At 59.5% G+C, this 115343-nt stretch carries 108 protein-coding genes, 4 pseudogenes and 1 riboswitch (1 of these 113 running past the window's edge); of the genes and pseudogenes, 48 read left to right on the top strand and 64 right to left on the bottom strand.

Going from position 1 to position 115343, the window contains the following annotated elements; genetic code table 11:
* The 5 genes and pseudogenes from repA to JZI28_RS21655 all read left to right on the top strand — a co-directional run.
* Positions 1–1194: a plasmid partitioning protein RepA gene (gene repA / locus JZI28_RS21635; protein ID WP_048535388.1), complete on the top strand. Its 1194-nt coding sequence runs from the start codon at positions 1–3 to the stop codon at positions 1192–1194.
* Positions 1178–2107 (top strand): plasmid partitioning protein RepB, encoded by a 930-nt coding sequence (gene repB, locus JZI28_RS21640; protein ID WP_102888752.1) that lies wholly within the window; start codon positions 1178–1180, stop codon positions 2105–2107. The genes repA and repB overlap by 17 nt, the downstream gene beginning before the upstream one ends.
* Positions 2108–2320: 213 nt before the next feature.
* Positions 2321–3532 carry a plasmid replication protein RepC gene (gene repC / locus JZI28_RS21645; RefSeq protein ID WP_375700278.1) on the top strand — a complete coding sequence of 404 codons (1212 nt, stop codon included), beginning with the start codon at positions 2321–2323 and terminating at the stop codon, positions 3530–3532.
* A gap of 1219 nt (positions 3533–4751) precedes the next feature.
* Positions 4752–5222 carry a hypothetical protein gene (locus JZI28_RS21650; RefSeq protein WP_254683654.1) on the top strand — a complete coding sequence of 157 codons (471 nt, stop codon included), beginning with the start codon at positions 4752–4754 and terminating at the stop codon, positions 5220–5222.
* Positions 5223–5263: 41 nt separating this feature from the next.
* Positions 5264–5956, top strand: a pseudogene (locus tag JZI28_RS21655) (ArdC family protein); the annotation flags it as partial.
* Positions 5957–5987: 31 nt separating this feature from the next.
* On the opposite strand, the gene JZI28_RS21660 reads toward JZI28_RS21655, so the two are convergent.
* The 3 genes from JZI28_RS21660 to JZI28_RS21670 are packed head-to-tail and all read right to left on the bottom strand — an operon-like array spanning position 5988 to position 9171.
* A complete protein-coding gene (locus JZI28_RS21660; protein ID WP_375700305.1) occupies positions 5988–6983 on the bottom strand; it encodes a tyrosine-type recombinase/integrase in 996 nt (331 codons plus the stop codon).
* Entirely contained in the window at positions 6983–7927 is a 945-nt protein-coding gene (locus JZI28_RS21665) for a tyrosine-type recombinase/integrase (protein WP_375700279.1), read from the bottom strand. Before JZI28_RS21665 ends, JZI28_RS21660 begins: the two co-directional genes overlap by 1 nt.
* Complete coding sequence (locus JZI28_RS21670) at positions 7924–9171, bottom strand: tyrosine-type recombinase/integrase (protein WP_375700280.1); 1248 nt, start codon at positions 9169–9171, stop codon at positions 7924–7926. The genes JZI28_RS21665 and JZI28_RS21670 overlap by 4 nt, the downstream gene beginning before the upstream one ends.
* A 208-nt stretch (positions 9172–9379) precedes the next feature.
* On the opposite strand from JZI28_RS21670, the pseudogene JZI28_RS21675 reads away from it, so the two are divergent.
* The 18 genes and pseudogenes from JZI28_RS21675 to JZI28_RS21760 all read left to right on the top strand — a co-directional run.
* Positions 9380–9682, top strand: a pseudogene (locus JZI28_RS21675) (zincin-like metallopeptidase domain-containing protein); the annotation flags it as partial.
* Between the two features lie 23 nt (positions 9683–9705).
* The gene (locus JZI28_RS21680) at positions 9706–9915 is read left to right on the top strand and encodes a DUF6330 family protein (protein WP_005617043.1); all 210 of its coding nucleotides are present in this window, start codon (positions 9706–9708) and stop codon (positions 9913–9915) included.
* An 88-nt stretch (positions 9916–10003) separates the two neighbouring features.
* Positions 10004–10393 (top strand): DUF3768 domain-containing protein, encoded by a 390-nt coding sequence (locus JZI28_RS21685; protein ID WP_102888755.1) that lies wholly within the window; start codon positions 10004–10006, stop codon positions 10391–10393.
* A 218-nt stretch (positions 10394–10611) separates the two neighbouring features.
* Positions 10612–11643: an IS110 family transposase gene (locus JZI28_RS21690; RefSeq protein ID WP_102888756.1), complete on the top strand. Its 1032-nt coding sequence runs from the start codon at positions 10612–10614 to the stop codon at positions 11641–11643.
* 658 nt (positions 11644–12301) lie between these two features.
* Positions 12302–15229 carry a Tn3 family transposase gene (locus JZI28_RS21695; protein WP_375698918.1) on the top strand — a complete coding sequence of 976 codons (2928 nt, stop codon included), beginning with the start codon at positions 12302–12304 and terminating at the stop codon, positions 15227–15229.
* A 112-nt stretch (positions 15230–15341) separates the two neighbouring features.
* Positions 15342–15902: a recombinase family protein gene (locus tag JZI28_RS21700; RefSeq protein WP_047998007.1), complete on the top strand. Its 561-nt coding sequence runs from the start codon at positions 15342–15344 to the stop codon at positions 15900–15902.
* A gap of 3 nt (positions 15903–15905) precedes the next feature.
* Positions 15906–17852 (top strand): ParB/RepB/Spo0J family partition protein, encoded by a 1947-nt coding sequence (locus JZI28_RS21705; protein ID WP_375700281.1) that lies wholly within the window; start codon positions 15906–15908, stop codon positions 17850–17852.
* A gap of 74 nt (positions 17853–17926) precedes the next feature.
* Positions 17927–18520 (top strand): regulator, encoded by a 594-nt coding sequence (locus JZI28_RS21710; protein WP_092765105.1) that lies wholly within the window; start codon positions 17927–17929, stop codon positions 18518–18520.
* A 99-nt stretch (positions 18521–18619) separates the two neighbouring features.
* Complete coding sequence (locus JZI28_RS21715) at positions 18620–19273, top strand: DUF6927 domain-containing protein (RefSeq protein ID WP_375700282.1); 654 nt, start codon at positions 18620–18622, stop codon at positions 19271–19273.
* A 126-nt stretch (positions 19274–19399) separates the two neighbouring features.
* The gene (locus tag JZI28_RS21720; protein ID WP_375700283.1) at positions 19400–19726 is read left to right on the top strand and encodes a type II toxin-antitoxin system PrlF family antitoxin; all 327 of its coding nucleotides are present in this window, start codon (positions 19400–19402) and stop codon (positions 19724–19726) included.
* Positions 19723–20241, top strand: coding sequence for a type II toxin-antitoxin system YhaV family toxin (locus JZI28_RS21725; RefSeq protein ID WP_093362911.1), 519 nt, complete (start codon positions 19723–19725; stop codon positions 20239–20241). The genes JZI28_RS21720 and JZI28_RS21725 overlap by 4 nt, the downstream gene beginning before the upstream one ends.
* A gap of 94 nt (positions 20242–20335) precedes the next feature.
* A complete protein-coding gene (locus JZI28_RS21730; protein WP_199861156.1) occupies positions 20336–20500 on the top strand; it encodes a hypothetical protein in 165 nt (54 codons plus the stop codon).
* A complete protein-coding gene (locus JZI28_RS21735; RefSeq protein ID WP_009820264.1) occupies positions 20490–20642 on the top strand; it encodes a hypothetical protein in 153 nt (50 codons plus the stop codon). The genes JZI28_RS21730 and JZI28_RS21735 overlap by 11 nt, the downstream gene beginning before the upstream one ends.
* A gap of 101 nt (positions 20643–20743) precedes the next feature.
* Entirely contained in the window at positions 20744–25006 is a 4263-nt protein-coding gene (locus tag JZI28_RS21740) for a strawberry notch-like NTP hydrolase domain-containing protein (protein WP_375700284.1), read from the top strand.
* Between the two features lie 121 nt (positions 25007–25127).
* Entirely contained in the window at positions 25128–25514 is a 387-nt protein-coding gene (locus JZI28_RS21745; protein ID WP_375700285.1) for a DUF6878 family protein, read from the top strand.
* Position 25515: 1 nt separating this feature from the next.
* Positions 25516–25977, top strand: a complete 462-nt coding sequence (locus tag JZI28_RS21750; RefSeq protein WP_375700286.1) for a DUF6915 family protein — start codon at positions 25516–25518, stop codon at positions 25975–25977.
* A 100-nt stretch (positions 25978–26077) separates the two neighbouring features.
* Positions 26078–26379, top strand: a pseudogene (locus JZI28_RS21755) (hypothetical protein).
* Between the two features lie 124 nt (positions 26380–26503).
* Positions 26504–27226 (top strand): DUF736 family protein, encoded by a 723-nt coding sequence (locus JZI28_RS21760; protein ID WP_375700287.1) that lies wholly within the window; start codon positions 26504–26506, stop codon positions 27224–27226.
* A 166-nt stretch (positions 27227–27392) separates the two neighbouring features.
* On the opposite strand, the gene JZI28_RS21765 is transcribed toward JZI28_RS21760, so the two are convergent.
* Positions 27393–29732 carry a S8 family peptidase gene (locus JZI28_RS21765; protein ID WP_348484081.1) on the bottom strand — a complete coding sequence of 780 codons (2340 nt, stop codon included), beginning with the start codon at positions 29730–29732 and terminating at the stop codon, positions 27393–27395.
* Positions 29733–29763: 31 nt separating this feature from the next.
* On the bottom strand, positions 29764–30846 hold the full coding sequence (locus JZI28_RS21770; RefSeq protein ID WP_348484082.1) for an ATP-binding protein: 1083 nt from the start codon (positions 30844–30846) through the stop codon (positions 29764–29766).
* Between the two features lie 687 nt (positions 30847–31533).
* Between JZI28_RS21770 and JZI28_RS21775 the strand changes: the two genes are divergently transcribed.
* On the top strand, positions 31534–32463 hold the full coding sequence (locus JZI28_RS21775) for a DUF2493 domain-containing protein (protein ID WP_375700288.1): 930 nt from the start codon (positions 31534–31536) through the stop codon (positions 32461–32463).
* A 622-nt stretch (positions 32464–33085) separates the two neighbouring features.
* Here the strand turns inward: JZI28_RS21775 and JZI28_RS21780 are convergent.
* The 7 genes from JZI28_RS21780 to JZI28_RS21810 form a co-directional block, all read right to left on the bottom strand.
* Positions 33086–34111 (bottom strand): IS110 family transposase, encoded by a 1026-nt coding sequence (locus JZI28_RS21780; RefSeq protein ID WP_375699407.1) that lies wholly within the window; start codon positions 34109–34111, stop codon positions 33086–33088.
* 223 nt (positions 34112–34334) lie between these two features.
* On the bottom strand, positions 34335–37046 hold the full coding sequence (locus JZI28_RS21785) for a relaxase/mobilization nuclease domain-containing protein (RefSeq protein ID WP_375700289.1): 2712 nt from the start codon (positions 37044–37046) through the stop codon (positions 34335–34337).
* Positions 37043–37411: a hypothetical protein gene (locus tag JZI28_RS21790; protein WP_375700290.1), complete on the bottom strand. Its 369-nt coding sequence runs from the start codon at positions 37409–37411 to the stop codon at positions 37043–37045. Before JZI28_RS21790 ends, JZI28_RS21785 begins: the two co-directional genes overlap by 4 nt.
* Before the next feature lie 132 nt (positions 37412–37543).
* Positions 37544–38062, bottom strand: a complete 519-nt coding sequence (locus JZI28_RS21795; RefSeq protein WP_375700291.1) for a hypothetical protein — start codon at positions 38060–38062, stop codon at positions 37544–37546.
* Positions 38059–38769, bottom strand: coding sequence for a hypothetical protein (locus JZI28_RS21800; protein WP_375700292.1), 711 nt, complete (start codon positions 38767–38769; stop codon positions 38059–38061). The genes JZI28_RS21795 and JZI28_RS21800 overlap by 4 nt, the downstream gene beginning before the upstream one ends.
* Positions 38766–39152 (bottom strand): hypothetical protein, encoded by a 387-nt coding sequence (locus tag JZI28_RS21805; protein ID WP_375700293.1) that lies wholly within the window; start codon positions 39150–39152, stop codon positions 38766–38768. Before JZI28_RS21805 ends, JZI28_RS21800 begins: the two co-directional genes overlap by 4 nt.
* A gap of 339 nt (positions 39153–39491) precedes the next feature.
* Positions 39492–40097 carry a recombinase family protein gene (locus JZI28_RS21810; protein WP_375700294.1) on the bottom strand — a complete coding sequence of 202 codons (606 nt, stop codon included), beginning with the start codon at positions 40095–40097 and terminating at the stop codon, positions 39492–39494.
* Between the two features lie 129 nt (positions 40098–40226).
* Between JZI28_RS21810 and JZI28_RS21815 the strand changes: the two genes are divergently transcribed.
* The 8 genes from JZI28_RS21815 to JZI28_RS21850 all read left to right on the top strand — a co-directional run bounded on the left by JZI28_RS21815 (position 40227) and on the right by JZI28_RS21850 (position 52927).
* A complete protein-coding gene (locus tag JZI28_RS21815) occupies positions 40227–43112 on the top strand; it encodes a Tn3 family transposase (RefSeq protein WP_375700295.1) in 2886 nt (961 codons plus the stop codon).
* Between the two features lie 128 nt (positions 43113–43240).
* Positions 43241–44266, top strand: coding sequence for an IS110 family transposase (locus JZI28_RS21820; RefSeq protein WP_375699407.1), 1026 nt, complete (start codon positions 43241–43243; stop codon positions 44264–44266).
* Positions 44267–44723: 457 nt separating this feature from the next.
* Positions 44724–44930, top strand: a complete 207-nt coding sequence (locus tag JZI28_RS21825) for a hypothetical protein (RefSeq protein WP_007120662.1) — start codon at positions 44724–44726, stop codon at positions 44928–44930.
* A 521-nt stretch (positions 44931–45451) separates the two neighbouring features.
* Positions 45452–46033, top strand: a complete 582-nt coding sequence (locus JZI28_RS21830) for a helix-turn-helix domain-containing protein (RefSeq protein WP_009807939.1) — start codon at positions 45452–45454, stop codon at positions 46031–46033.
* The gene (locus JZI28_RS21835) at positions 46020–48353 is read left to right on the top strand and encodes a relaxase/mobilization nuclease domain-containing protein (RefSeq protein WP_009807938.1); all 2334 of its coding nucleotides are present in this window, start codon (positions 46020–46022) and stop codon (positions 48351–48353) included. The genes JZI28_RS21830 and JZI28_RS21835 overlap by 14 nt, the downstream gene beginning before the upstream one ends.
* Before the next feature lie 8 nt (positions 48354–48361).
* On the top strand, positions 48362–50362 hold the full coding sequence (locus JZI28_RS21840) for a type IV secretory system conjugative DNA transfer family protein (RefSeq protein ID WP_009807937.1): 2001 nt from the start codon (positions 48362–48364) through the stop codon (positions 50360–50362).
* Positions 50363–50608: 246 nt separating this feature from the next.
* Positions 50609–51631 (top strand): AraC family transcriptional regulator, encoded by a 1023-nt coding sequence (locus JZI28_RS21845; RefSeq protein ID WP_009807931.1) that lies wholly within the window; start codon positions 50609–50611, stop codon positions 51629–51631.
* A 96-nt stretch (positions 51632–51727) separates the two neighbouring features.
* Entirely contained in the window at positions 51728–52927 is a 1200-nt protein-coding gene (locus JZI28_RS21850; protein WP_009807932.1) for a serine hydrolase, read from the top strand.
* Positions 52928–53162: 235 nt separating this feature from the next.
* On the opposite strand, the gene JZI28_RS21855 is transcribed toward JZI28_RS21850, so the two are convergent.
* The 18 genes from JZI28_RS21855 to JZI28_RS21940 all read right to left on the bottom strand — a co-directional run bounded on the left by JZI28_RS21855 (position 53163) and on the right by JZI28_RS21940 (position 67425).
* A complete protein-coding gene (locus JZI28_RS21855; protein ID WP_009807933.1) occupies positions 53163–53396 on the bottom strand; it encodes a hypothetical protein in 234 nt (77 codons plus the stop codon).
* Positions 53393–54592, bottom strand: a complete 1200-nt coding sequence (locus JZI28_RS21860) for an IS91 family transposase (protein WP_375700296.1) — start codon at positions 54590–54592, stop codon at positions 53393–53395. The genes JZI28_RS21855 and JZI28_RS21860 overlap by 4 nt, the downstream gene beginning before the upstream one ends.
* 12 nt (positions 54593–54604) lie before the next feature.
* Positions 54605–55492 carry a site-specific integrase gene (locus JZI28_RS21865; protein ID WP_039965707.1) on the bottom strand — a complete coding sequence of 296 codons (888 nt, stop codon included), beginning with the start codon at positions 55490–55492 and terminating at the stop codon, positions 54605–54607.
* A 145-nt stretch (positions 55493–55637) separates the two neighbouring features.
* On the bottom strand, positions 55638–56714 hold the full coding sequence (locus JZI28_RS21870) for a type IV secretion system protein (protein WP_009808070.1): 1077 nt from the start codon (positions 56712–56714) through the stop codon (positions 55638–55640).
* A gap of 12 nt (positions 56715–56726) precedes the next feature.
* Positions 56727–57146 carry a hypothetical protein gene (locus JZI28_RS21875; protein ID WP_009808069.1) on the bottom strand — a complete coding sequence of 140 codons (420 nt, stop codon included), beginning with the start codon at positions 57144–57146 and terminating at the stop codon, positions 56727–56729.
* Positions 57143–57337 (bottom strand): hypothetical protein, encoded by a 195-nt coding sequence (locus JZI28_RS21880; RefSeq protein ID WP_009808068.1) that lies wholly within the window; start codon positions 57335–57337, stop codon positions 57143–57145. The genes JZI28_RS21875 and JZI28_RS21880 overlap by 4 nt, the downstream gene beginning before the upstream one ends.
* Entirely contained in the window at positions 57334–58320 is a 987-nt protein-coding gene (locus tag JZI28_RS21885; protein WP_009808067.1) for an ATPase, T2SS/T4P/T4SS family, read from the bottom strand. The genes JZI28_RS21880 and JZI28_RS21885 overlap by 4 nt, the downstream gene beginning before the upstream one ends.
* Before the next feature lie 4 nt (positions 58321–58324).
* Complete coding sequence (locus tag JZI28_RS21890; protein WP_009808066.1) at positions 58325–59704, bottom strand: TrbI/VirB10 family protein; 1380 nt, start codon at positions 59702–59704, stop codon at positions 58325–58327.
* The gene (locus JZI28_RS21895) at positions 59701–60396 is read right to left on the bottom strand and encodes a TrbG/VirB9 family P-type conjugative transfer protein (protein WP_009808065.1); all 696 of its coding nucleotides are present in this window, start codon (positions 60394–60396) and stop codon (positions 59701–59703) included. The genes JZI28_RS21890 and JZI28_RS21895 overlap by 4 nt, the downstream gene beginning before the upstream one ends.
* Positions 60397–60398: 2 nt before the next feature.
* Complete coding sequence (locus tag JZI28_RS21900) at positions 60399–61055, bottom strand: virB8 family protein (protein ID WP_375700297.1); 657 nt, start codon at positions 61053–61055, stop codon at positions 60399–60401.
* Positions 61056–61166: 111 nt separating this feature from the next.
* Entirely contained in the window at positions 61167–61976 is an 810-nt protein-coding gene (locus JZI28_RS21905; RefSeq protein ID WP_009808063.1) for a type IV secretion system protein, read from the bottom strand.
* Positions 61976–63130, bottom strand: a complete 1155-nt coding sequence (locus JZI28_RS21910) for a lytic transglycosylase domain-containing protein (protein ID WP_009808062.1) — start codon at positions 63128–63130, stop codon at positions 61976–61978. Before JZI28_RS21910 ends, JZI28_RS21905 begins: the two co-directional genes overlap by 1 nt.
* The gene (locus JZI28_RS21915) at positions 63120–63389 is read right to left on the bottom strand and encodes a hypothetical protein (protein ID WP_009808061.1); all 270 of its coding nucleotides are present in this window, start codon (positions 63387–63389) and stop codon (positions 63120–63122) included. Before JZI28_RS21915 ends, JZI28_RS21910 begins: the two co-directional genes overlap by 11 nt.
* The gene (locus tag JZI28_RS21920) at positions 63386–65761 is read right to left on the bottom strand and encodes a type IV secretion system protein B4 (protein WP_375700298.1); all 2376 of its coding nucleotides are present in this window, start codon (positions 65759–65761) and stop codon (positions 63386–63388) included. Before JZI28_RS21920 ends, JZI28_RS21915 begins: the two co-directional genes overlap by 4 nt.
* On the bottom strand, positions 65751–66029 hold the full coding sequence (locus tag JZI28_RS21925) for a type IV secretion system protein VirB3 (protein ID WP_025042451.1): 279 nt from the start codon (positions 66027–66029) through the stop codon (positions 65751–65753). The genes JZI28_RS21920 and JZI28_RS21925 overlap by 11 nt, the downstream gene beginning before the upstream one ends.
* Positions 66022–66306 (bottom strand): TrbC/VirB2 family protein, encoded by a 285-nt coding sequence (locus JZI28_RS21930; protein ID WP_027246639.1) that lies wholly within the window; start codon positions 66304–66306, stop codon positions 66022–66024. Before JZI28_RS21930 ends, JZI28_RS21925 begins: the two co-directional genes overlap by 8 nt.
* 107 nt (positions 66307–66413) lie before the next feature.
* Entirely contained in the window at positions 66414–67028 is a 615-nt protein-coding gene (locus JZI28_RS21935) for a lytic transglycosylase domain-containing protein (protein WP_375700299.1), read from the bottom strand.
* A gap of 43 nt (positions 67029–67071) precedes the next feature.
* Positions 67072–67425 carry a hypothetical protein gene (locus tag JZI28_RS21940; protein ID WP_375700300.1) on the bottom strand — a complete coding sequence of 118 codons (354 nt, stop codon included), beginning with the start codon at positions 67423–67425 and terminating at the stop codon, positions 67072–67074.
* 183 nt (positions 67426–67608) lie between these two features.
* Here JZI28_RS21940 and JZI28_RS21945 point away from each other — a divergent pair, with 183 nt between their 5' ends.
* Positions 67609–67905: a hypothetical protein gene (locus JZI28_RS21945; protein ID WP_375700301.1), complete on the top strand. Its 297-nt coding sequence runs from the start codon at positions 67609–67611 to the stop codon at positions 67903–67905.
* Here JZI28_RS21945 and JZI28_RS21950 read toward each other — a convergent pair.
* The 3 genes from JZI28_RS21950 to JZI28_RS21960 form a co-directional block, all read right to left on the bottom strand.
* On the bottom strand, positions 67902–68210 hold the full coding sequence (locus JZI28_RS21950) for a hypothetical protein (protein ID WP_375700302.1): 309 nt from the start codon (positions 68208–68210) through the stop codon (positions 67902–67904). The two genes, JZI28_RS21945 and JZI28_RS21950, sit on opposite strands and share 4 nt — an antisense overlap.
* Before the next feature lie 121 nt (positions 68211–68331).
* Complete coding sequence (locus JZI28_RS21955) at positions 68332–69027, bottom strand: hypothetical protein (protein ID WP_375700303.1); 696 nt, start codon at positions 69025–69027, stop codon at positions 68332–68334.
* Between the two features lie 121 nt (positions 69028–69148).
* Entirely contained in the window at positions 69149–69592 is a 444-nt protein-coding gene (locus tag JZI28_RS21960; protein WP_009807925.1) for a MarR family winged helix-turn-helix transcriptional regulator, read from the bottom strand.
* A gap of 147 nt (positions 69593–69739) precedes the next feature.
* Between JZI28_RS21960 and JZI28_RS21965 the strand changes: the two genes are divergently transcribed.
* Both JZI28_RS21965 and JZI28_RS21970 read left to right on the top strand, forming a co-directional pair.
* A complete protein-coding gene (locus JZI28_RS21965; protein WP_009807792.1) occupies positions 69740–71671 on the top strand; it encodes an FAD-binding monooxygenase in 1932 nt (643 codons plus the stop codon).
* A 113-nt stretch (positions 71672–71784) separates the two neighbouring features.
* Positions 71785–72708, top strand: coding sequence for an AEC family transporter (locus JZI28_RS21970; RefSeq protein ID WP_009807793.1), 924 nt, complete (start codon positions 71785–71787; stop codon positions 72706–72708).
* A gap of 20 nt (positions 72709–72728) precedes the next feature.
* Here the strand turns inward: JZI28_RS21970 and JZI28_RS21975 are convergent, their stop codons facing one another.
* The 7 genes from JZI28_RS21975 to pcaQ form a co-directional block, all read right to left on the bottom strand.
* A complete protein-coding gene (locus tag JZI28_RS21975; RefSeq protein WP_009807794.1) occupies positions 72729–72917 on the bottom strand; it encodes a hypothetical protein in 189 nt (62 codons plus the stop codon).
* Entirely contained in the window at positions 72914–74545 is a 1632-nt protein-coding gene (locus JZI28_RS21980; protein WP_039965689.1) for an FAD-dependent monooxygenase, read from the bottom strand. Before JZI28_RS21980 ends, JZI28_RS21975 begins: the two co-directional genes overlap by 4 nt.
* 119 nt (positions 74546–74664) lie before the next feature.
* Positions 74665–76164, bottom strand: a complete 1500-nt coding sequence (locus tag JZI28_RS21985; protein ID WP_375700304.1) for a TRAP transporter large permease — start codon at positions 76162–76164, stop codon at positions 74665–74667.
* The gene (locus JZI28_RS21990) at positions 76161–76745 is read right to left on the bottom strand and encodes a TRAP transporter small permease (protein WP_009807797.1); all 585 of its coding nucleotides are present in this window, start codon (positions 76743–76745) and stop codon (positions 76161–76163) included. Before JZI28_RS21990 ends, JZI28_RS21985 begins: the two co-directional genes overlap by 4 nt.
* Before the next feature lie 60 nt (positions 76746–76805).
* Positions 76806–77852 (bottom strand): TRAP transporter substrate-binding protein, encoded by a 1047-nt coding sequence (locus JZI28_RS21995; RefSeq protein WP_009807798.1) that lies wholly within the window; start codon positions 77850–77852, stop codon positions 76806–76808.
* Between the two features lie 403 nt (positions 77853–78255).
* Complete coding sequence (locus JZI28_RS22000) at positions 78256–78519, bottom strand: DUF6455 family protein (RefSeq protein ID WP_368072265.1); 264 nt, start codon at positions 78517–78519, stop codon at positions 78256–78258.
* A gap of 112 nt (positions 78520–78631) precedes the next feature.
* Complete coding sequence (pcaQ, locus tag JZI28_RS22005; RefSeq protein WP_009807800.1) at positions 78632–79561, bottom strand: pca operon transcription factor PcaQ; 930 nt, start codon at positions 79559–79561, stop codon at positions 78632–78634.
* A gap of 93 nt (positions 79562–79654) precedes the next feature.
* Here pcaQ and pobA point away from each other — a divergent pair, with 93 nt between their 5' ends.
* The 4 genes from pobA to pcaG are packed head-to-tail and all read left to right on the top strand — an operon-like array spanning position 79655 to position 82578.
* Positions 79655–80824, top strand: a complete 1170-nt coding sequence (pobA, locus tag JZI28_RS22010) for a 4-hydroxybenzoate 3-monooxygenase (RefSeq protein ID WP_009807801.1) — start codon at positions 79655–79657, stop codon at positions 80822–80824.
* A 21-nt stretch (positions 80825–80845) separates the two neighbouring features.
* Complete coding sequence (gene pcaC, locus JZI28_RS22015) at positions 80846–81229, top strand: 4-carboxymuconolactone decarboxylase (RefSeq protein ID WP_009807802.1); 384 nt, start codon at positions 80846–80848, stop codon at positions 81227–81229.
* Positions 81226–81954, top strand: a complete 729-nt coding sequence (pcaH, locus tag JZI28_RS22020) for a protocatechuate 3,4-dioxygenase subunit beta (RefSeq protein WP_009807803.1) — start codon at positions 81226–81228, stop codon at positions 81952–81954. The genes pcaC and pcaH overlap by 4 nt, the downstream gene beginning before the upstream one ends.
* A 3-nt stretch (positions 81955–81957) precedes the next feature.
* Positions 81958–82578: a protocatechuate 3,4-dioxygenase subunit alpha gene (gene pcaG, locus JZI28_RS22025; RefSeq protein WP_009807804.1), complete on the top strand. Its 621-nt coding sequence runs from the start codon at positions 81958–81960 to the stop codon at positions 82576–82578.
* Positions 82579–82661: 83 nt separating this feature from the next.
* Here pcaG and JZI28_RS22030 read toward each other — a convergent pair whose 3' ends face one another.
* From JZI28_RS22030 to JZI28_RS22065, 8 genes are all read right to left on the bottom strand, one after another.
* Positions 82662–83723: a 3-carboxy-cis,cis-muconate cycloisomerase gene (locus JZI28_RS22030; protein WP_009807805.1), complete on the bottom strand. Its 1062-nt coding sequence runs from the start codon at positions 83721–83723 to the stop codon at positions 82662–82664.
* Between the two features lie 69 nt (positions 83724–83792).
* Positions 83793–86060, bottom strand: coding sequence for an NADP-dependent malic enzyme (locus tag JZI28_RS22035; RefSeq protein ID WP_009807806.1), 2268 nt, complete (start codon positions 86058–86060; stop codon positions 83793–83795).
* Positions 86061–86142: 82 nt separating this feature from the next.
* Positions 86143–87351, bottom strand: a complete 1209-nt coding sequence (locus JZI28_RS22040; RefSeq protein WP_009807807.1) for a benzoate/H(+) symporter BenE family transporter — start codon at positions 87349–87351, stop codon at positions 86143–86145.
* A complete protein-coding gene (locus tag JZI28_RS22045; protein ID WP_009807808.1) occupies positions 87344–87967 on the bottom strand; it encodes a 3-oxoacid CoA-transferase subunit B in 624 nt (207 codons plus the stop codon). Before JZI28_RS22045 ends, JZI28_RS22040 begins: the two co-directional genes overlap by 8 nt.
* Positions 87967–88671 (bottom strand): CoA transferase subunit A, encoded by a 705-nt coding sequence (locus JZI28_RS22050; protein ID WP_009807809.1) that lies wholly within the window; start codon positions 88669–88671, stop codon positions 87967–87969. The genes JZI28_RS22045 and JZI28_RS22050 overlap by 1 nt, the downstream gene beginning before the upstream one ends.
* Complete coding sequence (locus JZI28_RS22055) at positions 88668–89528, bottom strand: 3-keto-5-aminohexanoate cleavage protein (RefSeq protein WP_009807810.1); 861 nt, start codon at positions 89526–89528, stop codon at positions 88668–88670. Before JZI28_RS22055 ends, JZI28_RS22050 begins: the two co-directional genes overlap by 4 nt.
* 233 nt (positions 89529–89761) lie before the next feature.
* Positions 89762–90619, bottom strand: a complete 858-nt coding sequence (locus JZI28_RS22060) for an alpha/beta fold hydrolase (protein ID WP_009807812.1) — start codon at positions 90617–90619, stop codon at positions 89762–89764.
* Complete coding sequence (locus JZI28_RS22065) at positions 90616–91017, bottom strand: hypothetical protein (RefSeq protein WP_009807813.1); 402 nt, start codon at positions 91015–91017, stop codon at positions 90616–90618. The genes JZI28_RS22060 and JZI28_RS22065 overlap by 4 nt, the downstream gene beginning before the upstream one ends.
* Positions 91018–91262: 245 nt before the next feature.
* Here JZI28_RS22065 and JZI28_RS22070 point away from each other — a divergent pair, with 245 nt between their 5' ends.
* A complete protein-coding gene (locus JZI28_RS22070) occupies positions 91263–92138 on the top strand; it encodes a dioxygenase (protein WP_009807814.1) in 876 nt (291 codons plus the stop codon).
* Between the two features lie 96 nt (positions 92139–92234).
* Positions 92235–93134, top strand: a complete 900-nt coding sequence (locus JZI28_RS22075; protein ID WP_375700272.1) for a LysR substrate-binding domain-containing protein — start codon at positions 92235–92237, stop codon at positions 93132–93134.
* Between the two features lie 118 nt (positions 93135–93252).
* Here the strand turns inward: JZI28_RS22075 and benD are convergent, their stop codons facing one another.
* The 10 genes from benD to JZI28_RS22125 form a co-directional block, all read right to left on the bottom strand.
* Entirely contained in the window at positions 93253–94032 is a 780-nt protein-coding gene (gene benD, locus JZI28_RS22080) for a benzoate diol dehydrogenase BenD (RefSeq protein ID WP_009807816.1), read from the bottom strand.
* Positions 94029–95051: a benzoate 1,2-dioxygenase electron transfer component BenC gene (gene benC / locus JZI28_RS22085; protein ID WP_009807817.1), complete on the bottom strand. Its 1023-nt coding sequence runs from the start codon at positions 95049–95051 to the stop codon at positions 94029–94031. The genes benD and benC overlap by 4 nt, the downstream gene beginning before the upstream one ends.
* Positions 95052–95123: 72 nt before the next feature.
* Positions 95124–95651: a benzoate 1,2-dioxygenase small subunit gene (benB, locus tag JZI28_RS22090; protein ID WP_009807818.1), complete on the bottom strand. Its 528-nt coding sequence runs from the start codon at positions 95649–95651 to the stop codon at positions 95124–95126.
* A 12-nt stretch (positions 95652–95663) separates the two neighbouring features.
* Positions 95664–97052 (bottom strand): benzoate 1,2-dioxygenase large subunit, encoded by a 1389-nt coding sequence (gene benA / locus JZI28_RS22095; protein WP_009807819.1) that lies wholly within the window; start codon positions 97050–97052, stop codon positions 95664–95666.
* A gap of 71 nt (positions 97053–97123) precedes the next feature.
* The gene (locus JZI28_RS22100) at positions 97124–98272 is read right to left on the bottom strand and encodes a muconate/chloromuconate family cycloisomerase (RefSeq protein ID WP_302621663.1); all 1149 of its coding nucleotides are present in this window, start codon (positions 98270–98272) and stop codon (positions 97124–97126) included.
* Between the two features lie 190 nt (positions 98273–98462).
* On the bottom strand, positions 98463–99428 hold the full coding sequence (gene bhcD / locus JZI28_RS22105) for an iminosuccinate reductase BhcD (protein WP_009807821.1): 966 nt from the start codon (positions 99426–99428) through the stop codon (positions 98463–98465).
* Positions 99429–99543: 115 nt separating this feature from the next.
* Complete coding sequence (gene bhcC, locus JZI28_RS22110) at positions 99544–100710, bottom strand: 3-hydroxy-D-aspartate aldolase BhcC (RefSeq protein WP_009807822.1); 1167 nt, start codon at positions 100708–100710, stop codon at positions 99544–99546.
* A gap of 14 nt (positions 100711–100724) precedes the next feature.
* Positions 100725–101654 (bottom strand): beta-hydroxyaspartate dehydratase BhcB, encoded by a 930-nt coding sequence (gene bhcB / locus JZI28_RS22115; protein ID WP_375700273.1) that lies wholly within the window; start codon positions 101652–101654, stop codon positions 100725–100727.
* The gene (locus JZI28_RS22120; protein WP_009807824.1) at positions 101654–102937 is read right to left on the bottom strand and encodes a D-amino acid dehydrogenase; all 1284 of its coding nucleotides are present in this window, start codon (positions 102935–102937) and stop codon (positions 101654–101656) included. The genes bhcB and JZI28_RS22120 overlap by 1 nt, the downstream gene beginning before the upstream one ends.
* Before the next feature lie 100 nt (positions 102938–103037).
* A riboswitch (glycine riboswitch) is annotated at positions 103038–103123 on the bottom strand.
* Between the two features lie 49 nt (positions 103124–103172).
* Positions 103173–103661, bottom strand: a complete 489-nt coding sequence (locus JZI28_RS22125; protein WP_009807825.1) for a MarR family winged helix-turn-helix transcriptional regulator — start codon at positions 103659–103661, stop codon at positions 103173–103175.
* Positions 103662–103807: 146 nt separating this feature from the next.
* On the opposite strand from JZI28_RS22125, the gene JZI28_RS22130 reads away from it, so the two are divergent.
* From JZI28_RS22130 to JZI28_RS22145, 4 genes are all read left to right on the top strand, one after another.
* Positions 103808–104998, top strand: coding sequence for a M20 family metallopeptidase (locus tag JZI28_RS22130; protein ID WP_009807826.1), 1191 nt, complete (start codon positions 103808–103810; stop codon positions 104996–104998).
* A 28-nt stretch (positions 104999–105026) separates the two neighbouring features.
* Positions 105027–106064: a TRAP transporter substrate-binding protein gene (locus JZI28_RS22135; RefSeq protein ID WP_009807827.1), complete on the top strand. Its 1038-nt coding sequence runs from the start codon at positions 105027–105029 to the stop codon at positions 106062–106064.
* A gap of 67 nt (positions 106065–106131) precedes the next feature.
* Positions 106132–106632, top strand: coding sequence for a TRAP transporter small permease (locus tag JZI28_RS22140; RefSeq protein ID WP_375700274.1), 501 nt, complete (start codon positions 106132–106134; stop codon positions 106630–106632).
* Entirely contained in the window at positions 106629–107921 is a 1293-nt protein-coding gene (locus tag JZI28_RS22145) for a TRAP transporter large permease (RefSeq protein WP_009807829.1), read from the top strand. Before JZI28_RS22140 ends, JZI28_RS22145 begins: the two co-directional genes overlap by 4 nt.
* Positions 107922–108247: 326 nt before the next feature.
* Here the strand turns inward: JZI28_RS22145 and JZI28_RS22150 are convergent.
* Positions 108248–108772: pseudogene (locus JZI28_RS22150) on the bottom strand (glutathione S-transferase C-terminal domain-containing protein); the annotation flags it as partial.
* 171 nt (positions 108773–108943) lie between these two features.
* Between JZI28_RS22150 and JZI28_RS22155 the strand changes: the two are divergent.
* From JZI28_RS22155 to istB, 3 genes are all read left to right on the top strand, one after another.
* Positions 108944–109741, top strand: a complete 798-nt coding sequence (locus JZI28_RS22155; RefSeq protein ID WP_349387462.1) for an NYN domain-containing protein — start codon at positions 108944–108946, stop codon at positions 109739–109741.
* 114 nt (positions 109742–109855) lie between these two features.
* Complete coding sequence (gene istA, locus JZI28_RS22160) at positions 109856–111385, top strand: IS21 family transposase (protein ID WP_375700275.1); 1530 nt, start codon at positions 109856–109858, stop codon at positions 111383–111385.
* Positions 111375–112166: an IS21-like element helper ATPase IstB gene (gene istB, locus JZI28_RS22165; RefSeq protein WP_375700276.1), complete on the top strand. Its 792-nt coding sequence runs from the start codon at positions 111375–111377 to the stop codon at positions 112164–112166. The genes istA and istB overlap by 11 nt, the downstream gene beginning before the upstream one ends.
* 56 nt (positions 112167–112222) lie before the next feature.
* Here istB and JZI28_RS22170 read toward each other — a convergent pair whose 3' ends face one another.
* From JZI28_RS22170 to JZI28_RS22190, 5 genes are all read right to left on the bottom strand, one after another.
* Positions 112223–112750 carry a hypothetical protein gene (locus tag JZI28_RS22170; protein WP_375700277.1) on the bottom strand — a complete coding sequence of 176 codons (528 nt, stop codon included), beginning with the start codon at positions 112748–112750 and terminating at the stop codon, positions 112223–112225.
* 154 nt (positions 112751–112904) lie between these two features.
* The gene (locus tag JZI28_RS22175; RefSeq protein ID WP_027238598.1) at positions 112905–113357 is read right to left on the bottom strand and encodes a cytochrome c family protein; all 453 of its coding nucleotides are present in this window, start codon (positions 113355–113357) and stop codon (positions 112905–112907) included.
* A gap of 76 nt (positions 113358–113433) precedes the next feature.
* The gene (locus JZI28_RS22180) at positions 113434–113892 is read right to left on the bottom strand and encodes a cytochrome c (protein WP_036783961.1); all 459 of its coding nucleotides are present in this window, start codon (positions 113890–113892) and stop codon (positions 113434–113436) included.
* Positions 113889–115193 carry an ABC transporter transmembrane domain-containing protein gene (locus JZI28_RS22185; protein ID WP_027238596.1) on the bottom strand — a complete coding sequence of 435 codons (1305 nt, stop codon included), beginning with the start codon at positions 115191–115193 and terminating at the stop codon, positions 113889–113891. Before JZI28_RS22185 ends, JZI28_RS22180 begins: the two co-directional genes overlap by 4 nt.
* Positions 115194–115202: 9 nt before the next feature.
* Positions 115203–115343 carry the 3' portion of a plastocyanin/azurin family copper-binding protein gene (locus tag JZI28_RS22190; RefSeq protein WP_027238595.1) on the bottom strand. It continues 393 nt past the right edge of the window, so 141 of the gene's 534 nt are visible here — the last part of the coding sequence; its start codon lies beyond the right edge, outside the window; the stop codon is at positions 115203–115205.

Below are 115343 nucleotides of genomic sequence, written 5' to 3' on the forward strand. Positions count from 1 at the left end.
ATGAGCGAAGCAGAACAGGATCTAGATATCGCCATCGGGCACTACGCGGAACTTCTCGCGTCGAACCTGCATGCTCAGCGCGCTGCGCACTTCCCACCGGATGCAAAGAAGGTGATGCGCACTTTGACCAGCGGCGAAGCTGCTGAGCTCCTTGGCGTCGACCATACCTATCTTCGGAAGCTTCATCGAGAAGGAAAGATCGTTGACGTCGAGACGACGGCGGGAAGTCATCGCCGCTATACGCTCGACGATATCTGGGAAATCCGGCAGACGCTTGAAGGAAACGCAAAAAAGTCTGGAACTTACGTGCCTGGGCGTCGCGACGGTGACGAGCTTCAAGTCATTTCAGTGGTGAACTTCAAGGGCGGAAGCGGCAAAACGACGACGTCTGCTCACCTCGCTCAGCGCTTGGCGCTCAAGGGGTACAGAGTTCTTGCGATCGATCTCGACCCCCAAGCATCTCTTTCGGCTCTTCACGGAATCCAGCCAGAACTCGACCTCATGGAGGGCGGAACCCTCTATGATGCCGTTCGCTACGACGATCCGGTTCCGATCTCCGAAGTGATCCGCAAGACTTACATTCGCGGCCTTGATCTCATCCCAGGCAACCTTGAACTCATGGAGTTCGAGCACGAGACGCCTGCTGCTATCCAGCGAGGCGGAGCGAAAGCGTTCTTCGCGAGAGTTCATGACGCACTCGATAGTGTTGAAGCGAACTACGACGTTGTTGTGATCGACTGCCCGCCGCAGCTTGGTTTCTTGACGATGTCAGCACTTTCCGCGTCCTCGGGCGTCCTCGTGACGGTTCACCCGCAGATGCTTGACCTTATGTCGATGTCCCAATTCCTGCGAATGACGGCGGATCTCCTGGGAGTAATCAGGGATGCAGGCGCAAATCTGCGCTTCGATTGGCTGCGCTTCTTGCCAACGCGATACAAAGTCGGCGACGCGCCACAAACCGAAGTCATCGCCTTCATTCGCGGGCTGTTTGGGAGGTCGGTCCTGACCAATCACATGGTTGAATCGACCGCAATTTCTGATGCCGGCTTGACCAAGCAAACGCTCTACGAAGCTGACAAGAGGGACTTCACGCGTCAGACGTTTGATCGTGCGATCGAATCTATGAACGCAGTGAACGATGAGATCGCTGAAATCATCCAGAACACATGGGGGCGGAATGGCAAGAAAGCCTAAACTTGGCCTGCCGCTGCAGACCCTTCGCAACGCTCCTGACGCTCTTGAAGGGCGCCGACTGCGTGGCGGTGTTTTTGAGATCGATCCGGCGCAGATTGTTACCGAAGGACGGTTGGATGACAGGCTTCAGATTGAAGTTGAGGGCCTGAAGAACTCTATTTCCAAGAACGGTCAGCGTGTGCCTGTCTTGGTCCGCCCACTGGAAGGCGATCGCTACAACCTGATCTATGGCCGCAGACGCTTAGAAGCATGTCGCGAACTCGGTATCAAAGTTCGAGCCATCGTCACAGAGGTTGAGGGTGATCAAGCGCTTCGAGATCAGCTTCTCGAGAACCAAGAGCGTCGTGATCTGAGCTTTATTGAGCGTGCGCTCGTTGCGACGGCACTTCTGGACGGTGATCATTTGGAAGGGGCTGAGCGCACCAATCGAGGTGTCGCCGAAGTCCTTAACCTCCACGAAGCTGGGGTTTCACAACTCTTGAGTGTCGTTCGGACGGTCGGCGAAGAACTCATCCAGGCAATTGGTGCGGCTCCCGGGATTGGTCGCCCGAGATGGGAAGAGCTCAAAAAGGCTTTGGGTGCCTACGACGGTGATCGAGACCAACTGCAAGCCGTAGCTCATGCAGCTAAGTCCGAAAGTTCCGGCTCGGTCGATGAGGTTTCTGAGCGTGCGTTTCTCGCAGTTCTGGCAGCTGCAAAGAGCGCAGAGAAGAAAGCAAGCCCGTCTAGAAAAGGCGTGCCTGCTTTGGCGATCCCCGGTGTCGGAGCTGCGACGGTCAAGACCGGCCGCCAAGGCAAGCAGCTTAAACTCGATCTGACGACGGATGAACCTGATTTTATCAGCTGGTTGGAGGGCAATGCCCCAAAGCTGATTACCGAGCTTCATGAGCGCTGGAAGCGTTCAGAAGACTGAGGAAGAGCAACCAACAAGAAGGAGGCACGATACAGGCAAAAAGAAAAAGGCCCCGAGAAGCTAGCTTCACGAGACCTTTGTAAGGTTTCGCACCGGGATCAGCCCGCTACAAAATCTCAGTTTTCGCACCTCTGAATGTAGCGTTCTAGCCCCTACCCCGCAAGCGCAAAGCGATTCGCGGGCCCTAGAATTTTTGTCTTCGTGAACATTTTCATGGATTACACACCAATTTCGCCGTTTATGCGGCCGATTTCGCACGGCCATTTGCGCGTCATCGAGCGACCCGAGGCATCTGTTCCGGCCAGACCCGTTAACAAGTGGGAACTCCTGCGCGAGCTCTCCAAGGCGCAAGCGGCCTTTGGCGTGTCAGAACGTGATTTGACTGTTTTGCAGGGGCTTCTCAGCTTCTTTCCAGACGATGCACTTGGCGGGAACGCCGAGATGGTAGTCTTCCCCTCGAACAAGGCGATCTGTGAGCGCCTGAATGGTATGCCCTGCTCCACTATGCGTCGTCACCTCGCGCGTCTTGTCGAGGCTGGCTTGCTCCAGCGGCGTGATAGCCCCAATGGAAAGCGCTACGTCCGCAAGCACGGCGAAGAGCGCGTCGCCTTTGGCTTCGATCTTTCCCCGCTCTACTGCCAGTCCGAGGAGATAGCACGGGCGGCAGAGGCCGTACGTGAGGCTGAGGAGCGCGTCAGGCGTCTGAGAGAGGTCGTAAGCCTCATGCGGCGTGATCTCGCGGCCCTCGCAGAGTTCGGAGACGAGATGCAGCCAGGCCTAGGCTTCTGGGATCAGCTTCGCGACAAGGCTGCCCTCACAGCCCGCGCGCTTCGCCGCAAGCTTTCAATTGAGGACCTTGCGGCCTATCGAGCCGACCTTGAAGCTCTCCTTGACCAGGCACGCAACATCATTGATGGCCCTGAAACAGAAGAAATGAACACCAATGATGCCCAATCTGAGCGTCACCATCATAATTCAAATAAAGAATCTATAGATCTTGAACCTGCTTTAGAAAAAAGCGGAGCGGCGGCGGGTGTGCCAGATGTGGATACGAATGAACCGGTGGCTGACGTTGATGAACAGGACACAAGACACCTGCCAAAGATCCCGCTCCACCTAGTGATCGCGGCATGTCCCTCGCTCAAGACCTTCTACCAAGGTGAGATCCGGCATTGGCATCAGCTCTTCGATGCGGCGTGCCATGTGCGGCCAGCCATGGGGATCAGTGCGTCTGCATGGGAAGAAGCACAGCGGTTCATGGGTCCGGAGCAAGCGTCGATCGTCGTTGCTGCCATGCTGGAACGCTTCGCCGACATAAGATCGCCTGGTGGATACTTGCGAGCTCTGACTACCAAAGCTGCGGCAGGCGAGTTTTCCTGTGGCCCAATGGTCATGGCATTGATTGGCCGGCGGAACGCGGCTTAACAGCTGTTAAACTCCGATCTCGTGCGGCTGGCATGGCATAACTTAACAGCTGTTAAGTAGGCTCTCGGCACACAAACGGTGTTCGAGAGAGAAAAGTTAGGGGGTTGAGGTGTGGCGATATTTGAGATCGTGAAAGTGGCTTTCGCCTTCGTCGCGGCGAAGATCTGATGACGAGGGCATCCCGATCATCATGATAAAACCTCAGCTGGTGACCATCGCTGCTAGTAGCGCAAAGGCGGCTAGCGAAGAACATACAGAGTGTTGCGCTGCAGCCAACCTAGCAGTTGCGCGCCTCCGCGGCCCCTGCCCTTTTCGATGTCTGAGATCTGATGATGAATACCCGCAACAATTGGCTCTACGCTATCCGGCGCCTGCTGACGGCGATTTGGGTCCTGGCCTCGGATATTCGCTTGACCTTCATCGGTGCTAATGCTTGAGAGGTAGGTTGTGGATGTCTGTTGCATGATATCGTGGCTACGGGCCGTAGCGCACAAGGAGCAGACGATCGATGGTTACCAAAACCGTTTGACCAAGGGTTCGATCCTCGAATTCCCGCGCGCTGGGAAGGGGACCCCATAACTTCTCAGTCACTTCGATAATGGCGACATGGCCAGCGAGGCAATCGGCTCCTCAAGCGCAGCAGCTAGTTGCCAGCGGTCCCGCGTTCCGCTGATTTGGTCGTAGTGGACGACGAGGACATCTCAGAACAGCGGTTGCAACTCAATCTCTTGATTTCATGACACCCGAACTATTCAAAAGAGTGCTTTGATGTTGGCTGCGGAATGATCTGATCCATCAGATGTAGGAAAACTATTTAATAACAATAGGTTATTGCGTTTTTTGGTATTCGCGATGAGAAATCATGCCCATAACAGCCTTCATCAACATGGTTTCCCTTTCCAGGGTGCCGATCCGCTACATCGACGGGAAGCCAAAGTATCAGCACGCTCTACGAAGAAGTTGGCAGTTGCGGGCCGATTGAGCGGTCTGGGCTATCTCGTGAAGAAGGAACCGCCACAGGTCTAGCCGATGGGCCCTGTGGAAGTTCTGATCCCGTCGTACCAGTACAGTTCGGTGGCGGTTGGGTGTTTCATGGGTTTGGTCCACGAAAAGTAAAAGTGTCCTTCGGGTTTTGTGACTGACGGATGAGGGCCTTTGGGGTCCCTCAGATGGGTCCGGGCCGGATTCCGGTCTGTCTTTCCTGATGAAGGGCATTCCGATGCAAACAGGTGTTTTGCGCGTGTTGCGCGCGACCGCTGCCTGGTGGTGGCGACACAAGGAACTACGCCGAACCGGCCAGACGGGGCAGGCACAACGGCTCGAGCGCGAGACTGTCCTGCGTGAGCTTGGCTATCTGAAGCAGGCGGCGTTATTGCCAAACGCGCATGTGATCTGCGGAGAGGGCGGGACATTCATCCACCTCGGCTTGACCACCGTGTCGAGTTTCGCGCCGATCGAGCGCTTTCCCTTGGCCACTCTTGCGGTCGCACGTGGCACGCCGTTCATCGATATCCGACTCGTCACCGATGTCATCGCCTTCGCGAACCTGCCGCGGGTGGCGCGGGACGGATCGGTCGACCCTGACTCTTCGGGTCCCGGCAAGTCCGTGTCGCTGACCACCTACATCGACATGGTCGAAGCCCTCGGTGCCAGGATCGCCAACGATCCGCGCCCCTGTCGGTCAACCTAGTCACCACTCCCTCTCACCAAAACTCGAAAAGGAGGCCAGCCATGGCCCGATCCCGTACGCCCAAATTCGATGCCTCAGAGGTCATCACAAACGAAATCATCCGCATCATCGAGCGCGGCGTCCTGCCGTGGCGCAAGCCATGGACCGCAGGTGGCAGCTGTCGCCCCCTGCGCGTGGGCGGGGAACCCTACCAGGGAGTGAACAACTTCCTGCTGACGATGCGGACCGTGATGGCGGGCCACAGCTCTCCCTTCTGGATGACGCTGCCGCAGGCCAATGCGTTGGACGCAAAGGTCCGCAAGGGCGAAAAGTCCTCTGTCGTCGTTTATTACGGTCAAAGCCGGAGAGACGCCGGCGATGAGCATGATCACAGCGACGGGGATGATCACTCCGAGGAAGCCCGTATCTTCCGCTTCCAGAAATCCTACCGTGTGTTCAATGCCTGCCAGATCGAGGGCCTGCCCGACAGCTTCTACCCTGACCCGGAGCCCGTGCCCGAGCATCCGCAGTCCGAGCCCATCCCGCATATGCAGGCGTTTTTCGATGCCATCGACATCACAACCGTCTTCACGGGCACGGAGGCCTACTATTTGCCGCCCGTGGACAAGGTCTACATGCCGTCCATCACGCGGTTCCAGGACCCGCGCAATTTCTACGGGGTCTGGGCCCATGAGCTGGCCCATAATGCCGCGCTTCGGATTATGCCGCGCCGATCCAAACGACCAGTTGCGTTTCAGTTAGATCGGCGCGGCGCGTCGGCATAATTCAGAGCGCTTCGAGGAATGCCAGGAGTTCGTCACCCGGTCGATATCGACCACCCATCTGGTCAACCGGCTTTGTCAGAGCCATCGCCCTTTCTTTCAGTTCGATATCGGCGTGGATGTAGACCTGTGTCGTCTCAATCGATTCATGGCCCAGCCAAAGGGCAATGATTGTCCGATCAACACCGCTCTGTAGAAGCTGCATTGCAGCGGTGTGGCGCAAGACGTGCGGTGTGACGCGCTTCAATCTGAACGTCGAGCTGGTCGAGGCGGCGGTGGCCGCATGTTTTCGAACAATTCGCTCAACCGCATCTCTGCTGAGCGGCCTGCCACGGATGGTTGCGAACAGGGGATCGCTGGGCTCAGTCCGGCACTGCGCAAGCCATGCCTTCAATGCATCCCGACTGTCTGTCCGAAGCGGCGTTGCGCGTTCCTTTCGGCCTTTGCCCATGCATCTGAGATGCGCTCCGGTGCCAAGCTCGACATCGCCAATACGAAGGCCAATCATCTCTGATACGCGCAGGCCTGTTTGAAGCATCGTGAGGAGCAACACCCGATCACGCCGCCCAAACCAGGTCGTCTGGTCAGGTGCCTTCAGCAAGGCCTCCATCTCGTCACGGGTCAGGAAGTCCACGACGCGTTTTTCATGCCGTTTGGAAGGCATCGCCAGCACCTTCTGACAATGATGCAACAACTGGGGTTCACAGCCCGCGACATATTTGAAGAACGAACGGATCGCTGCTAACCGCGTGTTCCGGCTTCGCGCGCTGTTGCCGCGTTTCTCCTCGCAAAAGGTCAAGAACCGCCCGATGATGTCGGCATCGATGTGGGCTACATGCAGCTCAGTCGGCGGCAACCTGGTCTCTGCTGTCGCGTATTTCAGCAAGAGCCGGAAGGTGTCGCGATAACTGGCGATCGTGTTTGGACTGGCCTGCATCTGGGTCAACAGCCGTTCGGTGAAGAACCGTTGCACGTAGATGGGCAATGGGTAGGTCGCGATCATGATGCGCCCTCCAGTACCCGTCGTTCGGCCCGCTCTGCCGCCAACTGCATCAGCTCGGGCACGGCTTCGATATACCAGAATGTATGCTTGGGCTCGGAATGGCCGAGATAGGTGCTGAGCTTGTACATTTCGGCCTCGATGTCCCGGCCATCGCGGAACCAGTCCAGGATGGTGTGGACGGCAAATGTGTGCCGCAAATCATGGATGCGTGGTCCATGGCCGTGGCGGTTGAAGGCTTGCGGCGATCGAAGGCCGATATTTCGACTGACCTGCGCGAAGCTGTAGCGTGCCCCGCAATCTCCCGCCGGGTCGCCATCTTCTTTGATGAAGAACCGCGGCGATTGCTGCGCGACCAGCCGATCCCGCAACTCGGCATAGCGGGCAAGCCGATGGGCGGTATCACCGTTGACGGGCAGCCGACGATCCTTGCCATTCTTCGTGTTTCTGAGCGTTAGCACGGCGCGGTCAAGATCGACGTCCTTCTGATCCAGAGACAAAGCTTCGTTCACCCGCATGCCCGTCACCGCGATCAAGCCGAACAGAGTCTGCCATAAAGCAGCCCGAAGGCCATAGGGTGACGGCAGCCGACCGGCCTCGGCGACAAGGTCTGCGATCTGACTGGGCGCGTAAATGTAGGGCACCCGTCGTCGGTATCGGCCTGTGACAAGTTGGCTGGACGGGATTTCGGTCTGATTATCGTGCTCCGCAAGCCAGAAGGCAAACCTGCGCACCATACCAAGGCGATGAGACCAAGTGTTGTTGTCCGCGCTGCCGTAGTTTGCCTTCCAATCAAGGAACAAGGTCGTCGAGATGATTTGGAACCCGTTGTCGTCGGCAAAGCTGACGAACTTGCGGAGGACCCGTTCATCGAAGGATAGATCAAAACCCATCGAACGCCGAAGAACCAGATACTCGTCAAGTCGTTGAGAAAGCGTCTTCATTGTATTTTCTCCGCCGTCGGCCAGGGACGCGAGATCGAGCGCAAAGCATCGACATCATGTTGCGCATAGATTGTAGTGGTCATCGCAGATCGGTGTCGCAGCACATCCCCGATCTCGGCCAGCGACGCACCTTTTCGCAGCATGTCGGTGGCTAGGCTGTGCCGCAGAATGTGCGTGCCGATATAGGCTTGTGGCGGACAGATGCCGGTCGCGTCATAGGCATCCCGCAAAATCCAGCGAAGGATTTGAGCGTCCTTGAACCTCTTGAACGGCGGTTTCACCGACACAAACAGCGCGCGGTCCGGGCCCCGGCGCTCATTCTTGATGTAATCGACAATCGCCTCACCAACCTCCGCCGACATCGGCATCCGATCATGCAACTGCCTCTTGCCGCGGATCAGGATTTCACCGGCGCGCCAGTCGATATCGTCCAGTTCTATCGCCGTCACCTCTGGGGGCCGTAGGCCCAGCCGGGCGATCAGCATCAGCATTGCATAGTTGCGTCGGCCCGTTTTCTTGTGGCCGCGCACCACCTCAATGAGCCGGTTGACCTGTTCCGGCTCCAGATACCTCGGAATGCCTGTCGGTTTCGGCTGCCGCGCCTTTGGCACGGCGTTGCTCAGGTTGCGCTCCGTCTTGCCGCTCCAGAACAGGAACTGGAACAGATTACGCAGATGTGACGGGCCGGTCTTGTCGCGTGGCGCGTTTTGCGCCTCACGCAGTCGAAGGATGAACCCGGTGATGTCACCGGGTTTGATCGTATTCAGATCACCCAAACCGGTGCTGAACTTCGCTGTCAGGAACCGGTCACAAAACCGCAGGCAGTGATAGATCGTGTCCTGAGACAAGCCGCGCTGACTGCGAAGGTAGGTTTCGTATTCACGTTTCAGCACTGCCCTCGGAGACATGTCGAGGGGCGGCGCTGAACGCGGCGGTGCGCTCGCATTCTCAACCAGGTAATCCCTGAACCGATTGACGCGGTACCGACAGTGTTTTTTGTCTTTCACAGACGCGGCGTCGATGATCGGCACCGTCAGTCGTTCCATGCGATTGTCGGTCAGGTCAGCTGGACCGAGGTTTGCGGACTGCATCGCTGCCCAAAGCGCATCGGCTGTGGCCCTGTAATTGGCGATGGAGCGGAGACTGTATCCCTCAGCCTCGATCTGTAGGGCAAAGCGACCGGCATGGTTGCCCACTTGTTGTTCTCGCTTCGTTGTCTGGCCTGATGGTGTGTCATTTCTCATGAGTGTTTCCTTCATGTGGTTGAAGGTTGCACCAATGGCAGATCGCCGGCCCCAATTGCGCAGTTCGCCACGCTCACATGGCGGTTCTGAACTACAGTCTTATGCAGCCGGAAAACGACAAGAACCGTAGGAAACAAGCCCTCGTCCGAACAAGTGCGGCATAATCCGAAGCGCGGCATTATGGGCCTTATGCCGACATCGGCATAAGGCCCATGCCACGAAAGCTCCCCATCGACTGAACCGCGATTTCGGGTTCTCGAAGTTTGGCGACACGTCCTATGCGCGCGAGGAGATCGTCGCGGAATTGACCTCGGTGTTCCTGGGTCAGACGCTCGGCTTCACGGCGCATACGCTCGAGATGAATGCCGCCTACCTGCACAACTGGTTGCGGGTCCTTCGGTCGGACAAGGGCGCGATCTTCCGGCACGCCGCGGACGCGCAGCGCGCCTGTGATTATCTGATCGCCAGATCGGAGGTGGGCAGGGCAGGTCGCAGTGCCGAGGCCGCCTGACCGCACGGAGAACGGAGACACCCATGTCACGTAAGGAACCCAAAACGCTGCGGGTGGCCTGCTTCAACGACGGCCGCCGCAAGATCATCACCTTCAAGCGCGGTGCCTATTGGTGGAGCGCTGCCGAGGGCGCTTATCCGCTCTCGGCAGCGCTCGAGAGCATCAAAGAACAAGGCGGCTGGATCGAAACCATCCCCAACCCGAATTACAGACCCAAAGGGCTGTTCGGGTAGGGCGCCTTCGGCCTCGATTCATCCGCCAAGCGGAAAAGAAAAAGCGGGCTTTGAGAAGGGTGTTTCAAACCTCTCAAAGGAGATCCCCATGTCCATGAATGTTCAACCCCAGCCAGACCGTCCGGATCCGACCGTGATCGCGGCGCAGAACGACGCGTTTCGCAAGCTCGCGTGCCTTGGAGTGCCGCCCGCGCAGCCCATCCAGGGCCGGATGCATGTCACCCGATCGCTCATGGAGGCCGGTGACGGCTTCATGGCCGAGGCGGTGAAGGCAACCGGTGAGTTTGCCACGTTCGAGCCTGAGAATGACCCCGAGGGATGGCACGATTTTGGCGCGGTCGAGATCCGGGGCGAGACCGTGTTCTGGAAAATCGATCTCTATGAGGCAGATTCGGATTTCCGCTACGGGGCTGAGGCCCCGGATAATCCCGCCACCACCGTCCGTGTGCTGACCATCATGCTGGCGCGCGACTGGTAGAAGGGCAGGGGACTCCTCCCCCTGACATCTGAGACGATGAAGGCCCGCTGCCCCTCAAAAAGGCAAAGATGCCGTAATGGGGCTGTCGGCGAATCGAGCACGTTTCGCTTGTTTGTCAGCATGATGTGGAGTGCCGTTGCCCTTGATGCGCCTGCAGCGCGTCTACGAGGTCGTATGTTTCCATGCGCCTCAATTCCTAAGAATAGAAGGGCAACGACATGAATGTAACTATCGGACTGGATGTATCTCTGGCAAGCACGGCGATTTGTGTGCTGGGGCTGCAGGGGAAGATTGTTGAAGAGTTGCAGGCGGAGAGCGAGCCTGATGCCTTGGTGCGCGCGATCGGCGCCCTGCCGTATTCGATCGATGTGATCGGTCTTGAAGCTGGACCTTTGTCCCAATGGCTGAGCAAGGGGATGGAAGAGGCCGGCTTTGACGTGGTCATGATGGAAACACGGTTGGTGAAGGCCGCTTTGAAAGCCATGCCGATCAAGACCGACAGGCGCGATGCTCAGGGCATTGCGCGCTTGCTTCAAATGGGTTGGTACAGGCCGGTGCACCGCAAATCTGTGTCTTCCCAAGAAATCCGCGCTCTGTTGACGGCGAGAAAATCAGTTCAACAGGCGATCATCAACCTTGAGCTTTCCATGCGGGGTGTTTTGCGGAACTTTGGCCTGAAGCTCGGGCATGTCACCCGGATCAGGTACGAAGCTCGGGTGAGGGAACTGGTTGAGCAGAATGAAATCCTGTCCGCGTCGACCGAGGCCCTTTTGCGCGCGCGTGCGCAGTTGCGCGCCGAGTTGGCTGAATTAGACGCGAAAATCGCGAGTCTGGCAAAACACGACGACGTTTGCCGTCTGATGATGACGATGCCGGGTGTCGGTCCGATCGTCGCCCTGACAGTCAAATCCGCGATTGATGATCCAACCCGCTTTGCGCGGTCGAAGGATGTTGGACCGTGGGCGGGGCTGACGCCACGGCGCACGCAATCTGGTGAAATGGACATCGTCGGGCAGATCACTCGAGCCGGCGACCGGGCCCTTCGAACGGCCTTGTATCAAGCGGCGATGATCCTGATGCACCGTGGGTCACCAAACTGGCTCCAGGCCTGGGCTCTCAGAGTGGCACATAGGCGTGGATCGAAACGGGCCTTGATTGCACTCGCGCGGCGCATTGGCGTTGTTTTGCACCGGATGTGGCGAGACGGCACACCATTCCGCTATGCGCAGAGCCCCACGGCAACGGTCTGAGAATAACAATTCCTGAACTTCATTGTACGGCGGAACGCACTGCACCTGACAACAGGTACGACGAGGTCCCTTGCCGGGACGAGGTTCCTGGAGATGCCGTAGGCCCGCAAGTTATCGGCAAACGTTGAATACGCGGGAAAGATGGGCACCCAGGGCCAAATTTGGACCAGGCATAGAGTGGCAGCCTTGAGGCTGACTACGGACGGAAGAGCGAAGCCCGGACAGGGGGTGTCCTTCAGTCCTGACGTACGGTTGCAGTGAAAAAGAAAAAGTAAGCTTCTGAATTTGTGTCTTAAACCGGTGAAGAAAGAGATCTTCGCCGGAATTTTTGACTTGCCCGAAACCCTTGACAGAGGCCCGCCCCATTACGGAAGCGGGCCTTTTGTCGTGGTGATCCCTGAAGCCGGGGATTGGTCACGCGCTTGAAGGCGCGGGCCACACCTCACCCACCTGGAAGGATATCCCATGACCACAAGCTTTGCCCCTCTCACCGTCGCCATCAGCGATCTCACTGCGCATCCCGCCAATGTGCGCAGCAACTCGGCCCTGTACGCACGAAAGGGGTCAAAAACGGCCACATTTTCTGGTTGTGCATTTTGAGTTGATATGGCGGACTGATCCGTATATATGCTCCGATATAAATTAACTTGGAGCGTGCATGGAACAGCTTTGGTCAGCAGAGGCCCTGCGTTTACATTGGGTTTTGCAACCCTCAGAGCAGCCGCTGCTGAAGGGGTTGCCTGGGCCGAAACGGCTTGTACTCGGATACTACCTGAAGTTTTTCCAACGCCATGCCAGATTTCCTAACCGAATGGATGCCATGCCAGAGGCTGTTGTGCAGTTTTTGGCGGAACAGATCGAGTATGACGGTCCGCTGCCATCAGATGTACCAGAGCGCTCGGATCGCCGGTATCGCCGTCTGGTTTCGGATCATTTGCGGCTGCGGCGATTTGATCGAGCCGCTTCTGGCGAATTTGTGGAATGGCTTGTGGTTGAGGTCTTGCCGAACGCGCCGCAGGTGTCGGCGCTTGATGAGCGGATGACAGCGTGGTTTCTAGCCAATCGTTTCATCCGACCAGAGCAATCGCGCTTGGACAAGCTGATGGCTCAATCGGAACGCCAGTTCGATCACAGGCAATACGCCAAGATTTCAGGGCGGCTGACGTTGGCGCACAAACACGCCTTGGATGCTTTGCTGACGACCGATGAGGCCGCATCGCGATTTGCGCAGCTTGCGCGAGGTCCAGGCGGGGCAAGCGTACAGGCCGTTCAGGATGCTGTGGCGCGGTTAGAGATGGTTCGTGCCATCGGCCTACCGCCTCATCTCTTGGAGGGCATTCATCCAGACCATATCGCCAGCCTGGCTCGCCGCGCCGCCAGCGAAGATGCTTGGGACATGCGCCGCCGTCCCGAGGCTGTACGGCATGCCCTGCTCAGTTGCTTTTGCGCGATCAGAGCCGCAGAATTGACAGATGATCTGGGCGATTTGGTGATCAGCATCATCCACAAGATATCTGCGCGCGCTGAGAGTAAGGTGATCAAGGAATATGTCGCTGACTTTCGGAAGGCGGAAAGCAAAGACACGGTTTTGGGCAAGATCGTGCTCGCAGTCGATGGGCAGCCGGAAGGCGACATCCCGCAGGTCATCTACCCGGTCGTCCCGCGTGAGACGATCCGTGAGCTGGCGAAAACCTACCAGGCAGACACGCCTTCATTCACGACCCGCGTGCATCATACAATCCGCCGCTCTTATGCGCGGCATTACCGGCGCGTCCTGCCAGTGATCTTGAGAGCACTGACGTTCCGGACGAGCAGCACCAGTGCCGAGCCGTTGTTGGCCGCCCTTGCCGTATTGACGGAGCCATCGGACCGGAAGCCACAATTTTATGCTGAGGAGGAGGTTCCGATCGACGGTGTTATTCGCCCCAAGTGGCGAGACATTGTTCTCGAGGTGGGCCCTGGAGACGTGGTCCGCGTCAATCGCATCAACTACGAGATATGTGTCCTTCAGACTCTGCGTGAGAAGCTGCGGACAAAAGAAATCTGGATAGAGGGTGCAAAGCGATATTGCGATCCGGACCAAGATCTACCAGCCGATTTTGATACGCGCCGCGCGCACTACTTCGACTTGCTTGATCAGCCCCAGAGTGCGGCTCAGTTTGTCCAGGCGTTGCGAGACGGCATGAGAGAGGCCCTGAGCGCCTTTGATCAAGGCTTCCCGGCCAACAGGGATGTCAAACTCAAGGCTCGGGCCGGAGGCGCGCGCCTATCCTTGCGTCCCTTGAGTCCACAGACTGATCCTGTGGGGTTGGAAGACCTTAAAGCGGAGCTTGGCCGACGGTGGCCGATGACCAGCCTTCTGGATGTGCTGAAGGAAGTCGATCTGCGCACAGAGTTCACGCCGCTGTTCCGTGCAGCGGGGTCTCGGCAGAACTTGCCGCAGGAAGAGGTCTCCCGGCGTCTCTTGCTCGCCCTGTTCGGGATCGGGACAAATATCGGGCTCAAGGCCATTGCGGCGGGCCCCCATAAGGTCAGCTACAAGGAGTTGCTCTACATCCGGCAACGCTTCATTCACAAAACAGCACTGCAGGATGCAACCCGCCGGATTGCAGATGCCACCTACCGCATTCGCAGCTCCGATATCTGGGGAGATTCGGGTACGAGCTGCGCCTCGGATTCCACGCAACTGGCATCCTGGGACCAGAACCTGATGACCGAGTGGCATCAGCGCTATGGCGGGCGTGGTGTAATGATCTATTGGCATGTCGATAAGCAGGCCACCTGTGTCCATTCACAGTTGAAACAAGTCTCGTCTTCCGAGGTTGCGTCCATGATTGAGGGCGTACTGCACCACGGCACGGACCTGGATATCGACCGCCAGTTTGTTGATACTCACGGACAAAGCGTCGTGGGGTTTGCTTTTTGCCACCTTCTTGGCTTCGACTTGATGCCACGCCTGAGAGGTATCGCCGGCCAAAAACTCTCCCGCGCAGACAAGCAGGCCGACCGCCGCTTCGCAAATATTGAGCCGATTTGCACGGCCCGACCCATCGACTGGGATCTGATCGCGCGGCATTACGATGAGATGATCCGCCTTGCGATTGCCCTCAAGCTGCGGACAGCCGATGCGGAGACCATCCTCCGCCGCTTCACACGGGGCCAAACGCACCCAGTGTTCTCGGCACTTCTGGAATTGGGCAAGGCGGTCAAAACGATCTTTCTATGCCGGTATCTCGGCAACGCGGAGCTGCGCCGCGAAATCCATTCCGGGCTCAATGTCATAGAGCGCTGGAACGGGGTGAACGACTTCATCTTCTACGGCAATGGTAATGAGCTGGTGTCCAACCGTCGTGACGATCATGAAATCTCTGTCCTCAGCCTGCACCTGCTGCAAGCGGCGATGGTCTATGTGAATACGCTCATGATCCAGCAGGTACTTCGTGAGCGCCCCTGGCGCGAAAAGATGACCGCCCGCGACATGGCAGCGCTGAACCCGCTGCCGCACAGCCACTTCAACCCATATGGTGTCTTTGATCTCGATATGGATACGCGCCTTCCCCTCGAAGAGATGAGGATGGCAGCATGATGCGTTCCGAAACTTATAACAAACGGAACGACCTTTTTTGTGCGCAAAATCAGCGCCTTGTAAAATCCGTATATTTGTTCCGTATATGGCGCCTTAAATCCGGGCAAAATCCATGCTGATCGGGTACGCGAGGGTCTCGACGACTGGCCAGAACCTAGAAAGTCAGATCGAACACCTCCAGAGCGAAGGTTGTGACACGATCTTCCAGGAAAAAATCACGGGGTTTGACCGGCGCAGGCCTCAGCTTGAAAAGATGATCGCTTCCCTACAGCCCAGTGATACGTTGGTCGTCACCAGCCTCGACCGTCTGGCCCGATCAACCAGTGATCTCTTCGTGATTACCCAGAAGGTAGAGGCCGTCGGAGCATCATTCCGCTCCCTGCGGGAACCCTGGGCCGACACAACAAGCTCCATGGGAAAGTTCTTACTTACTGTTTTTGCTGGACTTTCTGAACTTGAACGCAACATCATCAATGAACGCACAGAAGAAGGACGGACCTCCGCAAAGAAACGCGGCGTGAAGTTCGGACGCAAGCTGAAGCTGACACCACACCAGCAGGATCAGGTCAGGGCCATGCTCAAAGAGGGAAAATCCATTCGTGCCATCGCGCGCGACTTCAACGTCGGTGTCGCAACAATCGACCGCATCAAGCGCACAACAGCACTCTCATGAAATGTGGCCGTTTTTGAACCCCTTCGTGCGTACGGGGCCAACTCGCCGGAAACCTATGATCCCGAAAACATCGCGCATCTGAAGGCCAGCATAGCTGTGCTGGGCCTGCTCCAGCCGCTCCTGGTCCAGAAGATCGACGGCAAATGTGCCGTCCTCGCCGGCGGCCGGCGACATGCCGCGCTGAAGGAGCTGGTCGCGGACAAGGCAGCCAAGGGCTTCACCGCCAAGACCAAGATCGACTGCCGCCTCGTGCCAGAGGATTGTGACGTGACGACGGCGCTGTCCCTCGCCGAGAACATTACCCAGGCGCCGATGAATGCGATCGACGAGTTCGAGGCCTTCGCCCGGATGATGGAGGTCGACGGCCAGACGCCCGAGACCATCGCAAAGACCTTCGGCACCACAGTGGCGGCCGTGAAAGGCCGGTTGCGCTATGGCCTGATCCACCCCGACATCCGCGCCGCGGCCCGGGGCAAGGTGATCACGCTCGACACGATGAAGGCCTTCGCCGAGCACCCGAGCCAGGAAGCGCAGCGCGAGGTCTTTGAGGCGCTCACGAAAGACGGCGGCTATCTGCAGGCCTATACCGTCCGTCAGGCACTCAAATCCCGCGGGGTGCAGGTCAGCGATGATATCGGGGCTTTCGTGCGCGAAGACTACGAGGCGCGGGGCGGTGCTGTCGCGGCTGACCTTCTGGAAGAGCATTCCGTGCTTGAGGATACGGCGCTGGTCGAGACCATTTTGCTCGAGAAGCTCGGTGCCGCTGCCGAAGAGGCCCGTATGAGGCTGGGCTTTGCATGGGCCGATGCGATGGTGCGCTATGATTACGCGACCATGGCCGACTACGGCCGCGTCTATCCCGGCCCGATCGAGCCCGATGAGGCGGCCCAAAAGCGCATCGATGAGATCACCGCCGAGCTTGAGAAATTGCAGCTCGAGATGGAGGATGAGGGGCTCGAGGACGGTGCCTACAACGCGCTTTACGACCGCGTGGACGCCTTGGAAGAGGAAGCCCGCGACCTGCAGGAGGCCTACAGCGCCGAGGACCTCGCGCGGTCTGGGGTAATCGCGTCCTGGTCGGGCGGGCAGCTGACCCTCCATGTTGGCCTCGTCCGCCCGGAAGACACCGTCAATGAGGAGGGCGCACGCGGCTCCTCGGCTAGCCCGACCGGGGAGGAGGCCCCGGACCCGGGCGAAATCACTTATCCAGCCTCGCTGGCCGAGGATCTCAAGACCGAGCGGGCCATGGCCCTCGGGGCAGCGATGGCGCTGCACCCCGAGGCCACGCTCGATCTGACCCTCTTCAAGCTGGTGAGCGACGTTCTGGCCAGCGGCATGAGTGTCACGCAGGCGATCAAGGTCGAGGCCCGCAAGGAATACCGCAGCCATGCCAAGATGGACGAGATCGATGGCACCTCGCTGGAGCAGGTGGCGCTAGCGCATGATGCGCTTGATCTGTCCTGGCTCGATGACACCCGCGCGCCCGCGGATCAGTTCGCGGCGTTTCGCGCGCTGGAGGCCGGCGAGAAGGCCAAGCTTGTGGCCTATGCCACGGCCAGCACCACGCAGTCCTGCTTCGCGCGGGACCGCCAGCGCGACAGCCTGATGCATGACTTCGAGATTGAGATCATGCCCGACATTCGCGCCCACTGGACGCCGAATGCGGCGCTCTTCAACCGCTTCAAGAAGGCCTGGCTCCTGAGGATCCTCGGCGAAGATCTGGGTCTCGCCCAGGAGGCGGTGACGCTGGCCTCGTCGAGCAAGAAGGAGATCGTCGCCTTTTGTGACAAGCTCTTCGCCGAACCCTTCGCCACACTCACGGACGCGCAGCGCGCTGCCGTGGCCGCCTGGTGCCCGCCGATGATGCAGACCGCCGGTGTCGCCTTTGAGGAGGCGGAGCCCACCGTGGAAACTCCGGAGCCTGCCAGCGAGGTCGCGCAAGCGGCCTGACGCATCAAGTGACCCGCGCGGAGCATTCCGAGCGCGCGGGTCGACCCTCCCACACCCAACCGAAAGACATCCTCATGGCTATTCTCAAGTTCTCTGCGTCCGCTGTTGCGGCACAGATCGCCCATGCGCGCGCCTGCAAAACCTTCCTGCCCAACTGGAACGGGCCCGTGGACAGGCCCGCCCTGATCCTGATCGTCGGCAATGGTGTGCATCTGCGCTCAAACGGCATCGATGGCACGACCACCCGAATCGTCACCACCGAACAGGCCGATCCCTCTTTCGCCTTCGCCGACGGCATGAACCCGTTTCGGGACACCGACTGGATGGCGCAGCGCCGCATGGCGTTTCGCGATCTGACCGGCCAGTTCTACACCGACATCCTCGATGACGTGCAGGTTCTCATCGACCGGGGGCGGGGGGCCATCCGGCTGGCCACCGATGGCCACAGCATCCGCGTCTTCGTGCGCCGGGCCTCGGACTATCTCATCGGCGGGACCTACGAGGTGCCCTCGGGCCTCGGCGGCACCTTCCGGGTCATCCTCAAGGATGCCTGCGACACCTTCGCGATCGTGCAGAACTGCGGCAATTGCGAGGATTTTGACGCCATGCAGCCCTACCGCGTGCCGCTCGATGCGCTCATGGAGCTCGATGATCGGAGGGCGGCGTAACGCGCCCTTTCTCAGACTCGCATCGCCAATACCCTGCCGCGCTTCGCGCTCTCGGGACATTGGCGACACATAATTCCTCCAGAGAGAAAGGACTCTGAAATGGGATGGCTTTTCTACACCGACCGCCGTGTCCAGACCTACGCGGATGAGAAAGCGGAAATCGCCCGGCTCTGCACCTCTCATGGCGATACGCGCAGAACCGAACTGGTCAAGGCATGCAAGGTCGGCTTCACCTGGTACGCGGCGGCAAAGGTCACAAATATCGACGGCACCCCTGTCGAAGACACGACCTATGTCACCGATGCGGATGGCTCCATCACTTTCGCCGCCGTATTCCTTACCCGATATGATGACGGCTGCTGGGGCTACAAGGACATGGAGGAAAGCGCGGGACCGGTCGAATCCCGCGCGCCACTGAGCCTATTGGCCCTGCTGTCCGAGCTGAAAGACCCAGACAGCTATGCTCACGCCTGGCGCCAGCGCTGCCAGGACTGGGCTGCGATCCCGGACTACGAGGAAGGCGACAAGATCAAGCTCGCAGCACCTGTGACGCTCACCGATGGCAGTACCTGCCAGATTGTCACCGCGACCCACTACCGGCGCGGGCGGCAAAAGCGCCGCTGCTACCGCATCGAGGAAACTGGTGGGCTCGTACGCCTGTCGAAGGCCTCGCTTGCGGGCTCGGAGCTGCTCAGCTCCGCGAAAGGTGCGGCTAGCCCGGTGCTGGCGGAGTTCCTGGCGGGGCGAAATTAGGTCCTGCGCCGGACGGTTCATCGACCTGCCCGGCGACAGCAGATGCTGCGGCTTGTCTTGACAAGGCAATGCAAATGCATTACCTATCGCAGGTAGCAAAGACCCCCTTTCTTTCAGGAGACTGCCATGACAGCCCTCGCACAAGATATCTCGAAACTCACGGATCGGTATCAGACGACCGTGCCGGCGGGTGTGCGCAAACAGCTCAAGCTGGGCAAGGGCGACCAGATTCGTTACTGCACCGAGCCGAGTGGCAGGGTCTATATCGAGCCCGTGCGCAGCGACGAGGAAGATCCCGTGCTCGGAGCCTTTCTCGATTTTATCGAGGCTGATATCAAGGCGCATCCGGACCGCATTCGGGCGTTCGATGGGGCTTTGCATGACCGTCTTGCAGCACTGGTCGGAGACGTTGACGTCGATCTCGATGCGCCGCTATCGCTCGAGGATGAATGAGCGGCGATAGCGTGCCCGCCCAAGCGCCCCTTGTCGTAAACGGATGGTCGATTTATGCGCATCCGCTCTTTCTGGACCAGCTCGAAGGGCTGATCGAGGAAGTCGAGGTGCGTAAGGCACGCGATCCCAAGACCTGGCGCAAGAAGAATTCCACGAAACGGCTGGCCGCCATCTTCAAGCTGGTCACCGAGGCCATACCGGCAGATCCGGGTGCCGCCGCCTTCCGGCAAGGCGGCACACTCGGCGATCACCGCAAGCACTGGTTCCGGGCGAAATTCTTCCAGCAGTATCGGCTGTTCTACCGGTTCAACAGCGATGCGAAGGTCATCGTGGTGGCATGGGTGAATGACGACAAGACCCTGCGCGCCTATGGCAGCAAGACGGATGCCTATGCGACGTTCAAAGGGATGCTGGAAGATGGCAACCCACCTGACAATTTCGACGCGCTCTTGAAAGAAGCTGCAGCGGCAGGCAAGCGGTTCGAGAAATCCCTTGAAGCGGTGCCCGATCGGTAAGTGGGCCAGCTTGCTATGACCCTTTGGCATTATCATTTACGACGCCACGCTCGAAGATGTAGCATCGGCTGATAATGCGGTCGGAGAAAGCACAATGAATGAGACGGAAAAGGATAGGCAGCACCTCGGTCTAGAGGAGCAATGCGCGCCTGACCTGACGGGGCACCGTTTCCCAATTGCTGTGCGCGTTGCAGACATGCCCGATGACCTCGGCAAGCTGCTGGATATCGGGCTCGAGGAGCATTTCCGTGGCGGCTGATGTCAATTCGTATGACGCGTGGTTTCGCGCGAAGGTGCAGGCCGCGCTGGAGGAGGAATGCACGGGAACATCTCAAGTTCAGGTGATGCAGGCCGCACAGGCATTGATTGATGCGAAACGGGAGGTCGAACCCAAGTCCTGACCAAGCCTTGGAGGTCAGCGCGGTCTGACCCCCGTCACCCCGAAAAGCGAAAGAGGGCTTTTTGTCTTTGGAACTCAGACCCTGATCCAAAGGAAACCCCCATGTCCAAGCCTCTCTCAACGCTCCCCAATCCTGTTGAATCCGACGCTAACCTCACCTCTGCCCTCGCGCAGATCGGCGCGGAGGTTGACAACCAGCCCCTGCGCAGTTCAGCGCTCGCGCGTATCATGCGCGAGACGTTTCATGGCAGCGATGCTGGCGGTGCCTGGGACTGGCGCATGGCATATGACCTGATGCAGGCCGCGGCCATCCAGGTTGTGCTGCGTGGGGACGGCGCGGCAGGTGACATCGCCGCTGCAAGGCTGCTTGCCTCACGGCTCCTCACGGAAACCCGCCGGTCAGAGCAGCAGATCCGGCTGCAGCAGTTTTCCACGCCGCTGCCATTCGCGGCGCTGGTCTTGCAGGCCACGGCGATCCGCAAGGGCGAGACCGTTCTGGAGCCCTCGGCTGGCACCGGTGCCCTGGCCGCTTTCGCCGCCCGGGCCGGTGCCACGCTTGTGCTCAACGAGATCGACCCCTTTCGCCAGCGCCTCCTGCGCGCGGTTTTCGGCGGCGAGGTCACAGGCCATGACGGCGAGCATATCGATGATCTGCTGCAAACGCCGGTTCTACCCGACGTCGTGGTGATGAACCCGCCCTTCGCCTCCTCGGTCGACCGCTCCCGGGACAAACACATCGCCGCCAAGCATCTCATCGCGGCTGCCAAGCGTCTGGCACCCGGCGGGCGGCTTGTGGCGATCATGCCGCCGGGATTCACGCCCGAACGCGATGCCGCGCATTGGTCACGCGCCTGCGGTCTCCTGACGCCGCGCTTGGCGTTGACGATGCCGGGGCAGGTCTACCGCAAGCTCGGCACCTCTGTCGAAACCCAGCTGATGGTCTTTGACAAGGTGCAGGAGGACGGCGAAATGATCCGCGTCCCTGTGCGGGATCTGGATGAAGCCTTGGCATATGTCGATGCCGTGGCCGCAACCAGGACCGAGATGCGCCGCGTACAACAGGCAGCGGCGATCCCTAACGGGCGGCCGACCGTTCCATCCTCTGCCCCGCGCAAGACCGCCGCTGCGCCTGTCGCCCCCTCCAAACCCCGGGCCAATGCCGTCCGTCCGCTCAGCTTCACAAGCTTTGAGACCCCTCGCGACAACACGCCCATCTCGGACATCTATGCGCGCTACCGGCCGCAGCGGATCGAGATCGCAGGTGCACAGGAACATCCCACGCCGCTCGTTGAAAGCATCGCCATGGCCTCGGTTGCCCCGCCCATGCCCTCAAACACGGGCGGTGATGACTTGCGCCTGCCCGCCCGACTGATCGAAGAGGGACACCTCTCCGAGGCGCAACTTGAGACCATCATCATGGCCAATGATGCCCATGGGCGCGACTTGCCGGGGCGTTTTACCATCGATGACGACCAGACAAAGCTGACGCGTGCCGATGATGACCCGGATGCGCGTGCCTATCGCCTCGGCTACTTCCTCGGTGACGGCACCGGCTGCGGCAAGGGTCGGGAATGTGCGGGGCTGATCCTCGCGGGATGGCTCGCCGGACGCCATAAGGCCGTCTGGGTCTCGAAGTCCGCCACGCTCATCGAGGACGCCATCCGCGACTGGACCGATCTCGGCGGCTCGCCCGCCGACATTCAGCCGCTGTCGAAATGGAAACCGGATCAGCCCATCCCCATGGGCGACGGCATCCTCTTCGTCACCTACGCCACGCTGCGTTCGGCGGGCAAATGCGGCACCACACGGCTGAGCCAGGTCCTCGACTGGATGGGCGCGGGGTTCGATGGTGTTCTGGCTTTCGACGAAGCCCATGCCATGCAGAACGCGGCCGGGTCTGTTGAGGGCAGGGGGGTCAAACCCTCGCAGCAGGGCCTTGCGGGCCTGCGGCTGCAACTGGCCGCGCCGCGTGCTCGCGTCTTTTACATCTCGGCCACGGGCGCCACGAGCGTACACAACCTCGCCTATGCCGCGCGGCTGGAGCTCTGGGGGCAGGGGCCCGAATACCCCTTCCCTAGCCGCGAAAGTTTCGTCTCGGCGATGGAGGCGGGCGGCGTCGCTGCCATGGAGGTGGTCGCGCGCGACCTCAAGACACTCGGGCTCTACACGGCCCGCGCGCTCAGCTTCGATGGGGTGGAATATGACGTGCTGGAACATGCACTGACCCCGGCCCAAACCGAGATCTACGACGCCTATGCGGGTGCGTTTCGCACGATCCACCACAATCTCGAGGCAGCCCTGACCGCCACCGGCGTCAATGACGCTTCCGGCGAGACCAACGCCTCCGCCGCACGCGCCTCGGCCAAGTCCCGTTTCGAGAGCACGAAACAACGGTTCTTCAATCATCTCCTAATGGGCATGAAGGCCCCGAGCATCGTCCGTGCCATCGAGGAAGATCTGTCGGCAGGCAAGGCTTGCGTCATCCAGGTGGTCTCGACGGGTGAGAGCCTGTTGAAGCGGCGACTTGAGACCATGGATCCGGAGGATGAACTCGTTGAGGGTGCCCTGACGCCTCGCGACTACGTGCTGGGTTATCTTGAGCAGGCCTTCCCGATCCATGCGCAAAAGTTGGTCGAGATCGACGGCAACATGGTGGCTGAGCCTTTGCGGGATGAGACCGGCGCGCTGGTCGTCTCGCGCGAGGCGCTCGCCTTGCGCGATGCGGCAATGATGGAACTGATGACACTGGCACCGATCCCCTCGGCGCTCGATCAGATCCTCTGGGCCTTCGGCGACGAGGCCGTGGCGGAGGTGACCGGGCGCTCGATCCGGCCACTGAAGGCCGACGATGGCCATCTCTTCATCGAGAAGCGGTCGGCCAGCAGCAATTCCTCCGAGACCCAAGCCTTCATGGAAGGCGAGAAGAACATCCTGATCTTCTCCGATGCGGGTGGCACAGGCCGCTCCTATCATGCGGCGCAAACGGCGAAGAACCAGAAGCGGCGACGGCATTACCTGCTGGAGCCCGGCTGGCGCGCCGATGCGGCCATTCAGGGGCTGGGCCGCACGCATCGTTCGGCCCAGATCAGCGCACCCTTCTTCCGGGTCTGCACCTCGGATGTGCATGGCGAAAAGCGTTTCACCTCGACTATAGCCAAGCGCCTCGACCAGCTGGGGGCCTTGACCAAGGGCCAGCGCGAGACCGGCTCGCAAGGCATGTTCCGCGAGGAGGACAATCTCGAAAGCCCGATCGCGCGGGCCGCACTACGTGGGTATTTCGCTGATCTTGCCGCCGGGCGCGCTGAGGCGATGAGCTACGAGAGCTTCACCGACTGGACGGCCCTGCGGCTGATCGACAAGGACGGGGTGCTGCTCGAAGAGCTTCCCCCGATCCAGCGGTTTCTCAACCGGGTGCTGGCGCTGCCCATCCACATGCAGAACGCGCTCTTTGCCGAGTTCATGGCGAGAATATCTGACCAGACGGAACGGGCGCGCGCGGCGGGCACGCTTGATCTCGGCGTGGAAACCCTGCGTGGCGAAAAGATCGAACAGGTCTCCACGGAGGATCTCTGGACCTGCCCGAAATCCGGTGCCGTGACGCGGATCATCGGGCTCGAGGTAACCGACCCGGTCCATGTGCTGTCGGCAGATGACGCCCTGTCGCGCAATCCCGACAAGCTCCCCATGGTCAACCGTGCTTCGGGTCGCGCGGCGCTCATCTCGGCGCGCCCGATGCAGATGTATGACGAGGATATCGTGACGCTGATGCGCAAGGCCGTGCGGCCAAACGGGTCGAGCTATCTGGAGGAGACGCGGTCCGAGTCTTCGGCCTGGGAAGACATCGGAAGGCCCGAGTTCGCACGGCTTTGGGATGCCGAGGCTGCGTCCCTGCCGAAAACCACCACGACCAAGCTCTACCTGCTGACCGGGCTGCTGTTGCCGATCTGGAAGAACATTCCGGCCACGAATGAACGCATCTACAGGGTCACGCCTGACGGGGAGACGGCCATGATCGGGCGCACGTTGAGCGAAGAAGGGGCGGCCGCGCTCCGCGCCCGGTTTCTCGTCTCCAATCCGCAAACGCCGCAGGAGATGCTGACCGCCGCATTGGGCACCACCGCACCTGTGGATCTGGGCCGGGGTCTCACCCTGACCCGTCGCCGGGTCGCAGGCGAGATGCGCCTCGAGCTCTCTGGTGCGGATCGGGGCATGATTGATGGCCTCAAGGCCATGGGGTGTTTCACGGAGATCATCGCCTTCCAGTTGCGGGTGTTCCTGCCGCATGGGGACGGGATTGACACGGGAAGCATTCTGGCACGGATCGTGGGGCAGCGAGCCGCTAGAGCGGCAGAACAAGCCGCCTGAAAAGCCAAAGCGGGCTTTGGGCCGGGCGTCGCGGATCGGGGTTTGGCCGGTCCGCGCTTTCCGGGCGCGCGCTGACCAATGCCACGCCCGGCCCCCCAAATTCGGACAAGAGGACAGACCCATGACCAATCCCCAAATAGACTATGCCGCACTGGCGGCTCAGTGGCGCGCGGAGCGTGAAACTACCTTGAAGGCATCCCGAACGGACCTGCTCGCGCAACTACGTGCGCTTGGCATCAGCGAGGTCACCGCCGAATACGAAGGCTATGGCGACTCTGGCAATGTCGAGGATGTGACGGTGCAGCCTGCAGAGGTCCAACTGCCGGAGGCGCTTGCTACAGAGGTTGGCGACTTCGCCTGGTCGCTCGCTTATCACCATCACCCGGGGTTCGAAAACAACGAGGGCGGCTACGGCACACTGACCTGGGACATAGCACTAGACAGCATCACGCTCGATCACGCGGACCGCTATGTCGAATGCTCGCACAGCTATGACGAGGGGCTGTGAGATGGCCCATCCGCTTCATCATGCCGAAAGCTCCGCCCGGAAATTCGGCGGGGTGCCGTCTGACTATCAGGACATCCACGACTGGTTCGACGCCTCGAAAGAGCACCTCGCGCTCTTCACGCACCGGGCCTTGCGCCATCATGCCCAAGGTCTGTTCGAGGCCGAACGTGTCTTCGGTCTGACCCTGATCAATAGCGCGGGTCGGGACATACCCGTGCGCTGGATCGGCGAGCAGCATGTCCGCGAAGACTGCCAGGGCCGCATTCCGAGCATGGCGGACTGGCTGCGACGGATCCAGCCAGAGCCATGGATGGCCAATGGCCATATCGAGCAGCATGTCAGCGGGGAGCCCTGCGGCGACCCAAGAGTCGCCTGGGCCTCCGAAGTCGCCGCCGGACGAACGGTTCTTGGCCTGAAGGATTGGATGGCGGCGCGCGCGATGCAAGCGGCACAGAGTGCCTGACAGGACCCGGCTTTTTGCCAATTGAATGCCGCACTGAAGCCCGGTTGGAAGATCGGGCTTCTTGCGTCGTTTCCCCACCATTCTTCGTGAGGAGGATCATATGACACTCGATGACATTAAGGCGGCCGTTGATGCCGGCCAGACCGTGCATTGGACTAATACCGGCTACGTTGTCCACAAGGACAGGCTCGGACAGTACCTGATCACCTACGTGCCGAACGGCAGCTGCATCGGCCTGACCGATCGGGGCGGGCAAAGGTTGAACGGTAAAGAGGGAGAGTTTTTCGTCGCGCAATCGGAGGACGGCGCGAAAATTCGGGCAGCCAATCAAGACCAGACGGGCAGGAGAGGGGCGTAGCACCCGGAGGCGCGGGAGCATTCCCACTCGGACGGCAGCTCTGACCCGTGGGCGGGGCTGAAAGGAAAGCAGGCTTTTTGATTTGTGACCCCACGAGGGGTCGAAAAAGCAATCCCGGATGCGCTGGCAAGGACGTCAGACACCGGCCAATCCAAAAGGAACCATCCCATGTTCGCAGGAACCCTCACCCGCAATGTCGAGACCGCAGCCGCTCAGTACACCGGCATGATCCACTCGATGCGCTTTGACATCGCCATCCAGTTGGAGGCGCGGGCCAAGATGTCCGAACGCAGCCCGGATTTCGATGTGACCGCAGTCAACAAATCAGGCCGCAAGGTGCGCATCGGCACGGCCTGGAACGAGACCGGCAATACCAGCGGCAACCCGTATATCTCGATGCAGATCGATGTCGGCTTGGGCCCGTTCCGTGTCAACGCGGTGCAGACGAAAGAGGCGCGCGCGGCCCAAAGCGGCGCGTTCGAGATCATCCCGCTGGTCTCGAACGGCCTGATGAAGTCCGGCTCGATCTCGGGCGAGCTCACCGCCATGGACGCTGACAACGCCTTCACCGGCTACATCGCCAACATGATGTTCGATCTGGAGTTCATGCTGATCGAGAACAGCTACAAAGCCGAGGAGACCCACCCCGATTACCGCATCGAGGTCAGCTCGCCCCGTGGCACACCGATCCGCGTCGGCTCGGCCTGGATGGCGAAAAGCAGCCGCACGGGCAACGACTACCTGTCGCTGCTTGTCAACACGCCCGATGGCGACCTGCGCGTGAACGCCGTGCAGAACGAAGAGCAGCGCGGCGGTCAGACCTTCTCGATCATCCCGTTCATCGACAGCGGTGAGCAGGCGCAGGATGCGGGGTTGTCGCTGGTCGCGTGACCTTGGCATGAGACCAAAAGACCTGAGCCAAAAGGGGAGCCGTGGGAACACGGTTCCCCTTTTACTGTGTTTACTTCAATAGAGCGATCGAACTGCCACTTCAATTGGCGTTCCGGTGTAGATGAGACTCCTAGATCGCAAGTGCCGCGCGGAGTTTCGATCAAAGTCAGACTTGTGCAACCGCTTGAGCGGCAATCAATGCGTCAACAGCAACTTGAACCTCGGCGTAGAGCTCGGTGTCCAACTCTGCCGCGTCGATTTCCACAATCAGTGCGTAGCGTACGGAAGGCAAACCCTCAGCGAGAAGCTTTTTCGACTTCCACCAACCGGTGACTGGGTGAACAGCCAGCAAGTTGCGCCGCGCCAGATCTGAAGCCTTGCATGTCAGCTGATCTATATGGAGCGATCCGACATGGCGCCGATTGCTACCGAAGTCCCAAAGATCATCTTCGTCGCTTGCAGGACCATCGGGCTGTTCGGCCGCCTTGCTGATCCGGGCCAGAAATTGGGCTTCGTTCTCGCCAGCGCGATTGAGTTGGAAACGTAAGTTGTGGGACGCGTAGCGATACCGAACGCCGCGCGAAGCTTCGGACGGGTTCGGAGCGATAAAGCTGCTGAGTGCCACCCGCAAGGTCACATCAGCATTGCCGAGCGCGCGCAAAGCCTCAATGGGCCAGGGAAGGGCGAACAGCTTCATTTCGTTGTGGACATCACCTCCGGTCTTTTTAGAAATCCCGTACGGCGTTATCGTGTCTTCCACGATGAGGGTCAGCGCGTTTGACGCGCTGCGGCGGGCACGCGCCATGTCCGGCACACCATACCCATAGCGCTGAAATAGGGGCGTGAAGTGGCCCTTGTTTGGCTGGGCCGGCAGATGCTCACGCATCTGCTGCGTCCACCGCGCTGACGACACGTAGAGACCACGCACTGTCTCGGGCCAAAGCGTCGGATAGTCCGACCAGAGTTCCGTTACATCCTTCGCTGCAAGCGCGGTCGCCGCGCTGGTGTCGAAGGTGAATGTGAAGGATCGGACCGGGTAATTGTGGTGTGTCGAAAGCAGCGATAACCATCCATGCCGCATTGGCGGTGGCATGGCACTTAGCGCCCAGTTTCCACCCTCAAGGACGACGTCCGGCTTGTTCGGCCAATGGGACGACCACGATGCAGTTCTCGAAGCTGGCGATAGATCGCCGAATGGTGCAAGCGCTTGGGCCGGCTCTCCGTCTGGCAGTACGGTCTTCTCTGTGAAGGCCCCGACAGACAGAACATTCCACGCTTGGGCCGGCGACTCGATTTCGTTGTCCTCGTGATCGCATCGGTCGAGGTAGTTTCCGGCACCAAAGGTGAAGTTGTCGGTATTCCCTGCGGAAACAAGCACCAGGCGCTGATGTTTGATTTCACCTGATACACCGGCGGCAAGCTGATCGACTTCCGTTGACCAGGAGGTGGGAGCGCCGTCGTGCGGCGTATCCTCGCCTGTCGTCGTCGTCATGGTGAACGTCCGGCGTCGGTGACCAACCAGTTCTACTGTATTGATCGCCTGCCTGGTAACCGAGCCGAGGAGATGATGCGGGTTCATCCCTGCATCAGGGAGCAGCTTCACAGATTCCAGACGGTTCAAGACGGAAACTGGATTCGCCTGGTGCAGCTTCGGCGTGAGATCGCCAAAGAGCGCCAGTCCTCCCATCTCCGTGCCATGGCCCTTCACGTCCTCCAGTCCCCAAGCTGGGTTGGCGGCATGTCGGTCATCCACGCTGAGCGCCGGCTGAATGAGAGGATGAGCGCGACTGACACCGGTATCCAAAAGCGTAACGTAGCCTGGATCGGGATTGTCAGTGTAGGTCGTACGACCCGCCAGTTCGTCGACCCACTGCGCCTGTTCGGCCACTGGCAAGCCGTCGAAGAAATCCGCTGTGATGGTCGGAGCGGCAAGGGCGCGCACGCCGCCCAGTCGGCGGACGGCCTGAGCGAGCTGATTGCGATCGGCCTGTGCGACTACAACGGTATCTTCGGGAAACTCCAGTCGATCCGCTCCCACTGTGACGCCGTAGTTTGGTGCGGCCGCGACGAAGGCTTCGGTCATATTAGGCTCGAGCCAAACCTCCCAGACGGTCGCAACATCCACTCCGGGAAATTTGCCTGGGGGGCTGCGCCAGAGGGCACGCAACCCCGCTTCCGTGATGGCAGCGACACTTTGCACAAGGTCCGCGTTCTTCGGACGGCCTGGGACGATTTCACCATCTTTTTCGCGATCAGGCGTGTCTTCAGTCCGAAACTGCTCGACCTTCTTGCGCAGCTTTTCGATACCCTTGGCTGTCGCAAACACCGTCGCTCGCTCTTCGGCGCCACCGGGAACTGGAGCATCTTCGATGCGAAGAAGCATCAGGCCGCTGGCGTCCAAGCTGTCTTTTTTCAGACGTTCGTCTACTCGAGAGCGGACTTCCAGATAAACGCCAGGAATTTCGGCTGCTGGAATATCCGGCAGCGCGTCGATGGCCTGAAGCAATGCTTGGGCGTGCGCCGCGCGATTGGGGACGTCACTTGGTCTTTTGGACCCGCCCCCGCCCTTTGCTTGGAACGGGCGAGGTTGTCCGAGATTGCGAAGGTGGAAGTGTAGAAGGTCTCGCGCCATTGTCATCGGTCCCTAATTCTTGGAGCGACCGTCGGCGTTCGAGGGCATCAAGCAAATCCTGTGTCGCAATCTTGTCGGTATCATTCAGCACGGCACGTCGAGCGGCATCTTCCGCCGCCGCCACAACATCGGCCGTCGAGAGGCCGGTTGCAACATCCGTCACCCGTTTCCATCCCATGCGAGCCAGTGAGAAACCGATCAAACGGCGCTCGAGCGCCTGCCGAATGGCCGGGCCATCGGGCATGACATATGGCAAAACGAGATCGAAGCGGCGCAGCACCGCGCGGTCAAGAATTCCCGGCAGGTTTGTAGTCGCAATGATGATCGAAGGACCAGCATCCTCATCCAGAAACTGTAGGAACGAGTTCAGAACCCGTCGGGCCTCGCCGACGTCGTTCTCGCCGCCCCGGGCCGCAGCCAATGCGTCGATTTCGTCGAAGAGATAGATACCACGCGTCGTCTTGACGGCATCGAAGATCATCTTCAGCTTCTGCGCTGTTTCACCCATGAACTTCGTGATCAGCCCGTGGAGCATGACCGAAAAGAGGGGGTACTGCAGCTCACCGGCAAGCGCTGAAGCACTCAGGGTCTTGCCGGTTCCAGGAGGACCGGAGAGGAGAACGCGCCGCCGTGGTTTCAACCCTTTTGCCTCGAGCTTTTCGCGCATTCGTGTCTCGACAACGAGATGCGCGAGTTCGCTCTCGATCCTGTCTGGCAAGATGACATCGACGAGGCGCTCGGTCGGATAGGACGCAGCAAGGAACTCCGCCAGATCACCGCGGGGTGTTGCGATGGGAGTGATCGCAAGGGTTCGCTTCGCAGGCGGCTTCTGCCCCGCTTCAGCCCATTGTCGCAACTGTTCAGCCAGACGGGTATGCCCCTTCTGCTCTTCGGCCGCAGAGAGTTGCATCGCCAGATCGTAAAAACGATCAACGTCCCCTTCTGCGTGGCTCTTAACGAGACCGATGAGTTGTTGGGCGGAAGCCAAGGTCGAACTGCTCTTTCTGAATGATCATTTTCACTGATGCTAAGGTCTTTTCTACATTCGAACCCTTTAGCAGACCAGACAATTTGCGCTGTTTGGAGGTAGAGTGTGTCGGTTTTGTGCTCTCGACCATCGACCTGCGGTCTTGCCTGTCGGCCTCCCCAGCTCGGCTTCGCGTGTCACAGGGGAGAACGGCCCTTCGGTCCGTCGCGCATTCGGCCATGCGGCCTCACCGCGGCGTCGCGCCTGGCATCCCGGTTTGCCCGCCTCGCGAGCACGTCCCTCCCCGGCCGCTCCGCCGGATTGCGCTCTGGTCTGTTTTGGCCCGAGGCCAAAACGATCCCGCCGCTCCATCCGTCTTCCGCGTCCGGTCGGTCCGTTTGCCTGCTCGGGTCGGGCAAACCTACCGTGAAAACACACACACATGAGTGCGGAAGCATATCCTCCGGATGGCCCCCAAATCAGCCCGCGTCAAGGATCGCAAAACTTTTCGGCGAGGGCGGCGCCATTGGTGTGGGGCGGTCCCGTGCGTGAGGGTGCGCGTGTGTCGGGTGCCGCGCTCGGAAAACTTTTGCGCCCGGCAAGCCGGCGGCTGCGCCGTCCCTGACCCGGGCAGATTCGGAAACCAGGCATTCGGCCATGCCCCCACACTCACGTGGTGGCCTTGGAAACGAACACTGGAGACCAGACATGGCTTACGACACCGCAAACACCTACGAGACCATCGAGCTTTTCGGACTGACCGAGAAGGACACGCAGCTGCCGATCCCGGAGGACCAGATCCTGACCGACCACATCATCCGCGAGAGCTTCGAGGCATTGCTCGGGCAGCTGCGGGGGACCGGGCTTGAAGCAGAGATCGAACCGCTGGCCCATGGGCTCGCGACGATCCTGCAGCGCCGCAAGGTGGCACTCGGCAAGGAGGTCGACCGCACCGCTGACAAGATCGGCGCGCTGGCAAAATCCCATGACGGATCGGAGATCGCCGAGACCGCGCTCGAAGAGGCGCAGGCGCGCTTTCTGCAGCTGCGCGAGATTGTCAGCGCCATCGAGGTGATGAGCGAGGCAGCGGCGGAATGCTACGAGATCGAGACGGGCCACGCCTTCATCCCGGCAGCCGGGTCGCGCGCAAGCATCCGGGCGCAAGAGACCGGGGCGGTCTTCGAGGCGCGGCAGCTCCTGGAGCAGCACGACCGTGAAACCGCCGAGAAGTCGAAAGTCGAGGGGGTGCCCCTGATCGTCTCAGGCGCCACCGACTGGACCGATGTCGATGTGATCTTCAACACGCTCGACAAGGTTCGCGAACGGATCAAGCAGAACCGCAACCAGGAGATCTTCCTCTGCCACAAGGGTGGCAAGCACGGGGCGGAGATGATTGCGGCCCGGTGGGCGCGCGCACGCGGGGTCGCACAAGCGCGCTTCGATCCGCGCTGGTCCGCGCATGGGCGGGCGGCACCGTTCAAGTGCAACGACGAGATGCTGGACGACAAGTTCGCGGCGACGGGGGTTGTACTCTTCGGCGGCAACGGGGTCGCGCTGAACCTCGGGCAGAAGGCGGAAGCGAAAGGCCTGACGGTCATGCGGGTTGCTGACCCGGCTAAGAAGGCGTCGCAGGATTGAAGAGAGGGGGTCGCGCTTGGCGCGGCCCTTTCGTCATGTCTTATGGCGCGTGCGATTGGTCATGCGTGATCGGCAGTCTGCGGCGGCCAGCACCGTTATCCCTCTACCCGGTCCGTCAGCGTGCGGCCCATCCGCATCGGTACGGGCTGGGGATGGTGCGCACCTCACGCACATCGTCAGCGGGGCAAGACGCGAGGGGTCGAGACATCGCATTTGAGGCTGAAGACCAGCACGACCCTCGGAGGGTGTTTCGGAACATCGCATCCACGCGGGCGGGCTCCGTCAGTACCCCGGCCAGGATCGGCGGGACGAGGACGCGGATGCTGGCTGCGGCGTGATGGCAAGGGTCATTTGGGGGTCGTGTATGGATGCCCCCGGTTTTGCAAGGATTTCCTGAGCTGATTTCCAGCGATTTGATTGCGGTCGTGTATTCGGCCTCGTGTTGCGGCTTTTACGCGCCGCGGGCCATGATGGTCAGTTCGCTGATTGGGTCCAATTCGATTCCGCGGGCTGTAAGCGCCCTACCCCTATCTGGCTTTCCAATCAGGATCTGTTCAATCGACGTCCATCACTTCAGAGCATTCCTTGCCATCTGCCCACTTAATGCAAGCGGGACAGAAGCTTATGCGGCCACCTCCTGATTTGACTGGTAGCCTTGTTCTCTGGTGATCATCGCCCAAATCTGGCGGGCCATTCTATTGGCGAGTGCCACAGCGGCCACCATCTTTGGTTTGCGGTCCAGCTTGTCTTGTAGCCAAGGATGGCAGCGTTTGCCGCGCCGCGCGGCGGCGGCAATGCAGCTCATCGCGCCGATAATCAGCGCGCGGCGAATGTCCTTTTGACCCATTTTACTGGTCTGTCCAAGTCGGGTTTTGCCTCCCGTCGAATGCTGTTTGGGGACCAAACCAAGCCAAGCCGCGAAGTCCCGCCCTTTTTCAAAGCACTTCATGTCTGGCGCAAACGCTTCGATCACCATCGCGGCAATCGGCCCAATGCCGGGCATGGTTTGCAACCGTCGTGCCTTTGGACTGTCGGCGCAATGGCTCTTGATCCGCCCGGTGAGCGTATCGACCTCTTCCGAGAGCTGGTCGATGCGGTTGAAATGCAACTTGGCCATCGTCACGACCAGTTCCGGAAGATCAGGATGGACATCGACCAGCTCCCGGAGCCGCTCAACATTCTTCAACCCAACAGGTGCAATCAGCCCGAATTCCGCAAGATGGCCGCGCAAGGCGTTCACGGTTGCAGTGCGTTGCTCCAACAGCTGGTCCCGTGTGCGCATCATCATGGTCAGTGCCTGGGTTTCAGCGGATTTTGGCACGACAAAGGACATGTTGGGCCGCAGCGCAGCTTCGGTGATGGCCTCCGCATCTGCCGCATCATTCTTGTGGCGCTTTACGAATGGCTTGACATAGATCGGTGGAATGAGCCTCACTTCATGACCCAACGACATCAGTTCGCGTGCCCAATAATGGGCTGTCGCGCAGGCTTCCATGGCGAAAAGGCTGCGTGGATGTTCGGCGCAAAACTTGGCAAATTGTGGTCGGCTCAATTTCTTCCGAAACACAACCTGTCCATCCCGGCGCGCGCCGTGCAGCTGGAAAACGTTCTTTGCCAGATCAACGCCAATGATGATATCTTCTTCCATGGGTGCTCCCTTTCTCTTTGGTGGTGGTTGAATAACCACCATGGCACATCGCGATGCCGTTCGAGGAGGGGGCATCCACCGCATCAATTCCGGCTGGGGGCAGGATCGTATCATAAGGTCCGCCGCCCTTATTTTTCTTCATTTGCAGAAGCGCTGTGTTCACTTTTGGGCGACGGTGTGACGCAACCTCCTCTCTGTTTGTCGGGCTGCGACGCATTTTAGGTCAGCCAGGATTTGGCATTTCAGTCTCATCCAAATGTGGAGCGCGCACTAGCTGCGGGACTTCGTTTTCAACTTTACCGGCGGAACGTGGACGGGCTGGCGGCATGGGGGGCGAGGATGCACCCTTGGATGCATTAAGAACATCGAGCCAGTCCTTGCAGGGCTTCTTTGTGCCCTTGACGTGCGCCGGCGGTGCAAGACGCTTCGCCCCGGGCAGGAGACCGGTGAGCTGCCTGTGAAGGTCATCCCCCGCCACGTCATTGTCGAAACCTGTGAGAACCTGCCGGCCCTCGGCAGACTTGAGGAGGGCTGCTTCCGTCCTCGGCCCGAACCCACCGCCCGTGCTGACGTAGATCGTGTCTTCCTGGGCCTCGAACTCCGCGAGCGCGAGGGCGTCAAGGCCGCCTTCGAAGACCACCATACGCGTGGCGGTTTTCGGATTGCCGAGGACCGAGACCGTCTTCACGCCGCCCTTGGCAAAGCGCGCCGTGTTTTTCTGACCATCCTTTTCCCATCGCTGTTCAAACCCCACGATATCGCCGGTCTCGGGATTGCGATGTGCGAAGTAGATGCCGCCAAAAGCACCACAGCGCACATCGTCCCGGAAGCGGTACAGGGTCGCTTTCGAGATGCCCCTATCCTCTGCGTAGGTCCGCCGGTCCTCGATATAGGGGGCCTCCTCCCACCTGCGCCGGGCTTCGGTGTGATCTTGCTGCCTGTCGTCCTGGTGCGGTGCTCCCGTGGGCACCGGTGTCGACGTGTCGGTCCCCATGATCTCGCGGAATGCCTTGCGCGCATCGCCCAAGGTCGATCCCGAATTGTCCGACAGCCAGAGGTCGATGACCGAGCCGGACGCGCCGGTCTTGTTGTTTGTCCAGACCCAGGTCGCACCTTTCCGTGTCGCCTTGATCGTCTCAGCGCCGCGCACATAGGTGCGCAGAACCCGGCCCTGCGGATCGCTATGGCCGTCCCTGTGCTTGGGGGCGTAGGACCAGCCACCCCGTGCGGCGATCTCGTCGATATGGACTGCCCGCATCCGGACCAACTCATGATGGTCGTTCTCCTTGACCACCTTAGCGATCCGACGCTTCTTGCTGCCGCCGCCACGATCTGCGTCCGGTGCAGCTTGCGGAGCGGAGACGCTTCGACGATCCGGCAGCTCTGCTGTGATCCGCTGTTCTTCCGCATGCGCCACGGTCCGCAGGGCCGTCCGGACGGGATCACGCCCGGAGCCGATTGCGTCGAACACAGCCCTGGCCTCGGCCGTCATCTCCTCAAGCTGGGCCGTGGCCTCCGCCCGTTCCGCGACATTTTCCTCGATCGCCTGATCGCGGTTTGCGCCGGCTTCATGGGCCGCCCTCGCCGCCGCCCGGGTCTCGGCCTCGATGCGGCGCTGTTGGCGCTCCAGCCGTTCCAGAATTGCATCACACTGCGCCTGAATGTCCTCTGGGGCTCCATGTACGGGCAGGCCTGCCCGTGCGGCCTCAAGAGACGCAAGACGTACAAAGTCAGGTGAACCTGTGAACTTCACAGAGGACCACCCCTTGGCCTTGGCAATCGCGATCATGGCCGTTCGCGTCTCTCGGGTGCTGCGGGATGTCGTCAGGCGGTCGCCGTGATCGACCAGGGTCACGTTATCCCGGAAGGTGATCTGAGGCGGGACATCCTGCAGATCGACAAAGCTTATCGCCTCGGACACAGCGGGATCGAGATGAAGGTCGCAATAGATGCGGCGCAAGAGGGTCAGCTTGAACGCCGAGGATGCGGTCGCTTTGCGGTCCTCTTCCCAGACCACCCCGGATATACTTTCGATCTCCTTGTGATCCTCTTTACGATCATTGACGTATGCGCTGCCCGGATCTTCATAGGTCCCAAGCTGAGCCTCCATCTTCTTGATGGAAAACTTCGACCCGAAGGCTGAGGCTTTCGAGCATTCGGTGCTGCCCAGGATGCCGATCCGCGCGCCGGACCCGGCCTTGTAATAGTGGAGTCCAAGGGCCCCGAGGGCGGCGTGCAAGTCCTGCCAGTCCCGCGCGGCGCCAACGGCCTCTGCAAACCGGACCTTCAGGGCGGCGGGGATGCCGTGCTCGAATGTCTCGATCCCGATTGATTTCTCGCGCTTGCGCGCACCCGACGTTTTGGGCCTCTTTCCGGCGTCCCGATCACCTTTCTTCTTCTCCCAGGCCGTCGGGTTGGGTTTCAATTCCACCGTTCCGTTGGCTGACACATCGAACTCGAACCGGCCCCGGTCGTGCGACCAACCTTGTGCCAGCTCGATTTCCCGGCAGGCCTTCTCGATCCGAAGGTGGTCATTCGACTTCGACCAGACTTTCCCGGTGATAGGGTGAACGGTGTTACAGACAAGATGAACATGCAGCCGCTTCGTGTCGTGGTGCGTGCCGATGACGATCTGGTGCTCCTTCAGTCCGAGGCTGCGGATCATGTGATCCGCGGCCTCAACCATTTGATCATCGGTCGGCCGCTCCAGCTCATGCCAACTGAGGACCAAGTGGTAATACGGCTTCCGGACCCGGCTGTTCAGCTCTGATGAGAGCCGCATGTCCTCAGCCGCATGCCGCCAGTCGGGTGAGGCTAGGTTGCGCAGGGCGATCCGGACGGCTTTGCCGCAGACATAAGCCACGCCAGGCTTGAAGGCATCTGCGCCGCCACCGGACCCTTTCTCCCCCTCTCTTTTGATCGCCTCGCCGATCATGCCAGCAGCGCCCGGATCTCTGCAGAGGCCTGCTCAACAGCAGCGAGGGTCGCATGGATAATGCGCATGTCATCGGCCGACATGACGGTGAGACGCCCGGCGTTGACGGCATAGGTGAGCTGATTGAGGTTCGATCCCTGCTTTCCCAGCTCGCCCTTGATGCGCAGGAGGTCATGGCGCTCTCGGCGGTCAAATCCGGCCTCGCCGGAGATCAGGGCGCCAAGAAAATCACGGTGGCTCTGGAACCCAGCCTTACGCGCGCGATTGATGAAATCATCCAACTCGTCATCGTCCACCCGCTTTTGAAGGAGGTTCTGCCGCTTCCGGCGGTTCGATCGCTCTTTCCCGTCCCCTGCGCGTGCCATGTCTGCTCAGCCCCAATTCACCGTCCCTTCTTTTTTATGCCACAGCCGTGAAAACGCCTAACCCACACCTTCTCCTCCTAACGCCCCCAGCTGATCCCGCCGACGCCATCTGGCGGAGAAGCGGATCAGCCTTCAGCGCTGAATGAAACATCCCACCCGTCCGTCACCGGTCAGGAACGGTGGTTCGGCGCAGAGGCCTCGGGCCTCGAGTAAGAGATACATCCCCCATGCCGCAGCACCGGCGAGGCAGACGGCAATAAGGGCGCCGACGATGGCTGCGACGATGAACTGCCGCCGGGAGATCCTGTCAGCCGTGGTGGTGGATTTCTGCACAGAGTCCCGCGCGATCTGGTCGGAGGCGTTTTCGATGATGCGCGCGATCGCCTTCTGGGCTTCGGCCGTCGCGATCGGCCCGGCGCGGTCCGGGACGGATTTCAATGCGTCCAGAACACGCTCGACATCGCGCAAGGTTGCGGTCCGGCCCGACCGGATGGTCCGTTCGTAGTGGTCGAGTACCAGCATCACCGGCCACATCTCGTCCCGGGGAGAGAGGCCAAGTCCCGCTTTGACCGCCAATAACCGGGCCCGGTCTTGCTCCGTGGGTGCGCGGCGGTAGATCAGGGTGAACAGGTCTTCTGGAATATCAGTCATTCGAGCAGTCCCGCGATTTGCATCTGCTCGGACCAGGACCGCAGCGCTGCTTTCACCCGCATCTTCTGGAGCATCGAGAGCTTGTCTGAGGTCTGCGCAGAGATCAGGTTCAGGCCAGCGTTCTCCAGAATGTCATTCACGCGGGGGTCGAGCCGGATCATGTCGATAACGGCAGCCCCTCGGGCTTCGAGATCGGCTTTGGTCTGCGTCGTGTCGAACAACGTGAACGCGCGGTCCTCGCGCCAGTTGCGCACGACGATCCACTTCGTCGTCTCTGGCAGGGCTTTCATCTCTTCACGTAGGGCGACAATCGGCGACCGGGTCTGATCGATCACGAAGACGATGGTCAATTCGGCGTCGATCTCGGCCATCAGCAATGGGAGGCTGAACCCATCTTCGGAGGCACCGTCCTGATGCAGTCTCTCCGTGACGTCCGAGCCGCGCGCGGGTAAATCGATCAAGACATCCCCGGGGCTTTCCGCGATGACGTCGAAGAGGGCATCGCGGCCAGCGGGTGTCAAGACCTTGATGCGCCGCACATCAAAGTCACTATGTTTGAATGCGGCGTGAAGGCCCGCGTTTTTATCGTCGCCATCGACCAATGTGACCTGGTGTTCGGCCTGGAGCATCACGGCGGCCATGCGCTTTGCAACTTCTGTTTTGCCGACGCCGCCTTTGTCTCCATGTATGAAAAAAATCCGCTTCACAGGTCACCTCCTTGATCTCTAAAATCTGATGCGGGGTCTTCTTTCTGACCCCTTGTCCTCCCCTTGTTCGGGGTGGTCTGTATCTTGGGCTCGGGTGTACCGGTCCGGCGGGTCCACGCTCGGGTCGGTGCGATCCCGGCCTGGGTCCGGGCGCGACGGACGTATGTTTTGAACGTGTTCATGTTGAGCTGATCGTCCTCCGGGAGCGTCGTGTTGAGTTCTTCGCAGATCTCTTCAAGAGAGAACCCGGCTGTCATCTTTGCGTGTATATCCTTGATCAAGCCGGTGATGAAATCGGCCCTTGTCAGTGTCTTCTCGCGTCGCGTTGACATCGACTTGAGCGCTGCCTTCGCGTTATTAAGGTGTTCCGTTTTGAGTGCCATGCTGCTATCCTCGCCTTACACGGCAACTGTCTTTGATGACCGTGAAAATACAAAAATAAATCTTCAGAATCTTCTTCTGGAAGTACCCACCCCCTAGCAGGGTATGGCGACGGTAAACCGTCCCCCCTGATCCTGCAGCGGCGGCGACACTGAGGTGTCTTCTTCTCGCAGGATGGGCAACTTGTCGGCGCCGAGGGGCTTCTCCGCGTTGCGTTTTGGGCAGTAGGGGAAGGCAGAACGGCGCATGAAAAACCAGATCATGCACCGACGGGCCGTGAGACGGTCTGTCGGCGGACCACCATTTTCTGGCTGATCGTGGTCGGGGATGTAGATGATGCCCTAAGCGTGATCCCTGTGTCGTTTAACGATGTCAGTGACGGTGTTTTTGGAGATCCCGAGTTCGCGCGCAATCCATCGGTATGATCTGCCGTCTTGAACGGCCTGCAGCACCTTCGGGGCAAGCTTGTCAGATTTGGGTCTCTGTCCGGGCTGCCGACCGAGTTTTTTGCCGCGCGCACGGGCAGCGGCCAGGCCTGATTTTACACGCTCGCTAAGAAGGTCGCGCTCGAATTGGGCGATCCCGGCCAGCATGGTGGCCATCATCCGACCGTGAGGTGTGTCGAGTTCGAAGGTCATGCCGTTCATGGCGACGACCGAGACTTTCCAGCCTGCGAGCCGATTGAGGGTATCGAGCAAGTCCTGAGTGGAACGTCCCCATCGGGAAAGTTCACTGACCAGGATCGCATCTATCTGTCGGGCCTGCGCGAGATCAAGGATCTGGTTGCGGACAGTGCGATTGGCTAAGGCCCCGGAGGCCTTTTCCTTGAACACACCGACCACGTCATAGCCGCTGCGTTCTGCAAATGCGGTCAGTTCCGCGACCTGTCGCTCACAGGACTGGTCGGATGTCGAAACTCTGGCGTAGATGGCCGCGCGGTTTTTCATATCCTATCGCTCTGCTGCTTGAGGATGTGTCCCAGTTGAACCCCCTCGGAATTTGGCCTTGCAAGCCTTTGATTTTGCTGGTGCGGATTTTGTCCTGAACAGACTAATGACTAACAAGGACAATCCCACATGCCAAGACGCTCTATTCTGACCGCCCGTCAACACGCGGCGCTGTTTGATTTGCCCACTGATGAAGCCACCCTCCTGCACCACTACACCCTGGCCGATGATGATATCGAACACATCCGCACCAGGCGGCAGGCGCGTAATCGGCTTGGCTTCGCACTGCAGCTGTGCGCGTTCCGGTATCCCGGTCGTCTTCTGATGCCGGGGGAGATCATCCCCCTGGAAGTGAGCCGTTTCCTCGCTGCACAGCTTGGCGAACGCTCCGAAGACCTTGCCTGTTACGCCGAGACCGATGTGACACGACGCAGGCACCTGGTCGCCCTTCGCCGGATTTACGGCTTCAAGATGTTCTCGGGCCGTGGTGCGCGTGACTTGAAGGCGTGGCTTGAGCGCGAGGCCGAAACGGCCCGTTCCAACGAAGACCTGGCGCGCCGGTTTGTTGAGGAATGCCGTCGGACACAGACCATCCTGCCCGGTGTCTCGGTCATCGAGCGGCTGTGCGCCGACGCCCTCGTAGCGGCGGAGCGCAGAATAGAAAGCCGGATCGCCGCCAGGGCTGATGACCAAATGAAGGAACGGCTGGACGCGATGCTGACCGAGATGGTCGATGGCAAGGTCAGCCGGTTCGTCTGGTTGCGCCAGTTCGAGGTGGGCAACAACTCGGCGGGGGCATCCCGGCTCCTGGACAGATTGGAATTCCTGCAGGCATTGGCAGTGCCGCCCGGAATCCTGGAGGATGTTCCGCCCCATCGGGTCACGCGCCTGCGCCGTCAGGGTGAGAGATACTTTGCCGACGGGCTACGCGACATCACCAGCGACCGGCGTCTGGCGATCTTGGCAGTTTGCACCATCGAATGGACCGCGACCATCGCTGATGCGGTGATCGAGACCCATGACCGGATTGTTGGCAAAACCTGGCGGGACGCGAAGAAACTGTGCGATGCGCGGATCGCCGATGCCAGATCTTCGCTGCAGGAGACGTTGCGGTCATTCAAAGACTTGGGCGCCGCCCTGCTGGAAGCCAAGGGAGATGACACATCCCTCGACGCGGCCACGGAAGCGGCATGCGGTTGGACACGTCTCGAAAATATGGTGGCAACCGCTGCCGAGCTGACCGACACGATGGCCGCCGACGCTCTGGCGCATGTCGTTCACGGATATCACCGGTTCCGGCGCTATGCGCCACGCATGCTGCGTGTGCTCGATATCCGGAACGCCCCTGTGGCTGCGCCTTTGGTGAAAGCCGCCAAAATCCTCGCCGAAGATCAGACCGATGCGCCCCGCCAGTCCTCGTTCCTGCGCCGCACGTCAAAATGGCATCGCCACCTCAATGCCCCCGGCCCCGATGACAATCGGTTTTGGGAGGTCGCCGTGCTGTTCCAGATCCGAGAAGCTTTCCGTTCCGGCGATATCTGGCTCCCGCATTCCCGGCGCTACGCTGACCTGAAACAGGCACTTGTGCCGATGGAGGCGGCGAAGGCGTCGCCGCGACTGGCCATGCCCTTTGAGCCGGAGGTCTGGCTTGAAGATCGTAAAACGCGATTGGCGGAAGGCATGAAACGCTTGGCTAGAGCCGCCCGAACTGGCGCAATCTCAGGTGGATCTATTGAAAATGGCGTTCTCAAGTTGGATCGCCTCACCGGCACCGTGCCCGGCGATGTCGATGACATGGTGCTCGATCTCTATGGCCGCCTGCCCGCAGTCCGCATCACCGATCTGCTGCAAGAAGTCGATGACGATATCGGCTGCACTGAAGCATTCACTCATATACGCACCGGCGTTCCCTGTAGAGATCGCATTGGGCTCTTGAATGTACTGCTGGCCGAGGGGTTGAACCTTGGGCTCAGCAAGATGGCCGAGGCGACCAGTTCTCACGATTACTTCCAGCTTTCCCGCCTGTCGCGGTGGCATGTCGAAAGCGATGCCATCAACCGGGCGCTTGCCATGGTGATCGAAGCTCAGTCCCGTCTGCCCATGGCCCAGTTCTGGGGTGGTGGCGTCACCGCGTCCAGTGACGGGCAGTTCTTCCCTGCCGCCCGGCAGGGCGAGGCCATGAACCTCATCAACGCGAAGTATGGCTCCGAGCCCGGCCTGAAAGCCTATACCCACGTTTCCGACCAGTTCGGCCCGTTCGCCACCCAGAACATCCCGGCCACTGTCAACGAAGCGCCCTACATCCTGGATGGGCTGTTGATGAACGAGGTCGGGCGCAAAATCAAAGAGCAGTACGCCGACACCGGCGGCTTCACGGATCACGTCTTCGCCGTCACGGCGTTGCTGTCCTATCACTTTATCCCGCGCATCCGTGATCTACCATCGAAACGGCTCTACCTCTTCGACCCTGCCGCCGCGCCGAAGGAACTGCGCGGTCTGATCGGCGGAAAGGTTCGGGCGAAATTGATCGTCGACAACTGGCCAGACATCCTGCGGGCCGTCGCCACGATGGCGGCAGGGGCCATGCCACCCAGCCAACTTCTGCGGAAGTTCGCCTCATATCCGCGTCAGCATGAGCTTGCCCTGGCGCTTCGGGAAATCGGGCGCATCGAGCGCACCCTTTTTATAATGAACTGGTTGCTCGACGTTGACATGCAGCGCCGCGCCCAAATCGGCTTGAACAAAGGCGAGGCGCATCACGCGTTGAAAAATGCCCTGCGCATTGGACGCCAAGGTGAAATCCGCGACCGCACCGCCGAAGGACAGCACTACCGAATGGCCGGCCTCAACCTGCTGGCTGCGATCATCATCTACTGGAATACGAAACACCTCGGCCACGCGATCAAAGCCCGAAAACGCGAAGGACTCGACTGCTCGCCGGAGCTTCTGGCGCACATCTCACCCCTCGGATGGGCGCATATCTTGCTCACCGGTGAATACAGGTGGGAAAGGTAGATCAGGATCAGCTTATGATACGATCCTGCCCCCAGCCGGAATTGATGCGGTGGATGCCCCCTCCTCGAACGGCATCGCGATGTGCCATGGTGGTTATTCAACCACCACCAAAGAGAAAGGGAGCACCCATGGAAGAAGATATCATCATTGGCGTTGATCTGGCAAAGAACGTTTTCCAGCTGCACGGCGCGCGCCGGGATGGACAGGTTGTGTTTCGGAAGAAATTGAGCCGACCACAATTTGCCAAGTTTTGCGCCGAACATCCACGCAGCCTTTTCGCCATGGAAGCCTGCGCGACAGCCCATTATTGGGCACGCGAACTGATGTCGTTGGGTCATGAAGTGAGGCTCATTCCACCGATCTATGTCAAGCCATTCGTAAAGCGCCACAAGAATGATGCGGCAGATGCGGAGGCCATCACCGAAGCTGCGCTGCGGCCCAACATGTCCTTTGTCGTGCCAAAATCCGCTGAAACCCAGGCACTGACCATGATGATGCGCACACGGGACCAGCTGTTGGAGCAACGCACTGCAACCGTGAACGCCTTGCGCGGCCATCTTGCGGAATTCGGGCTGATTGCACCTGTTGGGTTGAAGAATGTTGAGCGGCTCCGGGAGCTGGTCGATGTCCATCCTGATCTTCCGGAACTGGTCGTGACGATGGCCAAGTTGCATTTCAACCGCATCGACCAGCTCTCGGAAGAGGTCGATACGCTCACCGGGCGGATCAAGAGCCATTGCGCCGACAGTCCAAAGGCACGACGGTTGCAAACCATGCCCGGCATTGGGCCGATTGCCGCGATGGTGATCGAAGCGTTTGCGCCAGACATGAAGTGCTTTGAAAAAGGGCGGGACTTCGCGGCTTGGCTTGGTTTGGTCCCCAAACAGCATTCGACGGGAGGCAAAACCCGACTTGGACAGACCAGTAAAATGGGTCAAAAGGACATTCGCCGCGCGCTGATTATCGGCGCGATGAGCTGCATTGCCGCCGCCGCGCGGCGCGGCAAACGCTGCCATCCTTGGCTACAAGACAAGCTGGACCGCAAACCAAAGATGGTGGCCGCTGTGGCACTCGCCAATAGAATGGCCCGCCAGATTTGGGCGATGATCACCAGAGAACAAGGCTACCAGTCAAATCAGGAGGTGGCCGCATAAGCTTCTGTCCCGCTTGCATTAAGTGGGCAGATGGCAAGGAATGCTCTGAAGTGATGGACGTCGATTGAACAGATCCTGATTGGAAAGCCAGATAGGGGTAGGGCGCTTACAGCCCGCGGAATCGAATTGGACCCAATCAGCGAACTGACCATCATGGCCCGCGGCGCGTAAAAGCCGCAACACGAGGCCGAATACACGACCGCAATCAAATCGCTGGAAATCAGCTCAGGAAATCCTTGCAAAACCGGGGGCATCCATACACGACCCCATTTGGGTCTCTCCTTTTTGCTCATAGATGTGGATCGCACGGGGTCGGCCCGTCCGTGCCCTCAGCTCACGCTTCGGCAAGCACAAATACGGCTTCCACGGCTGGCCGCGGACCCTCCGCATTTGCGCTTGCGACCGAGCCTTTTGCCCCCGTGCCGGGTGATCCCCATCGCAACAAGGAGTAACCCAAATGACCAACCACTACGTCGCCACCGTCCCCGTCAAGTTCACCGATACCGATGGCCAGGAGCGCACCCGTTTTCAGCGAGTGGGTGCGATGTTCCGCAACACCCGCAACGGGGACGGCTCGGAGTTCTTCAGCCTCAAGCTCGACTTCCCGGTCGCGGTCTCGGAGCTGGTGATGTTCCCACCGAGCGCGAAAGATCCCCAGGACTAAATCCTCTGACGAGGATGGGCCGCCCCAGGACGATCTTGGGGCGGCCCGATCCCTGTTCCAGGGATGCCGGTCCCTGCGCGTTCAACGGACGCACTCCGCCCGGAATGACCAGGCCGCGACAGACCGGCCCGTCAGCCTCAAGGGGGCCATCCACAAAAACCTATCGGCCAGGGCCTCCCGGTTTTTGCGGCAGAGATTTGGGGACCCAAATCTGGCCCTCCTTGACCCTGCCTGTCCGCCCTGTCGGTGGGGTTTGCGCCCGCCCGCGGTTCCGTCCGAACACGTGCGTGTTCGGCCAGACCATCGGGCGGTGCTGGGGAAGGGGACCCATTGGACAGGTGGGTCGCCCGGTGGTGATGAGGGCGGCAGAGCCGCGTCCCTGCGGGCCGCGGCGTGAAGCGGACACCAAGGCTGCCTGATCCTGAATGCTACGTAAGTATATAATTGACAGGTGGATATATTATCGTAAGGTGGGGGCAGCCTTGGTGGAAGGTGGCAGGAAATAGGGGGTCTTTCTTCGCATGTCGCGCTCAAAACGTCTCACAGATGCGGACCGCATGGAGATCGTTCGCGAAGCTGCGGAAGGCGTTTCCACTTCAGTGCTGGCGGAACGGTTTGGCGTGTCGGTGCGGGCGATCCAGTACACGCTCAAAGCCGATGCCGAGCGCCAGACGGATGCCGCAATTCCGGTCTCAGCGGTCAGTGTGAAGGTCACGGCCGCGGAGCTTGCGGCGCTCGACGCGGTCCTTGCGACAGCCGGAATCGAGAGCCGTGCCGAGGGGCTCAGGCGGCTCATTCAGGCGGCAGGCGGGGTGTTCGTTCCGGACGCGCAGATGGCAGCAGAGATGGCGCGCTACCGCGCCTCTCTGCACGAGGTCGGTAATGGGGTCGCGCAGATCGCCAAGCAGATGGCGCAGGCCAACCGGCAGGGGCAGGGGGCCGGCTCGGAGTTCACCGAATTGCGCCTCGCACAGATGCGCGGGCTGGCGCGGTTCATCCTGGATTCCGCTGACGAGATCGACCTGCTCCTGCGCCGCCGTCGGGACGCGATGCAGCTGCAGGCCACGGCCGCGCTGAGGGAGTTTGCCCATGCGGCTGAATGATGCCGTCCATGCCGTCACGGGCGAGGTCTTTCGGGATGGCTGGAGCCGCGTCCGGGGCTCAATGCAGGGGCTGCACGTGGCCAAGCAGACCCAGCTTGTGCGCGCGGCAGCAGGGCATCGGCCAGCAGTCTTCAAGGCGATCCGGGGCGGGGGAACGCATACCAAATCGCAGCTCGCAAACCAGCTCGATTACCTCACCACCAAGTCCACCCATATCGTGGACAGTAGCGGGTTCTTGGATGGCAAGACGAAGCTCGAGGCGGGTGACATCAAGGATCTGACCGAGCGCTTTGCCAAGCGGTGGGATGCGGGTTTCAAGCCCAAGCTTGGGCAGACCACCCACATGCTCATGTCCTTCCCCATCGGCACGCGCGGGGAGGATGTGCGCGACATCGCGACGGATGTGGCCGAGCGGTTCTTCCAGACCGATAAGGGGCATTTCGACTACATCATCGCGGTGCATGAGGACCGCGATCACCCGCATGCGCATCTGGTGCTGAACCGCCGCTCGCAGGAAGGCGAGTTCTTCTTTCTGGGGCGCAACCACCGCTTCAACTATGACGACTTCCGCCTCGCCATGGTCGAGGAGGCGGAGAAGTATGGTGTACGGCTGGAGGCCACGCGGCGGGTGGATCGCGGCGTCGTGCATTACCCAGCCCGCACCAGCGAGGTTTACGCCGCGAAAGACGAGGGCCGCGCGCCCCGCGAGCGCGAACGCGTGGGGCAGGACCTGACCCGGACGCTGGCGGAGATCGCTAACACCAGAACCGTCTACCATTCGCTTGCCGCAGAGGCCTCCCGGGAGGCCCGGGAAGACATCGCCGCGGCACTCTTCCGCGCGGGCGAGGTGCTGGCGCATGGCGGACAGATGGACCGAACAGGAGATGTGTATATGGCTGAGGATCAAAGCTTCGAGGATCTCAGAAGCCTCTATGCCGAGAAGCTCGCGCGGGTGCAGGGCATGATCGCCGAGAAGTCTGACGCGGAACGTCCCGTGCTGGAAAAACGCCTCATCGAGATCCAGACACAGGTCCAGCACATGCAGCCCTTGGGGCTGCGCTCGGGCTCGCTGTCAGAGGCCCCCTCGGAGGGCGGGATCTATTCCGAGGCCAATATTGACGCCAATCAGCGCGAGCGACTGGCCGAGCCCGACCTGAGATCGCGCATTGACGCGGCACTACACGGCACTGGGATCAGCACATCGGAAGTGGTGGCCCGGATCGAGACCGCGGCCTCGAGCGCCGCGCTGGAGCATCAATGGATCGCAGATGATCTTGCCAAGGTGGCCGAGGCACGCGATCTGAACCTCGAACGCCGCGCCGATCTGGAACAGGCCCGCGACATTCTCAACGATGTACATGTGGAACTTGGCACGCTGTTGGAGCGCGAGAACGTGCTGCGCCGGGATGGCGTCATGGAAGCGGAACCGGTCAGCGAGCGGTTCCATTATCATGAGGGCGCGGTGCGGGAGATGGAAGGGACAATCCGTCAGGAGATGCGCGCAGAGGGCCTGACAGCGCAGCAGGTGGAGGACCGGGACTGGGAGGTTGTCTCACGGGCGGAGCGCCGGATCGAGACGGAGCAGCGTGCATATCTCGAGGCACACCCGGACCTGCTCGCACGTCCTGGCGATGTGATCGACCGGTCTGAACCCTACAGGGAAACCATCACCGATGCGGCCCGCGCCAGCGCGATCACCCGCGAGGTCGACCGGATCATGGAGGGACGCGACGTCCGCACGCCCGTTGCAGGTGCTGTCACGGATGAATTCAGGGAGCGCTATCCGGACATGCCGTCCCACCTCGCCCGCGGGCTCGGCGCGACCTATGCGGCTGTCGTCGAGATCCGGGACACGGAGGCCATCAATCAGGTCCGCCGCGAAACCGAGATGCGCGACGGGCTTGGGGTTGGCACGCGCGACGACATCCTCGCAACCCGCGATGGAACGCCGATGCGGTCTGACCGTGCCGACCGCCTTGCAGACGAGATTGCGCGTGTCCTGGACCATGAGCGGGCGGGGGAGTTGTCCGCGCCCTTCGAGAGCGAGGCGGAGCGGGACGCCTTCCGGGGCGAGATCGCGCGGGTGATGGATGACCGTCAACTTGAGCGGCTCACATCCGGCGATGCCGATGCGCTGGAAAAGGTTCTCGAGGACCGCCTCGACCGGCTCTATGTCGCCAAGGTCTATCTGCAATCCGATGCCGCGACGGCCAACACGGAGGCCTTGCGCCAGGTGGTCGATGATCTTGCCGACACCGAATATGAAAAACACCGCACTGGCGATGTGGATGGCGAGACCGAGCGGGGACAGGTCCATTGAGCGCGCCCATGGGAAAGGCGCGGATCGCGACCGGTGTCTTGTTGGTAACGCTGGTGACCGCCGCCATGGGCTATACGATCGCCTCGGCGGTGCTGACTTACCAGGATCTCGGCTTCGGTGCCGAGATCGACTTTGCCTACATCGCGCAGAACTACATGGCGATCCTCGATCGCCGCCCGGAGGACGCCCAACTCATCCACCTGATCATCGGCAGCTTCGCCGCCGCCGGCCTCATGCTGAGCCTCGCCCTCTCGGGGTCCGCCCTGACACGCTTTGGCCAGACCCATTGGCAGACTGCGCGCGAGATGAAGGCCAATGGCTTCTTCGGGGCGCCGGGCACCGGGTTCATCCTCGGCAAACTTGGGCCGCCGGGCTCCCGCGCAAATTACATTTGCTCGAAGGTTTTTCCGCATGCGCTGATTGTGGCCCCCACGGGCCGCGGCAAGACCACGGGCTTTGTCATTCCGAACCTGCTGACCTGGCAGGGCTCCGCCGTGACGCTCGATGTGAAGGGCGAGTGTTTCGAGGCCACGGCCCGGCACCGCGCAGCCCAAGGCGACAAGGTCTATCGCTTTGCCCCCACCGATTGGGAGGGCAAGCGCACGCATCGCTACAATCCGCTCCTGCGCATCTTTGAGCTGAAAGATCCCGCGCGCCAGCAGATGGAATTGCAGCTCTTGGCGACGCTCTTTTTGCAAAGCGACAACGACCGGGTGCAGGGCCTCCTCAAGGGCGGGATCGATCTCTTTGTGGCAGCAGGCCTGCTGGCCTTCCAGCGCAAGCGCCCCACCTTGGGCGAAATCTATCGCATCGCCGCCTCGGGCGGGAACAAGCAGAAGGAGTACTTCGCGCGGGGCCATGAGGTGGATAACCGGGCCGCAAAACTGATCTTCACGCGGTTGGCTTCGACCAACAATGACACCCTGACCTCTTACGTCTCGCTCCTGATGACCTCGGGTCTCGATCAATGGCAGAACCCGGCCATCGATGAAGCGACGGCAGTCTCGGACTTTGATTTCCGGACGATCCGCAAGAAGCCCTTTTCGGTCTATCTCGTGGTCCAGCCGCTAATGGTCAAACCCCTCGCGCCGCTGATCCGACTCTTCTTCTCCGATCTGCTCTCCGCCATGCAGGAAAAGGATCCCGGGCCGGATGAGCCCTGGCCAGTGATGATCATGCTCGACGAGTTCAATCGCCTCGGCAAGATGCCCATCGTGGTCGAGAGCATCGAGACCTTGCGGACCTATCGTGGACATCTGGCCGTGGTCACGCAAACGATCCCCGCCCTCGATGAAATCTATGGCGAAAACACCCGCCGTGCGCTGCAGGGCAACGCGGGCGTGAAACTTTATCTCACGCCCTCGGATGAGAAGACCGTCGAAGAGCTCAGCAAGGCTGTCGGCAAGACCACGAAGACCGTCATCACGCGCTCGCAGTCCATTGGCAAAAACCCCTTTGAAGGCCGCAGCCAATCCACGCGGACCGAGGAAAGCTCTTTGTTGCCAGAAGATGAAGCGCGCCGTCTGCCCCTCGATGAAATTGTCATGGTCATCGATGCGCAGATGCCGGTCCGTGCGAAGCGGATTCAGTACTTCGACGATCGGCTGTTCAAGGCGATCCACGCGACACAGACGGGCGAGTTGCCGTTTCCGAAGCCTGGGGGAGGTGGGTTGCAGGGCACGCTGCCGCTGAGTGTGCGCGCCATGCCGATGGCGCCGCCGCCGGACGGGCCAAGTGGACCCGAGGCCGATGTAGACGTAGCAGGCCAGCCTACTGATGCTGAACATTCAGGGCAATCTGATGTTGTTCCAAAGAAGACGGCGCCCGTCGTTCAAGCCGTCATCGCCAAGGAACAGCGTCAGATGGAGATGGATTTTGGCAGCCAGGTCGTGGATGCCGAAGCTGCGCGCGTCGTTGATGAGGCGCAAATGCGCTCTGCTGTCGATGGCTTGGATGAAATGGAAGCGATGCTGCGAGAGAACGGTGGTCAAAAGCTGGTTGCTCGATAGGGTGGCGGACATCGCATGCTTGTCGGGGAGGACGGGGAGCGGTCATTCGCTGCGGCTTGAACCAATGTCGGCATTGTAGAGCCTCACACGCCGGGGGGACAACGCGCTCGATCAGAACCTACGCCAGATCGCGACCGTGTCGGCGCGTCCCCACCAACACGTTCATTTCTTTACGACCAATGCCGGATGTCTACCTCGCCAATATCGTGTTACATTGACAATGGAACCACGAGGAGGAGCGGGATTTTGCTGGAACATGCACTTGTTCTGGATTCGTTAGGGGCGCCGATCAGGCACCGGCAGAAAACCCATTCAGCTGATTGGGACGAAGTGGAGGACTTCTGCCGGTCGGTCTATATGCGATATCGGGTGCGGCCTTTGGATCGCTTGTCCCTGCCGGATGCGACCATGATTTCGGCGAAGGCGGGCTGTGTGACCATGACCCGGTTTGCCTACGGCACCGGCATTCACCTTGACCGTTTCGATCCTGATGCCGGAAACATCCTTGTTCTTAACACCCTGCGCGGGGCATTGGATCATCAAACCGATGGTGGCTCTATTGCAACCGCTGCCGGGGAAAGCTTTGTCGTAGATTGCTCCCGAGCCGAATATTGGCTTGAGGGTGATCCCGACCATATGCAGCTGAACCTCACGATCCCGCATCAGGCGATGGTTGATACGGCCGAGAGGTGGTTCGGTTTCGTGCCGGATGACCGCCTGTGGACGAGCCGTGTCAAGATCGGCGGCCCCAACTCAGCCTGGCCCGCGCTTCTCGATTATGCCACCCGTGCCTTAACGCGCGCGGGCGAAGTCTCATCCGACGCAGTCTTGGTGCGGCATATCGAAGAGATGCTTTGCGTCGAACTTCTGCGACAGTGGGCATCGGCCGCTGGGTTGAGCCTTGAGACCGGGGCCCGCTGTGCAGCCCCCGGTTACGTTCGCGCGGCCGAGGAGATCATGGAAGCCGAAGCGCGCGAAGCACCTTCAATCGGCGATGTGGCCAAGCGTGTCGGCGTTTCTGCAAGGACACTGTCCGGCGGATTTCAGAAGTTTCGAGGTATTTCGCCTCGGGCATTCCTCGTGGCGCGGCGGCTTGACGGCTTTCGCCGGGATCTTGAAACTTTGCCAGCCAATGTGACCGTCACCGTGATCGCCGCAGACTGGGGCTTTTCGAACTTCGGCGCTCTGGCCGGCCGGTATCGAGAAAGGTTCGGAGAAACGCCGTCGCAGACGCGTGGTCGGGTCGCACGACGCGTCCGCCCGCACTGACTTCGTTTCCGAAATCGGACAGAACATACCGGTTGCGAACAGCGCGGCCGATCAGTGTTCCGCATTCTTCTCTTCACATCTTCAAGGGAGGAACCAATGAAGGACATCAACCCAAACGATCTGAAAATCCGGTGTGACGCCGTTCTGAACGGACTGGGCACCGGTCCGTCGCGTGTGCCCGGGGTTGTCGCGATGGCAACGGACCGCAATGGCGATATCTACGCCGGCGCGGCCGGAGAGCGGCGGCTGGACGGCGACGCAATGACGGAGGACACGGTCTTCGCCATCTTCTCGACCACCAAGGCAATCGCTGGCACCACAGCCCTGCAATGTGTCGAGGAGGGTTTGTTGGACCTCGATGCGCCTGCGAAAAACTACGCCCCGGCCATCGGTGAGTTGAAGGTGATCGACGGGTTCGACGCGGACGGCACCCCCAGACTGCGCGCCCCCAAAAGTGATGTCACGACCCGCCAACTGATGCTGCACACGGCCGGTTTTGGCTATGATTTCTTTAACGAGACCTATAAGCGCCTCGCCGAAGAGCAGGGCCAGCCCTCTGTCGTCACCGGCAGCCGCGCCTGCATCGAAACCCCGCTGCTATTCGATCCGGGCACGAAGTGGGAATACGGCACGAACATCGACTGGGTCGGACAGGTCGTCGAAGGCATCCGCGGCAAACGCCTGGGCGAGGTTATGAAAGAGAGGATCTTCGACCAGCTCGGCATGCAGGATATCGCCTTTACCCGGACGCCCGACATGAAGGAGCGGACCGCGACCATCCACGCGCGGGGCGAGGATGGCGGGCTGACCCCGATGGACGACTTCGCACTACCTGATGACCCTGAGGTCCACATGGGCGGCCACGGGCTCTACGCGACTGTGCCGGAATACATGAAGTTTATCCGCATGTGGTTGAACGACGGTGCCGGTCCGAACGGGCGGGTCCTGAAACCCGAAACCGTCGAATGGGCCGTGCAGGGCGCACTTGTCCCACCGCAGAAAGTCACCATGCTGCCCGGCGTCATTCCCTCGCTTTCGAATGATGCAGAGTTCTTTCCGGGCATACCCAAGGACTGGTCCTACACCTTCATGGTCAACACCGAAGACGCGTCCACCGGGCGCCCGGCCGGCGCCATCGGCTGGGCCGGGCTGGCGAACAGCTACTATTGGATAGATCGAAAGAATGGGATCGGCGGCTACTGGGCAACGCAGATCCTGCCGTTCGCAGATGGGGTCTCCTTTCCAGGGTATATGGATTTCGAGAGCGCGGTCTACGCGGCCCTCTCGGGGCAATAACGGCATTTTCCTGCTATGCCAAAGGGCGGGGCGCATGCGCGCCCCGTCGGACTTGCCGGTTTTCACGCCTTAGATAGGTTATGAGATAAAGAAGCCATTGGACGGGTTTGGACCGAACGTCCGCTCAGGTGAAGGTTTTCTGATGCGGGTCGCGGCGTGAGGTTCGCGTCTTGGCGGGCGGACGACCCGCGTTGGAAAACCTCCCAAGGTCGAAGCCGCGAGGGTCTTGGTGATGCTATGGGTAAAGTTCGCTGACGATCGAGACGACGGCTGTTTCAGCGGGCCGTTTGGCCTTTTGCACGAGGCTGCAGATGCGGGCTTCCCAGCCCAGTCGCCAAGCGCTGCCCGCCGGGCTGGGTGGATTTGTGGTTTGGGAACCTGCTGATACCTGATCGGCGCAGGTGGCTTGGTCCGGTTCTGCACGGAGCAGCCAGCGTGGGTTGATGATCTGTGACAGGCGGTCGGTCATGCGGCCTGCTCCCGTGGTGGCGCGCGTGACATCGGTTTCTGCCCGCGACGAAAGATCTCGATGATGCGCATGGGTCCCCCGCAGCATGGGCATGGTTCACGCAGCGTGAGCGGGGTGACGTCTGGCTCAGCGTCTTGGACATCTGCCTGATCTGGTGGTTGGACGCAGAGCAGTTTGCGGATTTTTGTGAGATTAGCTTTGCGAGCGCTGCTGGCCAGCAGGCCGTAGTGGCGGATCCGGTGGAACCCGTCAGGAAGGACGTGGATCAAAAAGCGTCGGATGAACTCAGGCGTGGCTAAGCGCATGATCTTCTGGCGGTCCCCATTTTTGAGGCGGTAGTCTTTCCAACGGAAGGCGACGGTGTCGGCATCAGCGCTGACCAAGCGGTGGTTTGAGATGGCGACGCGGTGAGTATAGCGGCTCAGGTAGGCAAGCACGGCCTCTGGGCCGCCAAAGGGCGGCTTGGAATAGACCACCCATTCGGATTTGCGGAAAGGGGTGAGCCAGGTGGTGAAGGCGTCCGTCAGCGCCAGCCGCTCCAAGTCCCCATAGAAAGCCAGGTCTCCGGCTTGGTGCAGCGCCACGAGCCCGTCCAGAAAGAGGCGGCGGAACAGGCGCGACAGCACGCGCACATGCAAGAAGAACCCAGGCTTGCTGGCGACCCATTTGGTGCCGTCCGGCGACAGGCCGCCGCCGGGGACGATCATATGGATATGCGGATGATGGGTCAGTGCCGATCCCCATGTGTGCAGCACGCTGGTCATGCCCACTCGCACGCCCATGCGCTTGCGGTCGGCCGCGATGGTCATGACGGTCTTGGCCGACGCCTTGAACAGCAAGCCATAGATCGCCTTCTTGTTCCAATAGGCGATCTGCGCGATCTCAGCTGGCAGGGTGAAGACGACGTGGAAATATTCCACGGGCAGCAGATCTTCGGCCCGTGCCTCCATCCAGTCGCGCGCGGCCGGTCCCTGGCACTTCGGGCAGTGCCGGTTCTTGCAGGAGTTATAAGCGATGTGATGGTGGCCGCATGTGGCACAGCCAGCCACATGCCCGCCAAGAGCCTCAGTCCGGCAGGCCTCGATCGACGACATCACCTTCAACTGGGAGAGGCTGACATGCCCCGCATTGGCCAGCCGCCACGCAGGACCATGGGTGCGGAAGATATCAGCAATCTCCAGTTCGGTCCGGGGCACCCCGGCGCCCGGTCACTCCAGACTTCGCTTCACCGTCTGATCCTGCAATTTGGCCAGCATCTCGTAGGGGCTGACAGTGTCGCGGATCGTCTTGGTGGCCACATGAGTGTATCGCGCAGTGGTCGTCAGCTTGGCGTGGCCGAGCAGCACCTGAATAACCCGCACGTCGGTGTTTGCCTCCAAAAGGTGGGTGGCAAAACTGTGTCGCAACGTGTGCAATGTCGCCGGCTTCTTGACCCCTGCCATATGCTTGGCTGAGGTGAAAGCGCGGCTTAACTGACGCGGCGAAATCGGGTTGATCTTCGGCTTGCCGGGAAACAGCCAGCCTTCGGGACGTGCCTCGCGCCACCAGGCCCTTAGCAACTCCAGCAAGCCGGGTGACAGCATCACCTTACGGTCCTTCTGACCCTTGCCCAACTCGACATGGATCAGCATCCGGTCGCTGTCGATATCGCTGATCTTGAGGTTGCAGACCTCGGACGCCCGAAGTCCTGCGCCGTAAGAGATGCTGAGCGCGGCCCGATACTTCAGCCCCGGTCCGGGTGCTGCCATCAGGATGTCGGACACCTCCTCGACGCTGAAAACCACGGGCAGCTTGCGCGGTTCGGTGCGGAATTGCATGTAGCGCTTCATCTCCTCCCGCCCGCAGGTCATGCTGAAGAAGAACCGCAGCGCCACGATCCGCACGTTGAACGTCGACGGGGTCACCCCGCTGTCTGTCATGTGCAGCTGATACGCGCGCAGATCTTCCGGTGTCGCCGTGTCGGGTGGCCGCCCAAGAAAGGCCGCGAAGTCCTTGATCGCCCGGATGTGGGACTTCTGCGCCTTCTCGCCCATCCCACGGATGCGCATGTCATCGATCATCCGCTGGCGCAGCGGGGTTACTCTCTCCTCTGTCATGGGAACCTCCTGTCGGTTGATTGAGAAGGCCCCAATCGTCAGACAAGTCAGTCAGATCGCAAAATGCGCGCTGTTACGGAGGGCTCAAATCCATCAGCCGCAAGCGCCATTGCCGCGGAGCGGCTTAGTCCAAGGGCCGTCACCGTCACCGTCGCCCAAGCCGTCCCAGTCTCGCCAGCTGCGCCAGCATTTTTGATCCCGAGTCTGCGGATCCTGTGCCGCCTCCGGAACCCGTCTGTCCCATGCCTTGCCGCACTGGCATTTGCTGTACGCCAAAGAACTGCCGCGCCCTGAGGGCTGCGTATTCTGCGCCACTGGCCCCGCCGATGAGGTAGCGATTGTAGGCCTGCTGGCTTCCCATGGCGGCGCGGGCAAAGCTGTAGCCGCCGCTGAGGCCACCGGAGAGGGCGGGCATCATGATGTTGCCGGAGATCGCGCGGACGATGAAGGGCGTGGCGATAATGAAGCCCTTGGCCATGAGCACCATCATGAAGAAGGGGATGAGCGCGCCGATGTTTGAGGCTCCTTCGGGATCGCCTAGTTCACCGATGAGCGCGGAGGAAACGCCTGTGATCGTTGCGAACACGCCTGCGACGACGATGGGGTATAGCGCAAAGGAGATCAGCGCGGACAGCCAGCGCGCGAAATAATCCTTGGTGACCTCGAAGAGGGTCAGGAAAATCATCACCGGGGCGATCCCGATCAGAAGCGCGATCATCAGTCGGGAGGCCACGAGGATGAAGGCGGCCAGTCCGCCGAGGATTGAGAGCAGAAGCACACCGACGATGTCAAGCATGGCGCCAGCCATCCAGTTCAGCTCGGACCCGGCAGCGTTTAGATAGTCGCCCAGCTCCGCGATCAGCCGGTCGAATTCCTCCGCGAAGGTGCCTGAAGGGCCCGGGCTGCCGCCGCCGACGGAGGCCACGAGCGCGCCCGCGATACTGTCGATCCCATAGAGAATGGCAGATGAGAACGCGTTGAACTGCATCCAGTTGGTCGCGAATATCCCGATGAGCCCGATCTTGACCGCGAGCCAGAAGGCTGTGTGCCCATCCATGGCCCGGTATTGATAGATCATGTTGATTCCGACGAGGATCACCACCAACGTTGTCCCCAAAACCAGGAGCGTGCCGACCGTTGCCGCAACCGCACCAAACTGGGTCTCAGCGGCGGTGTCGAGATAGGCCTGGGAGGTTTCAACGAAGTAGGTGACGACACTCATCGCGGGATTGCCTTACCAATTGCCTGCGGCGTCGCAGATGGCCTTGGCGGCAGTTCGGGCGGCGTTGGCGCGGCGATTGTAGCCTTCCGAGGCTTCGAGCATTTCCCACCGTTCGTCGCTCGCGTAGCTCTCCCGAAACATCGCCTCGGCCGCGTCCCAGGACGGGAACCGGGTCGCGCAGTCGCAGTTGCCGATCTCGACGACCCGCTCGAGGTTTTGGGCACGGTAGATGTCTTGGACCAGCACGCGCTGATAGGCTTGGCGCAGGGGGATTTCTTGCATCCAGCTGAGTTCAGCGGGGCGGTCCGGACAGACATCGAAGCGGCGCTCCAAGGTAGGGACTAGGTCGCGCTCGGCGAACGCGGGGGTGAACGTCAGGCTGAGGCCGAGGGCGAGCGCAGCCAGGGCGAGGCGAAACCGCGTCACTCTCATGCCGCGGTTCCAACTGTTGTCGTTTCGCGCTTCAGAAACACTGTGTGCCCGACATTGGCGAATTCCGAGGAGCTGATCGACACCACCTCCCAGCCTTCTGCACCTTTGGCATTCAGGCTGGCCTGCATGTCGGAAAGGCCGGTCTTACGAGTCATGGGAAAGGACAAGATATCGTATTCAAAGGTTTTCATGGGGAAGTTCCAATCTCAGTTGCGCCGGGCAGGTAGAATTCGGTGATGCCGCGTTTGCCGTCATGGCGGCCGGCCTGGATGATCACATCGATGGAATTTTCGATGTACTGGATCATGTCGGCATAGGTCATCGGGATTTCGGTCTTGAGTGCCGCGATCGCGAGCCGCTGCACGGCGAGTTGCGGGGTTTCGGCATGCAGTGTGGTCATGGAGCCGCCATGGCCGGTGTTGATGGCTTCCAGAAAGGTCATGGCCTCCTTGCCGCGCACCTCGCCCAGGATGATCCGGTCGGGGCGCATGCGCAGCGTGGCGGTGAGAAGCACATCGGCGGTCTGGAATTCCGCGTCACGATTGGCGATGAGGGTCACGGCATTTGGCTGGGTCGGTAAAAGCTCGGCCGCTTCTTCGATGGTCACGATGCGTTCCTCGGCCGGTACGTGAGAGAGGATCTTGCGCGCGGCGACGGTCTTGCCGGTGGAGGTGCCACCCGAGACGATCATGTTGAGTTTATTCTCGACGCAGAAGGCAAGCGCATCATCGATCAATCCGGCAGCCACCACGGCGCGCAAGGCGCGCTTCTTTTCCACGCGCAGGTCTTCGAGCTTGCGCTCTTTTCCGTAGAGGAAATCGAGCGCAATGCCCTCGAGTGGCAGGCTCGAGAAGAACCGCAGGCTGATCGACATGGCCGAGAGCACGGCGGGCGGGGTGATGACCTGCGCGCGGATCGGGCGCCCCTTGTAGGTGATCGAAACCGAGACGATGGGGCGGTCCTTGCTCATCGTGGTATTGGCAGAGGACGCGATCTGGTTGCCGAGGTCCCTGACCTGAACGCTCGTCAGCCTCTGGTCCAGTGCGCGCATGAAGTGATCGCCCTGGAATTCGCCCCAGCAGGTGCCATCAGGGTTGATGCAGATCTCGATGACATCGTCGCGAGCGGCGGCGTCGATCCGGTCGAGCGAGGTTTCGAGATAGCTCAGCGACATGGGCTCAGAATATCTCCAGATCGCGGTCGACCATGACCGTGACGCGTGCGCCTTGGTCGACATAGATGACGGGGCCGATGGAGAGGTAATCGCCAATGACGCTGTCCGTGGCATCTGCCAGATCATCGCCAACGTCTTCGAGAACGTCGGCGGCAGTCTCATCCTGGACCTCGGAGGCGGCGGCACTTGGTGCGGCGGAAATCAGCGAGATCAGGGCGGCCGACCCGAAACGCGCGGCAAAGCGCGTGTCTATGAGCCCCGTGACACCGGAACGGCCCAGTTCATCGCCCCCGAAGGAGCTGATCTGGACGGTTTGGCCCGCGGGCAGGATGATCCGGTCCCAGGCGATCGTGACGCGACGCTGCGCGATATCGACGCCGGCGCGGTAGCGCCCGATGAGACGGGATCCGCGCGGGATCAAAAGGCGCGTGCCATCCACGCTGTAGACATCCTCGGACACCACGGCACGGGTCTGGCCGGGCAGGGAGCTGTCGAGGGCGGTTTCCATGATGGCCTGGATCATGGTGCCCTGGATGATGGTGTTAGAGGGATTGGCGATCACCTCGGCCTGCGTCACGGTGGAGGGCAACGCACCGTTCAGCACGAAATCCGTCACCTCGCCGAAGGTGCGTTCGGTCAGAGCCGTTTCATTCGCTCCGGACGTGCCGCCAAACGCGACGGTGGGCGAGGCGATGCGCCGCTCCTGGAAGGCGCGTTCCTCCGCGGCGCGGCGCTCCAGCTCGGCCATGCGCCGGGCTTCTTCCTCGCGGCGAAGTCGCTCTTGCTCGCGTGCGCGCAGCTCATCTTCCGTGGGGCCCGCTGGGGCGGGCTGGGGTCGGCTGGCCTCGAGTTGGGCCAGTTCCAGATCCATGCGGAGTTGCTCAAGGCTGCGATCCCGCGCCGTCAGTTCGTCCTGGAATCGTTGCTGTGCGGCTTCCGAGGCGGCTTGTAGCGCCGCGATCTGAGCAGTCAGCGCGTCGATCGCCTCTGCGGCGGCGGTGTCTTCCTCGACAACTGGTTCAGGGGCGTTGCGCAACTCCTCGATCTGGGCCTGCAGGGCGGTGATCTGCGCCAGAAGCTCCGCGTTGGGCTCGACGGGGTCTGGTCCGACGAACACAACCTCGGGCTCGGGCGGGGGCAAGGTCTCGATAGCGCCAAAGCCATCCCCTTCGTTTTGGAAGACGTCCGGAGTGGCCGTCGGCAAGGCTTCCTCTTCTTCGGGCTGTGAGAGAAGATAGAGCAGGGCACCACCTGCGCCGATGACGAGGACCACGATCAGCGCGAGAAGGGGCGACCGGCGCTGCGCCGCCGTGGGGGCGCGGGCACTGCCTTTCTCAAGGGCGGCGAGGCGTTTTTCCAGCTCGGTGTTCCCGGTATCGCTCATGAGGTGGCCTCCGCGGGCGGGATCACCTCGATGCAGACCACCTCTTCGCCCAGTCGCAGGACCCATTGGCGGTTCACGCCGCTGACGCGGATCACGCCGTCTTCAGGAGTTTGCGTGTTGACCGTGCGCTCGCGGCCGCCCGCGTAGCGGAAGATCGCGGGCACAGGCGCGTTTCTTGGAAACGCGAAATACGTGAATGTCCCGTCATCCCAGATGCGGGTTGGCGTAAACTCGGTCCGCGCGCTGGCACCGTAATTGTAGTTTGGCGCTTGGGCGGCGATGGCCCGGGTCGGGCGCGCATCGTCATCAGGATAGCGGAACTGCACCACATAGAAGGTCGGGCTGCGAACCTCCTCGACGTTGAAATAGTAGCTTCGCCTGTTCGTGTAGACCGTCACATTGGTATGCACCCCGCGCGCCACAGGCTTGATCGCGAAGGCCTGACCGCCCGGGACGCCGTCGATCTCAAACCCTTCCGTGTCGCCTGCGATGATCGAGCGGATGCTTTCGCCCTCGCCGAACTCGATGGTGGTCACATGGGTGAGCGACACGCTGAGACGGTAAACCTGACCCTCCTGGTAGGTGGCCAAGCGCACCCGGCTGTCGTTGGGACCGCCACGCGGGATGGCTTCGGCAGAGGCGAGGCCGGGCAACAGGGCAATGACAAAAATAAGCGATCTTATAAACAACAACGTCAGTTCTCCAATCTGTCGGAGCGGATGGAATATTCGAGGACGGTGAAGCCGAATGGATTGGTCCAGACCTCGTCGATGGAGCGGCGGGTCTCGGGGCGGAACTCGAAGAGAAGGGTCGCGGTGAAGAGCCCGGTTTGGGTGCCGTTGATGGAGGTCAGACGCTTGCGCAGGCGCACCGTGGCGCGGTTGGTGCCGATCCGGTTGATGCTGAGGATTTCCACGTCGAGCCGGGCATTGGGGCCATAGACGGTCGGCGGATAGTTTTCATTTGCGCTGTTCCAGATCTGGCGCAGCCCGCTCTCGGCGGCCCCGTCAGAGCGGCGCAGGACGCTGCGGATGCGCAGGTCGTTGTCGAGCTGGTTGTAGACCTCGCGGTCGGTCACATAGCGGAACACTTCCGCCTCGATGATCGCCTGGTTGGCGGTCACCGAGGAAGCGCCCACCGAGGCTTCGGGGAGTGCAAAGCCGGTGGCGGGATCATAGGGGACAACGACGGGGGGCGGATCGACATCGAGGATCGAGACAGCTGCCGCGCTCAGACAGCCGATGATGCCGAAGACAAGGCCTATCAGGCCAAGACGCTGCGAAAGCCGTTCACGGCGCAGGGCACCGTAGACCAGCTCTTCCTCGATGATCTCTTGTTCACTCGCCACCATTCATGCCCCCGCTCGGCGTTTCGAAATGAGTTGAATCGGTTCTTCGCTGCCTCTCGCTGCGCTCGAACGCGAAAACCGATCTTTGATTTTGTGGATCAATTTCGAAACGCCTTAGTCGGCCCGGAGGTTTGGCAAGGTGAAATCCATGAAGCGCTGCTCTTCGGCGATGGTGGCGGCATCGATCACGCCGCCGGTGCCATCGCCCACCGTTTGAATCGCTTCCAGCTGCCACATTGCCACGAGGGCGATGGCCAATTCAGCTGTCACGCGCGTGTTGAGATCGACGCTTTGCTTGAGCTCTTCCATGTCGTCGATGAGACCCACAAGGCGGTCGACCCGCTCGAGCGATTGGCCGGCATCCTCATAGCTGTTCTGGGCCGCCGCCGAGACAAGGGCACCGGTGGTGGCCTGCGTCGCCACACGGTTGGCCCCGGGATTGCCGCTGGTGGCCATTTCCGAGAGCGTGTCTTCATCGAAGCCGAGATCGGCCAGCACCCGGTCCATCTGGGTTTCGATTTCGCCTGCGCCGGAGCCCGAGAGTCCCGAGAAATCCCCAGTCTTGATCGCCTCAATCGTGGCGAGGATGTCCCCGAACTCTTGGTCGAGCAGACCGTTCAACTCGTCTTCCATTTCCGTCCGGATGATTTCTGGAAGCTCGGCAAGTCGGGTCAGGGCCTCGTAGGTTCTTTGCAGCTCCGCGAGTTGGTCCGTGAGTGTCGCAAGCTGTTCGCGGAGCTGCGTCAGCTGCTCGTTTTGCAGGATCTCGTCTTCGATCATCTGCCGGAGCTGCTGGATGTTTTGCGCGATATTCTGGGTGTCGACGACCGGTACACCTTGCGCGAGGGCAGGGGATAGGGCGCCAAGATGCAGACCGATCCCAAGTGTCGTGGCCAAGGCCGTCCTCACGAGCAAAGGTCCCATCATTCAATCTCCCTGATCGTAAAATCCATGAACGCGCCTTCGGCCATGCGGGCGCTGGCCTGGGCCAGCTCCTCGGCAGAGAGGACGCGGGTGCGTGCCGCCTGAAGCCGGATGCGGGCGGCAACGAGGCGCACCAGTTCGGCTCGGGCATAGGTGTTGAGCGCGATGCTTTCTTGCACGTCTTCCGTCTCGGAAATCCGCTCGACGATGTCCGCAATACGGAAGGCGGCCTGCCTAATCGCCGCAGGGGAATTGTTGCCATAGAAGGCCGCGCCGTGCCCGGTGATTGAGAGGTTCGCATTGGCGAGAAGTGCCGGATCAATCGTGCCGAGCGCTTCGATCCCGCCGATACGGCTCAGGTAGAGATTGTAGCGTTCGGGAATGACCTGAACGTAATGCTGGGTTTCGGCAAAGGGCGGGACGCCACCATATTCGAACACCCGGCCGGGTCCCGCGTTATAGGCCGCGAGCGCATTGATGATATTGCCGTCGAAGGTGTTGAGCTGTGTCGCGAGATAGCGTGCACCGCCATGCACCTGCAGGTAGGGGCTGTCATAGTATTCCGGATTGATGCCCAGATCGCTGGCCGTGCCCGGCATGATCTGGGTGAGACCATAGGCGCCGACGGGAGAGCGTGCACCGGTGGTGAAACGGCTTTCCTGCCAGATCAGCGCTTGCAGCAGCGCGCGCCATTGGACGGGGGAGAGCCCTGCGCGTCCAACACCCGCAAAGCCGCTGGTCTCCTGAGCCACGCGGATGATGAGCTGCTCGATGGTCTCAGACGCATCCCCGAACATCTGCGCACCGCCGGGATTGGGATCGATGTCGGCATTGCCATAGACCGCCTCGACTGACCGGGCCGGATCCCCGCTGCCGCTTTCCAGCCCCGAGACCATAGCCGGCAAGCCCTGACCGCCGAAGCTGGTCTGGGCATCGAGGATGCGTTGCAGGGTTTCCAGCTGCTCCCGTTCGATCTCGGCAATGAGTTCGCGCACGGCAAGCTTGTCGGCCTGAACGGCCAAGTCAGCCTCGCGATCGCCAGTCTCGACGATGTCACGCGCAATCAGCCCACTGTCATTGGTCGGCACGCCTTGAGACAAAGCGAGACCGGGCAGCAGGCAAAGTGCCAGGATATGAGGCAGGCTAGACTTCAATGTCGCCCTCCAGTGCGCCAAGGGGCGTGAAGGTGCAATCAGGCGAGATGGCTGTCGTGGAGGCGAGGAAGGTGAAGCAATTGGCCTGCGGTTCCTGGTACTGGGCACAGGAGGCCAACGCACCGAGCGCAGCCAAAGCCAACAATTTGGCGTTTCGAGATTGTCTTGAATCGTTTGTTCGCTGCCTCTCGCTGCGCTCGAACGCGAAAAACGATGCAGGATTTTTTGGTGAAATCTCAAAACGCCATATACGGATCATGAAAGCCTCCAGAAATCAGTGCGGTCGCGGTAATCGGCACCCACGAGCGCCTCGCCTTTGTCCATGCCGCCAAGGATGGTGAGATTGGGTCCAAGCGCGCTCAGATCGGCATCGACGACGATCGAGCCCTGATCGTCGCGGATCAATGCGAGGCGGCTGTTGCTGCCCGTGTTGAGAAGGACGTCGAGCTCCTTCTCCGTGAGGTTCAGCATGGCGTAATCCGCAGGCTGCGCGCGGATATTGGGCAGCAGGATCTGCGTCGGAACGGCCTCGACGATGGTCTTACCGGTCCGGGTGCGCTCGAGCTGGCTTGCGTATTGCGTCATCATCACCGCGACGGTGTTCTGCTTGCGCGCGGTCACCAGCCAGTTCGACAGCCGCTCGGCGAAATACGCGTTATCGAGGGCCTTCCAGGCCTCGTCGATCACGATGATGGTGGGACGGCGGTCCTCGATCTCGCGTTCGACCCGGCGGAAGAGATAGGAGAGGACCGCCATCCGTTCCTTGTCGGCCTCGCTGTCGAGAATGCCGGTCAGATCGAAGCCCACGACATCGCCCTTGAGGGAGAACGTGTCCTCGAGGCTCTGCCCGAAGATCCAGCCATAGCGGCCGTCTTCGGTCCACTCGAGCAGACGCTGGTGCAGATCGCCGCCATCGTCGGTGGACACAAAAAGCGATGCGAAATCCCGCCAGTTCCGCAGGGCCGGATTGGAGGCCTGCGCGTTCTGGCGCACCACTTCCTGGATGCGATTGGTCTGTGCCGGTGTGAGCGGCTTGTCAGCGCGGTAAAGAAGCGTGGCAAGCCAGTCCGAGAGCCAGGCGGTGCCGCGCGCATCGGTCTCGGTCCAGAGCGGGTTGAGACCCGTGGGCTGGCCGGCGTTCAGGGACGCGTAGCGCCCGCCATTGGCGCGCACCGCCATCTCCATGCCAAGACGGTAATCGAAGACGAAGATCCGCGCCCCTGCGCGACGGGCCTGGGTCATCAGAAAGGCGGACAGCACCGATTTGCCCGAACCGGGCCGCCCCATGATCAGGGTATGCCCGCTGGTCGGTTCTTTGTCGGGCGATCCCTGCTCGTGATAGGAAAACCGGTAGGCGCTTTGCTCCGGCGTGGGCAGATAGGTGACGACCCGGCCCCAGGGGGTAAGTGCTGCAGGTTTGCCGAGCTGTGTCCGGTGGAAGGCCGCGAAATCCGCGAAGTTGCGATTGGTGACGGCGCTGGCACGCACGCGCTTGGGCTGGTTGCCGGGATGCTGGCTCAAGTAATGTGCCTTGGCCGCGACCCGGTCGCCGATCATCTTCACGCCTTCGGTTGCGGCGGCGTTCACGATCTCCGCGCTGAGGGTCTGCAGCTCGTCCAGTGTGTCGCAGAAGAGCGTCACGACCATGTGGTGTTCGCCGAAGCTTTGGCGCTTGGCCTCGAGATCATCGGCGGCGATATCGAGGGCTTCCAGGAGCGAGAGGGCTGCATCCTGGCTGGCCTGCATCTGGCGCTTTTGCCGCTTGATGCGGCCCGCCATGAGGTTCGAATTGATCGGCGTGAAGGAATGCGTGACGATCATGTCGACCGGCAGGTTCAGCATGTCGAACATGGTGCAGGAGGTGCCTTCCGAGTATTCTCCGATGGTGAAGCTCTTGCCGTAGCGGTGGCCCACGACGCCCTCGGAAAGCTCGAAATGGTCGCCGTGAAACGTCACGCGGGTATTGGCGACGTTGAAGGACAGAAAGCCGTAGGTGTTTGCCGGGTAGAGCGGCAGCTCGGTGCCCGTGTTGAGCGCGCCCAAAAAGCCCACCAACTCTCCCGATCCGGCTGATAGCAGGCGCGGCTTGAGCTCGGTAAGCCCCGAGAGGAAGACGTTCACGGCCTCACCGAGGCGCTGCTGGCGTTTGCGGGTCTCCTCTCTCAGCCGGTCCGGCGCGCTGCGGCTGAGGAACGGCAGGAGGCTTTTCGGAGGCGGCCGGTGAATGACGGTGAGCGTCAGTGTTTTGTCGCGGAGCCCGCTGGTCTCGAGTTTCGCGCGCCAGCGCCGGTCAACCTCGCCTGCGAAGCTGTCCTCACGGATCGGGTCGAGATCAGGTTTGATGGCCTTGGAGACCTTGTGGACGTAATAGCTGAATTCTGGCCCGAGTTGCGCGACGATGCGAGCAAAAAGCGCCGTCACCTTGTCGAGATAGGCATCGTCCGTCGTGTAGCTGTTGATCCCCTCAAGGCGAATGCACCGGAAGAGTTCGTTCACCCGAGTCCGCACGGTCTGGTCGTCGACGAGGCTCACATAGGGCAGCATATGCGCAAGCCGGGTCTCGCGCGCATACCAGTCTGGCGTCATTGTGCGGGCATCGAGCGCAGCATCACGGGCGTCATCACGGGGCATAGCTGTCCCCGCCATGGATGGACCTGTTGCGCGTGGGCGGTGTCTCCTGCAGGGCTGTCATCATCACGTCGATGAAACGCGGGTCCCAATCTGCGGCCTTCCAAAGCACCGGGTAGAGAAGGGCCGCGACAGCCAGTACCGCGATGTGCTGGACCCAGACGAACAAGAGCACCGAGCCGAAGAGCCAGACCATCGCATACATGATGGGCAGGCCCAGAAGCTTGGGCGGGCGCACGAGGCCGAGGAAGAGAGGCGCGCGCTCAGCCACCGGCGAAGACCGCGGCAACGATGGTGGGGGCAGCCGCAACACCGGCGATCCCGACGAGGACCCAGAGCGCCTGGCGCAGATCGATGATGTTGAAGAACCAGCTCAAGAAAACGCCAAGGACCGCGAGTGTGGCGATCACGACGCCGAGCGGGCCGGTCAGCGCATCGACAATGCCCTGCAACAAGCTTTGGATCGGGGAGAGATCGATGCTTTGGGCAAGGGCGGGCTCGGCAATGAGCAGGAATAGCGCCAGTGAGGCGACAAAGAGGTTTGAAATCCAACTTGTTTGGAAAAAGCGGTATCGCCAATGCACTGCCGCGCTGCGCGCTCTCGTGACATTGCCGATAAGTGTTTTGAGGAATGATTTCCAAAAAGGTTGGGACATCATGAATTTGATCCTTCCAATCGGGCGGCCACCGCCATCACGCGGGCCACATGGTTCTGGGTTTCTCGGTAGGGGGGAATGCCGCCATATTGGCGCACGGCGTCGGGTCCGGCGTTGTAAGCGGCCAGCGCCAGGCGCGGATCGCCGAACGTCTCGAGCATCATCGCGAGGTAGCGGGCAGAGCCGTCGAGGTTCTGTTGCGGATCACGCGGGTCGACGCCGAGATCGCGTGCCGTCGCGGGCATCAATTGACCAAGGCCAATGGCACCTGCACTTGAAATCGCATCCTGCCGATAGGCGCTCTCAACCTCGATATTGGCCCGATAGAGAGCCAGCCAATCTGTTACGGAGAGCTCTGCGCGGCGCAAACCGGGATGGCTGGCATAGCGCAGAGCGGTGGTTTCGATGGCAGTGAGAACATCCGCGCGGGGCAGAGGAGCGGGCCGCGAGAGCGCTGCCAATTGAATGTCTTCTGGCTCTGCGTCCCGTTCGTCAAAGATTGCCAGATCATTGGACGCGGAACCCTGACCGATGCCGTCATTGTAGTTTTGGGCAAAGCTGTCCTGGGATTGGGACGGGGTCAGAGAGCCATCGCTCTCCATGACCAGCACCATTTGGGCAGAGGCCGGTCCGGCCAGAAACCAGAAAAGGACAAGGTTACTTGCTGCCGCTCTTGTCGGTAGGAGCCAACTTATGCGTCGTCCGCTGGCCCTCTTCGAGCGGGACATCGGCATGGGAGAAACCGATGCCGATGAGGAAGGAGACCACGCCCGTGATGGTTTTGAATTCGCGGATTTTGATGTCGTTATAGGCCGTCCGTGTGCGGGCAGTAACAAGGAGCTTTTCGACGCCTTCGTCAGAGACGGCACGCATGATCCAAACCCCATAGTAGCTGGGGCCTTTCTTATGCGCAGCTTCTTGACACAAGATCTCGGCGCGATAGCCGCTCTCCACGAGGTCGCGGAATCTGGCTTCAGTGACCACATTAGGTGCTTCGATTTCCCAGTTCATACCTGCGGTCACACTTCTCTTGATCCGAGCCGTATGCGCGCCTTGCCCACCATGGACGTGACGATCATACGAAAGTATACTTTTGTGCATCAAGCGATATTAATGGGTCTGCCGTTCAGTCGGCGGACCTTCGCCAAAACGAGCGAATTACCTTAATGCCCCGCAACAGTAGGAGATTTGTGCATGAAGATGAAGCGACTGAAGCTTATCCCACAGGCTATAGTATTGCTGCTCGTTTTCCCAGGGGCGGTTGATGCAGGGGCGTGCCTTCCTCCTCTCCGCCCATTTGTGCCCAACGACCCAGTTGCACTTGCCGAATTTGCCGACCTGATAGGCAAAGATTTTGAGACCTACATAGAAGATGTGCAGGCGTATTTCCGGTGTTTGGAACAAGAGCGTGCCCGAGCGTTTGATGAGGCGAGGCAGGTCAGTCAGGATTATGAGCGGTTTTTACTGGAACGTGATGCGGACAACCGCTAACGTTCCTGACCCTCTTCGCCATTGATCGGTCGTCGAACAAAATTTTCGATCGGGTCAACACGCCATAAAATACCAGCTTCGCCGTTGTTCCAATGGTACTCGATCCCGACCAGTTCATCGCTATTCGGGCATACCAGTCTGAATATAGGAACAGCTTCCAACAGGTCTGATGTTTGATCCGTCATGACGTACTCATTTATCAGCGTTGGGTTGAGCGTTTCCGACTGTACGGATGAAGACAACAGGGCTTGTGGTTGATCAGATTTTCGGGCGGAGGGTTGCTGCAAATCAAACTTGGTGCGCAAAACTCCGCACAATGCTCGGATTTTGGTGGGGAACTCCGTTCAGCCGACTGAATGAGCAAAATTAAGATTCTGCGTCAACGGTACGAATCGCAGGTCATGAACGCCGTATTTTCGATCACTGTTAGTAGTTCACCTGCTCGAACCCGTAGTTGCCTTCATAATCACGCCAATCCACGAAGACGGATCGGTGATAAATGTCGGGGCAATGCTCGCCCCATCGTTCAAGGCCTGTATGGGCCTCGGGCAGGGCAGTTATGGAAGATCGCTGCCAAGAAAAATCGCCTTGGGTTCCGTAGGTGCCGAGGACCACGGTCGCGCTTCGGTTGCAGTCACCATCGCGTCCGGACTCGTGCTGTCGTGCATACCGGACATCAAAAACACGGATGGATCGTATAAAATTGAACTCAGGTCCGCTGATATCGATGTCCGCGCGGTCCTCAATGAGCCGGAGGGCCCGGTCGGTGGGAACGAACTCGTCAACTGGCAGGGATTGAAGTGGTCTGCGGCTGTCGGGACGGTACAAGGCTTCGAAGATGCGGCCAGCGTTGTTTGATAGCCGATCGCTCCCATAGGAGGCGCCCATGGGACAGCGCCAGATTTGCAGCGGCGGTTCCACCGGCCAGGGCGTAATCCGCCGGATGAATTCGGCGCGAGCCCGAGCGCAAGGGACGGAAGCGGGCCAGCCTCCAGACAGGCACAAAAGGATCGCGCAATCGATCGGGTAGGTCTGCGCGCGGGCGGGCATCGGAAGCGACGTACTTGTCACAGTCAAAGCGACTGCGACCGAGGGGAGGAGCTTCTTGAGTAGATGACGCATGCTGAGGGTCCTCTGTAACGAGGTTCAGCATACATACGAGAATATACTATCGCAACGCTAAGTATAGAGTCGCATAATGAAGTTTATGTTATTTTACGAAGAAAGCAGCGCGTAGGGGGTTCTATGTTTTTGAATACGAATTTGACGCCGATCGGAGGGCCTTTTCCGCCAGACGCAGGAACTGCTTTTGTTCATCGTCAGTCAGGCCTTCCAGGATTTCTCCTTGCACCCTGACAATGGTCGGCAGCACGTCTTGATAGACTTTGTGGCCCATGTCGGAAAGCGCGACCTCACGGGCCCGCCGATCACGCTTGCTGATGGACCGTGTGACAAGGCCCTTCTGTTCTAGCCGGTCGATCACACCGCCAATCGTCGCGCGATCATAGGCGATCAGAGCGGCGATGCCGGCCTGGTCCAGTCCTGGATTCGCACGCACAGCGTCCATCGCCGCGAACTGGACCGGCGTCAGATCATATCCCGCCACTTGCACATGATGGGAGAAGACCTGGGTGGACATCTGGTTGAGGCGACGGATCAGATGCCCCGGCATGTAATAGACATTCATGTATGGAAACTCCTGAGTGAGTGGTCGTTGATGGCTGCCACATCTCTTTGGTGCAACCGAAAAGGTATTAACACATACCTATCTAGCTTTCATATAGTAAGTATAGATACTAATTAAAGCTGCGAGCTGCCAAAGTGGAGGAAACCGATGCAATACTATGTCGATGGCTTCAGGCCCGGCGATCCTGACGTCAAAGCCCCTGCCCCCGGTCGTGATCGGTCTCTAAACGGTGCAATTCCAGACAAAGTCGACGTCTTGATTGCGGGCTGCGGCCCGGCCGGCCTTTGCCTTGCGGCGCAATTGGCGGGATTTTCCGAGATTACCACGATGATCGTCGAGCCCAAGCATGGCCCGATGGAAAAGGGACAAGCTGACGGAGTGAATGTCCGCTCGATGGAGATGTTCCAGGCGTTTGGGTTCGCTGAGAAGGTCAAGCGTGAGGCCTACTGGGTCAACCAGACCACCTTCTGGAAGCCCGACCCGGGCAATTCCGACCACATCACGCGCGTCGGGATTGCTCAAGATGTCGCCGACGATCAGTCGGAAATGCCGCACACCATCGTGAACCAAGCACGCATTCACCAGCTCTTCCTCGATGTCATGAGAAAATCGCCGACACGGCTCGAACCGCATTACGGCCTCCGCGTTCTGGACATTGAGATCGACACGGGCGCGGAGGAGTACCCAGTGACCGTGACGCTTGAGCGGGTCAAAGAAGACGGCAGTGCAGGGGAAACGCTGACCTTGCGGGCGAATTACGTCGTCGGCTGTGATGGCGCGCGCAGCAATGTGCGCAAAGCCATCGGCGGCAAGTTGCATGGAGACGCCGCGCACCAGGCTTGGGGTGTGATGGACATTCTCGCCAATTCCGATTTTCCGGACCTGCGCCGCAAATGCCTGATCCAGTCGGCCAAAGAGGGCAATGTCCTGATCATCCCGCGTGAGGGCGGATACCTGTTCCGGATGTACGTAGAACTCGACAAGCTCAACCCGGATGAGCGGGTTTCGAACCGCAACCTGACGTCAGACCACATCATCGCCGCCGCGAACCGGATCATGCGGCCCTACACTATCGACGTGAAAGAAGTGGTCTGGTGGTCAGTTTACGAGATCGGTCACCGCTTGACGGACAAGTTCGACGATGTGCCCGAAGGCGAAACCGCCACACGCAATCCGCGCGTCTTCACGGCGGGTGATGCCTGTCACACCCACAGCCCCAAGGCCGGCCAGGGCATGAACGTGTCGATGGGCGATACCTTCAACCTTGGTTGGAAGCTGGCGCATGTGCTGACGGGCCGGGCCGACGCCAGCCTGTTGCACAGCTATTCCGCCGAGCGTCTGGAAGAGGCAAAGCGCCTCGTCGAGACCGATCACAAATGGGCGCGGGTGATGAGTGCGCCTCCGGGCGAATCCGAACTCGATGGCACCGACATGCCCCGCTTTCAGAAACAGTTCATCGAGAACCTCGAATTCACCGGCGGGCTTGCCGTGCACTACGATCCGTCGCGTATCATTGCTGAGACGGAGCATCAGCGGCTTGCGACAGGTCAGATCATCGGGAAACGGTTTCATTCGGCCCCTGTGCTTCGGCTTTCCGATGCAAAGCCCCTGCACCTGGGTCATGTGGCCCAGGCTGACGGGCGCTGGCGCCTATATGCCTTCGCGGGGAAGGACGATGTGGGAACCTCGGGTGGCGCCATTGATCGGCTCTGCGCGTGGCTGGAAAGCGATCCTGCCTCGCCGGTGCAGCGGTTCACGCGCAAGACCGAGGACATCGACGGTCTCATCGACCTGCGCGCTGTGTTTCAGCAGGACTTCAAGTCGCTGAATTACGAAGCGATGCCGTCCCTCCTGCGTCCTGCGAAGGGTCGTTACGGCCTGCGCGATTTCGAGAAGGTCTTTTGCGTCGATCACAAGCTTGGAGACGACATTTACGACATGCGCGGGATCGACCGGACGAAAGGCTGCACGATCGTCGTTCGCCCTGACCAATATGTCGCTCATATCCTGCCACTGGATGCCTTCGACGACCTGACGGCGTTCTTTGACGGAGTATTCAAACCACGAGACGAAGCGTAAACGGCCGAAGGATCCATCCGCGCTGCGCTTGGCTCAAGCGCGGCGCACTCCATTTTTCGAGTGTTTATGCAGCCCTGACCGATCCTGCTTTTCATCACTTAAGGCGAGAGACCATGACCGATGTAGTTCTGTTGATGCTTCCCATCTTCACCATGATTGCCATCGGCAGTTTGTTCGTGTGGCGCGGGTGGTTTCCGACAGAGGGACTGCCGGTCCTGAACAAGTTCGTCATGAATGCCTGCATTCCGGTTCTGCTGTTCTCCGCGATTACCAATGGCGAGTCGCTTTCGGATTTCTCCTGGCTCAATTCGGTAACTTACGCCGCCGGGTCGCTTGGGTCGGTCGTGTTTCTTTGGGTGCTATTGCGGTACGGCTTTCGGGAAGCGCAGCCTCAAAGCGTCATCCTTGCTTTGGGTGGTGCGACCGCGAACACCATATTTCTGGGTTTCCCGATCGCATCGGCTTTCATTCCGGGCCGCGCTGCGGAAGCCTTTGCCTGGGTCGTTTTTGCTGAGGTTGCAATCATTATGCCGTTGATCACAACGCTTGCGCTGCTGGCCGAGGAACGCCACGAAGGAAACGCGCTATCAACCGCACTCAAGGCGCTATTCCGGAGCCCTGTCGTGCTAGGTCTCCTTGGGGGTTTTGCCTTTCTCGCAACGGGGCTTTCGCTTCCGGGTTGGGGGGATCAGGTCGTAACCTCGATCGTCTCTGCCGCCCCTTTCGTCGCGCTCTTCGTGATAGGCGGCAGCATCCTGCAGTTTCGAATGTCGCGAAGCGGCCCGCGGGTCCTGGCTGTTACTTTGACGAAGCTTGTCGTACATCCGCTGGTCGTGGGGGTCGCGTTCTGGGCTGTCTTTGGGTGGGCGGACCCTGTAACCCGCGACGCAATTCTCTTCGCTTGCATGCCGCTTTTCCTATCGTTTGTTGCGTTCTGCGGGCGGCACTCCGTGGGAGACGTGGGTGCATCCGCGATCGTGATGTCCACCCTGCTTGGTGCTGTCACTGTCCCGGTCGTTTTGGGCTTTCTTTTCTGAAACAGCGATGCAGTAGCGCTTCAGATGTCCCTTAGCGACAGTGAAGCTGCTGCTGCGTCTATGCAATCCGCGACCTTTTCTGCATCGCCGTTTTCATAGGCCAAAAGCAGAGACAGTTTCGCCAAAAACAGCTGGCAGTTGTCGGGGCCAACCGCGTCAATCCTGTGCGCCAAAGCCGCGTAAACATCTTCAAGCTCTTGCTGTGTCATTGCCCGGTGCCCTTTGTGAAAGTGACGGACAGTAGCGCGTTGAAAATCGTTTCAGCGCCGGTCTCCTTCCAACGTGCAGCGATATGCATGTCGGGCCGAATGAGGTAGGCCGTCATTTTCCCTGCTCCCAATTTATCTGATATTGCGCAAGGGAACGGCAGGCACATGACGCACAAAGCGTCATAAGATGGCAACAGCTCAGCGAGCTGCTCTTTCAGTTCCTGCGAGAAGCAAATTACGTTGAACCCTGCTCCCAGGCGGTCTGATAAGAAGGCTCCCCCCAGCGGCATGTCCGGCATAAGTGCGCCGACGCTGGGGCCTTCGGTGAATGCTGGATCGTCGGGGAGTACGGCAGGGCTGTCTGCATAGGTGAACGCGGTCATCTGGCGCGGGTTGGCCAGCTCTCCGGCAAATGGCTTGGTCAACGCCAGGGAAAGTGCGGCATCCCGCATGATCCGCCAGCCTTGCGTGTTGGGCGTCATGAAACGCGCGCTTTTTGATGCATTCGCAAAAACATCCAATGTCGCGCCGCGCCGTTCAGGCGTGTAGCTGTCCAACAACGCCTCACTCGCTTTGCCGTTCAGTACCCAGCCAAGCTTCCAACCAATATTCGCTGCATCCGCGAGTCCGTTGTTCAACCCTCTGACACCGAAGATTGGCACGATATGGGCGCTGTCGCCCACAAAAAACACCCGACCGTCGCGGTAATCATCAAGCGCGAGGGTGTTGGCGGAATAGACGCTCCACCACTCTAGTTCCCACGGACCATCATGCCCGATATCGCGCAGGACGGAGGTGACACTATCGCGCACGGTCTGCTCTTTGATCGCGTCTTCGGTGTTTTCGTCGTCGCCCAACTGGTAGTCGATGCGCCAGATGTCATCGGGTTGTTTGTGGATCAGGACTGTCCCGCCTGGACGACATTCCGGATCGAACAGGGCACGACGGATCGTTGGATAATCGTGCGCCATTCGGATATCGGCGATGACATACCGGCCTTCGAAGTTTTCTCCCTTGAGACGCAGGCCGCGCATCTTGCGCATCGGGCTTCTTGCACCGTCACATGCAAGGATCCAGGTCGCCTCGAACGGATAATCCCCATGCGGGTCAGAGACGGTCAGGCGCGCGCCCGTCTCGGTATCCTCGACACCGATGACTTCGCTTTGCCAACGGACTTCAATCAGATCACTGCGTTCGACGGTCTGCCATAAGAATTGCTCGATATACTGCTGCTGCAGATTGTACATCGGGCGATATTTCTCATCTTTACTGTCCGGCATCTGGAATTCCAGAATCTGGTCGCCGCGAAAGAAAGACCGGCCGGTTGTCCAGCCTAGCGCTTTTTCCAAAAACGGTTCAACGGCACCGATCTGCTCCAGGATATAGAAACTGGGCCTCGCGATACAGATCGCCCGGCTGCCGTCGTTGAACGTGGACTTGTTGTCAAAAACGACGGAACGGATGCCTTCCCTGGCAAGCGCAAGCGCGGCTGTCATGCCGATTGGTCCTGCGCCGACAATTGCCACCGGCGCGCTGCGCTCGGCGTTCCTCCAAGAAACATCAGGTGCGTCGAATTCCGGATACGTGAAGTAAAGAGAATCTGTCTCGCTTCGGCCTGATGGTCTCAATTTCCGGTTCTCCCCAGGATTTGAAAAAGATACGAATTTTCTTCGGCGGCCAGACCAAAGGAGGCAGAGTTCTCGACCCCTCGGCGTGGCATACCAAGGGGTCAAGTGATTTTCGCTGATTAAAGAGGCAACAATGCCAGTGTGATGAAGGGAAATGCCACAAGGATCATCACCCGGATAAGATCCGATCCGACGAAATAGAGCACAGCCTTATAGGTATCGACCATCGGTGTCTTCTTGTCCATCGCGTTGATAACAAAGAGGTTCATGCCTACGGGAGGTGTGATGAGGCCGACTTCGACCACGATCAGAACAAGGATCCCGAACCAGATTGCCGTGTATTCGACATTGACACGGTTCAGTGCGCCCTGGTTCACACCGCGCAGACCAAGCTCACGCGTCATTTCACGCGAAAGCTCCTGCCCACTTGCCAGCAGCGCCTGAGCTTCCTGCAAGACAGATGCCGATATCTCTGCACCGCTCGCGACAAGATCATCCAGCTTGGCGGACTGCAACTCGACCATCGAGACCAAGCCAAAATCCAATTCCTGCATGATTGGCCAGAAGATCGGAATGGTCAGGAGGATCATCGACAGACTGTCCATGAGACACCCAAGCAGAAGGTAGAACACGAGGATGATCATCAAGATCAACCAGGGGCTCAGACCGCTCCCTCCAACCCATGAAGCGGTCTCTTGTGGTAGCTGGGTCAAGGCCAGAAAACCGTTGTAGAATGCTGCCCCAAGAACGATGAAGAAGATCATCGCGGAGGCACGAGCGGTCACGAAAAAGCTTTCGGAAAGGGTTGTTCGCGTCAGTCCGCCAGCAAGCCAGGCAATCAATCCGGTCCCGAAGGCTCCGACGGCCGCGCCTTCGGTCGGTGTAAACCAACCAAGATAAATGCCGCCGACAACAAGGAAGAACACCAGAAGCACAGGCCATACATCGAACAGAGCTCGAAAGCGATCAAGGTAAGGCATCCGCGCGCGCGTAGTGCCGCCTTTGGCCGGGTTGATACGGACGTAGATCGCAATTGTGATCATGTATCCGGCCGCAGCCAGAATGCCTGGAATGAAGGCCGCGAGAAACAGCTTGGCGATGTTTTGCTCGGTCAGAATGGCATAGATCACCAGCACAACGGATGGTGGAATCAAGATGCCCAAAGTGCCACCAGCGGCGAGTGTGGCGGTGGAAAAACCGCCAGCATAACCATAGGCTTTCAACTCGGGCAACGCGACGCGGCTCATGGTGGCCGCTGTTGCGAGGGATGATCCGCAGATTGCACCGAACCCGGCGCAGGCCCCCACAGACGCCATCGCAACACCGCCCTTTCGATGCCCAAGCCAACTTTCCGCGGCTTTGAACAGCGATTGGCTCATGCCGCCAAGGGTCGCGAAATAGCCCATCAGAAGGAACATCGGAACGATTGACAGTGAGTAATTGGAGAAGGTTCCGAAGGTCTCCGACTTGAGCCGCGCAAAGGGAATAGTGGTATCGCCCGTCACGGCGACGAGACCCACCAGACCCGCAAGAAACATCGCAAGGCCGATCGGAACGCGAAGGAAGATCAGAATAAGAAGGGCCGGGAAAGATAGCAGCCCGATCATGAGATCACTCAATGGTCCGCCTCCAGTTCGGGCGGCAGCACGCGGTTACCCGTCGCGCTTTCGACGACCCGCATTGTTGCCACGTAGATTGAAACAATGGCGGCCACGATCGCAGCCACGAGGCTGACGGCGTAGGCCCACCAGATGGGAAACTCGAGGTAGAATGTCGTCTCTCCCGAATTGCGCTTGCTTTGCATGCCCTCGAAGAGTTGCCACGCGATGAGAATGAGGACGGCAGCGAACACCACTTCGATGACTGCGCGAAGCAGCCGGTTCGCCCGCAAAGGCAATTTCGAAGAGAAGATATCGACGGATGCGTGCGCACCGTTCAGTTGGCACAGCGGCAAAAAGGCGAAAATCGCAAAAGCCATTCCGGCTTCGACAATTTCGAAATCGCCCTTGATCGGCCCGACCCCTGTATTCAACAAGGCAGCTGCAAGCCCGGGCATGACCGATTGGATAAACTCTCCATTGAGTATGGTGTTCAAGGATCGGCCCAGAATTGAAAGGCATGTCAGAACGATGAGAATCGTCAGGACATAACCACCCAGCCTGGCGAAAGTCCGCGCCAGACCGTCAAAGAACGTATGCATGGTGCTCCTCCCCAGGCAGGTGAGCACCGCCGGAAAACGCTCCGGCGGTGCGATTGGCAATCAGAACTTGGCGTTGGCGCCGGCGCATTCGCCGGACATCAGCGCGCGCGCCTGATCAATCAGTGCCTGACCATCGATGCCCTTGCTGTCCATGTCGGCTACCCATTCGGCATAAACTGGCTCGACCACATCGAGCCAGGGCTGAGTGTCGGTGACCGTGTAGATCTCGTTGCCGTTATCGACAGCGATCTGCCGCGCCGGGCCATCAGCGTCGGCTTGCGTTCCACCGCCGAAGACCGAGAATTCAAGACCCGCATTTGCATCGATGACGGCCTTGAGGTCATCTGGCAGCGAGTCGTATTTGGCCTGGTTCATGGCAACGACGAAAGTCAGCGTGTAGAGGCCTGCGCCTTCGAACTCGGTATGAAACTCGACGAGTTCCGGAACCTTAAGTGCGGTGGTAACTTCCCATGGAATGGTTGCTCCGTCGATGACGCCTTTCGACAGGCTTTCGGGGATCGAGGGCACCGGCAGACCGACAGGCGTCGCACCAACTTGTTCCAGCAATTTGTTCACAAGGCGAGAACCGCCACGGATCTTCATACCCTGCAGATCTTCCGGGCTTTCGACAGGATCAGACGTGTGGAAAGCGCCGGGGCCATGGACCCAGGTCGCCAGGATCTTGGTGTCCTTGAATTCACCGTCCCGCGTGTGCTCCTCGTGCATCTTCCAGAAAGCGCACGAAGCTGCGCGGGCATCTTGGACGAAGAAGGGCAGCTCAAAGACTTCGGTTGTGGGGAAGCGGCCAGGCGTGTAGCCCACCACGGTCCAGATGACGTCGGCAATTCCATCGACGGCCTGGCTGTACAGCTCCGGGGGCTTACCACCCAGCTGCATCGAGGGGAAACGATCGACCTTGATGCGGCCGTTCGAGTCGGCTTCGACCTTGTCGGCCCAGACGTCGAGAACGAGTTTCGGGACGTTGGCCTGAGCCGGTAGAAACTGGTGAAGTTTGAGCGTGACTTCCTGAGCCAGTGCACCTGTTGCCGCCATAGCCGCGACGGCAGAACCAAGCAATAGATTCCGGGTTTTTTTCAGCATGGTCATATGAGTTCCTCCCTTTGACCCCTATCGAGGCAGCATTCTTTGTCCGTCATTTCGACACGCGCCCGAAGACGCGTTCGCGAGTGCCTCCCAGATCGCGAAAACTGAAGGGAGATAAGCCATGACCAAGGGAACCTGTCACGGTCTCGGGTGATACCTTTTGAGTGGTGTGTGCGCCCGCAGGGTGTGAGTTTTCGCACAGAGCGGTTGAGGCTATTCGACGCAACTGAAGCGCCGCTACAGCTCAAGAAAGGGGTTTTAAAACAACTGTCACGGGTCGGGGCGCGTCACGCGGAGCACGCATGGCACAGGAATAGGTCTCAGGCCAGTCCACGATGTCTATTTGCAGCGGTGAGCCTTGGCACCAGCCCACCGTCTTGTCTGCATAGGTTCGTTCTTTAGGGTCTCAGTCCCAACTGTTGCGGCAGTAATCTGGAGCTATGTCCAACCTGTCGTTTGTGTTCTGCAGTTGCTGACAGTCGTCATGGTGTCGGCACGCATTGCAGCGCAGGACAGCGGAGCGATAGGCGGTTGCCTGACTCACGGGGTCGCTCGCGACCGCACCTGGAATATCACATCCGAGGCGGTCGGCCATTCCGTGAATCAGGGCGCAGCTTTGTTCGAGTTTCTCGAGCATCATGGCATTGCCTCCAAAAGATAGGAATATCATCAGACCTTAATGATGGCATTTGATACGCATACTTACTTTGATTCAGGTCAATTCGGTTTTGGTTCTCGAGCACGAGGATGCGCACTGTATCGGAAGAGACGATCTTTACCGGCTAGTCGGAGTTTGCATTCGCTTCTGCGCCCCGGTTTGCAGCTCGTATCAACGCGCTGGAGAACGCCCGGATTGCAGGTGTTGGAACATCGTCTGCAATGCTCATGATGCCGACCGCACCAACGGTTGGTCCCGTGTCGACCTCCAACCGAACCAGTCTCCCCTCTTCGATGTCGCCAAGAACAACGCCGCGGCTGATGATCCAAACAGTATTTGGATCCGCCAGAGTCAGGGCGCGCCCGAATGCGGCGGATGCGGTTTCGATGCGGTTGGGAAAGAGGGGAATGCCTCTTGAGATCAACATGCGTGCCACAAGCGGACGAATGGCCGAGTCTTGTGGAGGATATAGTACCCTGAACCGGTCGAGGTCTTCGAACCGATGGATCGACCTGGCGTTGCTCTGGGGAGCGGCGACCACAACAACCTCCTCGGAGCAGAGTTGTCGAAACACCAGCCCTTGCATGGACTGGGGTCGGCCAAGCCGCCCGACCACCAGATCAAGCTTGCCGCTTCTGAGTCGAGACGTCAGGTCGGTGTGGGGTCCTTCGTGGACCTCGAGGAGTGTATCGGGGTTCCCTTTCAGGAAGGCAGAAACGGCGGCCGGCAGAAGGCCAGAGGCCACACTTGGCAGAACCCCTATATTGAGGTGTTCCTTGGCATCGCCACTTGTTCGCACGCTGCGAAGTCCATGACGCAGGGCGGCCGTCGATTGCTCTGCGAATTGCAGGAATACCTCACCTTTTTGGGTCAATTTGATGCCGGACCTGTCTCGCTCCATGAGGTCGGTGCCCAAGATCCCCTCGAGTTCCTTGAGCGCCTTGGAGATGGCAGGTTGCGACAGGTTCAGCTCGGCAGCGGCCTTCTTGAAACTGCCGGCGCGGGCGATTGCGCTGAAGGTGTCGAGATGCCGGAATTTGATGCGTCGGTCCATTACTTTCCCATAAAAGAAACTCAAAACCACTTTTCTTCATTTTTCATGCCGTTTTCAACATGAGAATATGCTGGAGAACATGAGGAGAGTGTCATGAAAACCCAAGTCGCAATTATTGGCGGCGGCCCCTCGGGTCTTCTGCTGTCGCAACTGCTGCACACTCGCGGCATCGAGAGCATCGTTCTGGAACGCAAAACCAAGGATTACGTCCTGAGCCGGATCAGAGCGGGTGTGCTGGAACAAGGGCTGGTGCGGCTTTTGGAGGAAGCGGGGTGCGCGGAACGGCTCCATGCCGAGGGCTATGTGCACGATGGCACGCTGGTGTCTTACGGCGACGAGATGTTCCGCGTTGATTTTACCGAACACACGGGGACGCCGGTGATCGTCTACGGTCAGACCGAGGTCACCCGCGATCTCTATGCCGCCCGGGAAGCGGCTGGTGGTATCATCGAATACGAGGTCGAAGACGTCGTCATCAACAACGCCGACAGCGACGCGCCCTATATCACCTACACTGTCGGCGGCGAGCCGCGCCGCGTGGACTGTGATTTTGTGGCTGGTTGCGATGGGTTCCACGGGATCAGCCGTCAGACCATCCCGCTCGATGTGCGCCGGGAATACGAGAAAGTGTACCCGTTTGGGTGGCTCGGCATTCTCAGCGAAACGCCGCCTGTCAACCACGAGCTCATTTATGCGAACTCGACCCGTGGATTTGCGCTCTGCTCGATGCGCAACGAAAACCTCAGCCGCTACTACATCCAGTGTTCGCTAAGCGACAAACCGGAGGACTGGACTGACGAGGCTTTCTGGCAAGAACTGAAACGGCGCATTCCGGCAGACCAGGCCGCAAAACTTGTGACCGGTCCTTCAATCGAGAAATCCATCGCACCGCTGCGGTCCTTCGTCACCGAGCCGATGCGCTATGGCAATTTGTTCCTCTGTGGGGACGCCGCCCACATCGTACCGCCGACCGGGGCCAAGGGGCTGAACACGGCGGCCTCGGACGTGCATTATCTCTACAATGGTCTGCGCGCGTTCTACGAGACCGGGTCGCGCGAGGGCATCGACAGCTACTCCGAGAAAGCGCTCAAGCGCGTCTGGAAGGCGGAACGGTTCAGCTGGTGGTTCTCATCGCTGATGCACCGCTATCCGCACCAGTCCGAGTTCGATCTGAAGATGCAGATTGCCGATCTCGAATTTCTGCGCAGCAACAAGGCCGCGCAACAGGCGATGGCCGAAAACTACGTCGGCCTGCCCTACTGATCTGAACCGAAAGGCAGCTAGATGACTGATCGATATAACACAGGCATGGCGACCCGGCGGTCCGTTCTGGGCGATGCCCATGTGAACCGCGCAGAGGCGGCAAAGTCAGATTTCGACCTTCCGTTTCAAACGCTCATCACGGAAGGCGCCTGGGGCACGGTCTGGGCCGATGACAGCATCAGCCGCCGGGAGCGGTCGATGCTGACGCTCGCCCTGTTGGCGGCCACGGGCAATTTCGAGGAAATCCCGATGCACATTCGCGCCACGGCCAATACCGGCGCGTCAAAAGACGATGTGATGCAGGCACTGCTACACGTCGCAATCTACGCCGGCGTGCCAAAAGCCAATCATGCCATCAAGCTGGCCAAATCAACCTACGCGGAAATGGAGGAAATGACATCATGACGACACCGGGAGAGTTCTACCAACGGGACCGGTCTGTGCATCCGCCAGCCCTGACCCCGAACTACAAGACATCTGTCGCACGCAGCCCACGCTATTCGCTGATCAGTCTGCAAAATTCGGTCTCGGAGATCACCGGCCCGGTCTTCGGTCACAACGATATTGACGCGGGCGATAACGATCTGCTGACCAATTACGCCAAGGCGGGCGAAAGCCCGATCGGCGAACGCATCATCCTGCACGGACGGGTGCTGGATGAGAACGTGAAACCCGTGCCGAACACCCTTGTCGAGGTTTGGCAGGCCAATGCTGGCGGACGCTACCGGCACAAGAAGGACACCTACCTTGCCCCCATCGAGCCGAATTTCGGTGGCTGCGGCCGGACGCTCACGGACGAGAACGGCTATTACTATTTTCGCACCGTGAAGCCGGGTGCCTATCCCTGGCGCAACATGGTCAACAACTGGCGGCCCGCGCATGTGCATGTCTCGGTCTTTGGCTCGAGCTTCGTCCAGCGCCTGATCACGCAGTGCTATTTCGAGGGCGACCCGCTCATTCCGATCTGCCCGATTGTGCAAACAATTCCGGATCCCGATGCCATCGAACAACTCACAGCCAAGCTCGATCTCAAGGCAAGCATCCCGCTCGACACAATCGCCTACAGGTTTGACATCGTGCTGCGCGGGCGCCGGTCCACACTTTTCGAGAACCGTCTGGAAGGAAACTGAACCATGTCGGAGCAACTGAATTACCTGAAGGAGTCCGCATCGCAGACCGCTGGACCATATGTGCATATCGGCCTGGCACCCGGCGCGGCGGGTTTCGATATCTACAAGCAGGAGCTGGGCTGGGACATCGCGGGACCGAATGCCAAGGGCGAACGCATCCGCGTCGAGGGGCGGGTCATCGACGGCATGGGCGCGCCGATCAAGGATGTGCTGCTGGAGGTTTGGCAAGCCAATGCGGAGGGCCACCATGCCCATCCGGAGGGCGGCGGCCCGGTCGAAGACGGCTTCCGTGGCTGGGGGCGCGTCATCACCGATTTCGAGACCGGTGAATGGGGCTTCGACACGGTCAAGCCGGGCAAGACCCGGGGGCGCAACGTCGGAACGCAAGCGCCGCATCTGAACTTCTGGATCGTGGCGCGCGGCATCAATATCGGCCTGAACACCCGGATGTATTTCGACGACGAGGTCGAGGCCAACGCCAAGGATCCGGTGCTGAACCTGATCGAATGGGAACACCGGCGGGCCACCCTTGTTGCCAAGCGAAGCGAACGGGATGGTGTGCTGGTCTACCGCTTCGACATCACGTTGCAGGGCGAGGACGAAACGGTCTTCTTCGACGTTTGAAAAACCCGTTTGGCATCTTTCGCTCTTACGACGGATGCCAAACGCCGCTGTGGTCGCAAAACGGCCATGCCCATCGCGGTCATTTACGCTGTTTGCTGACTGCCGATCCGTTTGATTGACGCGATCAGGCCGTCTGTGTGACGCAAGGATGCTCCTGTTGCTTCTGCCATGGCGGGCAAGGTCATCCATTCCAGCGCCAAGGCCGACCCGGAGCGTTCCTGTTCGTGGATCATCGACTGAGCCAGCAGCCCCTGTTGATGCGCGACAAAGCGCGACAATGCGACAATGGCCTCGGCCAGAACGGGGTTCTGTTTGTGCGGCATCGCCGATGATCCACCACCGCCGTCCAAAACGATCTCATCGACCCCCTGCTGGGTCATCAGGGCAATGTCCTGACCGATCTTGCCAAGGCTGCCAGATACAAGAGTGAGCCAGTGACCAAAGCCAACCAAAGACGTCCGATCTGTGTGCCACACCGGTCCAAGAGACAGTCCAAGGGCGTGGGCGACGTGTTCGGCCACCAACTCTGCATGATCGGCTGGCGTGTCACGCTTCCCGACGGCTCCACCAACCTGCACTTTCGCAAGGTCCTGTCTCAGCGCCTGTATCCGGGACTGATGGTCCACTAATGGGCGCAGCCAGGATGACACGCGCAAGCCAACCGTTGCAGGGACGGCGGCTTGCATCCTCGTTCGTGCCATGAGCGGCAGGTCGCGCGACGCATCAAGCAGGGTTTCCAACCGATCGACCAGAGTTGCCAGTCGATCTTCCAACTCGTCCAGAACATTCAGGCAAGTGAGAACCATGGCTGTGTCGATGACATCCTGGCTTGTGGCGCCCGTGTGAATTGCACTCGCGACACGCGTCTCGCGGCCCTCCCGCAAGGACGCAACCAGGCCGGGGACAGGCAGTCCATCCTTGTCGCTCGCTGCTGAGTAGTCGCGCCAAGAGGACTGGGCAATCACCTCAACCGCAGCATCTGCTTCGAAGCGGGTGATTTGCCCGGCTGCCTCCAAAGCCCGCGTCCAAGCGACCTCGAAGCGGCACATCCTGGCCAGAAATGCATCGACGCCGAATTCAGCCGCGATGGTTTGATCACGGAACAAGGTGCCGAACAGGCCGGATTGAAGAAACGGGTTCGTCATGCTGTGATTGTTACCAAAAAAGACGCCATCGCCCAGAACCTTCTCCTCGCGGGTATTGCGATGCGGACCTCAGGCACTGTTTTTTGCAGCATCGACCGCCGCTAGGGCGGTCAAGTTCAACAGTCCCCTCACAGTCACTGACTGCGATGCGATGTGAACCGGCTTGGCGGCTCCAACAAGGATCGGCCCAACAGAAACACCCTCACCCATTTCACGCAGGAGGTTGAGCGCTATATGCGCGGCATCCGCGTTGGGCATGACCAAAAGGTTTGCCGGGCCCTTAAGCGTGGAATGTGCATAGGCACGTTCGCGCTGCGCGGGGTCGAGGGCCGCGTTGACGTGCATTTCTCCATCAACCTCGAAGTCGACAGATGTCCCGCGCAAGAGATCGAGCGCCTGACGCATCTTGACGGCAGACGGGCTGGGTCGATCTCCGAAATTGGCGTGGCTGATCAGCGCCGCGCGTGGGGTGACACCCATCCTTCGGACAGCACGTGCCGAAAGGATGGCGATTTCGGCGATGTCCTCTGCCGTCGGATCGAGATTTGCATAAGCATCGGCAATGAAGATCGTACCCTTGGCCATGACTAGGGCGTTCAGCGTCGACAGCGCACGCGCGCCGTCCCTTCGGCCAATGATCTTCTCGACCATGCCGAGCTGGTGTCCGAACCGTCCGCCGGTGCCGCAGATGACCGCGTCGACCTTGTCATGCGCGAGCAGAAGGTTCGCCAGCACGGTGCGGTCGTTTCTGACCCAGCGTTCGGCTTCGACCACGTTGATCCCGTCGCGGCCAATTCGCTTGTGCAGGTCCTCTGACAGCGCACTGCGATCCATCGTGTGCGGGTCGACGATTTCAATGTCCGTCCCGTTCGCCAGGCTCAATCCAAGGTCCTTGATCTTCGCCTCGATCCGCTCGACTGATCCGATCAGTACTGGCTTGGCGATGCCCTGACGGATGGCTTGATCTGCACAATGCAGAACACGCTCTTCGACACCTTCCGCGAATGCAATCCGAACGGGATTACGCATCGCGAGGTCAAAGACCGGTTTCATCAGAAGACCGGACCGGAACACATGCCGACGCAGCTCTTCCCGGTAGGCGTCGAGATCCTCGATCGGTCTTGCGGCCACACCGCTCTTCATCGCGGCTTCGGCGACAAGCGGTGCGATCTCAATGATGAGACGCGGATCGAACGGTTTGGGAATGATGTAATCACGCCCGAATTTCAGACTGTCGATGCCGTAAGCCGCCAGGACCGTGTGTGGCGCGGCCTTCCGCGTCATTTCGGAAATGCCGATGGCACAGGCGCGCTTCATCTCTTCGTTGATTTCAGTGGCACCGCAGTCAAGCGCCCCTCGGAATATGAAGGGGAAACAGAGAACGTTGTTCACCTGGTTGGGATAGTCACTGCGGCCTGTAGCGATGATCGCGTCGTCCCGCACCTCCCGCACAAGCTCGGGGCGTAGTTCCGGTTCGGGGTTGGCCATCGCAAAAATGATGGGTTGGTCAGCCATGCTGGCAACCATCTCCTTGGTCACCGCACCAGCAACGGAGAGCCCGAGGAAGATATCGCTATCAACCATGGCCTCGGCCAGATCGCGTGCGTTGGTCTTGGCCGCATACGCCCCTTTGTATTGATCGAGATTGTCCCGTTCCGTGTGGATTGGCCCCTTGCTGTCACAAACGATGATGTTGTCCTTGGAAGCGCCAAAACTCACCAAAAGGTCAAGACAAGCCAGAGACGCCGCCCCTGCACCGTTGGCAACGATCCGGACGTCCTCGATACGCTTTTCGACAAGCCGAAGCGCGTTCAGAATGCCTGCGGCGGTGACGATGGCCGTGCCATGCTGATCGTCATGGAACACCGGGATGCCCATGCGTTGTTTCAAAGCCTTTTCGATGACAAAGCATTCGGGGGCCTTGATGTCCTCAAGGTTGATGCCGCCGAAGCTGGGCTCCAGTCGTGCGACCGCTTCGATGAACTGGGTCGGGTCGGTTTCATCGACCTCCAGGTCGACGCAGTCGAGGCCTGAGAATTTCTTGAAGAGCGCGGCCTTGCCTTCCATCACAGGCTTGGAGGCCAGAGCGCCGATGTTGCCGAGGCCCAGAACCGCCGTCCCGTTTGTGATCACCGCGACCGTGTGCGCGCGGGCGGTATACAGAGCCGCCGTCGCCGGATCGGCCGCGATCTCCTCGCAAGGGTAGGCGACGCCCGGGCTGTAGGCCAGTGCGAGATCATGCTGGGTCGTCATCGGCTTCGTGGGCAGTGTCTGCATCTTCCCCGCCGGTCCACGCGCGTGATAATCCAGAGCTTCGGTTTTTAGATCGGTGGTCATGGTATTCCCTCGTCGAGCCAAATGGTCAGGACGATCATTTGTCGTTCCTAAACTGGCTATCTCTTGATGAATGTTCTTTCGTTCAGGTCTTTGTGCCGTTCTTCAAAGCCGTCACTGCTTTTGTCAGGAAGTGGACGGCGATCCCCACAACGACACCCCAGAACGCAGCGCCGATCCCGAACAGGGACACGCCTGATGCGGTGAATATGAAGGTCAGCAAACCCGCCTGCACATCATCCGAAGCCAGCATCGCGCTCGTGAACTTCAGGATTGGCTGTAGCAGGGCCAGACCCGCCAGAAGGGCGATGAGGGCCGAAGGCAACAGGATCAGGATCTCGACGATGCTTCCGGCAAAAAGTCCGCCGAGACAGAAGAAGACGCCACACGCCACGCCCGCGACATAGCGGCGGTCGGGGTCTTCATGGCTGTCTGGCCCTGCGCAGAAGGCCGCGGTGATTGACGCCAAGGCGGTTGTGATCCCGCCCAGGAACGCGCCTGCAACAGACACGAGGCCCCCGACGATAAGGATCGGGTTGGCAGAGACTGAGAAACCGCTGGCACGCAGGATTGCCATACCGGGAAGGTACTGACCACTCAAAGTTGTGATCAGCAAAGGGAGCGCGAGGCTGAGCATGGCGCCTGTAGAGAAGGTGGCACCGGTCACCTCTGGGCTTGCAAAGGCGAGGCTCACCGTGCCTACCGAGGCGTCGTAGAAGACTGCGCTGATGAGCAGAGCCGAGGCGAGCAGGACAAGCATGGCGTAGCGGGGAAAGATGACGGCACTCATGGCGAAGACCGCAATGAGAAGCCCGATTGCTGCTGGGTCACTGGCCAAGCCACCCGCGGCTTTAAGGCCGAAGCCAAAAAGGATGCCGGCCATCATCCCATTGGTCACGGACGGTGGCAGGAATTGCACGAGCCGTTCGAACACCCCCGACACACCGATCAGCACGAGAACCGCTGCCACAGCAATGTAGGCACCAACCATCTCTGCGGGCGACAGCGACGTTCCCAGAGCAATCAACAGGACTGTGCCCGGGGCAGACCACGCCATCGCGATGGGCACGCGAAACCACAGGCTGAGACCTATGCTCGAGAGGCCCGCTGCCACTGAGATCGCAAAGACCCAGGACGAGAAGGCTTCCTTCCCGATGCCCATGGCCTCGGCAGCGCTTAGATAGATGAGAAGCGGCCCTGCATAGGACACGAGGACGGCCAGAAATCCGGCTCCGATTGCGGAACCGGAGATGTCACTCAGGCGCGGTCGCCGATATCCGATCGCATCAGACAATCGTGGCCTCGGTTGCCTTGACGATGTCTTCGCGGCTGACACCATCCGCACATTCCACGATGTGCAGACCCTTGTTGGTGACATCGAGCACACCGAGATTGGTGATGATGCGGTCGACCACACCCTTGCCGGTTAGCGGCAAGGTGCATTCCTTGAGCACCTTGCTATCACCGTGTTTGTTGGTGTGATCCATCACCACGATGACCCGGCCCACGCCGGCAACGAGGTCCATCGCGCCGCCCATGCCCTTCACGAGCTTGCCGGGGATCATCCAGTTCGCCAGATCGCCTTTCTCCGACACTTCCATCGCGCCCAGCACGGCCGCTGCGATCTTGCCACCGCGGATCATTCCGAAACTGGTGGCGCTGTCGAAATAGGACGTACGCGCAAGTTCGGTGATTGTCTGCTTGCCAGCATTGATCAGGTCTGGATCCTCTTCACCCTCGAAGGGGAACGGACCCATTCCGAGCATGCCGTTTTCCGACTGTAGCGTGATGTCCTTGTCGCCCACATAGTTGGCGACAAGCGTCGGGATGCCGATCCCGAGGTTCACATACATGCCGTCTTCGAGTTCCTGCGCGGCGCGCGCCGCCATTTGATTGCGATCCCAGGGCATTATGCGTCCTCCCGCTTGCGAACGGTGCGTTGTTCAATCCGTTTCTCATGCGCGCCCTGAATCAAGCGGTGCACATAGATACCCGGAAGATGGATGTGGTCCGGGTCGATGGACCCGCGCGGAACGATCTCCTCAACCTCGGCCACACAGAACCTGCCGCACATGGCGGCGGGCGGGTTGAAGTTGCGGGCGGTCTTGCGGAAGATCAGATTGCCCGTGTCGTCGGCCTTCCACGCCTTGACGATGGAGAGATCGGCAAAGATTCCCTCCTCAAGGATATATTCCTTCTCACCCCACACCTTCACTTCCTTGCCCTCGGCGATCTGGGTGCCAACCCCGGTCTGGGTGTAAAAGCCCGGGATCCCCGCACCGCCAGCGCGCATGCGCTCGGCAAGAGTCCCTTGCGGGTTGAACTCCAGCTCCAGTTCGCCTGCCAGGTACTGGCGCATGAACTCGGCATTCTCGCCGACATAGGACGACATCATCTTCTTGATCTGGCGGGTTGCGAGAAGCTTTCCGAGACCGAAGTCATCAACTCCGGCATTGTTCGACGCCACGGTCAGATTCTTGACGCCACTGTCGACCAGCGCGTCGATCAGCAATTCTGGAATGCCACAGAGCCCAAAGCCCCCGGCGGCAATCAACATGCCGTCATGCAAAAGGCCATCCAGCGCCTCTGCCGCCGTGCCATAGACTTTCTTCATGCTGCGTGTCCTTTCTCTGCACTCTCGGACAGGCGCAGTCCGAGAATGCGGCGCGCCTCTTGCCAGCTTGCCACCGGGCGATTGTTTCTGTTGCAAATCTCCACGGCCCGGCGCACGAGGGCGGCATTCGAAGGTGCCAGCGTATCGCGGTCGAGGCGGACATTATCCTCAAGCCCCGTTCGGGCATGACCACCCGCAGCGATGGCCCATTCGTTCAGTTTGAGCTGATTGGCTCCGATGCCGGCCGCGCACCACGGCGCGTCGTCACCAAACAGGCGGTGCACCGTGTGGATGTAATAGTCGAACACGTCGCGATCGACCGGCATCGCGTTCTTCACACCCATGACGAACTGCACGTAGGGGGTTCCGGCGAGCTGGCCCTTGTCGGCCATGTCTTTGGCCTTGAGAATATGGCTGAGGTCGAAGGCCTCGATCTCGGGCTTGACGTCGTATTTCAGCATTTCGCTGGCCAGCCAGTCGACAAGATCCGGTGGGTTCTCATAGACGCGTGTCGGGAAATTGTTCGATCCAACCGACAAGGAGGCCATGTCAGGTTTCAGCGACAACATCCCGCCACGGGTTTGACCCGCGCCCGACCGTCCACCGGTGGAAAACTGGATGATCATGCCGGGGCAATGCTTTTCGATCCCCTCCTTCAGAGCGGCAAACTTGTCCGGGTCCGACGACGGGGTTTCATCGTCATTGCGCACATGCGCGTGAACAATGGTCGCTCCGGCCTCGAAGGCTTCTTGGGTCGATTCCACCTGTTCCGATACACTGATCGGAACAGCCGGATTGTTGGCTTTCGTGGGCAGGCTGCCCGTGATCGCCACACAGATAATGCAGGGATTGGTCATGATCGTCGTCCGTGTTGGACACTCCAGGCAGGAGTCCGGAGTGTCTGGGTCTATCAGGGCTCAGGAGTGTTCATCCACAAGGCTCGGCGCGGTGGTCGAGGCTTCGGCAGCCTGGCGCTCTTCATCCGTGAAGAACATCCAGACGACATCGGCCTTATTGTGTCTCTTGCATCCAGGGCATGGGTTGTTCGCGTTCTTGCACATGGCTCCTCCTCCCGTGCAGGGTTGATCGGTCAGGCAGCCTCCGCCGCCCGCTTCGGCATTTTTTCCAGGGCTTCGACAAAAAACGGGCGGAACCCTTCGGGATGTTCGCTCATCGGGAAATGGCCCAGTTCATCCATGACGGACAAAGTGGCACCCGGAATTGCCTTGGCCGTGCGCTCGGCGTCTTCCGGCGTACAGGTCAGGTCGTACGCGCCGACGATGATGTGTACGGGCGTCTGTGCCGTATCGATGGTCGGCAAGCGCGGGATCAGGCTGTCGTCCTTGGTGTAAAAGCTCAGATCGCCCCGGAAGACACCGGGTCCGCTCTGCATGAACATCCACAGCGTGTTCCAGCGCTCGGAAGCGGGCGCATAGGGCGAGATATTCGCGGAAACGAGTGCCGCGCCCATTTCGCCGCCGTGAGCGTCAGGGCGATGGAACCAGTCAATGTCATACCAGGCGGGCTGGAAATCCGACGCCTCGATCGCGATGAAACCACTGAATTTCTCAGGATGCAGCGCCGCGAGCTGTAGGGCGATGCGCCCACCCATCGAACAGCCCGCCAGCACGGGACGGTCCAGACCCAACCCGTCGATCACAGCCAGAATCGTCTCGATGTAGGCTTCGGTCGTCAGCAGGTATTCCTGGGTTTCGAAACCTTCGGGCGGCAGCGACTTGCCGTGCCATGGCATGTCGAACGCGATCAGACGGTTCGACGTCGTGATCTCGGCATCGTTCATCAGGTGACGCCACTGGCGGGTATCCGCGCCCGCAGTATGCAGGCAGATGACGGGACGGCCTTGTCCCGCCTCTTCGAAATAGATGCGACGGGGGGCCCCTTCGATCATGACGGTGACATAGCGGCCAGTGATGGGTTCGATGCTCATGCTGCCACCTCCTCTTTCGCGCGGGCAAGGCCCAAGACTTCCTTGAAGAAACGCAGGTTTTTCACGAGGCTCAGGATGTCGCCGTCGATCCGGCCACGGCCGATCTTCACCAGGCCAAATATGTCGTGGAAACCGGGTTCGGGACGCGCCTGCCAGAACTTGTCCAACGCTTCTGCATCTGTCCGCAACGCAAAGCGCCAAGGCGTTTTGCGGCTGGGACCTTCGACGACGGACACGATGTGACCTTTCTCGAAGGTCAGGTAGTATTCGTTCCCGTCGATCTCGATCAGAACCGTTTCGGAAAACAACCGGCCAAGGCGCTGCAAATGCGGCGTTGCCTCAAGGCGCGTTTGAATTTGCTTGAAGGTATTGATCACCTTGGTCTCCCATGCGTTCATAAGCTATCCCATAGCTGCCACGATCAGCCGCGCCGGTGCCATGCCATAGAGGGTATGGCTCAATACTCTACGTTGCTGACCGCAGGGTTTTTGTAATCGCGCAACGAGCAGCTCACTGGCGGTATCACCCGATACCGCAGCGGGCATTGGGTAAGCACGGGATTCGGTGAAGTCTGTTTTTGCGACGAGGGGCATTGACGCACCTCGCTACCGGACATTCAGACTGCCAGGAGGAGGAAATACCCATGGGCATCGTCAACCAAGACAACATCACCGACGTCGTGATCGACAGCCTCGGCAAGCATGGCGACATCACTGACCGCGAGCGTGAGATCGCAACCGGCCTGATCAAGCACATGCACGCCTTCGTGAAGGACGTGAAACTGCAGCACGACGAGTTTCTTGCCGCCTGCGATTACCTTGCCCGCGCCGGCAAGCTTTGCGACGACAACCGCCAGGAATTCATCCTTCTGGGCGATATTCTCGGCATCGAGGTTCTGGTCGACATGATGACCAACCCGGTCGAAGGTGGCGAAAGCGAGTCCACCGTGCTCGGCCCATTCTACCGTGAGAACCCGCCGGTCCTGCCCAAAGGTGCGTCGACCATCCAGAAGCACTTCGACAATGAGGAAACCGCTTATTTCGAAGGCTACATCAAGGATGAGAACGGCAACGGCATCGCAGGCGTGACGCTCGATGTCTGGGAAGATGCGCCAAACGGCATCTACGAAAACCTCGACCCGGATCAGCCAGAATACAACCTGCGGGGCCGTTTCGAGACCGACGAGAACGGCCACTACGCCTTTGTTGCAGTCCGCCCGGTCCCCTATCCGATCCCGGATGATGAAACTGCTGGCGAGCTGCTGCGCTTCATGGGTCACCACCCGAACCGCCCCGGCCACATGCACTTCATTATTTCCAAAGACGGTTACCGCCCGCTGATCAGCCAGATCTATGATGCAGACAGCGCGTGGCTGGACGAAGACAGCGTGTTCGCCGTCAAAGAAAGCCTGATCGGCAAGTTCAAGCCTGCCGACAAGGACCTGGGCACCGACCTGCATTTCGAATTCGACTTCGTGCTCAAGGAAGGCGTCTCCGAGCAGGCCGTCGCCGCCGAATAATCCCCGATGCCTCCCTGAAGACTGGCCCCCACTATGTGGGGGCCTTTTTTCGTTTCGAGGTTTGGCGTAACCTAAGATATTGGGAGGGCAGTAAAAATGAATTTCAAACAGCTGACCTATTTTATAGCGGTCGCCGAAGAACTGCATTTCGGGCGCGCCGCCGAGCGCCTCGATATGGCGCAACCGCCACTCAGCCGACAGATCAAGCAGCTCGAGGACGAACTGGAGGCAATTCTCTTCAATAGGGGGCGCAGCGCGATCACTCTGACACAGGCCGGCGAACGCCTCCTCAAGCGGGGAAAGGCAATCGTGGCGCAGTTGGAGGATACACGGCTCGAAGTGCGGCGGCTGGGCCAGGGAGCGGAAGGCCGCCTTCGGATCGGCTTCGTCGGATCGGCGACATTCGGAATTCTGCCAAACATCATCCGGTCATACCGCGCGAATTACCCGGAGATGAATCTCAGCCTTACTCCGATGAACAACGCGCAACTCTACAGGGCGCTCGTCTCTCGTGAAATAGACGTGGCTTTTGCACGCCCGACGCTCAAGGACCCCGAGTTCCTTTCAAAACATCTCGTCGAGGAAAAACTGATCCTCGCTTTGCCAGATATCGTTGACACGGGTAACCGCACGGTCGCGAAACTCGAACGCCTCATGACCCATAATGTGATCCTCTATCCAGAACGCCCCCGTCCGAGCTATGCGGATATGGTGATCAAAGCTGTTGAAGATGCGGGCTTCAAGGCACCGATGCGCCTGTGGTGCATGGATCTTCAAACCGCCTTGAGCCTCGTCGCGGTCGGAGAAGGGGTATGCATCGTTCCGGAGTCCGTCTCCAACGCGCCGCGCAAAGGTATGAAGTTCCTCAACATCGAGCCGGAGATCGCGCGCACCGAGCTATCGGTCAATTACCGTGTCGATGAACAGGGTGTACACGTGAAGAATTTCGTCAACATCGCACAGAAAGTGGCGCGAAAGAGCCCTGTGAAGAAATAGCCTCCGGTCGGACGGATCAGAAACCTGCAAATACCATCTGGCGAGGGTCAATTAGATCCGCGCCAGCCCCAAAAGCAGAAGTTGCAGGTCGTTGCATCTTTTCCAGACAGTTCCGGATCTAGCCGAGATCCCCTCCGCCAACAGGAACAGTGACGCCCGTGATGTAAGACGCATCTTCCGACGCCAGAAACAGGATTGGCCCAACCTGCTCGTCAAGCGTGCCGTAGCGCTTCATCAAAGAGGACTGGATGGTCTGGTCGACGATGGTCTGGTACCAATCCTCACGCTGTTCCTCCTCCGCATTCGGATTGCGCGGAACGACGCGCGGAGGCGCTTCGGTGCCGCCAGGCGCTGTCGCAACAACGCGGATCCCGCGTTCGGCCACTTCCCAGGCAAGACTTGCCGTGATCGCGTTGACCCCGCCCTTTGCCGCAGCATAAGGGACGCGGTTCAAACCGCGCGTGGCGATCGACGAAACGTTGACGATCACACCGCTTGCGCATGGCAACATATGCTCGATCGCGGCGCGGCAGCAGAACAGCGTTGGAAAAAGCGACCGACGTACTTCGGCTTCGATCTGTTTCGGCTCGTAGTGCTCATATGGCTTGGCCCAGATCGTGCCGCCAACGTTGTTCACCAGAATGTCGATCCGGCCCCACAGGTCCACAGCCTTTTGCATGGCTTTTTCGCACCCAGCCCATGTTTCCAGATTGACCGAGATCGCCTCGGCCGTGCCGCCCGCGTCTCGGATCGCGGTGACCACGTCCTTGCGGGCGGGCGAACGGTCTACGATCAGCACGCTGGCACCTTCACTGGCTGCGCGTTCTGCAACGCGGCGACCGATGCCTTGCGCGGCACCGGTTACGACCATGACCTTGTCTTCGAAACGACGTGTCATGCGGCTTCCTCAGCGGCCTCGGTCGGGTTGAACTTCTCATAGAAGAAGTTGGCGGGCGCTACGCCAAGTTCGTCGAAATGCGTGCGCACTGCGTCGACCATCGGAGGCGGGCCACACAGATAGACGTCACAATCGCCGTCATTCAAATCCTCGGCCGTCACGTGATCGGTGACGAAGCCCTTGCGCTCGTGGGCGTCTTCCTCGGCCGCAAGGATTGTTATCACAGTGACATTGCCGATCTTTTCAGCAAGCGCGTTGACGCGGTCAAGTTCCACAAGATCAGCGGCGCGGGTCACGGCATAGTAGAGGACAATGGGTTGGTCAGAGCCCTGCTCCGCCACCTGTTCCAACATCGACAGAAATGGCGCCAGTCCCGTTCCGCCCGCGAGCCACAGTTGTGCGCGTTCGATCGGGCGCAGGTAGAAAGCACCCATGGGGCCGGTTGCCGTCAATGCATCACCCGCTTTGACCTGCCCGCCGAGGTAGCTGCTCATCACACCACCCGGCAGGTTGCGGATCAGGAAGGTCGCTTCGTCGGCACCCGGCGCAGACGAGAAAGAGTAAGACCGATGCTTATCCGTTCCCGGAACCGTCAGGTTCACGTATTGGCCCGGCAAAAAGCCGATGGGTTTGGACAACTTCACCCGAAGGCCGAAAGAGGTCTCGGAGAGTTGGTCCACACCTTGCACTTCAGCTTCGACAGCTTCCGGCGCGGTTTTGCAGATTGCAGACGAGGCCGGGACGCGCACGACGCAATCGCTTTCAGGCGTCATCTGGCACGTGAGCGCATAGCCCTCTTCGGCTTCCTCGTCGCTCATGGATTCGTCCATGTAGAATTCCAGCTCGTACTCGCCTTTCTCGACAAAGCACTTGCAGGTACCGCAGACGCCGTCGCGGCAATCCATCGGCAGATTGATTTTCTGACGGAAGGCCGCATCGGTCACCTTCTCATCGTCATCGCACTGGATGATGCGCGTCACACCATCTTCAAAATTCAGGGCAATGTTGTAGGTCGTCATGGCGTGCTCCTCCCTTTGCCGCGCACCCCTGAACGGGTGCGCGGGGATTTGATCTGTTCCGGATTGCCGGGATCAGGTGTGATAAACGTCGATCACGTGGTGGATGTGATCGTTTTTCAGGACCACCTTCTTGTCGGTGATCAGTGGCTTGGGACCGCTGGTGTCGATCGTGTAGAACGACGTGCCCCAGTGCTGGTCGGTCTTGCCATAGCGATAGCTCAGCGTCTGCCAGTTGAAACGTAGCTTGATTTCACTGCCTTCCCGGCTCAGCACCTCGATGCCCGACAGGTAGTGGTTGGTGCGCGGCTCCGGCAGAGAGGTCGCCGACGACCGGTCTGTCTTGATCCGGAAAACACGGTCCTCAATCCCCTGCTTGTTGGGGTAATACATGAGAGACATTTCGTTCTGCGGGTCTTCCGTCAGCGTGTCGTAGTCATCCCACGCCGGCATCCAGAACGGGCAGTCCTTGTGATAGAAGGTCAGCCAGGTGTCCCATTCGCGATCGTCCAAAGCACGGGCCTCTGCGAAGAGAAAAGCCTGTATTTCGTCATAGCTCATGGCCGTGGCGGCGTCATTGCGTTCAAGTGTTGCGGTATTCATGTCGTTTCCTCTTCATTCAGCCGCGACAGCCGCGCCGGGTGCTGTTTCGCGTTCCTTGGCGATGGCTTCGCCCATGCGCTCGGACCAGTTGCTGTGCTGGATGACGAAGAGACCTTCGTCCTCGGTGCGGGCACCGGACATGACCGGGTTGATGCCCAGGGCCTTGGCGTCTTCATCCGGGCCTTCGATCCATTGGGTTGCGCCACGGGTCAGGTCATTCCACTTTGCATGGGATGCCCCGGCATAGCCGCGCTGCGTGGCCCGGAATTCCTCTGTGTCGTCAGGTGTCGCCATGCCGGAGGCATTGAAGAAATCCTCGTATTGGCGGATGCGGCGGGTGCGCGCTTCCTGGCTCTCGCCCTTGGGGGCGATGCAGTAGATGGTGACCTCGGTTTCGTTGACGCTGATCGGACGGAAGACGCGGATCTGCGAACTGAACTGGTCCATCAGGAACACATTCGGATAAAGGCAGAGGTTGCGCAGCACGCCAACCATCCAGTCAGCCTTGGTCTTGCCGAACTTCTCGGTCCATTCCTCGAGCCGCGGATAGCCGGGCCGATTGGTCGGGTCCGCCCATTCGGTCCAAAGCAGGATGTGGCCGTTCTCATAGGCGTGGAACCCGCCGCGCTGCTTGGCCCATTTCGAGGCGTCGGTCGCCTTGATGTTGTCTTCCTTGCCATCATCCGTGCGGTGCGCGGTGGTGGCAACATAGTTCCAGTGCACGGCCGAGACGTGGTAGCCGTCCGCACCGTTTTCGGCCTGCAGCTTCCAGTTGCCGTCATAGGTATACGTTGACGATCCGCGCAGCACTTCCAGACCCTCATCGGCCTGATCAACCATGATGTCGATCATCTTGCGGGCTTCGCCAAGGTACTCTTCCAGCGGCTTCACATCCGCATTCAGCGACCCGAACAGGAAACCGCGATAGCTTTCGAACCGAGCGACCTTGGTCAGGTCATGGCTGCCATCCTTGTTGAACTGCTCAGGATAGCCCGCGCCCTTCGGATCCTTGACTTTCAGGAGCTTGCCGGTGTTCGAGAAGGTCCAGCCGTGGAACGGGCAGGTGAAGGTCTTCTGGTTGCGGCGCTTGAAGCGGCAGAGCTGCGCGCCCCGGTGTGAACAGGCATTGACCAGCGCGTGCAGTTCGCCGTCCTTGTCGCGGGTGATAACGACGGGCGTGCGACCCATGGTCAGCGTGAAATAGTCGCCCGGCTCCGGGATCTGGCTCTCATGGGCCATGTACATCCAGTTGCCTTCGAAGATGTGCTTGATCTCAAGCTCGAACAGCTCTTCGTCGGTGAAGATGTCCCTACGGCAACGGAAAATGCCGTTCTCCGGGTCGTCCTGGATCGCGCCATCAAGGCGCGCCTCGAATTCATCGAGATTCGATTGAGTAAACATGTGTGGTCCTCCTCCTGGCTGCCGTGACGCCTTTGGTGCGTTGTGGCTGGGTTTGATATCGTGTCGCTCGGTTACTGTCCGGCGACGGCCTTAATGGTCCGCCCGCCGTCACGGCGGAAGAAATCGATTTTGTCGGGGTCGAGCGTTGCGCCGATACCTGTTCCTTTGGGGATATCGACGCAGAAATCGCAGTAAATAATCGGCTCAGCGAGAATATCTTCTGTCAGCAGAAGCGGGCCGAACAACTCCGTTCCCCAAGCCAGATCTTCGACCGTTGAGAACAGCTGGAGCGCTGCGGCGGTGCTCAATCCGGTTTCCAGCATCGTACCGCCGTAAAGGCCAAGACCCGCCGACTGCCCGATCGCGATAACCTCGGATGCGCGCTTGAGTCCACCGGACTGTCCAATCTTGACAGCGAAGACATCGGCGGCATGTGCCGCTGCCACTTCGAGAGCATCCTCCGGGCCATTCAGCGCCTCGTCCGCCATGACGGCGATCTCGTAGCCACTGGTGAGTTCGGCCATTGCCTTGCGATAACGCGCGGGAACGGGTTGTTCGACAAGCTCGCATCCGGCGTCCTGCAGACCCTTCAGCCCCCAGCGTGCATCCTGCAGCGACCAGGCGGTGTTGATGTCGACGCGCACGCTCGCGGCATCCCCCACGGCTTCCTTGATCCGCGCCACGTGAGCCACATCGTCACGAACCGACCGTTTACCAATCTTCAGCTTGAAGATGTTGTGGCGGCGCGTTTCGATCATCTCCTGGGCTTCGGCGATGTCTGTGTCGGAGTTGCCCGACGCCAGTGTCCACGCGACCGGTAGCTTGTCATGTACAGCACCGCCAAAAAGCTGCGACACCGGGACATTCAGGCGTTTGCCCAATCCGTCCCAAAGCGCGATTTCGACCGCCGTCTTTGCGATGCGGTTGCCCTTGACGATCTTGTCGACAAGCTGGATCGCGCCATTCACATCGTCAGCGCCGCGACCGATCAGAGCCGGAGCGATATAGGTATCAATTGCGGACTGGATGCTTTCGGGGCTTTCCGCACCATAGCTCAACCCGCCGATCGTTGTCCCTTCGCCGATACCTTCGGACCCGTCCGAAAACTTGATCTTGACCAGAACCGCGGTCTGCGTCCGCATTGTGGCCATTGAGAGTACGTGCCCTCGGATGGTCGGGATATCGAGGATCAGGGTCTCGATCTGGTCGATCTTGGTCACTGGGTTCACCACATCTGCAAAGTTTCGTTGAGATGCAGATTGCCCGCCCAAGCTGGATTCTGTCGATGATGGGTGGGGTCTTGGGTGATACCCTGGGATGACAGAACCTAAGTTCGGTCGGCAATCATCAGGCGCCGCAACGCGCGACGCCTGAAGAAATCTCGGTTTTTTCTGGGGGTGGCAACCGGCGTTAGAAATCCACCTCAATCGCAACGCCTTTTTCCACCGCGAGATCTACGACAGCCGACGCAACCGCGAGGTCCTGAAGGCCGACACCAGTTCCGTCAAAAAGCGTGATCTGATCGTCCGATATGCGGCCCGGGTTTGTCCCGTTAATCACCGCGCCGATCTGATGAATGTCACTCTGTTCGATCAACCCTTCCGCCACCGCGTGCTGGGCCTCGCCGATTGAGATCGATTGCGCCACTTCGTCGGTGAAAACCGTAGCGCGGGCCAACAGTGCGGCCTCGACCTCCTGCTTGCCTTTGGTGTCCGTGCCCATGCAGGCGACGTGCGTACCAGGGCCGACGTGTTCCGCCATCAACGACGGCGCAAAGGCGCTGGTGATCGAGATGATCACATCAGCCTCGACCATGCCGGGAAGGTCCACTGCTTCGAAAGGCAAGACAGCCTCGCGGGCCACTTTCTCGATATTGGGCAGCATCTCCGGGTGGTAATTCCAGCCTATGACCTTTTCGAACGAGCGCTGTTCGAGTGCCGCGCGCAGTTGAAAGGTCGCCTGATGGCCCGCACCAATCATTCCGATGACCGTCGCATTTTCACGGGCCAGATGCTTGATCGAGACTGAAGAGGCAGCTGCGGTCCGCAAGGCCGTAAGCAGGTTGCCGCCCACCATCGCCGAGGGCTTTCCGGTATCCGGGTCGAACAGGAACACCGTGGACTGGTGATTGATCAGACCGCGCTTTTCCAGATTGTTTGGCCAATACCCTCCAGCCTTCAGCCCGAGTGTCAGGCCAGCTTTGTCAAAACCACCCTTGAAGCCATAAAGCGCGTCTTCGTGACCGATCGCTTCGCGGACCACGGAGAAATTGTAGGCATCGCCAGAGGCCATTGCGGCAAAGACACTTTCAACGGCCTCAAAGGCGGCCGCACGTGTCATCAAATCAGCGATTTCCTGTTCAGGTATGATCAGCATTTCAATCTCCTATTTGTCTTGATCCGCCCGTACGCTGTCGCAGAGAGGATCGCGTTGCGCACGGGCGGAGGGCCAGCGGGGAGAGGGCTGGCCCGACCTGCCCCAGCGGGCAGGTTCAGTACGCCCGCCCCCGCGCGGACACAGGCCAGACGGTTTCGACTTTGCCGTTGCGCACGCCGACATACCAATCATGCACGTTGGCCGTCGGATCACAGTGGCCGGGCACAAGCTTCAGCTTTTCATTGACCTTCAACACGCCCTTGGGGTCGGCGATCACGCCGTGCTCGTCCGAGCATTTCACGTACTCAACATCATCGCGCCCGTAGATGAACGGCAGTCCGCTGTCGACGGATTGTGCTTTGAGACCCGCGTCACAAATCGCCTTGTCCGCCTTGGCGTGGCTCATCACGCTGGTTAGGATGAAGAAGGCATTTTCCCATTCACCGGCATCGATCCGTTTTCCGTCCTGGTCAAGGATGCGGCCATAGTCTGCGTCCATGAATGCATAAGAGCCGCACTGGAGTTCATTGTAGAGACCCGAATTCGACTCGAAATAGTAGGAACCTGTCCCGCCGCCCGACACGAGATCGGTCTCGATCCCCTCGTCTTTCAGCGCGTTCACGGCATCCTGAACCTGCCTAATAGCCGTGTCGATCTTGGCCTTGCGGTCGTCAAAGCTGTCCATGTGCTGCATCGCGCCCTGATAGGCCTGGATGCCGCGATAGGTCAGATTGTCGGCCGCGACGACGGCCTTGGCGATCTCGACAACCGCCGGTGTTGTCGTGACGCCACAGCGCCCTGCCCCGCAGTCGATCTCGATGAAGACGCCCAGCTCTGTCCCGGCATTTTTCGCCGCCGACGAAAGGTCGGCAACACTGGCCACATCGTCGACGCAGACAATAACTTCGCCGCCGCTGAACTTCGGCAGTTGGACAAGTCGGGCGATCTTACCCGGATCGCGAACCTGGTTGGAGACCAGTATTTCCTTGATGCCCGCGCGTGCGAAAACTTCCGCCTCGGAAACCTTCTGACAGCAGACGCCAATCGCGCCGCCAATTTCCATCTGCAGCTTCAGCACATCGACCGACTTGTGCATCTTGCCATGTGCGCGGTGCCGCATGCCATGCGCCTTGGCATAGTCACCCATTTTCTTGATGTTACGTTCAAGCGCGTCCAGATCAAGGACCAACGCAGGTGTCTGGATATCGGCCGCATCCATGCCGGGCTTGGCGGGAATATCGAAACCAACTTCGTAGGCGTCGAAATCAATAGAATCTTTCATGGGAAGTCTCCTTGTCAGCCCAATGCCCAGGGCAATTTGTCCAGATCGACGTTGCCGCCGGTGATGATGATGCCAACCCGCTTGCCCTCGAACGCGTCGGGGTTCTTGAGAATGGTCGCGAGCGGGACGGCAGATGACGGCTCCATCACGATCCGCAAATGCTTCCAAATTAGCTTCATCGCATCGATGATTTCTTGTTCGGACGCCGTGTAGATCTCGGAGACGTGGTTTGACACGAAATGCCAGGTCAGTTCCTTGAGCGGCACCAGCAGGCCATCGGCGATGATGTGTCCCGCCTTGAAGCTGCGGTAGGCATCGTCGGCCTGCTCTGGCTCGGCCGCGATCACCTTGGTTTGCGGGGCCAGGGTTGAGAGTGTCAAGCATGTGCCCGAGATCATGCCGCCGCCGCCAATTGGCGCCACGACCATGTCGAGACCGTCAGTCTGCTCCATGAACTCCTTTGAACAGGTGCCCTGTCCCGCAATCACGCGGGGATCATTATACGGGTGGACGAAATCGCCGCCTGTCTTCGCTTGAACTTCGGCAAAAGTCGCCTCGCGTGATGTGGTCGATGGTTTGCATTCCGTGATCTTGCCACCATAGCGGCGCACCGTATCCTTCTTGGCCTGTGGTGCGGTGCGCGGCATCACCACGTTGCAGGGAATGCCGCGCAGCATTGCCGCATAAGACAGGCAGGACGCATGGTTGCCCGAAGAATGGGTCGCAACGCCCTTTTCGGCCTGCGCGTCATCCAGCCCGAAGACCGCATTGGTGGCCCCGCGTACTTTGAACGCACCGGGTTCCTGGAAGTTCTCGCACTTGAAGAAGAGTTGGCAACCCGCCAGGTCACTCAGATAGTCGGATGTCCGCACCGGCGTGCGGCGGATATGCGGCGCGATCCGGACATGCGCAGCGAGCATATCGTCGTAGGTTGGGATGTACATCATACGGCTCCCTGAGATGCTAGAGTGGTGGGCGTTCTCGCCGACGTTGTCTTTGAGCAGTTGACTGTATTGGACGCGGCGACGGTCTCGGCCACCATCTCCGCGGTGACGGCGGACAGGGTCCAACCCAAGTGGCCATGTCCGGTGTTGTAGAACACACGGTCACGCGCGCCCTGCCCTACCCTGGGCATCATATTCGGCATCATCGGGCGCAGGCCCGCCCACGGGATCGCGTGCTCGGTGCTCACATCGGGAAAAAACCGTTCGCACCACTTCACCAGTGGGCGAATGCGGTCATCGCGGATGTCCATGTTATATCCATTGAACTCCGCCGTGCCCGCGATCCTGAAACGATCTTTACCTAAGCGGCTGGTGACCACCTTGGCTTCATCGTCCAGCAAGCTGATCCATGGTGCGGCGCTCTGGCTTTCTTCGTCATCAAGCCGCACGGTGATCGAGTATCCCTTGACCGGATAAACGTTCACCCGGTCGCCGACCTGCGCCGCGATGGCGCGGCTTTCTACGCCCGCACAGACAACAATGCCGTCAAAGGTCTCGGTCTGGCTTTCGTTGTTCCGGCTCCAGGTGAGGCGCACCTCTTTCTTGTCCACGGCAAGCGCCTCGACATCAGTCCCGAACCGCAGCACCGCGCCACCCTTCTCGATGGATTTGGCGAGGCCCGTTGTGTAGCGGTGAATGTCGCCGGTAAAGTCGCTTTCGGTGTAATAGCCGCCGTAAAACTCTCCACTGAGCGCGGGTTCGATCTGCCGAACTTCTTCGGGGGCAACCGCGCGGCGGTCCAGCCCGCCCTCGGCCAACAGCGTGTTGACCTCGGTCGCGTGATCGAATTCCGATTTGTCGGTATAAATGTGCAAGATACCACGGTTCTCGCAGTCAAACTCGAATCCGTGGCGCTCGGCTTTGTCGCGCAACAGGCCACGTGCAGCAATGGCCATGCGGGTCGTCTCGACCGTGTTGGCGCGGTATTGCGGGATCGAGGCCACGAACTCGGCCATCCAGCTGTACTTGTGCCAACTGGGCTTTGGGTTAACCAGCAGCGGTGCCCCGCGGCTCAGCATCCATTTCATGCCCTTAAAGACTGTCGACCAGCGGGTCCAGGTCTCGGCATTCGATGCCGAGAGCTGGCCTCCGTTGGCGAAAGACGTTTGCATCGCCGCATAGCGGTTACGATCAAACAAGGTGACGTCATAGCCCCGGTCCATCAGGCTGGACGCAGTTGTAACGCCGGTGATCCCGGCGCCGATTACAGCAATTCTGGTCATGGTATCCTCCCGCGACCCAGGTTTCGTCCTGCCGGATGGCAGGTCCAATCCCCTCTGTCGCAGGTCACGGGCTTTGTCCCGAAACGCACTTCAGATCGCCGCGCTGATCACAGTCCTTTTGCCTGAGAGGTTCCGGGGGGTTGCTCCTTCGGCGCCGACTGGGTCGGCCTCTCCTGTGACAGCTTGGTAGGCTGAAATACCACTAGATCGCAGGTATTCTCATGTCAAGACTATTTTAGCGTGAGCCTTTATTGGTCTCTTGAGTCAACGCGGATTGATAGTCTTCCGAGGTCACCCATGCGCCCAGACGTGCGAGAATCTCATTGAAAGCCCGCAACTCTTGTGCGGACAGTGGATCCGTCAGGATTACCTCTAATCGATCTGACAAGCGTCGGGCTACTTGCCGAACCTTTTTCCCCTTCGACGTTGTAGAGAGCAGGAATACGCGTGCGTCTTCGGTAGAGTTTTCGCGCTCAATCAATCCAGAAGCGATCAAATTTTGAATGATGCGTGAGGTCAAACTTCTATCAAAACCCGTTATTTTTGAGATTTTCGCGAATGTAGTGCCGGGTGTGTCGTCAATCAGTCGCAAGACACGCAGATCGCGAATTCGACATCCCGTCTCGCTCAGGAAAATCTCATCATTAGCTTGGATCGCCTCCTGCGCAACGATGTTCAGCCGGTAAGTCAGGCGTTCATTTTTGAATGTCTTGTCGCTCTGCACGATTCACTGCCCCTGTCTTTGATACCGGAAAGGTATCATCTCTTACCCTGCTTTCCACACAAAATAGTCTTAACAAGAAACTATCTTGCATGACAAGTATCGCCGTGCAACATTCTTATCTTGCGACTAACCGGAGGTCTAAGAAGATGTTCACCACCTGGTACGAGACACAAAGCAGAACATCGCAGAACTGGTTGCAGACCCTGCACCGCCATCCAGAGACCGGCTTCGAAGTCGCGCGTACAGCTGCCTTTGTAGCTGATCGTTTGAGCGAATTAGGTTACACGGTTGTGACGGGCATCGCCGGTACCGGGGTCGTTGGTACACTGCATGGTCAGGACGCGTCACCAGAGTCACCCGGTCGCTGTATTGCATTCCGCGCTGAGCTTGACGGGCTGCCGATGCAGGAAAAGGCCAAGGTAGACTACGCCTCCGAAGACCCCAGCCGATTTCATGGCTGTGGGCATGACGGACACATGGTCACCGCGCTGACGGCCGCCGCCTACCTCGCAGAGCATCGGCAATTCGACGGGACGGTCCGCTTCATCTTTCAGCCTGCCGAGGAACTCTTGACCGGTGCCCGCGCCATGATCGCTGACGGCCTCTTCGATCGTTTCCCCTGCGATGAAATCTACGCGCTTCACAATTCACCTGACTTGCCTGCCGGTCAGGTAGGCATTCCTACTACGGCAGCTCTGTCTTCGGCGGACAATATCGACGTTACGATCCGTGCCAACGGAGCGCATGGATCCATGCCACACACCGGCGAAGATGCGATCCTCGCAGCGGCACAACTGATCACATCCGTCCAGCAGGCCACGACCCGTCTGGTGGATGCGCGGGAAGCAGGCGTGATCTCCTTTGGTCTGTTTCAAGGCGGCACTGCGCGGAACATTCTACCAGAGGCTGTCCGGCTGGAAGGCACGATGCGCACGACGTCCTCAACGGTGCGTGACCGCCTCGCCGATCTGCTTCAGGACGCTGTACGCGCGACCGAGCTGCTGTTTGGCGTTCTCATTGAGATCGACGTCGAAAAGGTGGCACCCGTCACGTTGAACGACCCCACATGCGTATCCGCTGCCGTCTCATCCGCAACTCGCGTTGTGGGGGTGGAGCGTGTCGTCGAAAACGCACGCAACTTGATGGCCTCCGAGGATTTCTCCGAACTCTCGTCGATCGTCCCCGGAGCGTATTTCTTCATCGGCCAAGGCGGCTACGCCCCGCACCACCCCGAATTCGTCTTTGACCCGGACATCATCCCGGTCGGAGCCGCTATCTTTGCCGATCTGGCAAAGCTCCGCACGAGCAAGACGCTCAACTCTCACAAACTGACCTGAATCAGATATCATCCTAGGGAGGATCCAGATGATCAACTTCACCACAAAAATGCTCAAGGGCGCGGTCGCCGCAACAGCCCTCGTGTCCGCCACGGCTCAGATCGCCAGTGCCGAGGTTCTGACCATGTCGTCCTGGGTGCCGCCGACCCATTTCGTCCACACCGATTTCCTGGTGCCTTTCACCGAGAAAGTGGCCGAAGTCACCGAAGGCCGTGTGACCGTTACAATCCTGCCCGCTCCGCTGGCCAGCCCGCCCCAGCACTGGGAACTCGCCCGCAACGGTGTCGCGGACATCACCTGGGGCAACTTCACATATGAGCCCGAGCGCTTTGTGTCGATGTGGTTTGCCGAATTCCCCAATGCAGGCACCAATGCCGAGGCTCAAAGCCGTGCCCTTTGGCAAACCTACGAGACTTACCTTGCCGACAACGCAGCCTTTGACGGTGTCAAAATGCTTGGCGTCGGCATGTTCGGTGGTGGTCAACTGCATCATGGGTCCGAGACTGTGACCTCGCCTGAGGACGTGGCCAACGTAAAGTTCCGCATGGGTGGGCCGATTCAGGAAAAACTGCTGACGTCGCTTGGTGCGGTTCCTGTCGCAGCACCGGCGACGAAGGCCTATGAAATGCTGGAAAGCGGTGTCATCGACGGCTCCCTGCACACCATGGAATCCGTGGTGAACTTCCGCCTCGAGGACAGCCTGAAGCACCACACGATTTTCCCGAACGGTTTCTACGACGCGACCTTCTTTGTCATCATGAATGGCGCCAAGTGGGACGGCCTTTCAGACGAAGACAAGGCCGCCATCGAAGGCATCATCGGTGAAGAGCTTTCGGCGGCATGGGGCAAAAACTTCGACCTGCAGAACCCTGCCGCAACCGAGAAACTGGGCGCAGCTGGTCATGACATCGTGGAGGCCTCGCCGGAGCTGATCGCTGCGGTGGATACGATCTACGACACAATGGTCGCCGACTGGGTGGAAGCCGCGAAAGCCGCCGGTGTCGCGGATCCGCAGGCGATGCTGACGTTCTACAACGACACCTACAAGTCGCTCGCTGGCGAATGAGCCGAGTGTGAAGCACTAGCGGAGGCCGGGAAAACGGCCTCCGATTTTTTAGGGAGGAGACAAGATCATGCAGTCCATGGCATGGAAAATTCGCCGGGGGGTCGAAACGGTCATGGCACTGTTCCTTCTGGCAATGGTCGCACTGACCTTCGCCGACGTGATCGGACGCCGCATTGTGGGCAAGCCGATCTACGGGGCAAACGACATCACCGAGCACCTGATGGCGCTGGTCGTATTTGCCGGGCTGCCTTTGGTAACAGCCGCTGGTGCGCATCTCACCATCGACCTTCTCGACAAGCTTGTAAGCAAGCCCTGGATGGCGTGGTGGCGCGTGCTGATCTCGATACTTGTGACCGTGGTACTTGCTGTCATCGCATGGCTCTTCGTGAAGCACGGTTTGAACGCCTCCCGCATTTTCGAAGTGAGCCAGGCTTTGCGCGTTCCCCGGGGGCCACTTTATTTCTTCATGGCCGCAAGCTGCGCCCTGTCCGCCTTGGCCGCACTGGCCGTCGCATTCACCGGCCCGATGGTCGACCCCGAAGACACCCATGAGGAGGAAGCGCTATGATTGTCGGCTCCATCGCTATGATTTCGGCCATACTTTTGGCCTTCCTGCGGGTTCCACTCGCCTTTTCTCTTCTGGCGGTTTCGGTCGCGGGGATCGGTTTTGCAATCAACTGGAATATCGCGTTTCAACTCCTTCCACTGACGATCTCGGACGCAGTCTTGTCATATGACCTCGCCGTGGTGCCCATGTTCATCCTGATGGGCAACGTGATCTCAAAAACCGGGATCGCGCACGACCTCTTCCGTGCCGCCTATGCCTTCGTTGGCCATGTGCGTGGCGGGCTGTCGCTGTCGACGATGGTCGCCTGTTCCGGCTTTTCCGCTGTCTGCGGGTCCAGTTATGCCACGGCCGCAACCATGGCCAAGGTCGCCTACCCCAGCATGAAAAAGTACAACTATTCGGACGAACTCGCGGCAGGCACGATCGCTGCAGGCGGTACATTGGGAATTCTGATCCCGCCATCGATCATCATGGTGGTCTACGGCATCCTGACCCAGACAAATATCGGAGATCTGTTCATTGCTGGGGTCATTCCCGGGCTCCTCGGCCTTGCGCTTTACATGATTGCCATTCGCGTGGTCGCCGCGCGCAATCCCGAACATGCACCGCAAGGCGAACTGACGGCTTGGCCGGACCGGCTGAAGGCACTGTCGGGCATCTGGCCATTCGTCCTGCTATTCGGCCTGATCATCGGAGGCCTCTACGCCAAACTGTTCACACCAACCGAAGCAGCTGGCATGGGTGCAGGCCTGGCCATCCTGATCGCAACCTTTCACGGGCGTCTGACCTGGAAAGTGCTGCGGACGGTTATCATCGACACGGCCTACACATCGGTATCGCTCTACACGGTCCTCTTCGGCGCGTTGATGCTCTCCAAGCTTCTGACCCTGTCCGGACTTGCGGCAGGTGTTCTTGCCCTGGTGCAATCTACAGGTCTCGAAGGCTATGCGCTGATTTTCGCGATCATGCTGGTGTTCCTGGTTCTGGGCTGCGTGATGGACTCCATGGCGATCATCCTGATCTTTGTGCCGCTCTTCGCGCCGATCGTCGTGTCGCAGGGGTTCGACCTGGTTTGGTTCGGAATCATCGTGATCGTGGTCACTGAAATCGCGCTCGTCACACCGCCGGTCGGCATGAACGTGTTTGTCTTGAAGGCTGTGCTGCCTGATGTACCGGTCGTTCGCATCTTCAAGGGGCTCGTTCCGTTCATCGCGGTCGATGTCGTGCGGTTGGCGCTGCTGGTGGCGTTTCCTGCAATCACTCTTTGGCTGGGTACAACGGTTGGTTAGCGGGACACGCAAGTCAGGCGGCAGATGAACCCGATTCATTCCCTGCCGCCTGTACGCTTTGTTTCCAACACCTTTGAAGCACCCGTCGTCGTCTCGAAACACATTCTACTTGAAGGCACATCATGGTTTCTAAAGAGCCAAAGCTACCGAATGCCGATGAAGGGCTAGCTCAGACCAAAGTTGACGAAAAGTCGACCTTACTTGCCCGAGTTTGCAAGAGGTTCTGGCGTTACACAGAAAAGACCAGACAGATGGCCATAAAACCATTCAAAGGAATCTTATGAATGGTGGGGCGATCGCTCAAATTCGAACTCTTGTTGACGCCCTCACCCAAGAAGCGTCGCAATATGCGCCGGCGCTTTTGACACCACGCCCAAAGGATTGAGAGCCTTGATCGAGTAATAACCGTGCAGAATGCGGTCCATGTCCACGGTTTCACGTACGCCAGGGATCTGTGCAATAAGCGCGAGATAGGCCCAGAGACGCGGGTAATCCCGGATTTCGCGGCGGTTGGTCTTGAAGAGACCGTGATAGACTGCATCGAACCGGATGAGTGTTACAAAGGCCCGGATGTCCGTCTCCGTCAGCGTGTCGCCGAATAGGAAGTCACCGGTCAGCAACTCCTCGAGTTCGTCCAGCATCGCGAAGATGCCATCCATCGCTTCGTCATAGGCCGCCTGCGTCGTTGCAAATCCGGCCTTGTAGACCCCGTTGTTGAGCAGGTTGTAGAGACGCGGGTTGAGTGCATCGATCTCTGCCGCGTACGCTTTGGGATACAGGCGGATCTCGGAAGGCACGAGGTGCTCGAAAGCTGTGTCCAGCATGCGCAGGATATCCGCGCTTTCGTTGTTGGGGTCGACTCCGGCTGAGTGCAGAATAGGGCGTTAAGGCAGTTTTGTGATTTTGTTGGCTATTCCTGTAGGGTTGTTCCCTGCAGGAATCTGATTTCGTCAAACCAATTATGGGCATAGACATTACTTGAAAGTGTCTGCGAGATGGCACTTTAGATTTTGAGGATTGTGATGACGAACGAACAGAGCCAGTCACTCGCGCTATTGATCGATGGTGACAACGCGTCCCCCAAGATTGTTGAAGGGCTGCTTGAAGAAATAGCGAACTACGGCGCTGCGAGCGTGAAGCGAATCTATGGTGATTGGACCAAACCGAACCTCAATGGTTGGAAGGACTGTTTGCTTGAGCACTCTATTCAGCCCGTTCAGCAGTTTGCCTACACCACCGGCAAGAATGCAACTGACGGAGCAATGATCATTGATGCGATGGACCTCCTCTACACCCGTCGGTTTTCAGGATTTTGCATCGTCTCCAGCGACAGCGACTTCGCTCGCCTGGCCACCCGTATCCGAGAACAGGGTGTAACGGTTTATGGTTTTGGCGAACGTAAAACACCTCGGCCGTTCATTACCGCTTGCGATAAGTTTGTCTATTTTGACATCCTGAACACGCCAGAAATCGAACAACACGAGGATGGCGAGAATCTTGACAGGGGAAGTCTCTCCGCGCTCAAAACACCTGCTGCAAAGGTCGATCAGAAGAAAGCCGTGCTTGATGCAGCCACACTCGACATGCTTGTCAAAGCTATTGATGCAACTATCGAAGACGACGGGAAGGCAAATCTTGCAAGGGTTGGTGCACATCTCGCCAAACAAGCTCCCGACTTCGATGCGCGCAACTTCGGATTTCGGCGGCTGACTGATTTGGTGGACGCCTCAGGTGTTGCTGAAGTCGAGCGTGTCGGGGAAAATCCGACCATTGTTCGAGTACGCCTCACCAGCAAGTCAAAGTCAGTTCGCAAGGCTTAGATGTTGAATGTCACTGAGAACTGACCCGGTAGCCCCATAAATTGTCACTGAGAATTGACCCATGTGAACACATTGCCCTGACGATTTTGTTCAGGGAGATTTGGAGTGATCGACATGGGATTTTTGAGTGTCATTCGACGCTGGGCATTGCGTGATAAAATGCCGATACGAGAGATTGCGCGGCGCACTGGGCTGTCTCGTAACACCATCCGGAAATATCTGCGTGAAGGCGCCGCCGAAGCGACGTTCAAGACGCCATCGCGGCCAAGCAAATTGGATCCTTACGCGGATCGGCTGTCTGCATGGCTTTTGGCACAGACGCGTAAGTCGCGTAAAGAGCGCCGGACCGTGAAGCTAATGCATGAGGACTTGGTCAAGCTCGGGTACGATGGATCTTATGAGCGTGTTGCGGCTTTTGCCCGCGCGTGGCGCGCTGATCGGCACCGGGTGGAACAAACGACAGGGCGCGGTACGTTTGTGCCGTTGGTGTTCCAGCCAGGCGAGGCGTTCCAGTTCGATTGGAGCGAAGACTGGGCCACGATTGGTGGCGAACGCGTCAAACTGCAAGTTGCGCACACCAAGCTGTCGCATAGCCGCGCGTTCATTGTCCGTGCCTACCCTTTGCAAACGCATGAGATGTTGTTCGACGCGCACTGGCATGCCTTCCGAGTGTTTGGCGGCGTTCCGGGGCGTGGGGTCTATGACAATATGAAGACGGCCGTGGATCGTGTTGGCCGTGGCAAGCAGCGCGATGTCAACGCACGCTTCCAATCCATGGCCAGCCATTACGTCTTTGAGACTGAGTTCTGCAATCCAGCAGCGGGCTGGGAGAAAGGTCAGGTCGAGAAGAGCGTCCGCGATGCCCGGAACCGGCTGTGGCAGGTCATGCCTGTCTTCAAGGATCTGGAAGAGCTGAACCAGTGGCTTGAGGATCGTTGCGTTGCGCTCTGGTCAGAGACGGCGCACCGGGAATTACCAGGTTCAATCGCCGATGCCTGGGAAGCGGAGAAGTCTGTGCTGATGGCTCTCCCACCCGCCTTTGACGGGTTTGTTGAACACAGCAAGCGCGTGTCACCAACATGCCTGATCACCTTCGAACGCAACCGCTACAGCGTGCCTGCCAGTTTTGCGAACTGGCCTGTCAGCCTTCGTGTTTACCCAGAACGGTTGGTCATTGTTGCAGAGGGACAAATTGTCTGCACCCATGATCGGATCATAGAACGCTCTCACCGTAAACCTGGCAGGGTCATCTATGACTGGCGCCATTATCTGGCGGTCATCCAACGTAAACCGGGCGCATTACGTAATGGTGCGCCGTTTACAGAGATGCCTGATATCTTCTGTCGGCTACAAAACCACATGCTGCGTAAGCCAGGCGGTGACCGGGAAATGGTCGATATCCTGTCCCTTGTTTTACACCACGACGAAAGCGCCGTTCTGAGAGCCGTCGAACTGGCGCTAGAAGCTGGGGTGCCAACCAAGACGCATATCCTGAACCTGTTGCACAGGCTGATCGATCCCAAGCAGACAGATCATCCGAAGATCGATCCACCAGATGCCCTCGCTTTGGAAACCGCCCCAAAGGCAAATGTGGATCGCTATGATGACCTGAGACAGGCCGGGGAGAAGCGCAATGCGTCATGATCCAGCAGGGGCTTCTATTATCATCATGCTGCGCAGTCTAAAGCTGCACGGCATGGCACATGCGGTCGATGATTTGGTTGCACAAGGTGCGCCCGCGTTTGAGGCAGCCACACCCATGTTGTCTCAACTGCTCAAGGCGGAAATGGCAGAACGTGAGGTGCGTTCAATTGCTTATCATACGAAGGTTGCACGCTTCCCGTCATACAAAGACCTCGCTGGGTTCGATTTTGCATCAAGCGACATCAACGAAGCCACAGTCCGGCAATTACATCGCGGCGAGTTCATAGAGAATGCAGAAAACATCGTTCTGATTGGTGGACCTGGCACCGGCAAAAGCCATGTCGCCACAGCTATCGGCGTGCAGGCGATCGAGCATCATCGACGCAAGGTGCGCTTCTACTCCACCGTCGAATTGGTCAATGCATTGGAGCAGGAAAAGGCTCTTGGAAAGGCTGGGAAATTGGCTGAGATGCTCACAAAGATCGACTTGGTCATCCTTGATGAACTCGGCTATCTGCCGTTCAGCCCGTCCGGCGGCGCACTGCTGTTCCACCTTCTGAGCAAACTCTATGAGCGCACCAGCGTCGTCATCACGACCAACCTCAGCTTCAGTGAGTGGGCGCAGGTCTTCGGTGACGCAAAGATGACAACAGCGCTGCTCGACCGCCTCACACATCGCTGCCACATCTTAGAGACCGGCAACGACAGCTACCGCTTCAAAGCGAGCTCAGAGGCAGCAAAGAAAAACACAAAGGAGACCACCACATTGACCAAAGCATAGCCGCCGATACATAACTAAAAGCGGGTCAAATCTCGGTGACAATACCGGGTTAGTTCTCAATGACATTCAACAGCTATGATGTTACCTGCTTCCTTGCGGACGGCCGATGTTTGACAGCACGTACAAGCGCGTGGGTCGAGCAGGCTTTCCGGTCCCATTGAACCGTCCGGCGCAATGCGACGTGCGCGGACCTGCATGGCATTCTCATAGCTGTCGTCTGCGGCTTGATTATCGTATGCACGACCATCTAGCCAAAGAGCTGTCAAACCAGCGCTATCATCAGGGATTAGCGACACGAAACCATGTTCACGCTTTGATCGGTCATCGTGGGGTATGATTGGCGTTGTCCAGTTCAAACCCTCATCGAAGGAGAAAGCGATCTTTACGTCGTATTGATAGCTGCCCGGCCCATTCAATTCCAACCAATGCGCTGCAAGCGTCCCATCGCTAAGCCCAACGACTGACGGAAAGTCGGCCCAGTTCACAAACAGTGTCTCAGATTGATGAATTGTACGCGCCTCCGTCCAATAGGTGCCATCGAACAGGGCCATCCGAACGGCGTTGTTACCTTCGGTCCAACTCATCACGATCCGACCATCGGGCAGTGTTGAAAGCGAGGGTTCACGTGCGTGATCCCCAACCGGTGCAACCAGTGGTCTGACTGGAAACAGAGGGGCATCTTCAGCCGCTACAAAGGGCGCACCGAGCATAAAAAGAGCCGTGCAAACGAATAAAAATCTAATCGGCCTCAACCTCCGGTCCAACCGAAACGAGATAAGCCCAGACTGCCTTGGCATCCGTTTCTTTCTTCAATTTGAATGACATGCCAGATTTCGCCTTGCTGTCGTTCAGAAAAGTCGCGAGGAACTTCTTCGGATCTGCAATATAGGCTACGAAATCGCTCTCGTTCCAGACCAAGCCATTCTCGCCCGCTTCACGAATAGAGTCCCGAAATTTATTCCCAAACATTTCTTCGGTCCCTGCTGTTCGGTTGTACACACCATAAAGATTTGGCCCAACCGCGCCACCCTTTCGGATAACGTCACCATCCGTCCTGACGATTGAGTGGCAGGCCTTGCACTTGTTAAATACCTTGTCTCCGGCCGATGCGTCGCCGGTTGCATGTCCATCGGCGAGAACACCTGTTCCGGACAATGCCAATGCTAGCGTTGCGATAAATTTAGGTTTCATTCGTTTCTCTCCCCGTTGATGACAGTTATTATCTACTGGATGGCTGTTATGCTTTTGCCTCAGGTCGACAGGTCACTCAGTTAATTCCGTTTTCCCTTTGAAGAGCCCGTATATATGCCACGATATTCAATACTTCTGCTCGTGTTACGCCCTCGACAGCTGGCATGTTGCCAAACTTCCAATGGTGCGCCCGAACACCATTCTGTGCTGCGAGGACAAACGCCATGTCACCGTGGTGGCCCGGCTCATAAATCTTGTGCACCAGCGGTGGAGCAACGCCGTCCTGACCCTGCCCATTGACGCCGTGGCAGGTCGCGCAGGCCGCACCATAGGCACGCTTGCCGATTTGCTCTTGCTCGGTGAAACTTGGGGGCAGCCTGACAGTTGCAAGCGCACCTGCGGGAAGTGCCATTCTTTCGTCCGTCTGAGTACTCGTCTGGGAGTGGGTCGGCTGCAGGATGTACCATCCTGCCGCAGAAACGGCGATCAGAGCAAAAAATATTGCTGCCCATTTCATGCTATCAAACTCCTTCATTGTGAAGCGAGGTCTCCATGCCCCTCGAAAGGCAAAGTCGTTTTTCTGAGCGGCGATTGCTCGAATTGGCTGACCTTTTCCAGCGTACTGTCATCAGCCTGGGCCACTTCGGACGAGTGGCCTGACCCGGCAAAAAAAGCCGTGATTTCGTGATACCGGATTCGGGTGTCTTCCAAGGTCTGATAGTAGCGGAAAAGTTCCTTCAGCGGTGCCGAGAAGTCCTTGTGCGCTGCCAGGACGGCCACCAGCGCGCCGAGTGTGATCCGCCCTTCGATGACGAAATATCCACCCAGAGAGTAGAACAGGAATGGCGTCAGCGCGGTCAGAAAATTGTTGAGGGCCTTGATGAAGAACTTCAGACGGAAAATCTTCCTGCGCACGTGCTCAAGCTCTCTAAAACTTGCGCTTACTGGCAGCAGCCCGGCCGGATTGACCTGCCGTTCGCGCAATTGATCGCTGAGCTGCCTGCCAAGCTGTCGGACCTCCTTGATCCTGGTGCGTGAAAGCGCGTTGACCCGCCGTTGCAGCTTGGGCAGCAGCACGAGCTGAATTGGCAGTACCGTCAGTGCGGCGGCACCCAAGACAGGGTCCTGAACGAACATGAAAAACAGGATCGTCAGAAGCGTACCGCCTTGCAGGATTGGCAGCGTAAGGACATCTGCCGCGAAGCCACCGATGGGCTCGACTTCCTGTGCGAGAATAGGGACGATCTCGCTTTGGTTTCCGGAGTCTGGATCGCTGCGCCATTGCCGATAGACCAGCAGGCGGAAGCGCCGCAGAAAACGCTCGGCGACATACCCTTTGAAGACGTTAAGGCTATATTTGTTTAGCCCATTCAGGATAATAGCCAAAAGGTAGAGACCGCAAAGAAGCATGAGGAAAACGACCTGGTCGACGTCTCGTCCCAAAACGGCAACTGGGAAACGGCCAGAATCCAGAGCGTTGTTTACGATCTGTTTTGGCAGTTCCAAAGTCAGATAGAGTATAGGCATCGCGATGAGGCTAACCACGATCATCAACGCTTGCTGCCTTCTTGAATAGCGCAAGACGGTGCTGAAAAGACTTCCTTCGAGCCCTCGTATGGGCTCTGGGTGGATCGCAGGCGTGCTGCGGTACTTCCAAAGCTTCAGAATGCCGCGAATAGCAAGATATGAGCCAACACTGATCAGCAGCGCGGGGGCCAAGACCAGTATGAGATGAATGAACGGATGAACCCAGTCCGGCGTGGCATCGCTGTAGTCGTACCCAAGGGCGGCAGCTACGTCGTGTACAAGCAGGTGATACCTATCCAAGAGTGACATTGAAAATGTCTAATCCTTGGACTTCGGCGCAAGGTGATCGTGCACGATGATGACGCCCCACATGCCCGCTTCCCGGTGGCCGGGAATCAAGCATACGAACTCCAGGTTGGTCATATCGGAGAAATCCCAGATCAACTCGGCATTTTGCCC

It is taken from the genome of Pseudophaeobacter sp. TrK17 (assembly GCF_042192375.1).
Lineage (GTDB): Bacteria > Pseudomonadota > Alphaproteobacteria > Rhodobacterales > Rhodobacteraceae > Pseudophaeobacter.

What these genes read in the sequence shown, in the direction of transcription:
- repA (WP_048535388.1), top strand. Translation starts at nt 1, where the DNA reads ATGAGCGAAGCAGAACAGGATCTAGATATCGCCATCGGGCACTACGCG.
- repB (WP_102888752.1), top strand. Translation starts at nt 1,178, where the DNA reads ATGGCAAGAAAGCCTAAACTTGGCCTGCCGCTGCAGACCCTTCGCAAC.
- repC (WP_375700278.1), top strand. Translation starts at nt 2,321, where the DNA reads ATGGATTACACACCAATTTCGCCGTTTATGCGGCCGATTTCGCACGGC.
- JZI28_RS21650 (WP_254683654.1), top strand. Translation starts at nt 4,752, where the DNA reads ATGCAAACAGGTGTTTTGCGCGTGTTGCGCGCGACCGCTGCCTGGTGG.
- JZI28_RS21665 (WP_375700279.1), bottom strand. Translation starts at nt 7,927, where the DNA reads ATGAAGACGCTTTCTCAACGACTTGACGAGTATCTGGTTCTTCGGCGT.
- JZI28_RS21670 (WP_375700280.1), bottom strand. Translation starts at nt 9,171, where the DNA reads ATGAGAAATGACACACCATCAGGCCAGACAACGAAGCGAGAACAACAA.
- JZI28_RS21680 (WP_005617043.1), top strand. Translation starts at nt 9,706, where the DNA reads ATGTCACGTAAGGAACCCAAAACGCTGCGGGTGGCCTGCTTCAACGAC.
- JZI28_RS21685 (WP_102888755.1), top strand. Translation starts at nt 10,004, where the DNA reads ATGTCCATGAATGTTCAACCCCAGCCAGACCGTCCGGATCCGACCGTG.
- JZI28_RS21690 (WP_102888756.1), top strand. Translation starts at nt 10,612, where the DNA reads ATGAATGTAACTATCGGACTGGATGTATCTCTGGCAAGCACGGCGATT.
- JZI28_RS21695 (WP_375698918.1), top strand. Translation starts at nt 12,302, where the DNA reads ATGGAACAGCTTTGGTCAGCAGAGGCCCTGCGTTTACATTGGGTTTTG.
- JZI28_RS21700 (WP_047998007.1), top strand. Translation starts at nt 15,342, where the DNA reads ATGCTGATCGGGTACGCGAGGGTCTCGACGACTGGCCAGAACCTAGAA.
- JZI28_RS21710 (WP_092765105.1), top strand. Translation starts at nt 17,927, where the DNA reads ATGGCTATTCTCAAGTTCTCTGCGTCCGCTGTTGCGGCACAGATCGCC.
- JZI28_RS21715 (WP_375700282.1), top strand. Translation starts at nt 18,620, where the DNA reads ATGGGATGGCTTTTCTACACCGACCGCCGTGTCCAGACCTACGCGGAT.
- JZI28_RS21720 (WP_375700283.1), top strand. Translation starts at nt 19,400, where the DNA reads ATGACAGCCCTCGCACAAGATATCTCGAAACTCACGGATCGGTATCAG.
- JZI28_RS21725 (WP_093362911.1), top strand. Translation starts at nt 19,723, where the DNA reads ATGAGCGGCGATAGCGTGCCCGCCCAAGCGCCCCTTGTCGTAAACGGA.
- JZI28_RS21730 (WP_199861156.1), top strand. Translation starts at nt 20,336, where the DNA reads ATGAATGAGACGGAAAAGGATAGGCAGCACCTCGGTCTAGAGGAGCAA.
- JZI28_RS21740 (WP_375700284.1), top strand. Translation starts at nt 20,744, where the DNA reads ATGTCCAAGCCTCTCTCAACGCTCCCCAATCCTGTTGAATCCGACGCT.
- JZI28_RS21745 (WP_375700285.1), top strand. Translation starts at nt 25,128, where the DNA reads ATGACCAATCCCCAAATAGACTATGCCGCACTGGCGGCTCAGTGGCGC.
- JZI28_RS21750 (WP_375700286.1), top strand. Translation starts at nt 25,516, where the DNA reads ATGGCCCATCCGCTTCATCATGCCGAAAGCTCCGCCCGGAAATTCGGC.
- JZI28_RS21760 (WP_375700287.1), top strand. Translation starts at nt 26,504, where the DNA reads ATGTTCGCAGGAACCCTCACCCGCAATGTCGAGACCGCAGCCGCTCAG.
- JZI28_RS21775 (WP_375700288.1), top strand. Translation starts at nt 31,534, where the DNA reads ATGGCTTACGACACCGCAAACACCTACGAGACCATCGAGCTTTTCGGA.
- JZI28_RS21780 (WP_375699407.1), bottom strand. Translation starts at nt 34,111, where the DNA reads ATGGAAGAAGATATCATCATTGGCGTTGATCTGGCAAAGAACGTTTTC.
- JZI28_RS21785 (WP_375700289.1), bottom strand. Translation starts at nt 37,046, where the DNA reads ATGATCGGCGAGGCGATCAAAAGAGAGGGGGAGAAAGGGTCCGGTGGC.
- JZI28_RS21790 (WP_375700290.1), bottom strand. Translation starts at nt 37,411, where the DNA reads ATGGCACGCGCAGGGGACGGGAAAGAGCGATCGAACCGCCGGAAGCGG.
- JZI28_RS21795 (WP_375700291.1), bottom strand. Translation starts at nt 38,062, where the DNA reads ATGACTGATATTCCAGAAGACCTGTTCACCCTGATCTACCGCCGCGCA.
- JZI28_RS21805 (WP_375700293.1), bottom strand. Translation starts at nt 39,152, where the DNA reads ATGGCACTCAAAACGGAACACCTTAATAACGCGAAGGCAGCGCTCAAG.
- JZI28_RS21810 (WP_375700294.1), bottom strand. Translation starts at nt 40,097, where the DNA reads ATGAAAAACCGCGCGGCCATCTACGCCAGAGTTTCGACATCCGACCAG.
- JZI28_RS21815 (WP_375700295.1), top strand. Translation starts at nt 40,227, where the DNA reads ATGCCAAGACGCTCTATTCTGACCGCCCGTCAACACGCGGCGCTGTTT.
- JZI28_RS21820 (WP_375699407.1), top strand. Translation starts at nt 43,241, where the DNA reads ATGGAAGAAGATATCATCATTGGCGTTGATCTGGCAAAGAACGTTTTC.
- JZI28_RS21825 (WP_007120662.1), top strand. Translation starts at nt 44,724, where the DNA reads ATGACCAACCACTACGTCGCCACCGTCCCCGTCAAGTTCACCGATACC.
- JZI28_RS21830 (WP_009807939.1), top strand. Translation starts at nt 45,452, where the DNA reads ATGTCGCGCTCAAAACGTCTCACAGATGCGGACCGCATGGAGATCGTT.
- JZI28_RS21835 (WP_009807938.1), top strand. Translation starts at nt 46,020, where the DNA reads ATGCGGCTGAATGATGCCGTCCATGCCGTCACGGGCGAGGTCTTTCGG.
- JZI28_RS21840 (WP_009807937.1), top strand. Translation starts at nt 48,362, where the DNA reads ATGGGAAAGGCGCGGATCGCGACCGGTGTCTTGTTGGTAACGCTGGTG.
- JZI28_RS21850 (WP_009807932.1), top strand. Translation starts at nt 51,728, where the DNA reads ATGAAGGACATCAACCCAAACGATCTGAAAATCCGGTGTGACGCCGTT.
- JZI28_RS21855 (WP_009807933.1), bottom strand. Translation starts at nt 53,396, where the DNA reads ATGACCGACCGCCTGTCACAGATCATCAACCCACGCTGGCTGCTCCGT.
- JZI28_RS21865 (WP_039965707.1), bottom strand. Translation starts at nt 55,492, where the DNA reads ATGACAGAGGAGAGAGTAACCCCGCTGCGCCAGCGGATGATCGATGAC.
- JZI28_RS21870 (WP_009808070.1), bottom strand. Translation starts at nt 56,714, where the DNA reads ATGAGTGTCGTCACCTACTTCGTTGAAACCTCCCAGGCCTATCTCGAC.
- JZI28_RS21875 (WP_009808069.1), bottom strand. Translation starts at nt 57,146, where the DNA reads ATGAGAGTGACGCGGTTTCGCCTCGCCCTGGCTGCGCTCGCCCTCGGC.
- JZI28_RS21880 (WP_009808068.1), bottom strand. Translation starts at nt 57,337, where the DNA reads ATGAAAACCTTTGAATACGATATCTTGTCCTTTCCCATGACTCGTAAG.
- JZI28_RS21885 (WP_009808067.1), bottom strand. Translation starts at nt 58,320, where the DNA reads ATGTCGCTGAGCTATCTCGAAACCTCGCTCGACCGGATCGACGCCGCC.
- JZI28_RS21890 (WP_009808066.1), bottom strand. Translation starts at nt 59,704, where the DNA reads ATGAGCGATACCGGGAACACCGAGCTGGAAAAACGCCTCGCCGCCCTT.
- JZI28_RS21900 (WP_375700297.1), bottom strand. Translation starts at nt 61,055, where the DNA reads ATGGTGGCGAGTGAACAAGAGATCATCGAGGAAGAGCTGGTCTACGGT.
- JZI28_RS21905 (WP_009808063.1), bottom strand. Translation starts at nt 61,976, where the DNA reads ATGGGACCTTTGCTCGTGAGGACGGCCTTGGCCACGACACTTGGGATC.
- JZI28_RS21915 (WP_009808061.1), bottom strand. Translation starts at nt 63,389, where the DNA reads ATGATCCGTATATGGCGTTTTGAGATTTCACCAAAAAATCCTGCATCG.
- JZI28_RS21920 (WP_375700298.1), bottom strand. Translation starts at nt 65,761, where the DNA reads ATGCCCCGTGATGACGCCCGTGATGCTGCGCTCGATGCCCGCACAATG.
- JZI28_RS21935 (WP_375700299.1), bottom strand. Translation starts at nt 67,028, where the DNA reads ATGGTGCTGGTCATGGAGAGCGATGGCTCTCTGACCCCGTCCCAATCC.
- JZI28_RS21940 (WP_375700300.1), bottom strand. Translation starts at nt 67,425, where the DNA reads ATGAACTGGGAAATCGAAGCACCTAATGTGGTCACTGAAGCCAGATTC.
- JZI28_RS21945 (WP_375700301.1), top strand. Translation starts at nt 67,609, where the DNA reads ATGAAGATGAAGCGACTGAAGCTTATCCCACAGGCTATAGTATTGCTG.
- JZI28_RS21955 (WP_375700303.1), bottom strand. Translation starts at nt 69,027, where the DNA reads ATGCGTCATCTACTCAAGAAGCTCCTCCCCTCGGTCGCAGTCGCTTTG.
- JZI28_RS21960 (WP_009807925.1), bottom strand. Translation starts at nt 69,592, where the DNA reads ATGAATGTCTATTACATGCCGGGGCATCTGATCCGTCGCCTCAACCAG.
- JZI28_RS21965 (WP_009807792.1), top strand. Translation starts at nt 69,740, where the DNA reads ATGCAATACTATGTCGATGGCTTCAGGCCCGGCGATCCTGACGTCAAA.
- JZI28_RS21970 (WP_009807793.1), top strand. Translation starts at nt 71,785, where the DNA reads ATGACCGATGTAGTTCTGTTGATGCTTCCCATCTTCACCATGATTGCC.
- JZI28_RS21975 (WP_009807794.1), bottom strand. Translation starts at nt 72,917, where the DNA reads ATGACACAGCAAGAGCTTGAAGATGTTTACGCGGCTTTGGCGCACAGG.
- JZI28_RS21990 (WP_009807797.1), bottom strand. Translation starts at nt 76,745, where the DNA reads ATGCATACGTTCTTTGACGGTCTGGCGCGGACTTTCGCCAGGCTGGGT.
- JZI28_RS21995 (WP_009807798.1), bottom strand. Translation starts at nt 77,852, where the DNA reads ATGACCATGCTGAAAAAAACCCGGAATCTATTGCTTGGTTCTGCCGTC.
- JZI28_RS22000 (WP_368072265.1), bottom strand. Translation starts at nt 78,519, where the DNA reads ATGATATTCCTATCTTTTGGAGGCAATGCCATGATGCTCGAGAAACTC.
- pcaQ (WP_009807800.1), bottom strand. Translation starts at nt 79,561, where the DNA reads ATGGACCGACGCATCAAATTCCGGCATCTCGACACCTTCAGCGCAATC.
- pobA (WP_009807801.1), top strand. Translation starts at nt 79,655, where the DNA reads ATGAAAACCCAAGTCGCAATTATTGGCGGCGGCCCCTCGGGTCTTCTG.
- pcaC (WP_009807802.1), top strand. Translation starts at nt 80,846, where the DNA reads ATGACTGATCGATATAACACAGGCATGGCGACCCGGCGGTCCGTTCTG.
- pcaH (WP_009807803.1), top strand. Translation starts at nt 81,226, where the DNA reads ATGACGACACCGGGAGAGTTCTACCAACGGGACCGGTCTGTGCATCCG.
- pcaG (WP_009807804.1), top strand. Translation starts at nt 81,958, where the DNA reads ATGTCGGAGCAACTGAATTACCTGAAGGAGTCCGCATCGCAGACCGCT.
- JZI28_RS22030 (WP_009807805.1), bottom strand. Translation starts at nt 83,723, where the DNA reads ATGACGAACCCGTTTCTTCAATCCGGCCTGTTCGGCACCTTGTTCCGT.
- JZI28_RS22035 (WP_009807806.1), bottom strand. Translation starts at nt 86,060, where the DNA reads ATGACCACCGATCTAAAAACCGAAGCTCTGGATTATCACGCGCGTGGA.
- JZI28_RS22045 (WP_009807808.1), bottom strand. Translation starts at nt 87,967, where the DNA reads ATGCCCTGGGATCGCAATCAAATGGCGGCGCGCGCCGCGCAGGAACTC.
- JZI28_RS22050 (WP_009807809.1), bottom strand. Translation starts at nt 88,671, where the DNA reads ATGAAGAAAGTCTATGGCACGGCGGCAGAGGCGCTGGATGGCCTTTTG.
- JZI28_RS22055 (WP_009807810.1), bottom strand. Translation starts at nt 89,528, where the DNA reads ATGACCAATCCCTGCATTATCTGTGTGGCGATCACGGGCAGCCTGCCC.
- JZI28_RS22060 (WP_009807812.1), bottom strand. Translation starts at nt 90,619, where the DNA reads ATGAGCATCGAACCCATCACTGGCCGCTATGTCACCGTCATGATCGAA.
- JZI28_RS22065 (WP_009807813.1), bottom strand. Translation starts at nt 91,017, where the DNA reads ATGAACGCATGGGAGACCAAGGTGATCAATACCTTCAAGCAAATTCAA.
- JZI28_RS22070 (WP_009807814.1), top strand. Translation starts at nt 91,263, where the DNA reads ATGGGCATCGTCAACCAAGACAACATCACCGACGTCGTGATCGACAGC.
- JZI28_RS22075 (WP_375700272.1), top strand. Translation starts at nt 92,235, where the DNA reads ATGAATTTCAAACAGCTGACCTATTTTATAGCGGTCGCCGAAGAACTG.
- benD (WP_009807816.1), bottom strand. Translation starts at nt 94,032, where the DNA reads ATGACACGTCGTTTCGAAGACAAGGTCATGGTCGTAACCGGTGCCGCG.
- benC (WP_009807817.1), bottom strand. Translation starts at nt 95,051, where the DNA reads ATGACGACCTACAACATTGCCCTGAATTTTGAAGATGGTGTGACGCGC.
- benB (WP_009807818.1), bottom strand. Translation starts at nt 95,651, where the DNA reads ATGAATACCGCAACACTTGAACGCAATGACGCCGCCACGGCCATGAGC.
- benA (WP_009807819.1), bottom strand. Translation starts at nt 97,052, where the DNA reads ATGTTTACTCAATCGAATCTCGATGAATTCGAGGCGCGCCTTGATGGC.
- bhcD (WP_009807821.1), bottom strand. Translation starts at nt 99,428, where the DNA reads ATGCTGATCATACCTGAACAGGAAATCGCTGATTTGATGACACGTGCG.
- bhcC (WP_009807822.1), bottom strand. Translation starts at nt 100,710, where the DNA reads ATGAAAGATTCTATTGATTTCGACGCCTACGAAGTTGGTTTCGATATT.
- bhcB (WP_375700273.1), bottom strand. Translation starts at nt 101,654, where the DNA reads ATGTACATCCCAACCTACGACGATATGCTCGCTGCGCATGTCCGGATC.
- JZI28_RS22120 (WP_009807824.1), bottom strand. Translation starts at nt 102,937, where the DNA reads ATGACCAGAATTGCTGTAATCGGCGCCGGGATCACCGGCGTTACAACT.
- JZI28_RS22130 (WP_009807826.1), top strand. Translation starts at nt 103,808, where the DNA reads ATGTTCACCACCTGGTACGAGACACAAAGCAGAACATCGCAGAACTGG.
- JZI28_RS22135 (WP_009807827.1), top strand. Translation starts at nt 105,027, where the DNA reads ATGATCAACTTCACCACAAAAATGCTCAAGGGCGCGGTCGCCGCAACA.
- JZI28_RS22140 (WP_375700274.1), top strand. Translation starts at nt 106,132, where the DNA reads ATGCAGTCCATGGCATGGAAAATTCGCCGGGGGGTCGAAACGGTCATG.
- JZI28_RS22145 (WP_009807829.1), top strand. Translation starts at nt 106,629, where the DNA reads ATGATTGTCGGCTCCATCGCTATGATTTCGGCCATACTTTTGGCCTTC.
- JZI28_RS22155 (WP_349387462.1), top strand. Translation starts at nt 108,944, where the DNA reads ATGACGAACGAACAGAGCCAGTCACTCGCGCTATTGATCGATGGTGAC.
- istA (WP_375700275.1), top strand. Translation starts at nt 109,856, where the DNA reads ATGGGATTTTTGAGTGTCATTCGACGCTGGGCATTGCGTGATAAAATG.
- istB (WP_375700276.1), top strand. Translation starts at nt 111,375, where the DNA reads ATGCGTCATGATCCAGCAGGGGCTTCTATTATCATCATGCTGCGCAGT.
- JZI28_RS22170 (WP_375700277.1), bottom strand. Translation starts at nt 112,750, where the DNA reads ATGAGTTGGACCGAAGGTAACAACGCCGTTCGGATGGCCCTGTTCGAT.
- JZI28_RS22175 (WP_027238598.1), bottom strand. Translation starts at nt 113,357, where the DNA reads ATGAAACCTAAATTTATCGCAACGCTAGCATTGGCATTGTCCGGAACA.
- JZI28_RS22180 (WP_036783961.1), bottom strand. Translation starts at nt 113,892, where the DNA reads ATGAAGGAGTTTGATAGCATGAAATGGGCAGCAATATTTTTTGCTCTG.
- JZI28_RS22185 (WP_027238596.1), bottom strand. Translation starts at nt 115,193, where the DNA reads ATGTCACTCTTGGATAGGTATCACCTGCTTGTACACGACGTAGCTGCC.